The sequence below is a fragment of the Kitasatospora sp. MMS16-BH015 genome, assembly GCF_002943525.1.
Lineage (GTDB): Bacteria > Actinomycetota > Actinomycetes > Streptomycetales > Streptomycetaceae > Kitasatospora.
In genome coordinates, this window is the sequence record NZ_CP025394.1 from 8029642 (window position 1) to 8143564 (window position 113923).

At 72.6% G+C, this 113923-nt stretch carries 95 protein-coding genes and 4 pseudogenes (2 of these 99 running past the window's edge); 43 read left to right on the forward strand and 56 right to left on the reverse strand.

The features are described from left to right. The 3 genes from CFP65_RS34560 to CFP65_RS34570 all read right to left on the reverse strand — a co-directional run. Positions 1-137, reverse strand: partial view of an ATP-grasp domain-containing protein gene (locus CFP65_RS34560; RefSeq protein ID WP_104821340.1) — the 5' end (the start) only. It extends 616 nt beyond the left edge of the window; the window shows 137 of its 753 coding nt (coding positions 1-137); the start codon lies at positions 135-137; its stop codon lies beyond the left edge, outside the window. Between the two features lie 321 nt (positions 138-458). Further along, positions 459-776 (reverse strand): hypothetical protein, encoded by a 318-nt coding sequence (locus CFP65_RS34565; RefSeq protein WP_104819871.1) that lies wholly within the window; start codon positions 774-776, stop codon positions 459-461. Between the two features lie 31 nt (positions 777-807). Beyond that, complete coding sequence (locus tag CFP65_RS34570; protein WP_158702502.1) at positions 808-1125, reverse strand: hypothetical protein; 318 nt, start codon at positions 1123-1125, stop codon at positions 808-810. A gap of 402 nt (positions 1126-1527) precedes the next feature. Here CFP65_RS34570 and CFP65_RS34575 point away from each other — a divergent pair, with 402 nt between their 5' ends. The 4 genes from CFP65_RS34575 (at position 1528) to CFP65_RS34585 (ending at position 6025) form a co-directional block, all read left to right on the forward strand. Continuing rightward, positions 1528-2208, forward strand: a complete 681-nt coding sequence (locus tag CFP65_RS34575) for a TrmB family transcriptional regulator (RefSeq protein WP_254552720.1) — start codon at positions 1528-1530, stop codon at positions 2206-2208. A gap of 33 nt (positions 2209-2241) precedes the next feature. Continuing rightward, a complete protein-coding gene (locus CFP65_RS41545; protein WP_254552721.1) occupies positions 2242-2517 on the forward strand; it encodes a response regulator transcription factor in 276 nt (91 codons plus the stop codon). A 119-nt stretch (positions 2518-2636) separates the two neighbouring features. Further along, positions 2637-5441 carry a LuxR family transcriptional regulator gene (locus CFP65_RS42265; RefSeq protein WP_104819873.1) on the forward strand — a complete coding sequence of 935 codons (2805 nt, stop codon included), beginning with the start codon at positions 2637-2639 and terminating at the stop codon, positions 5439-5441. A gap of 74 nt (positions 5442-5515) precedes the next feature. Next, complete coding sequence (locus CFP65_RS34585) at positions 5516-6025, forward strand: GNAT family N-acetyltransferase (protein ID WP_104819874.1); 510 nt, start codon at positions 5516-5518, stop codon at positions 6023-6025. A 159-nt stretch (positions 6026-6184) separates the two neighbouring features. On the opposite strand, the gene CFP65_RS34590 is transcribed toward CFP65_RS34585, so the two are convergent. After that, entirely contained in the window at positions 6185-7027 is an 843-nt protein-coding gene (locus CFP65_RS34590; protein ID WP_104819875.1) for an alpha/beta fold hydrolase, read from the reverse strand. A gap of 194 nt (positions 7028-7221) precedes the next feature. Between CFP65_RS34590 and CFP65_RS34595 the strand changes: the two genes are divergently transcribed. Further along, on the forward strand, positions 7222-8850 hold the full coding sequence (locus CFP65_RS34595) for a tannase/feruloyl esterase family alpha/beta hydrolase (RefSeq protein WP_104819876.1): 1629 nt from the start codon (positions 7222-7224) through the stop codon (positions 8848-8850). A 10-nt stretch (positions 8851-8860) separates the two neighbouring features. On the opposite strand, the gene CFP65_RS34600 is transcribed toward CFP65_RS34595, so the two are convergent. From CFP65_RS34600 to CFP65_RS34610, 3 genes and pseudogenes are all read right to left on the reverse strand, one after another. Then, complete coding sequence (locus CFP65_RS34600) at positions 8861-9865, reverse strand: alpha/beta fold hydrolase (RefSeq protein ID WP_104819877.1); 1005 nt, start codon at positions 9863-9865, stop codon at positions 8861-8863. A 28-nt stretch (positions 9866-9893) separates the two neighbouring features. Continuing rightward, positions 9894-10097 (reverse strand): annotated as a pseudogene (locus CFP65_RS34605) (helix-turn-helix transcriptional regulator); the annotation flags it as partial. A 125-nt stretch (positions 10098-10222) separates the two neighbouring features. Further along, a complete protein-coding gene (locus CFP65_RS34610) occupies positions 10223-10840 on the reverse strand; it encodes a VOC family protein (RefSeq protein ID WP_371682496.1) in 618 nt (205 codons plus the stop codon). A 236-nt stretch (positions 10841-11076) separates the two neighbouring features. On the opposite strand from CFP65_RS34610, the gene CFP65_RS34615 reads away from it, so the two are divergent. Continuing rightward, entirely contained in the window at positions 11077-11532 is a 456-nt protein-coding gene (locus tag CFP65_RS34615) for an SRPBCC family protein (RefSeq protein WP_104819878.1), read from the forward strand. Between the two features lie 89 nt (positions 11533-11621). Here CFP65_RS34615 and CFP65_RS34620 read toward each other — a convergent pair whose 3' ends face one another. The 3 genes from CFP65_RS34620 to CFP65_RS39425 form a co-directional block, all read right to left on the reverse strand. After that, positions 11622-12023 carry an ATP-binding protein gene (locus tag CFP65_RS34620; protein ID WP_174805600.1) on the reverse strand — a complete coding sequence of 134 codons (402 nt, stop codon included), beginning with the start codon at positions 12021-12023 and terminating at the stop codon, positions 11622-11624. 79 nt (positions 12024-12102) lie between these two features. Beyond that, positions 12103-13854: a serine/threonine-protein kinase gene (locus CFP65_RS34625; RefSeq protein ID WP_104819880.1), complete on the reverse strand. Its 1752-nt coding sequence runs from the start codon at positions 13852-13854 to the stop codon at positions 12103-12105. A gap of 133 nt (positions 13855-13987) precedes the next feature. Further along, positions 13988-14176 carry a hypothetical protein gene (locus tag CFP65_RS39425; RefSeq protein WP_158702503.1) on the reverse strand — a complete coding sequence of 63 codons (189 nt, stop codon included), beginning with the start codon at positions 14174-14176 and terminating at the stop codon, positions 13988-13990. A 45-nt stretch (positions 14177-14221) separates the two neighbouring features. On the opposite strand from CFP65_RS39425, the gene CFP65_RS34635 reads away from it, so the two are divergent. Beyond that, a complete protein-coding gene (locus CFP65_RS34635; protein WP_104819882.1) occupies positions 14222-14827 on the forward strand; it encodes a hypothetical protein in 606 nt (201 codons plus the stop codon). Positions 14828-15044: 217 nt separating this feature from the next. Here CFP65_RS34635 and CFP65_RS34640 read toward each other — a convergent pair whose 3' ends face one another. The 4 genes and pseudogenes from CFP65_RS34640 to CFP65_RS34655 all read right to left on the reverse strand — a co-directional run bounded on the left by CFP65_RS34640 (position 15045) and on the right by CFP65_RS34655 (position 19422). After that, positions 15045-17210, reverse strand: a complete 2166-nt coding sequence (locus CFP65_RS34640; protein WP_104819883.1) for a TerD family protein — start codon at positions 17208-17210, stop codon at positions 15045-15047. Positions 17211-17307: 97 nt separating this feature from the next. Next, positions 17308-18329, reverse strand: a pseudogene (sbnB, locus tag CFP65_RS34645) (2,3-diaminopropionate biosynthesis protein SbnB). Positions 18330-18370: 41 nt separating this feature from the next. After that, positions 18371-18571: a hypothetical protein gene (locus CFP65_RS34650; RefSeq protein WP_104819884.1), complete on the reverse strand. Its 201-nt coding sequence runs from the start codon at positions 18569-18571 to the stop codon at positions 18371-18373. A 131-nt stretch (positions 18572-18702) separates the two neighbouring features. Next, positions 18703-19422: a G1 family glutamic endopeptidase gene (locus CFP65_RS34655; protein ID WP_104819885.1), complete on the reverse strand. Its 720-nt coding sequence runs from the start codon at positions 19420-19422 to the stop codon at positions 18703-18705. Positions 19423-19617: 195 nt separating this feature from the next. Here CFP65_RS34655 and CFP65_RS34660 point away from each other — a divergent pair, with 195 nt between their 5' ends. Continuing rightward, positions 19618-20610, forward strand: a complete 993-nt coding sequence (locus CFP65_RS34660) for a LysR family transcriptional regulator (protein ID WP_104819886.1) — start codon at positions 19618-19620, stop codon at positions 20608-20610. Positions 20611-20669: 59 nt separating this feature from the next. On the opposite strand, the gene CFP65_RS34665 is transcribed toward CFP65_RS34660, so the two are convergent. The 4 genes from CFP65_RS34665 to CFP65_RS34675 all read right to left on the reverse strand — a co-directional run bounded on the left by CFP65_RS34665 (position 20670) and on the right by CFP65_RS34675 (position 24937). Continuing rightward, positions 20670-23462 carry a right-handed parallel beta-helix repeat-containing protein gene (locus CFP65_RS34665; protein WP_158702504.1) on the reverse strand — a complete coding sequence of 931 codons (2793 nt, stop codon included), beginning with the start codon at positions 23460-23462 and terminating at the stop codon, positions 20670-20672. Positions 23463-23621: 159 nt separating this feature from the next. Continuing rightward, the gene (locus CFP65_RS34670; protein ID WP_104821342.1) at positions 23622-24113 is read right to left on the reverse strand and encodes a macro domain-containing protein; all 492 of its coding nucleotides are present in this window, start codon (positions 24111-24113) and stop codon (positions 23622-23624) included. Positions 24114-24216: 103 nt separating this feature from the next. After that, complete coding sequence (locus CFP65_RS39430; RefSeq protein WP_158702505.1) at positions 24217-24360, reverse strand: hypothetical protein; 144 nt, start codon at positions 24358-24360, stop codon at positions 24217-24219. 121 nt (positions 24361-24481) lie between these two features. Then, a complete protein-coding gene (locus CFP65_RS34675; RefSeq protein WP_104819888.1) occupies positions 24482-24937 on the reverse strand; it encodes a hypothetical protein in 456 nt (151 codons plus the stop codon). A 177-nt stretch (positions 24938-25114) separates the two neighbouring features. Between CFP65_RS34675 and CFP65_RS34680 the strand changes: the two genes are divergently transcribed. Further along, positions 25115-26113: a helix-turn-helix transcriptional regulator gene (locus tag CFP65_RS34680; RefSeq protein WP_104819889.1), complete on the forward strand. Its 999-nt coding sequence runs from the start codon at positions 25115-25117 to the stop codon at positions 26111-26113. A gap of 414 nt (positions 26114-26527) precedes the next feature. On the opposite strand, the gene CFP65_RS34685 is transcribed toward CFP65_RS34680, so the two are convergent. After that, positions 26528-27079, reverse strand: a complete 552-nt coding sequence (locus CFP65_RS34685) for a YceI family protein (RefSeq protein ID WP_104819890.1) — start codon at positions 27077-27079, stop codon at positions 26528-26530. 225 nt (positions 27080-27304) lie between these two features. On the opposite strand from CFP65_RS34685, the gene CFP65_RS34690 reads away from it, so the two are divergent. Further along, entirely contained in the window at positions 27305-28888 is a 1584-nt protein-coding gene (locus CFP65_RS34690; protein WP_104819891.1) for an FMN-binding glutamate synthase family protein, read from the forward strand. A 91-nt stretch (positions 28889-28979) separates the two neighbouring features. Beyond that, on the forward strand, positions 28980-30710 hold the full coding sequence (locus CFP65_RS34695; protein WP_104819892.1) for a thiamine pyrophosphate-dependent enzyme: 1731 nt from the start codon (positions 28980-28982) through the stop codon (positions 30708-30710). Positions 30711-30760: 50 nt separating this feature from the next. Here the strand turns inward: CFP65_RS34695 and CFP65_RS34700 are convergent, their stop codons facing one another. Further along, on the reverse strand, positions 30761-31075 hold the full coding sequence (locus CFP65_RS34700; protein ID WP_158702507.1) for a hypothetical protein: 315 nt from the start codon (positions 31073-31075) through the stop codon (positions 30761-30763). An 88-nt stretch (positions 31076-31163) separates the two neighbouring features. After that, positions 31164-31916 carry a hypothetical protein gene (locus tag CFP65_RS34705; RefSeq protein ID WP_104819894.1) on the reverse strand — a complete coding sequence of 251 codons (753 nt, stop codon included), beginning with the start codon at positions 31914-31916 and terminating at the stop codon, positions 31164-31166. A gap of 456 nt (positions 31917-32372) precedes the next feature. Here CFP65_RS34705 and CFP65_RS34710 point away from each other — a divergent pair, with 456 nt between their 5' ends. Both CFP65_RS34710 and CFP65_RS34715 read left to right on the forward strand, forming a co-directional pair. Next, positions 32373-34154: an ABC transporter ATP-binding protein gene (locus tag CFP65_RS34710; RefSeq protein ID WP_104819895.1), complete on the forward strand. Its 1782-nt coding sequence runs from the start codon at positions 32373-32375 to the stop codon at positions 34152-34154. Further along, entirely contained in the window at positions 34151-35884 is a 1734-nt protein-coding gene (locus tag CFP65_RS34715) for an ABC transporter ATP-binding protein (protein WP_104819896.1), read from the forward strand. The genes CFP65_RS34710 and CFP65_RS34715 overlap by 4 nt, the downstream gene beginning before the upstream one ends. A 246-nt stretch (positions 35885-36130) precedes the next feature. On the opposite strand, the gene CFP65_RS34720 is transcribed toward CFP65_RS34715, so the two are convergent. Then, a complete protein-coding gene (locus CFP65_RS34720) occupies positions 36131-37147 on the reverse strand; it encodes a carbon-nitrogen hydrolase family protein (RefSeq protein WP_104819897.1) in 1017 nt (338 codons plus the stop codon). Positions 37148-37419: 272 nt separating this feature from the next. Here CFP65_RS34720 and CFP65_RS34725 point away from each other — a divergent pair, with 272 nt between their 5' ends. Together CFP65_RS34725 and CFP65_RS41925 are read left to right on the forward strand one after the other, a co-directional pair. Beyond that, positions 37420-37956: a YrhB domain-containing protein gene (locus CFP65_RS34725; RefSeq protein ID WP_104819898.1), complete on the forward strand. Its 537-nt coding sequence runs from the start codon at positions 37420-37422 to the stop codon at positions 37954-37956. A gap of 163 nt (positions 37957-38119) precedes the next feature. Next, on the forward strand, positions 38120-38254 hold the full coding sequence (locus CFP65_RS41925; RefSeq protein ID WP_256387292.1) for a hypothetical protein: 135 nt from the start codon (positions 38120-38122) through the stop codon (positions 38252-38254). 31 nt (positions 38255-38285) lie between these two features. On the opposite strand, the gene CFP65_RS34730 is transcribed toward CFP65_RS41925, so the two are convergent. Together CFP65_RS34730 and CFP65_RS34735 are read right to left on the reverse strand one after the other, a co-directional pair. Beyond that, entirely contained in the window at positions 38286-39722 is a 1437-nt protein-coding gene (locus CFP65_RS34730) for a hypothetical protein (RefSeq protein WP_104819899.1), read from the reverse strand. A 364-nt stretch (positions 39723-40086) separates the two neighbouring features. Continuing rightward, positions 40087-41088: a 2-hydroxyacid dehydrogenase gene (locus CFP65_RS34735; protein ID WP_104819900.1), complete on the reverse strand. Its 1002-nt coding sequence runs from the start codon at positions 41086-41088 to the stop codon at positions 40087-40089. Positions 41089-41232: 144 nt separating this feature from the next. Here CFP65_RS34735 and htpG point away from each other — a divergent pair, with 144 nt between their 5' ends. Next, positions 41233-43152: a molecular chaperone HtpG gene (gene htpG, locus CFP65_RS34740; RefSeq protein ID WP_104819901.1), complete on the forward strand. Its 1920-nt coding sequence runs from the start codon at positions 41233-41235 to the stop codon at positions 43150-43152. A gap of 58 nt (positions 43153-43210) precedes the next feature. On the opposite strand, the gene CFP65_RS34745 is transcribed toward htpG, so the two are convergent. The 8 genes from CFP65_RS34745 to CFP65_RS34780 form a co-directional block, all read right to left on the reverse strand. Beyond that, positions 43211-44236, reverse strand: a complete 1026-nt coding sequence (locus tag CFP65_RS34745; protein WP_104819902.1) for a 6-phosphofructokinase — start codon at positions 44234-44236, stop codon at positions 43211-43213. Between the two features lie 386 nt (positions 44237-44622). Continuing rightward, complete coding sequence (locus tag CFP65_RS34750) at positions 44623-45351, reverse strand: type 1 glutamine amidotransferase (protein ID WP_104821343.1); 729 nt, start codon at positions 45349-45351, stop codon at positions 44623-44625. A 125-nt stretch (positions 45352-45476) separates the two neighbouring features. Beyond that, positions 45477-46739: a MurT ligase domain-containing protein gene (locus CFP65_RS34755; protein WP_104819903.1), complete on the reverse strand. Its 1263-nt coding sequence runs from the start codon at positions 46737-46739 to the stop codon at positions 45477-45479. 284 nt (positions 46740-47023) lie between these two features. Then, a complete protein-coding gene (locus CFP65_RS34760) occupies positions 47024-48412 on the reverse strand; it encodes a GNAT family N-acetyltransferase (RefSeq protein ID WP_104819904.1) in 1389 nt (462 codons plus the stop codon). A gap of 108 nt (positions 48413-48520) precedes the next feature. Continuing rightward, a complete protein-coding gene (locus CFP65_RS34765) occupies positions 48521-49969 on the reverse strand; it encodes a pyridoxal-dependent decarboxylase (RefSeq protein ID WP_104819905.1) in 1449 nt (482 codons plus the stop codon). Positions 49970-50027: 58 nt separating this feature from the next. Then, positions 50028-50762, reverse strand: a complete 735-nt coding sequence (locus CFP65_RS34770; protein WP_104819906.1) for an MgtC/SapB family protein — start codon at positions 50760-50762, stop codon at positions 50028-50030. Between the two features lie 386 nt (positions 50763-51148). After that, positions 51149-51904, reverse strand: coding sequence for an AIM24 family protein (locus CFP65_RS34775; protein WP_104819907.1), 756 nt, complete (start codon positions 51902-51904; stop codon positions 51149-51151). Between the two features lie 89 nt (positions 51905-51993). Continuing rightward, a complete protein-coding gene (locus CFP65_RS34780) occupies positions 51994-53100 on the reverse strand; it encodes a hypothetical protein (protein ID WP_158702508.1) in 1107 nt (368 codons plus the stop codon). A gap of 279 nt (positions 53101-53379) precedes the next feature. Here CFP65_RS34780 and CFP65_RS34790 point away from each other — a divergent pair, with 279 nt between their 5' ends. The 4 genes from CFP65_RS34790 to CFP65_RS34805 all read left to right on the forward strand — a co-directional run bounded on the left by CFP65_RS34790 (position 53380) and on the right by CFP65_RS34805 (position 57015). Further along, positions 53380-53655, forward strand: a complete 276-nt coding sequence (locus CFP65_RS34790; RefSeq protein WP_104819910.1) for a hypothetical protein — start codon at positions 53380-53382, stop codon at positions 53653-53655. Positions 53656-53696: 41 nt separating this feature from the next. Further along, entirely contained in the window at positions 53697-55523 is a 1827-nt protein-coding gene (glmS, locus tag CFP65_RS34795) for a glutamine--fructose-6-phosphate transaminase (isomerizing) (protein WP_104819911.1), read from the forward strand. A gap of 101 nt (positions 55524-55624) precedes the next feature. Further along, on the forward strand, positions 55625-56281 hold the full coding sequence (locus CFP65_RS34800; protein ID WP_104819912.1) for an NADPH-dependent F420 reductase: 657 nt from the start codon (positions 55625-55627) through the stop codon (positions 56279-56281). Next, a complete protein-coding gene (locus tag CFP65_RS34805) occupies positions 56278-57015 on the forward strand; it encodes a PIG-L deacetylase family protein (RefSeq protein ID WP_104819913.1) in 738 nt (245 codons plus the stop codon). Before CFP65_RS34800 ends, CFP65_RS34805 begins: the two co-directional genes overlap by 4 nt. On the opposite strand, the gene CFP65_RS34810 is transcribed toward CFP65_RS34805, so the two are convergent. The 5 genes and pseudogenes from CFP65_RS34810 to CFP65_RS34830 form a co-directional block, all read right to left on the reverse strand. Continuing rightward, the gene (locus CFP65_RS34810) at positions 56976-57647 is read right to left on the reverse strand and encodes a DedA family protein (RefSeq protein ID WP_104819914.1); all 672 of its coding nucleotides are present in this window, start codon (positions 57645-57647) and stop codon (positions 56976-56978) included. The genes CFP65_RS34805 and CFP65_RS34810 overlap by 40 nt on opposite strands. 142 nt (positions 57648-57789) lie before the next feature. Further along, positions 57790-58284 carry an FtsX-like permease family protein gene (locus CFP65_RS34815; protein WP_254552722.1) on the reverse strand — a complete coding sequence of 165 codons (495 nt, stop codon included), beginning with the start codon at positions 58282-58284 and terminating at the stop codon, positions 57790-57792. Positions 58285-58429: 145 nt separating this feature from the next. Next, a pseudogene (locus CFP65_RS39435) lies at positions 58430-58792 on the reverse strand (hypothetical protein); the annotation flags it as partial. A gap of 26 nt (positions 58793-58818) precedes the next feature. Beyond that, positions 58819-60099, reverse strand: a complete 1281-nt coding sequence (locus tag CFP65_RS34825) for an ABC transporter permease (RefSeq protein ID WP_104819916.1) — start codon at positions 60097-60099, stop codon at positions 58819-58821. Next, the gene (locus CFP65_RS34830; RefSeq protein WP_104819917.1) at positions 60096-60803 is read right to left on the reverse strand and encodes an ABC transporter ATP-binding protein; all 708 of its coding nucleotides are present in this window, start codon (positions 60801-60803) and stop codon (positions 60096-60098) included. Before CFP65_RS34830 ends, CFP65_RS34825 begins: the two co-directional genes overlap by 4 nt. 427 nt (positions 60804-61230) lie before the next feature. On the opposite strand from CFP65_RS34830, the gene CFP65_RS39440 reads away from it, so the two are divergent. Beyond that, the gene (locus CFP65_RS39440) at positions 61231-62418 is read left to right on the forward strand and encodes a hypothetical protein (RefSeq protein ID WP_158702509.1); all 1188 of its coding nucleotides are present in this window, start codon (positions 61231-61233) and stop codon (positions 62416-62418) included. 177 nt (positions 62419-62595) lie between these two features. On the opposite strand, the gene CFP65_RS34840 is transcribed toward CFP65_RS39440, so the two are convergent. Both CFP65_RS34840 and CFP65_RS34845 read right to left on the reverse strand, forming a co-directional pair. Next, entirely contained in the window at positions 62596-63021 is a 426-nt protein-coding gene (locus CFP65_RS34840) for a ribonuclease domain-containing protein (protein WP_104819918.1), read from the reverse strand. A 68-nt stretch (positions 63022-63089) separates the two neighbouring features. Continuing rightward, positions 63090-63407, reverse strand: a pseudogene (locus CFP65_RS34845) (diaminopimelate decarboxylase); the annotation flags it as partial. Positions 63408-63742: 335 nt separating this feature from the next. Between CFP65_RS34845 and CFP65_RS34850 the strand changes: the two are divergent. Beyond that, a complete protein-coding gene (locus CFP65_RS34850; protein WP_254552723.1) occupies positions 63743-64291 on the forward strand; it encodes a universal stress protein in 549 nt (182 codons plus the stop codon). A 92-nt stretch (positions 64292-64383) separates the two neighbouring features. Further along, positions 64384-64569 (forward strand): hypothetical protein, encoded by a 186-nt coding sequence (locus tag CFP65_RS34855; RefSeq protein ID WP_104819920.1) that lies wholly within the window; start codon positions 64384-64386, stop codon positions 64567-64569. A gap of 57 nt (positions 64570-64626) precedes the next feature. Here CFP65_RS34855 and CFP65_RS34860 read toward each other — a convergent pair whose 3' ends face one another. Both CFP65_RS34860 and CFP65_RS34865 read right to left on the reverse strand, forming a co-directional pair. Then, the gene (locus tag CFP65_RS34860) at positions 64627-66171 is read right to left on the reverse strand and encodes a Na+/H+ antiporter (protein WP_104819921.1); all 1545 of its coding nucleotides are present in this window, start codon (positions 66169-66171) and stop codon (positions 64627-64629) included. A 126-nt stretch (positions 66172-66297) separates the two neighbouring features. Continuing rightward, positions 66298-66600 (reverse strand): hypothetical protein, encoded by a 303-nt coding sequence (locus tag CFP65_RS34865; RefSeq protein WP_104819922.1) that lies wholly within the window; start codon positions 66598-66600, stop codon positions 66298-66300. Between the two features lie 254 nt (positions 66601-66854). Here CFP65_RS34865 and kdpB (CFP65_RS34870) point away from each other — a divergent pair, with 254 nt between their 5' ends. From kdpB (CFP65_RS34870) to CFP65_RS34920, 11 genes are all read left to right on the forward strand, one after another. Beyond that, positions 66855-68981, forward strand: coding sequence for a potassium-transporting ATPase subunit KdpB (kdpB, locus tag CFP65_RS34870; protein ID WP_104819923.1), 2127 nt, complete (start codon positions 66855-66857; stop codon positions 68979-68981). Between the two features lie 92 nt (positions 68982-69073). After that, positions 69074-69490, forward strand: a complete 417-nt coding sequence (locus CFP65_RS34875) for a hypothetical protein (RefSeq protein WP_158702510.1) — start codon at positions 69074-69076, stop codon at positions 69488-69490. Between the two features lie 368 nt (positions 69491-69858). Then, positions 69859-70701 carry an SDR family NAD(P)-dependent oxidoreductase gene (locus CFP65_RS34880; protein ID WP_254552724.1) on the forward strand — a complete coding sequence of 281 codons (843 nt, stop codon included), beginning with the start codon at positions 69859-69861 and terminating at the stop codon, positions 70699-70701. Positions 70702-70970: 269 nt separating this feature from the next. Next, complete coding sequence (locus CFP65_RS34885) at positions 70971-72956, forward strand: APC family permease (protein ID WP_104821347.1); 1986 nt, start codon at positions 70971-70973, stop codon at positions 72954-72956. Between the two features lie 344 nt (positions 72957-73300). Then, complete coding sequence (kdpF, locus tag CFP65_RS34890; RefSeq protein WP_104819925.1) at positions 73301-73390, forward strand: K(+)-transporting ATPase subunit F; 90 nt, start codon at positions 73301-73303, stop codon at positions 73388-73390. 2 nt (positions 73391-73392) lie between these two features. Beyond that, the gene (gene kdpA, locus CFP65_RS34895) at positions 73393-75054 is read left to right on the forward strand and encodes a potassium-transporting ATPase subunit KdpA (protein WP_104819926.1); all 1662 of its coding nucleotides are present in this window, start codon (positions 73393-73395) and stop codon (positions 75052-75054) included. Next, positions 75054-77159 (forward strand): potassium-transporting ATPase subunit KdpB, encoded by a 2106-nt coding sequence (kdpB, locus tag CFP65_RS34900; protein ID WP_104819927.1) that lies wholly within the window; start codon positions 75054-75056, stop codon positions 77157-77159. The genes kdpA and kdpB (CFP65_RS34900) overlap by 1 nt, the downstream gene beginning before the upstream one ends. Before the next feature lie 13 nt (positions 77160-77172). Further along, entirely contained in the window at positions 77173-77802 is a 630-nt protein-coding gene (kdpC, locus tag CFP65_RS34905; protein WP_104819928.1) for a potassium-transporting ATPase subunit KdpC, read from the forward strand. Between the two features lie 92 nt (positions 77803-77894). Next, entirely contained in the window at positions 77895-80444 is a 2550-nt protein-coding gene (locus CFP65_RS34910; RefSeq protein WP_104819929.1) for an ATP-binding protein, read from the forward strand. Further along, on the forward strand, positions 80441-81115 hold the full coding sequence (locus CFP65_RS34915) for a response regulator (RefSeq protein WP_104819930.1): 675 nt from the start codon (positions 80441-80443) through the stop codon (positions 81113-81115). Before CFP65_RS34910 ends, CFP65_RS34915 begins: the two co-directional genes overlap by 4 nt. A gap of 269 nt (positions 81116-81384) precedes the next feature. Further along, positions 81385-82077, forward strand: a complete 693-nt coding sequence (locus tag CFP65_RS34920) for a DUF6426 family protein (RefSeq protein ID WP_104819931.1) — start codon at positions 81385-81387, stop codon at positions 82075-82077. A gap of 58 nt (positions 82078-82135) precedes the next feature. Here CFP65_RS34920 and CFP65_RS34925 read toward each other — a convergent pair whose 3' ends face one another. Next, positions 82136-82990, reverse strand: coding sequence for a helix-turn-helix domain-containing protein (locus tag CFP65_RS34925; protein WP_104819932.1), 855 nt, complete (start codon positions 82988-82990; stop codon positions 82136-82138). Here CFP65_RS34925 and CFP65_RS34930 point away from each other — a divergent pair. Further along, a complete protein-coding gene (locus CFP65_RS34930; RefSeq protein WP_371682560.1) occupies positions 82979-85396 on the forward strand; it encodes a phosphoketolase in 2418 nt (805 codons plus the stop codon). The genes CFP65_RS34925 and CFP65_RS34930 overlap by 12 nt on opposite strands. A gap of 162 nt (positions 85397-85558) precedes the next feature. Here CFP65_RS34930 and CFP65_RS34935 read toward each other — a convergent pair whose 3' ends face one another. Next, positions 85559-86398: a helix-turn-helix transcriptional regulator gene (locus tag CFP65_RS34935; RefSeq protein ID WP_254552725.1), complete on the reverse strand. Its 840-nt coding sequence runs from the start codon at positions 86396-86398 to the stop codon at positions 85559-85561. 795 nt (positions 86399-87193) lie between these two features. Here CFP65_RS34935 and CFP65_RS34940 point away from each other — a divergent pair. The 3 genes from CFP65_RS34940 (at position 87194) to CFP65_RS42270 (ending at position 92277) form a co-directional block, all read left to right on the forward strand. Further along, complete coding sequence (locus CFP65_RS34940; RefSeq protein WP_158702511.1) at positions 87194-88180, forward strand: hypothetical protein; 987 nt, start codon at positions 87194-87196, stop codon at positions 88178-88180. Positions 88181-88309: 129 nt separating this feature from the next. Continuing rightward, positions 88310-89161, forward strand: coding sequence for a glycerophosphodiester phosphodiesterase family protein (locus CFP65_RS34945; protein ID WP_104819936.1), 852 nt, complete (start codon positions 88310-88312; stop codon positions 89159-89161). A gap of 161 nt (positions 89162-89322) precedes the next feature. Next, on the forward strand, positions 89323-92277 hold the full coding sequence (locus tag CFP65_RS42270) for a hypothetical protein (protein WP_104819937.1): 2955 nt from the start codon (positions 89323-89325) through the stop codon (positions 92275-92277). A gap of 343 nt (positions 92278-92620) precedes the next feature. Here CFP65_RS42270 and CFP65_RS34960 read toward each other — a convergent pair whose 3' ends face one another. The 3 genes from CFP65_RS34960 to CFP65_RS34970 all read right to left on the reverse strand — a co-directional run bounded on the left by CFP65_RS34960 (position 92621) and on the right by CFP65_RS34970 (position 95590). Continuing rightward, positions 92621-93838 carry a mannosyltransferase family protein gene (locus CFP65_RS34960; RefSeq protein ID WP_158702512.1) on the reverse strand — a complete coding sequence of 406 codons (1218 nt, stop codon included), beginning with the start codon at positions 93836-93838 and terminating at the stop codon, positions 92621-92623. Positions 93839-94031: 193 nt separating this feature from the next. After that, entirely contained in the window at positions 94032-94361 is a 330-nt protein-coding gene (locus tag CFP65_RS34965) for a hypothetical protein (protein ID WP_104819939.1), read from the reverse strand. A 95-nt stretch (positions 94362-94456) separates the two neighbouring features. Then, positions 94457-95590: a C40 family peptidase gene (locus CFP65_RS34970; RefSeq protein WP_104819940.1), complete on the reverse strand. Its 1134-nt coding sequence runs from the start codon at positions 95588-95590 to the stop codon at positions 94457-94459. A gap of 473 nt (positions 95591-96063) precedes the next feature. Here CFP65_RS34970 and CFP65_RS34975 point away from each other — a divergent pair, with 473 nt between their 5' ends. The 4 genes from CFP65_RS34975 (at position 96064) to CFP65_RS34990 (ending at position 103207) form a co-directional block, all read left to right on the forward strand. After that, the gene (locus tag CFP65_RS34975) at positions 96064-97326 is read left to right on the forward strand and encodes a nitrous oxide reductase family maturation protein NosD (protein ID WP_254552726.1); all 1263 of its coding nucleotides are present in this window, start codon (positions 96064-96066) and stop codon (positions 97324-97326) included. Positions 97327-97651: 325 nt separating this feature from the next. Beyond that, a complete protein-coding gene (locus CFP65_RS41565; protein ID WP_254552727.1) occupies positions 97652-101125 on the forward strand; it encodes a hypothetical protein in 3474 nt (1157 codons plus the stop codon). Positions 101126-101324: 199 nt separating this feature from the next. Continuing rightward, a complete protein-coding gene (locus CFP65_RS34985; protein WP_158702513.1) occupies positions 101325-101843 on the forward strand; it encodes an exosortase/archaeosortase family protein in 519 nt (172 codons plus the stop codon). Further along, complete coding sequence (locus CFP65_RS34990) at positions 101843-103207, forward strand: glycosyltransferase (RefSeq protein WP_104819942.1); 1365 nt, start codon at positions 101843-101845, stop codon at positions 103205-103207. Before CFP65_RS34985 ends, CFP65_RS34990 begins: the two co-directional genes overlap by 1 nt. A 57-nt stretch (positions 103208-103264) precedes the next feature. Here CFP65_RS34990 and CFP65_RS34995 read toward each other — a convergent pair whose 3' ends face one another. Continuing rightward, positions 103265-105625, reverse strand: coding sequence for a tetratricopeptide repeat protein (locus CFP65_RS34995; RefSeq protein ID WP_104819943.1), 2361 nt, complete (start codon positions 105623-105625; stop codon positions 103265-103267). Between the two features lie 119 nt (positions 105626-105744). Next, on the reverse strand, positions 105745-106824 hold the full coding sequence (locus tag CFP65_RS35000; protein ID WP_158702018.1) for an IS630 family transposase: 1080 nt from the start codon (positions 106822-106824) through the stop codon (positions 105745-105747). A gap of 71 nt (positions 106825-106895) precedes the next feature. Between CFP65_RS35000 and CFP65_RS35005 the strand changes: the two genes are divergently transcribed. Continuing rightward, the gene (locus CFP65_RS35005) at positions 106896-107201 is read left to right on the forward strand and encodes a hypothetical protein (protein ID WP_254552218.1); all 306 of its coding nucleotides are present in this window, start codon (positions 106896-106898) and stop codon (positions 107199-107201) included. Positions 107202-107481: 280 nt separating this feature from the next. Here the strand turns inward: CFP65_RS35005 and CFP65_RS35010 are convergent, their stop codons facing one another. The 8 genes from CFP65_RS35010 to CFP65_RS35040 all read right to left on the reverse strand — a co-directional run. Continuing rightward, complete coding sequence (locus CFP65_RS35010) at positions 107482-108387, reverse strand: hypothetical protein (RefSeq protein ID WP_104819944.1); 906 nt, start codon at positions 108385-108387, stop codon at positions 107482-107484. Positions 108388-108443: 56 nt separating this feature from the next. Continuing rightward, positions 108444-108998, reverse strand: a complete 555-nt coding sequence (locus CFP65_RS35015) for a hypothetical protein (protein ID WP_104819945.1) — start codon at positions 108996-108998, stop codon at positions 108444-108446. Then, positions 108995-110362 (reverse strand): glycosyltransferase, encoded by a 1368-nt coding sequence (locus tag CFP65_RS35020; RefSeq protein ID WP_104819946.1) that lies wholly within the window; start codon positions 110360-110362, stop codon positions 108995-108997. The genes CFP65_RS35015 and CFP65_RS35020 overlap by 4 nt, the downstream gene beginning before the upstream one ends. Before the next feature lie 15 nt (positions 110363-110377). Continuing rightward, positions 110378-110524, reverse strand: coding sequence for a hypothetical protein (locus tag CFP65_RS39445; RefSeq protein ID WP_158702514.1), 147 nt, complete (start codon positions 110522-110524; stop codon positions 110378-110380). A 253-nt stretch (positions 110525-110777) separates the two neighbouring features. Further along, positions 110778-111227: a hypothetical protein gene (locus CFP65_RS35025; protein ID WP_104819947.1), complete on the reverse strand. Its 450-nt coding sequence runs from the start codon at positions 111225-111227 to the stop codon at positions 110778-110780. A gap of 74 nt (positions 111228-111301) precedes the next feature. After that, on the reverse strand, positions 111302-111703 hold the full coding sequence (locus CFP65_RS35030; RefSeq protein ID WP_104819948.1) for a hypothetical protein: 402 nt from the start codon (positions 111701-111703) through the stop codon (positions 111302-111304). 31 nt (positions 111704-111734) lie between these two features. After that, a complete protein-coding gene (wecB, locus tag CFP65_RS35035) occupies positions 111735-112829 on the reverse strand; it encodes a non-hydrolyzing UDP-N-acetylglucosamine 2-epimerase (protein WP_104819949.1) in 1095 nt (364 codons plus the stop codon). A gap of 170 nt (positions 112830-112999) precedes the next feature. Further along, positions 113000-113923 carry the end of an SdrD B-like domain-containing protein gene (locus tag CFP65_RS35040; RefSeq protein ID WP_104819950.1) on the reverse strand. 1509 nt of this gene lie beyond the right edge of the window, so only the last 924 of its 2433 coding nucleotides appear in the window; its start codon lies beyond the right edge, outside the window; its stop codon occupies positions 113000-113002.

Genomic DNA, 113923 nt, shown 5'->3' on the forward strand with positions numbered 1-113923 from the left:
GCGATCGGACCGCCGTACCAGTGGGCCGGGCGGGCCGGGTGGGCCGGGTGGGCCTCGGGGCCGGAAGCCGTGGCGAGGTCTTCGGCGGCGCGGACGGGCAGGCCCCGATCGGCCGCCGCCTCGGCGAGCAGCTCCATCGTGGACGTGCGGCGGCCGGGCATGACCAGCACTGCGCTCTCCTGGGATCGGTGCGGTGGGGGTGAGGGTGGGACGGGTGAGGTGCCAGGGTAGGGCGTGGGGGCGTTCGGTTGCACACGGGTATTCGGGGGTGGTGAACTCCCGGCCCGCGCGTGGTGGTGAGCGATCCGGTGGCGGCGACGGTGCCCGAGGGCGCGGACGGCCAGCCCCGGTGGTGGCGTTGCGGCGGGCGGGAGTACGCGGCGGCGCTCCGGGGACCACGGGCCGTGGTCCCCGGAGCGCCGGGCCGGGAGGGTGGTGGGGCCGGGAGGGTGGCGGGGTCAGGAGAGGTGGCTGAACACCCCGCTCTGGCCGGCCTTGTCGACGGCGACCTGGTCGATGCTGGTGACCGGGGTGCCGGTTGTGGTCAGGGTCGGGTGGCCGGCCTGGACGGTGTAGAGGTTGCCGGTGGTGTAGCCGCGCAGGACCGTGCCGTCGGCCGGGGTCTGGCGCAGGTGGCTGTAGAAGGTGGTGCTGCCCGCGAGGCCGACCGCGTTGGTGTCCACGGTGGTGTAGGACTGGAAGCCGCCCACGTTGTTCCAGTTGGTCACCGCAGTAGCCAGGGCGGTGGCGAGGCGGCGGGTACGGCTGGCGGACATGGGGGTCTCCCGGTGGGGGTGGCGGGAACGCTCAGCGCTCGTGGAGGGTGTCGAGGTCGACCGGCGACTGCGGCGAGGCGGGCTCGGCGGTCCAGCCGGTCAGGCGGGGCGAGGCGGCGAGGGCCCGTTCGGCCAGCCGGAGCGAGGCCTCGGGCGGGCGGGGGCCGGCGTGGCGGTGGAAGAGGGCCAGGTCGAGGGAGCCGGGGTGGGGGCCGGGCCGGGCCCGGACGTGTTCGAGCTGGTCGGAGGGGAGGGCGGCGGCCCGCAGGAGGCTCACCAGCACGGAGGGCGGGAGGCCGTCGGGTGGTCGGTCCGGCCCCGGCCGTAGGCGGAGGAGGACGAGCTCCACGGCGGTCAGCCGGGGGGACGGGCGGCGCGGGCGGTGCGGCTGCGGGCGGGCATGGCGGGGTCCCCGTTCGTCGTGGTGGTGGGTGCGGCTTGCGTGGTCCCGGGGGTCGGAATCCGGGTATCGGTGTCCGGGTGTCGGGGTATTGGGGTCCGGTTCTCGTCGTCCGGGCCTCGGTGCCCGGTTTTCGGTGTCCGGGTGGGCCTCCTGGCTGCTGAGCAAGAGTCTGACCGGCTGCCGGGGTGCCCCGGAAGCCATTCGCGGTGGCACCGGGTGGCCTGGCACCATCTGTCCAGCCCGCCGGCCACGCCGGCGGACCCGACGGATCCCGGGAGAACTGCTGGTCACCGAGGTGAGGGGGGTGGCACCATCGCCGCCACGGTGCTGTGACAGGAGAGGCACACGGTGACGGGGGTCGCGATGGTGCTCACCGCGTTCGGGTTGGACCCGGTGGCGGAACAGGTCTACCGGGGGATGCTGGCCTTCCCCGGCGTCGGCGTACGGGAGTTGGCGGAATACACGCTGCTGACCGAGCAGCAGGTCAGGGACGGTCTGGACGTACTCGGCGACCACGCCCTGCTGCGCGCCTCGCGGGAGGAGCGGGGTGCGCTGCGCCCGGTCAGCGAGCAGCGGGCGATGGCGATCCTGATCGAACGCCAAGCCGCCGAACTTGCCGCTCGCCAGGCGCAGTTGGAAGCCGGGCGGCGCGTCCTGAGCGACCAGCTGGCACAGGACGTGGGTGTGGCGGGCGTCGAACGGCTACAGGGCCTGGACGCCGTGCAGGGGCGGCTCGAAGACCTGCTGACCGCCGCCGTCACCGAGGTGCTGACCATCCGGCCCGGCGGCCCGCAGCCCGCCGAGGCGCTGGCTGCCGCCCGCCCGCTGGACCGCGACCTCGCCGCCCGGGGCCTGGCCCTGCGCTGCATCTACCAGGACAGTCTGCGCGCTGACCGGCTCACCATCAACTATGCTCGCTGGCAACGGGATTCGGGCACGCGGGTCCGTACCGCCCCGCTGCTGCCGCCCCGGCTGACGCTGATCGACCGCACCACCGCGATGGTGCCGCTCGCCCCTGCCGGAGCCTAGCCGGGCGCCGCGCTGCTCCGCGAACCCTGTGTGGTGGCCAGCCTGCTCGCCCTCTTCGAGCAGACCTGGCAGGACGCCACCGAGCTCGACGCCCCGGCCGCCGGCACCCCGGACGGGGGCGGGATCAGCCCCGCCGAGCTCGAACTCCTCAAGATGATCGCCGCCGGCAGCACCGATCAGGCCGCCGCCAACCGCCTCGGCATCTCGCTGCGGACCGTCCGGCGCCGGATGGAGGAGCTGATGAACCGGTTGGAGGCCACCAGCCGGTTCGAGGCCGGGCTCAAGGCCGCCAAGCGGGGCTGGCTCTGATGGTCCTCATCCCGGCGATGCGGGATCTGACGGCGCTGGGCCTGGCGGCCTCCCGGTGGTGGTCTTCGTAGGATGAGTGGAGCTCCTCCGGGAGGGGAACGGCGCCGGGAGGGGACAGGATGCACCAGGAGAGGCCGCAACTGCTCGGTCGGGCAGCTGAGTTGGCGGAGCTGGACGGGCTGTTGCGCGAGCTGCGGGAGGGGCGCAGCCGGGTGCTGGTGCTGCGCGGTGAGGCCGGGGTCGGCAAGTCCGTGCTGCTCGACCTGCTGGCCGAGCGGGCCGCGCCCTGGCAGACCGTCCGAGCCGCCGGGGTGGAGGACGAGGCCGAGTTCGCCTACGCCGCCCTGCAACGGCTCTGCGCACCGCTGCTGCCAGGCCTGGACCGGCTGCCGCCGGTGCAGCAGGAGGCGCTGCGGGTCGCGTTCGGGCTGAGCGCCGGGCCGCCACCGGAGATGCTGCTGGTCGGGCTGGCGGTGCTCGGGCTGTTCGCGGAGGCCGCCGCCGAGGCCCCGCTGCTCTGCCTGGTGGACGACGCGCAGTGGCTGGACCTGATGTCGGAGCGGATCCTGGCCTTCGTCGGTCGTCGGCTGGACGCCGAGGCGGTCGGTCTGGTGTTCGCCGAGCGGACCACGGGGGTGGAAGGGAGCTTCGGCGGGTTGCCGGAGCTGGTCCTGCGCGGGCTGCCCGATGCCGAGGCCCGGGCGTTGCTCGACCGGGTGTTGCCCGGCCCGGTGGACGACCGGGTGCGGGACCGGATCGTCGCCGAGACCGGCGGCAACCCGCTCGCGCTGCTCGAACTGCCGCGCGGTCTGGCCCCCGCCGAGCTGGCCTTCGGCTTCGGCGGCCCCGGCGCCGGCCCGCTGGCCACCCGGGTCGAGGACGGCTTCCGCCGCCGCGTCGAGGCGCTGCCGGCCGACACCCGCGCCCTCCTGCTGCTCGCCGCGCTCGAACCGGTCGGCGACGGCCCGCTGCTCTGGCAGGCGCTGCGCCTGCTCGGCATCGGCCCGGAGGCGGCGGCCCCCGCCGAGGCGGCCGGTCTGATCACGCTCGGCGCCTCGGTCCGCTTCCGGCACCCGTTGGTGCGGTCCGCCGCCTGGCGTGGCGCGGCGGCTGCCGAACTGCGGTCGGCGCACCGGGCCTTGGCCGAGGCCACCGATGCCGGACGCGACCCCGACCGGCACGCCTGGCACCGGGCCCATGCCGCCGCCGGACCGGAGGAGGAGGCCGCCGCCGCACTGGAACGCTCCGCTGACCGGGCGCTCGCCCGGGGCGGCCGGGCAGCCGCCGCCGCCTTCCTGGAGCGGGCGGCTGCTCTCAGCCCGGACCCGAAGGCACTGGCCCGCCGCGCCCTGGCAGCCGCCACGGCCCAACTGGCCGCCGGCCTCCCCGCCCGAGTCCCCGACCTGCTCGCCGCCGCCGAACTCGGCTCGCTCGACCCCTGGCAGCAGGCCGACGCCGCTCGCCTGCGGGCCCGCGCTCTGGCCTCGGCCGATCCCGGGGCCGCCGCGGTCGGCCCGCTGCTCGAAGCGGCGGCCCGTTTTGCCGACCTCGACCCGGTGGCGGCCCGCGGGACCTGTCTGGCGGCCTTCGCCGCCGCGCTGTGGGCGGGGCGGGCGGAGCCGGGGGCCGTGCGGCGGGTGGCGGTGGCCGCCGCTGCGTTGCCGACGGGGGAGGGACCGGCGGGGGAGGAGTCGGCGAGGGAGGAGCCGGTGGGGGAGGAGCCGGTGGGGGTGCTGCTCCGGGCTCTCGAAGGCTGGGCCCGGGCCGGGGAGGCGGAGCGCCGGGAGGCGTGGAGCGGGTTCGCGGAGGTCGGGCGGGCGGTGGAGACTTCCGAAGGAGCCGGTCTCGCTGGTCGGTTGACGGCCGTTGAGGCGGATCCCCTGCTGCGGTGGCTGGTTGCGCAGGGGGCGGCCGAACTCGGTGACCTGCGAGGGTGGTTGGCGGTCACCGAGCGGGCCGTGCGGGTGGCCCGGGAGAGTGGGGCGTTCTCGGTGCTGTCGACGGCCGCGCCCGAGTGGGCGGCGGCGCTGCTGTTCGCGGGGCGGTTCGTCGAGGCCGGGGAGCTGTTGGCGCGGGCCGCACCGGTCGAGGAGGTGGCCGGGGCGGCGGCCCGGAGTGGGGTGGCCGCGCTGCTCGGGGCGTACCGGGGACAGGAGCGCGCCGCCCTCGAGCTGATCGAGGCGGCGGAGCGGGAGGGCGCGCGGCGCGGCCTCGGCCGGCTCACCGGGCTGGCCGCCGGGGCGCGGGCGCTGCTGCACAACGGCCTGGGCAACTACCCGGCCGCGCTGGCGGCGGCCCGCCGTGGGGTCGAGTACCGGGATTTCGGTCTCCAACCTTGGCTGCTGGGCGAGTTGGTCGAGGCCGCCGTGCGGGCCGGGGAGCCGGAGGCGGCGGCCCAGGCACGCGGGCTGCTGGCCGACCGGGCCGGGGCGGGTACGCCCTGGGCACTCGGCTCGTATGCGCTGGCCCGCGCCCTGACCGGTGAGTCCGGCGGGGTCGAGGAGCAGTACCGGGAGGCCGTGGCACGGTTCGCCGAGGGTGGGCTGGCCCCGGCCGAGGCCCGGGCCCGGCTGCTGTACGGCGAGTGGCTGCGCCGGCAGAACCGGCGGGGGCAGGCCCGGGAGGAGCTGCGGGCGGCGCACGAGGCGGTGACGGTGATGGGGCTGGAGGCCTTCGCCGAACGGGCCCGCCGGGAGCTGCTGGCGACCGGCGAGACCGTCCGCAAGCGGGTGGTGGGTGCTCCGGTGCTCACCCCGCAGGAGGCCCAGATCGCCCGACTCGCGGCCGGCGGCCACCCCAACGCCGAGATCGGCGCCCAGCTCTTCCTCAGCCCCCGCACGGTGGAGTGGCACCTGCGGAAGGTCTTCACCAAGCTCGGGATCACCTCCCGCCGCGAGATCGAGGGCGCGCTGGCGGGGGCGTAGCCGCCCAGCGGGATAAATCAGGCGCGGTCCGACCGTGCCGCGTGATACCCCTCCTTGCCATGAACGACCTTGAGATGAGCGACCTGGTGACGGAGCGGCTCGTGCTCCACCCGCTGACCGCCGGCGAATCGGAGCGGCTGGTGGCGGGCGAGCCCGAGGCCGGAGCCCGGTGGGCGCCCGGATACCCCACCGTCGGGGACGTCATGGCCGCCACGCGATTCCTGGGCACCTGTACGAAGACCAGCGCCCCGCAGGGCCTGCCGTTCGGCAACTTCGAGATCCGTCGCCGCGCGGACGGTCAGGCGATCGGCGGCATCGGATTCCACGGGCTGCCGGACGAGCAGGGCAGCGTCTCGGTCGGCTTCGGCCTCAGCCCGGCGGCGCAGGGCCAGGGTTACGCTGCCGAGGCCCTGCGCCACCTGCTGCTGTTCGCGCGGGAGTGCGGTGTCACGTCCGTGCGGGGCGGCACCAGCCGGGAGGACACCGCGGGTCAGCGGGTCATGACGGCAGCCGGCATGCGGCTGACCCACCAGGACGAACAGGTCAGCCACTTCGAGATGACCTGGACCGACCTGTCCGGCTGACCGGCGGCCGGCCGGTTCAGCTTCAGCGACCGGCCAGCCGGACAGGCCGGTCCAGGGCCCGCTCCACGCCGTCGGAGACCTCCGGGCCCCGGCCGTCGCGGGCACTCCCGGGGCGGAGGTCGTCGCCGAGCGCCCTCGCCCGGCCCAGTGGATATGGCGTCAGCGGGTGGCGTGGGCGGCCTGTTCGATGATCTCGGTGACCAGGGCGGGGTGGGAGAGGGCGACGGAGTGGGAGGCGGCGACCTCGGTGGGGTGGGCGTGGGCTCGGGTGGCCATGAAGCGTTGGGCGGCGGGCGGGATGTTGCGGTCTTCGGTGGTGATCACGTCCCAGCTGGGGATCGACTGCCAGGCGGCGGTGGTGGCCGGTTCGGTCAGGGCGGACTGGGCGATGGGGCGTTGGGCGGCGGCTGCGAGGGCGGCTCGGCCGGAGGGGACGTCGGCGGCGAACTGGGCCCGGAACTTGTCCTGTCGGATGTACAGGTCGGTGCCGGTGCTGCCGTCGGGGTTGGTGAAGGGCACCGGGTCGAGGGCGGCGGGCAGGGTGGATCCCGGGTAGCGGTTGGTGAGTTGGAGCGCGGTCTCGCCCGGGGCGGGGAGGAAGGCGGCGACGTAGACCAGGGCCTTGACCCGGGGCTCGCCGACGGCGGCCTCGCTGATCACCGAACCGCCGTAGGAGTGGCCGACCAGGACGAGCGGGCCCTTGAGGTGGTCGAGCAGGCTGCGGAGTGCGGCGGCGTCCGAGGCCGGGCCGCGCAGCGGGTTGGCCGCCGCCACCACCGGGTAGCCGGCCCGGCGCAGGCGGGCGCTGACGCCGTCCCAGCTGGAGGCGTCGGCGAAGGCGCCGTGCTCCAGCACGATGGTGGGCTTGGGCTCCCGGTCCGCGGCCGGGGTGGTGGCGTTCGCGCTGCCGGTGACGGCCAGGGCGCCGAGCGCCAGGGCGGCGGCGCCGGCGAAGAGGCGGTGACCGCGCTTGGTGGCGGGCGGGCGCTTGGTGCTGGACAAGGGGATCACGCTCCGAGCGGGAGAAGGTGGGGTAGGGGAAGGTGGTACCGACGGGCTTCACTTTCCCGTGCCGGCGCAGCCGGTGCATCGGTCAGATGACGGCCGAGTGACTGTGCGTCAGATGACTGATGTGGTGGTTGGGGTGCGGCGGTCAGGGTGGGTGGGTCAGCCATCGAACCCGAGGAGTGGAGACCATGAAACGACGGTTCCTGACCGTTGCCGCCGCCTGCCTGCCGCTGGCCGCCGTCGGCTTCGCGCCGGTGAGCGCTTCGGCTGCGACGGCTCAGGCCGCTGCGGTGGCGGCCGGCCCGGCGGCCTTCGGCTGTGCGGCGCCCCAACTGACGGCCCCGGTCGGCACGGTGGTGGAGTCGGCCACGGCCGCTGCCGTGCCGGCCGGGACCTTCCAGGTGCCCGGTGTCCCGCCGCTCGGCGGCTACCCCGTGCCGGAGGTGCCGGCGCACTGCGAGGTGACGGTCATCCTGACCCACCCCGGAGCGGCCGACCATGCCAAGGTCAATGTCTGGCTGCCGCAGGGTGGTTGGAACGGACGGTTCCAGGCCGTCGGCGGCGTCGCGTACGCCGCCGGGGACAACGGTGCCGGGCTCGCCGGTGCCGTCAAGCAGGGCTACGCCGCCGCGACCACCGATGCCGGGGTCGGCGGCGCGCTGGAGACCGGGTGGGGGCTCGACGCCGCCGGGCAGGTGAACACGGCGCTGCTGGACAACTTCGCCGCCCGCTCGGCGCACGAGATGGCGCTGGTGGGCAAGGAGGTGGTGGCTGCGGTCTACGGGCGAGCCGCGAGCTACTCGTACTGGAACGGCTGCTCCACCGGTGGGCGGCAGGGCTACCTGGAGGCGCAGCGGTACCCGACCGACTTCAACGGCATCAACGCCGCTGCACCGGCGATCAATTGGAACCAGTTCGAGGTCGCCACGCTCTGGCCGCAGGTGGTGATGAACGAGACGCACACCTACCCGACCGGGTGCGAGTTCGAGGCCTTCGACCGAGCCGCCGTGCAGGCCTGCGACAAGCTGGACGGCCTGGCGGACGGGGTGATCAACGACCCGGGCCGGTGCGAGTTCGACCCGAGCCGGTTGATCGGCACCAAGCTGCTCTGTGCGGGCAAGGAGGTGACCGTCACGGCGGCCGACGCCGAGGTGGTGCGCCGGATCTGGGACGGGCCGCGCGGCGCGGACGGCAGGCGGCTCTGGTACGGCCTGCCGGTCGGCGCCGACTTCGGCGCGCTGGCGGGTACCACCACCGGCCCGGACGGCAGCACCACGGGCGCGCCGTTCTCTGTCCCGGCCCAGTGGGTGGCCACCTTCGTGGAGCGGCAACCCGGGTTCGACACCGCGCACTTGAGCTATGCGCAGTTCGAGCGGATCTTCCGCACGGCCCGCGCCGAGTACGACGCGGTGATCGGCACCCGGGACGCCGACCTCGGCGCCTTCCGCGACGCGGGTGGCAAGCTGCTCACCTGGCACGGCTCGGCCGACCAGTTGATCCCCACCGCCGGAACGGTGGACTACCGCAGGCGGGTGGAGGCGAAGCTCGGCGGGACGCGGCGGGTGGACGAGTTCTACCGGGTCTTCCTGGCGCCCGGGGTCTCGCACTGCGGCCTGCTCGGCGGCCAGGTGGACGACTTGGCGGCGCTGACCGCCTGGGTGGAGCAGGGCAAGGCACCGGCCGTACTGCACGCCACCCTGCCCACCGCGACCGGCCCGGCCGCCCGCGAGCTGTGCCGCTACCCGATGGTCTCCCGCTACACCGGTCACGGTGATCCGTCTGACGTGAGCAACTTCCGCTGCGTGCGGGGAAGTTGATCGATAGCGGTCAGTGCAGTCGGTCTGCGTCGAGGACGGCCCTGGCGAAGGCGGTCGGGGCCTCCTGCGGGGCGTTGTGGCCGGTGCCGGCGAGGACGCGGTGCTCGTACGGGCCGGTGAAGAGCTTGCGGTAGGCCGTGCCGTCGGTGGAGGCGAGGAAGGGGTCGAGCTCCGGGTCCAGGGTGATGGTCGGGACGGTGATCGGCGGGCGGTCGGCGAGGAGTTGCTCGTAGCGGTCGTAGCGGCGCTCGCTGTCGGCCAGGCCGAGGCGCCAACGGTAGTTGTGCACCACGATCGCGGCGTAGTCCGGGTTGTCGAAGGCGGCGGCGGTACGGGCGAAGGTGGCTTCGTCGTACCGCCAGCCGGGCGAGACCTCGTCCCAGACCAGCCGGGCCAGGTCGCGCCGGTACTGCGGGTCCTGCAGTGCGGCGCGGCCCCGGTCGGTGGCGAAGTAGTACTGGTACCACCAGGTGTGCTCGGCCTTCGGCGGCAGCGGGTGCTGCTGGGCGGGCAGGTTGGTGACCAGGTACCCGCTCACCGAGACCAGCGCCTTGACCCGCTCGGGCCAGAGCGCCGCGAGGATGTCGGCCGTCCGTGAGCCCCAGTCGAAGCCGGCCAGCACGGCGCGGGGGATCCGCAGCGCGTCCATCAGGGCGAGGATGTCGAGGGCGATCGCGGACTGCTGGGCGTTGCGAACGGTGCTCCTGGCGCGGAAGGTGGTGCTGCCGTGGCCGCGCAGGTACGGCACGATCACCCGGTAGCCCGCCGCCGCGAGCAGCGGCGCCACCTCGACGAAGCTGTGGATGTCGTAGGGCCAGCCGTGCAGGCAGATCACCACCGGCCCGTGCGCGGGCCCCGCCTCGGCGTAGCCCACGTCGAGCAGCCCGGCCCGGACCTGCTTGAGCTCGCCGAAGCTGGCGTGGGGGTCCGAAGTGGCCTTGGCCGAAGGGGCGTTGAAGGTGGTGCCGAGTGAGACGGCGGCGGTGGCCTTGGTGAAGGTGCGGCGGTCGATCATGTTCGGTCCTCTGTTCTCGGAGCGGGGATCAGGGGCGGGTGACTGATGCGGTGCGGGTGAGGGCGTCGCGCAGGGCCGCTCGGGTCGTGACGCCCAACTTCGGGAAGGCGTGGTACAGATGCGAGCTGACGGTGCGTGGGGAGAGGTGCAGCCGGGCGCCGATCTGCTTGTTGGTCAGGCCGCCGGCGGCCAGGTCGGCGATCCGGTGCTCCTGCCAGGTCAGCGTGGGCAGTTCGGGTGGTGCGGTGGGTGCGCGGAGGGGGGCGGCGCGGCCGGGGGTGGAGTCGGTGGTGGAGTCGGGTGTGGAGTCGGGGAAATCCGTCATCTGGGGGTACTCCCTCTCGGTAGGGGTGGCGGTCAGCTGTCGAGGCCGGCGGCGCGGGCCAGGTGGGCGGCGTACCAGGTGGGCCAGTCCTCGTCGCGGTGGCCGAGTTCGAGTTCGTACGCGTGGTGGGCGAGGGCGGTGTCGCGTAGGGCCGCCTCGATCTCCTCGGCCGAGCGGTACACGGCGTGGCTGATCCGGCCCGGGCGGCGGGTGGTGACCTCCTGGAGCAGGAAGGTGTTGCCGTCCGGGTCGGCGAAGGAGGCGAAGGAGCCGTACGAGCGCCGCTCCGGGTGCGGGCCGGGCACCCGGTGGGCCGTCCCCGCGTGGTGGAAGACGCCGCCGGCGTCGTGGAACACCTCGCTGACCTCGACCCCGGCGGCCACCAACTCGGCCCGGGCCGCCAGGATGTCTGCCACGATCAGGTGCACGCCCTGCTCGGAGCCGGGCGCGGCCTCCGTCACCCCGCTGCCGATGACCAGTGAGACGGCCGACCCGGGCGGGGTCAGGTGCACCACCCGGAACCCCTCGGGCCCGGCGAAGTCCACGTCCTCGCGGAACCCGATCCGGGTGTAGAACTCCTTGGCCCGGTCCACGTCCGACACCGGGACCACCACGACCTCGATCTTGAACTCCACCATCTGCCCGCTCATCTGCCCGCTCCGTCCGTCTCGCTGACCACCGCTCGGCGGCCACCGATGACGATGCCGGACCGGCGGGCCGGTCGAGCCCGTGCTCGACCCTGGTCACCCCTGGCCCGGGTACGGGCCCGTGCCCGGCCCGGGGCAGGCCCGGGTGAGGGCCAGGGGCGGACACGGGCTCGACGGGGTGGGGCGGCCGGGGAGTCTGGGGTCAGCCGGCGACGGCACCGAGACGAGGAGCAGAGACCATGGCGACCATCCACTTCACCGAGCAGACCACGGCCACCCCCGAGCAGTTCGTGGCCTGCCTGACCGACTTCGGGCCGGGCCGGCAGGAGCTGTTCCCCAACAGCGCGGACGAGTACCTGCGGATCCATGCGACGGGGGAGAGCCGGGCCGAGGTCACCGAGGGGTCGGGCGGGGTGTGGGAGCGGCTGCGGTACGACTGGTCCGACCCCGAGCGGGTGGTGATGACCACGGTGGACTCCAACCTCTGGGGCGGCGCCTCGGGTCACACCTACGCCTTCACCCGGCTGCCCGACGGCTCGACCCGGCTGGACGTGACGGTGGTCCGCGAGGGCAGGAACCTCAAGGGCCGGGTCACCGGCCTGCTGCTCGGCAGCGTGGGCCGGGGCGTGCTGGCCAAGGCACTGAAGCAGACTGTGCGGGCCGTCGAGGCGCGGCAGCGGCTCGCCCGGCCGTGAGGCGCGGGTGGGCTGCTCGGCCGTGAAGGCTGGTGGGCCGTTCAGCCGTTCAGCCGTTCAGCCGTTGAGCCGTTGGGCCGTTCAGTCTTTCAGCCGTGCGGGCGGAAGCAGGCGCAGATGGTCTTGCCGTCGGCCTGCGGGTAGGCCCGCCAGCTGTCGGCGAGCACGGCGACGATGGCCAGGCCGCGTCCGCCGGCCCGGTCCTCGTCCGGCGGACGGGGGGCCGGCAGTTCGGGCGAGTGGTCGTGGATGCTGACGTACAGGCAGTCCCGGTCCCGGAGCAGCACGAGCTGGGCGCTGCTGTGCGCGTGCACATGGGCGTTGGTGACCAGCTCGGAGACGGCCAGCAGCACATCGTCCACGGTGTCCGGCGCCCTGGACGTCCACCCGAGGTCGGCCAGGTGCTTGAGTGTCCAACGTCGGGCCGCGCGTGGCCCGTTGCCCACCGGGAAGCACCGCGCCCACCCGGTGGCGCTCACCTTTCGTCCCATGATCAGCCTCCGTTCTACGGGGTCTCCCTGTTCTTCGTGTACCCCGTGGCACGGACCACGACCATCGCGGCCGGTCGGTTCAGGACTTGACCACCTGGAGCACCTTGCCGGTGGCGCCGGCGGTGAGGTAGCCGCCGCTGCCGTAGTCGTCGGTGAGGTAGTAGCGGATGGTGATCTCGTCGGAGAACCAGCCGTAGTCCACGATCAGGTAGCGCGACTTGGGGTTGGCGACGCCGAGGCGGGTCTTGGCCGTGGCCAGGGTGGCGGGGAGCTGGTTCCAGTCGATCTTGGTGAGATCGACGGTCTTGGCGTCGGACTGCACGGTGCCGGTGCGGTCGCGGGTGACCTTGCCGTCGCGGTAGTCGACCGAGTCGTAGTGGTGCGGGTTGTCCTTCGAGACCACGTCGGCGCTGGCGTAGTCCGGGTAGACCGTCATGTCGGTGATCGTGCTGCTGCCGGTGGCCGCGCTGATCGCCGCCACCAGGCTGCGGGCGCCGTCCGGGGTGAGCAGGTCCTTGCCGGTGGCGGGCACGGCCGCGGTGCTCGGGCTGGAGTCCTCGGGGACGTCGGTGGTGAGGGCGGCGGTGGGTGTGGTGGCGCCGGGCGTCTTCGCCGTGGGCGGGGCGGCCTTCGGGGTGGTGGACTGGCCGGCCGAGCCGGCGGTGGCGTGGTTGCCGGAGTCGAGCAGGCCGGGCAGCAGCGACCAGCCGAGCAGGGCGATCACCGCGACGCCGGCCGCCGCCGCGAGGGCCGGGCCGGTGCGGCGGGCCGGCTTCCGAGCGGGCGGCTGGAGGGGCTGGTGCGGTGGGGTCTGGGCGTAGCCGGTGGGGACGGCGTCCTGTGGCCCGCCGTTGCGGGGAGGGTAGGGCGTGTGCGGCGCTTGTGGCGCGGGGGTGGCCTGGGTCGGGGTGTAGGGGGACGGCGGGGTGTGGGGCGCCGCGGTCGCCTGGGTGGGGGAGTACGGGGTGCCGTGGGCCGTGGTGCCGTCGAGGCCCTGCTCGGCGGCGGCGAACAGGCGGTCGAGCCGGGCGGCGTCCGGGCGGGCGGCCGGGTCGCGGGAGAGCAGGGCGGCCAGGGTCGCGCCGAGCGGGCCGGAGCGGGTCGGCGGGGGGAGGGGCTCGTCGAGGATCGCGGCCAGGGTGGCCAGGGTGGTGGCGCGGCGCAGCGGGTGGTGGCCCTCCACGGCGACGTACAGCATCATGCCGAGCGACCAGAGGTCGGAGGAGGGGTTGCCCTCCTGGCCGCGGATCCGCTCGGGGGCGATGAACTCGGGCGAGCCGATCAGCGAACCGGTGGCGGTGAGGCTGGTGGTCTCGCTCAGGGCGGCGATGCCGAAGTCGGTGAGTACGGGGGTGCCGTCGGTGCGCATCAGCACGTTGGCCGGCTTGACGTCGCGGTGCAGGATGCCGGCGGCGTGGGCCGCGCGCAGCGCGGAGAGCAGGCCGCGGCCGATCCGGGCGGCCTCGGCCGGGGCGAGCGGGCCCTGCTTGATCCGGTCGTGCAGCGAGCCGCCGGTGACCAGCTCCATCACCAGCCAGGGGTGCGGGAGTTGGGCGTTGTCCACGATGTGGTAGATGATCACCACGTTGGGGTGCTGGAGCCGGGCCAGCGCCTGCGCCTCGCGCAGCACCCGCTCGCGCAGCTCGTACGCCGCCGCCGGGTCGGCCGCGAGCATGGCCGGGTCGGGCGGCCGCACCTCCTTGAGGGCCACCTCCCGCTGCAGCACCACGTCCCGGGCCCGCCAGACCAGGCCCATGCCGCCGCCACCGAGCCGCTCCAGCAGTTCGAAGCGGCCGTCGATGAGCTGGGCGCCTGGCCCCTCGGTAGTCATGGCGGTCATCGTAGGGGCTCGGGCGGACAGCTTTTCGACGCAGGTGGGGGCCCTGGGGCCGATCCGTTTCGTGCGAACGGCGGTTCGTGGGCGGAGCGGAGGGCCCCAGGTGCAGCGGGGGCTCAGACGGGGCTCAGGCCCGGGAAGGGGCGGGGATGACGCGCCGGCGGTGGTGTTCCTCGGCGAGGTCGTGCAGGCGGGCGTGGAGTAGGTCGGCCACGGTGGCGTTGGTATCGCCGGATTCGGCGAAGGGGTGAACAATTTGACGGACAGTCAGTTTGTGCGGGGCGGAGATCTGGGTCGTGGCCGACAGGGGTCGCATCGACTGGCATAGGGTCTGATGCCCAGACGAAGGGACGGACCCACCGTGATCTCCGACTACCAGCAACTGCTGCGCGAACGGTTCCGGTCCGTTCCCGTCCTGCCGGCGCCCACTCCTTGGCGCGGGACCTTCGGGCGGTGCACTCCGATCGGCGGGCTGCTCGGCATCGGCTTCGCCACTGCGCCCGAGGACGACCGCGATCTGGTGATGGTGGTTTCGGTCGACGGCCACGGGCTCTTCGACGCCGCTACCGGCGAGAAGATCGCCCGGGAACTCGACCCTGGTCCCGAGGACAGCACCCCCGACGCCGTGCCCGATCTCTCCTGCCCCGGCATCGGCCCGCTCGCCGGGACCCGCGTTCGCATCGCCGGGCTCTTCGGGGGCGGTCTGCACACCACCACTCAGGACGGTTGGACGGTGGAGGTCGTCAGTCCGGATTGGCCGAACGACCGCGTTCTGCTGTCGACCGACGGCGGCATGCCGCACGACGGCCCGCACGGCGAGACCTGGTGGCACATCTTCGACTCCGCTCACTCCGAGCTCCGCGCCGCCGGCTTCTCCCCGTCCGGGCGCACCCTTGCCGTCGCCACCAGCAGCGACCTCACACTCTGGACCCGCCCGGCGGTCGAGGTGGCCGAGGGCGACGCGTGACGCGTGACGCCCCGAGGTGCTGCGCGCGCGGCGGACGTCGGCCGGCCCGGGTGCTGATCATGATGGGAACTGACGCGCTGGCTGCAGGCCGACACGGCGCAGAGCCCCCACCGGATTCGGTGGGGGCTCGGGTGTGGGGAGGAGAGCGGCGGGACTAGTTTCAAGGATTGGTGAGAAGGAAGCCCTGCCATGGCCTCGCCCGAGGGAAAGGTAGCAGTTACTCCGGGATCAGGTCACGGAGGTTTTCCGGGGTGATCACGGTGGAGCCGGGGTGGAGGCCCTCGGGGCGGGTCAGGCCGAGGTAGGTGATCGGGAAGGCGGGGGGCGTCTGGGGGAGCGGGAGGGCGGGGGACATCAGGCTGGTGAGGTAGCGGACGGTCAGGTACTGGCGCTCGACCACGGCTTGGACGAGCTGGGCGACCGAGACGCGGTTGGACTCGACCCGGTTGGCGGTCGGGTAGCCCTTGAGGTGGAGGTGGAGCCACTTCGCGTACCAGTCGTCGCCGTAGCGGGCGAAGACCAGGGGGAGGGCGACCCGGCCGGGGCCGCGGAGCTCGGACTTGGCGCGGACGGTCCTGGGCTCGAAGGGGAGGCCGAGGGCGGCCGGGTCGCGGAGCATGAAGCCGAAGAAGGACTCCGCCACCTCCTCGAAGCCCTCGCCGGAGTAGATGTTGACCTGGGGCACGATGTAGTCGCCGGTGACGGCGCCCAGCCGGAGGTTGATGAACTCGCTGGCGCCGTCGGGGGCTTCGGTGATGTCGCCGGAGTGCTCGCCGTCCATGGTGGTGAGGGCGGTGTAGGAGAGCCAGGAGAGGGTCTCGTACTTGGCGTCGAGCATCAGCGCGGCGAGGTCGAAGTCGGTGCTGCGGGCGGTCTCCTTCCAGTACACGAAGAAGCGCAGGTGCTCGCCTTCCACCAGGAGTTGGGAGCCCCGGGGGAGCACGCCGAGCCCGCCGGTGGTGGCCCGGCCGCTGAGCGGGAGGGCGACGTCGAGGATCGCCGGGTCCACGTAGAGGTGGTCGGGGCGGGGGAGGCGGCGGCGCAGCTCGGCGTCGAGCAGGGTGGTGAGGCGCTCGCGCAGGGCCGGCAGCAGGGGCGGGCGGGTGTCGGCCGTGGCCCAGGCGCCGCCGCGGCGGTTGACGAAGACGCGGTGGGCGGTGCCCTGGGAGGCCCAGCGGTTCTGCAGGTGCTCGCGGACGGCGAGCAGCACGCGGCCGGCCGCGCCGGGGGCGCTGCGCTCGACGGCGGCGAGCAGGGCGTCCTGGTGTTCGGCGGCGGCCGGGTGGCGGAGCAGGCGGTCGAGGGCGCGGAACAGGCGGCCGGGGGCGGTGGCCAACTGCTCGACGGCGCCGGGGAAGTCCTCGGCGGCGAGCAGGTGCTCGACTAGGCTGTCGAAGGAGGGGGCGGGCTCCTCGCCCCGGGCCACGGCGAAGACCCGGGCGGCCTGCGGCCAGTGCGGGTACTCGTGCGGGTGGAGCCGCTCGCCGAGCCGCTTGAACGCCTCGCGGTGGGCGGGCACGTCGGCGAGCTTGGCCGGGGCGGCGGCGGTCACGGCGTCCAGGCCGGCCAGCAGCAGGCGCCGGATGCGGCGCGGGAAGGCGCGCAACCGGGTCGGGGTGGCCAGGGTCGGGTCGCCCTCGGCGAAGGCGCAGGCCAGGCGGAGCACGTCGGTGACGGTGTCCAGCAGCAGCGGGGCGCCCCGGTGGAGGCGGACCAGGTTGATCACGGCCCGGTTCTCCCGGATCGGGATCCGCTCCGGCTGGGGGCCGGCGGCGCACTCGGCGGCGAGGGTGGTGAGGTCGGCCAGGGCCTCCTCGCCGTGCGGGGTGGCGGCGGAGGCCAGCGCCAGGTAGAGGGTGGAGAGCTCCTCGGGGAGGGTGGCACCGAGGTGGAGCACGGTCAGGCGGTCGCCGGCGGTGGCAATCAACTCCTCGTGGGCGGCCAGGAGTTGCTCGTAGCCGTGCTGGTAGGTGCCGTAGCTCGGGAGGGTGAGCAGGTCGACCACGCCGGTGCTCAGCTGGGCCAGCACGGACTCGCGGGCGGCCGGGTCGGCCAGGGCCTCGGCGATGCAGCTGGTCCAGAAGTCGAAGGTGCTCGGCACGTGCAGCGGGAAGTCGACGAAGTACGCGTTGTGCCGGACGTGGTCGCCGAGCAGCTCGCGGACGGTGGCCAGGGTGCGGGCGCCGAGCTCGGTGACGGTCTGCTCGGGCAGGCCGGAGAGGTGGGCGAGCAGCGGGCCGGAGAGCTTGAAGCCCACCGAGAGCAGGGCCGTGTCCAACTGCCGTGCCGCGAACGCCCCTTGACGGGAGGATCCGGCCGGGGCGGGCGGGACGGGGAGGCGGTGGGTGTGCCGGACGACCAGGCGTTCGAGAGCGTGGACCATCCGGGAAAGATCGCAGAGCGGGCGCCCGGTGCGCAAGACGGTTTCGGTGTGCGGCGGCCGACCCCGGGGTGATGTCCCGGGGCCGGCCGCCGGCGGGCTACCAGCGCTCGGTCTCGCCGAAGAAGCCGTCCACCTGGAGGGCCGAGCCCTCCTTCTCGGCGAGGCCGAGGACCAGCGCCCCGACGGCCAGGTCCAGGACGCCGAGGCCGAAGGGGGAGAAGACGATCGGGCGGCTCCGGTCCGGGGTGACCACCCCGTTCAGCACGTCGGCCAGCGTGCCGTCGACGAACTCGCGGTGGCCGCAGGCCTGTTCGGCCAGGTGCGGAGAGGTGTTCGCCTTCATGCAGTGCTCGACGTCGTCCAGGATGTTGCAGGCGCCGAGGATCACCTCGGGGGCGAGGTCGCGCAGCGAGACGTTCAGCACCACCTGGCCGGGGTGGAAGAGCTGCGGGTCCGCCAGGTAGGGCGCGGGGGCGGTGGTGGCCAGCAGTGCCACCTCCGAGCCCCGGACCGCGGCCTCGGGGCTGGATTCCACCACGGTGTCGCAGCCGAGCACCCGGGCCGCGTGTTCGGCGAGGTGGCGGGCGTACCGCTCCTCGCGGTCGTGGACGGCGAGGAGGCCGATCTGCCAGCCCTGGGCGGCCAGGAAGTCCAGCACCGTCCGCGCGATCAGGCCGCCGCCGATCACGGCGAACCGCTCGGCCCGGCGCGTACCGGTGAGCTCCTGGGCGGCCAGCGCGGCGGAGGCGGCGGTGCGGGCCGCGCTGATCTGGGAGGCCTCCAGGAAGGCGAACGGGTAGCCGGTCTCGGCGTCGTTGAGCACCAGGACGGCCGAGGCGCGCGGGATGTTGCGCTGGATGTTGGACGGGAAGGAGGCGATCCACTTGATCCCGGCCACTTGATCCCGGCCACCTGGTGCCGGCCGCCGATCCGGGCCGGCAGGGCGATGATGCGGTCGTCGGGCCGGTCGGGGAAGCGCAGGAAGTAGCTGTCGGGGTTGACGCTGTCGCCCGCCGCGTGGGCCAGGTACGTCTCCCGCACCTCGGCCACGATCTCGGGCCGGGCCTCGGCGATGATCCCGCGGATCGCCGTACCGCCGACGACACTGAGCTCGAACACGTTCTCTCCTCCAAAGACGACGGGTGTGGGGTGACGGGTGCTCAGGAAGGCCGGCAGAGCTCGGCGAAGGCCCGGATCAGGTCCTCGGCCAGGCCGAGGGCGTACGCCCGGTCGCAGTCGGCCTGCTCGAAGAGCACCTGGACGCGGATCGGGTCGGCGTCGATCACGCCGAGGGTCACCGGGTACCCGGTCCGCTCCACCTCGCGCACGGCGGTCAGCGAGGCGGCCGGGCCGATGATCACAGCGCCGGTACGACCGGCTGACCGAGGTGGTGGCGGCCCAGGGCTGGCGCGCCGCGTAGGTCCCGCACGGACCTCACGGGTCGGGGCCGGGCGGCGCTGACGCGCCGCCCGGCCCCGTTTCCCCACCGTCGTCAGGCGTGGCGCCAGGTCATGGCGAAGGCGCTGCCGGAGAGCGCACCGGTGGTGGCCAGGACGGTCGTGCCCCGGGTCACGGTGGACTGGTGGGTGGCGTAGCTCGAGATCGGCTGGCCGTCCACGGTGACGCCGGTGAACTGCATCGGGCCGAACTTCGCCAGGGTCGGCACCGAGCCGGAGCCGATCGGCTCCATGATGGCCTCGGCGTTCACCGAGGTCGAGCTGGAGAGGGTCTTCTGGTACGTCTTCGTCCAGCCCTTGGTGGGGTCGCTCAGGGTCAGCGTGAACCGGTGGCTGCCGTTGTCGGTGACGGTGCCGGTCATCGAGTCGCCGGCCTGGACGGGCTCGCTGAAGTAGATGCTGTTCTGCGGGTACATCTCGACCCAGGTGTTGTACTGCGGCTTGCCGGTGGAGCAGTCGAAGTCGATGCCTATCTGCTCCACGGTGTCGCTGTCCCAGCCGTCCAGGCCGACCCAGGGGGAGGCGATCCCCTTGTTGTTGGTGCAGTCCAGGGCCGGGATGTTCCAGGTGCCCGACACCGTCTTGAACGTGGAGCCGTAAGTGACGTACCCGCCCCAGATGTTGTCCGCGTGCTTGCGGGCGTGGCTGCCGTGGTAGTGCGACGCGGCCGTGGCCGGGGCGGTCGCGCTCAGGGCCGTGGCGAGGCTCAGGGCGGTGGTGGCGAGCAGCGCGAGCGTGCGGGAGCGGGGGCTCATGGGATCTCTCCAAGTGGGGGAGGGAGTGGGGGAGTTCCCGGCCGGGGGACACGCCGAAGTCTGCTCCGGCGGGGCGCGGGCGGAGCAGATGCCAGCTGGCGATAACGCCCGGGTTATACGGGGGCGGCGGGAACCTGCGGGAACCTGCGGTCAAGACCTGGAGGTGTACAGTCAAACTCGCTAGCATCTGACCGCATGAGACTGGGCTTTCACCACCTGGAGGTCCTGGTCGCCGTCGCGGACGCCGGCAGCATCCGCCGGGCGGCTCGGCTGCTGCGGGTCACCCAGCCGGCGCTGACCACCCAGCTGCACCGGATCGAACTGGCCCTGGGCAGCAGCCTGTTCCACCGCCGGCCCGACGGGGTCACCCCGACGGAGGTCGGCCGGTACGCGGTGACCCGGGCCCGCGAACTCCTCGCCGACATCGGCGACTTCGAGAGCACCCTGCGGGCCCTGGCCGAGGAGGACCAGCCGGTCGGGGCGCTCCGGGTGGGCGGGGTGGCGGGGCCGTTCGTGCCGATCCTGGTGGACGTGCTGCGCGATCTCCTCCCGGGCCGGGACGTGCCCACCGTGATGGAGCCGATGGTCGGCACCCTGCTCGACCGGCTCTCGGCCAGCGCCCTCGACGTGGTGGTGGTCCACGAGTTCCCCGGCTTCGAGGTGCGCGCCCCGGACAACGTCGACCTGCAGGTCATCATCGCGGCCGAGCCGGTCTTCGCCATGGTCGCCGAGACCCACCCGGCGGCCGGCCAGCCCGAGATCGCCCTCGCCGATCTGGCCGAGGACGACTGGGTCATGATGACCCCCGACGACACCGGCCTGCACGCCCGCCTCCGGATCGTCTGCGCTGCGGCCGGCTTCACCCCCCGCATCCGCCACGCGGCCAACGACTCCTCGGCCGCCCTCGCCCTGATCGCCGCCGGCCAGGCCGTCGGCGGCCTCTACGCCACCGGCCGCCCGGGCCCCGGCGTCACCGTCCGCCCCATCACCGGCACCCCCCACTGCCGCCAGATCATGCTCGGCTGGCGCCGCACCTCCGAGGCCGCCGCCCTCGGCCCCCAGATCGCCGCCCGCCTCCTCCGGCAGTACTTCGAGCTGGCCGCCGACCGCCCCCACTACGCCGCCTGGCTCGCCGCCAACGGCCGCGAGGCGATCCTCCCGCTCCCGGAGCCACACCCCGGTCGCTGACCCCGCGCACGCCGAAGCCCGGAACCCCTTGTGAGGTCCCGGGCTTCTCCTTTGCGCCGTCAGCCCTTGACGAAGTACCCGAACAGGTCGGCGACGACCTGGGTGTTCCCGTGGAAGTTGTAGACGTCGAACTTCCCGGCCGGGCTCAGCGGCGTGGTCACGTGGTTCGGCACCGTCTGCCCCGGCAGGAAGTTGAGGTTGCTGGTGCCCGGCCGGTCGGCGCCGTCGGCCCAGACCGTCAGGTAGCCCGGCGCGGTCGGCGCCGTCGCGGTCACGTTCAGCACCGCGCCGGTGGCACCCGCCGGAGCACCCGCCCCGACCGCGATCGACTGTCCGGCGCCGAGCGCGCCGTGCCCGGCCTCCCGGGTGTCGACCAACCGCACCGGGGTCGCCGGCTTGAACAGGCTGTCCCCGTGCGGGCCGTAGTACCCGAACAGGTCCACCACCGCGTCCGCGCTGCCCTGGAAGTTGCTCAACCGCACCTTCCCGTCCGAACCCACCGGCACCACCACCTGGTTCGCCACCGTCTGCCCGGCCGCGAAGTTCAGATTGCTGGTCCCCGTCGGCTTCCCCGCCTCCGGGTACAGCGAGAAGTACCCCGCCTTGGTCCCCCGGGTGGCCGTCACGTTCAGCACCACCGCCGTGGCGTCCGCCGGCACCCCGTGCTGCCCGCGCACCGGGAGCTCCACCGGGGATCCCGCCGCGACCGGCGAGTGGCCCGGCGCCCGGGTGTCCAGCAGCCGTGAGGGCGCCTGGGCCGTGAAGCGGTCGCCGACGCCGGTGTTCGGCTCGTAATAGCCGAAGATGTCGATCACCACGTCGGTGTCGCCGCTGTGGTTGAAGACCGTGACGGTGCTGCCGCCTTCGGCCAGCACGGTGACCAGGTTCGGCACCACCTGGCCGGCCGTGAAGTTGACGTTCGAGGTCTTCGGCCGGTCCGAGCCCTTCGGGTACACCGTCAGGTAGCCGCCGCCGCTGTGGCTGACCGCCGTCACGTTGAGCACCACGGCGGAGGCCACCGGGTACTGCTGGTCGAAGACCCGTACGTCGATCGATTGGCCGGGCCCGAGCGTGGTGTGCTGCTGCCGGGTGTCCAGCACCCGCTTGGGCGCCAGCGCGTGGAAGACGCTCGGCCGGTAGCCGACGTGCACCACCTTCGAGGTCCTCGCCGTCCGGCCGCCGCTGTCGGTGACCGTCATGGTGACGGTGTAGTCGCCCTCGCGGGAGTACAGGTGGTCGCTCCACGAGCTGCTGTCGGGCGCGCTGCCGTCGCCGTAGTCGTAGGTCCGGCCGGTGACCGTCCACGGTGTGGTCGTGCCGCCGTCCTCGGCCCAGTACTCCAGCGGGTCGTGGCCGTCGACGATCTTCAGCACCGGCACCAGCGGAGCGTCCGGGCTGACCACCTCGGTGTCCGTGGCGGCCAGCGTGTCGCCGTTCGCGAGGGTGGCGGTGACGGTGTACCGGTACGAGCCGGCCGCGCGGTAGGCGTGCGTCACCTCCGCATCGGTGCCGGTCACCGGCGGGGTGCCGTCACCGAAGTCGTACGCGTAGGAGACCGCCGGGGACCACGTCTGGTACGGCGTGCCGTGGAAGGTCACCCGGGTGTCGACCGGCACCCGCTGCTGGTCGACCCCCAGGCCGGAGACGTAGGTCGAGGTGGTGAACTCGAAGGCGCCCCGGTCGCGGTAGCCGCCACCGTGGCCGGTGTCGGCGGCGGACGGGTCGTCGATCGCGTGGTAGCCGAGCAGGTCCGTCGTCGGCTCGCCCGGCGCGTCCGCGTCCGCGGAGTCGATCGCGGGAGAGGTGGACAGCTGGTCGAGACCCGAGCCGAGCTGCGGGTCGGCCGTCAGGTCGTGGGCGCCCTGGCCGGGGACGGCCTTGGCGAACTCCGCCGAGCCGGCGAACGGCCGATCGGCCCAGCTGTAGACGGGCATGTCGCCCAGCGGGTTGACCAGGTTGTAGTCGGCGTAGGTCCCGGTGGTGGAGCCGGCCGAGACGACCAGCTTGGCGCCGTCGGCGGGATGATCGCAGGAGCTGAAGTTGCGGCTGTCGTCCCAGTTGGCCGCGAGCACGTTGTTCTCGACCGTCGCCTTGCCGGAGCCGCCCTGGAGGGCGATCGCGGGCGCGCACAGGGTGCTGACGGTGTTGGCGGTGACCACCGCGCCCGGGGCATCGGTGATCCGGACCCCGCCGCCGCGCGGGTTGTCGATCGCGTTGCCGTTCACCAGCGCCCCGGTGACGCCCGGGTCGACCAGCACCGAGGCCTGCCCGGCGTACACCCGGTTCCGGCTGACGGCGGAGTCGCTGGTCGTCCCGGTCAGCCGCACGGTGGCGGGAGCGAGCTGCCCGGTGGTGGTCGACCAGATCTGGTTCTGGTCCAGGACCACCCGGGCCGAGTCGCCGACCAGGACCGTCTCGGCGTTCGCGGTCATGCCGAACCCGGAGATCCGGATGTCCTGCACGCCCTTGACCACGAAGGCGTGGCCGACCCGGCCGACGCCGCCTGCGGCGGTGCCGACGATCGGCCGCTGGGTGTCTCGCAGGGTGCCCCCGAGGAAGGTGATCGGCCGCCCCGGCGCGCCCGAGTGCGTGATCGTCACGCTCTCGTCGTAGTACCCGTTCGCCACCCGCACCGTCTGCCCGGGCTGCGCGGCGTCGGCGGCGGCCTGCACCGTGCAGAACGGCTGCGCCGTGCTCCCGGCCGCCGCACCGGTGTCGCCGCAGTGCGCGGCGGTGTTGCTGTTGTCGACGTACAGCGTCGAAGAGTCCGCCACCGCGTACCCGGGCATACCGATGATGCCCAGGACGACACTGGTGGCGGAGGCGAGGCCGGCGATTTTCCGCAGGCGCACGATGACCCCCTGATGAGTTTCCACAGTCCTTCCGGTCAACCCCGACCGCAGGACCGCCCCATCATTCGTCAAACACCCCCGCCCTGTCACTTCTGTATCCATACGAACTTACCGGCCTGGGTGCGACCCCGTCGCCCCCCGGGCCGCTTCCCGGCCCCGTCAGTCGTGGTCGTAGACCGTCACGGGCACCCGGCGCGCCGCCAGCCGAGCCGTCACCAGCGGCTCGATCCGGTCCCAGCGCCCGCCGGCCAGGCCGCAGCCGATCCGCGGCATGTGGACGGAGGCGCCCAGCGCGAGGGCCTGCCCGGCCAGGGTCTGGAGGCCGCGGTCGATGGCCTCGTAACGCACGGGTGCGCCGGAGGAGCGCCCGGTACGGATACCGCGCTGGCCGACCAGGTTCGCCACCCAGGTGTCCGGCGTGACCTGCACCAGCTGGAGCGCGCCCAGGCCGAAGTCGTTCCGCGCCCGCTCCCGGTGCCACCGCCGGTACTCGGCCTCCGGCTCGGGCCAGCGCCGCGACAGCGCCAGCACGAAGCCCTTGCCCCAGCCGCCCAGGTCGTTGCAGACGTGCACGATCACCTTCGGCCCCTTGGCCTGAGGGGACGTCGCATCCCCGCGCAGGTACCGGATGGCGGTGGTCTCGATCTCCATGATCGCCACGGTAACGGCCAGCACCGACAACCCGATCGGTGCTGGCCGTTACCGTGGCCCTGCTGCCAGTCGGGGGACTGGACGGTCTCTCACGGGTGTCGCGTCACCGGCCGAGCAGTTCGGAGGTGAGCCGCCGGGCGAACTGCTCCGCCGTCCGGGCCTGCCGCCGGTCGCGGTCGGCCAGCACCTGCTCGTCCCGGGACCGGCCGCGAAGGCGGGCCGCCGAGGAGGCGGCCCCGTGGAACACCGATCACACCCCGAAGAACGAGCCCGACCCCCTCAGGGCTACGGGGCCCGGCCCGGCGTCGGGCGATGCCGGCAGGGCGTTGGTGGTGGGCCGCAGCGGACCACCACCAACGCTCCGGAGGTCACATGTAGATCGGGCCGGCCTCGACGTCGCCGTAGGCGATCCCGTTGTTGACCACCCAGGTCTTCGAGAACTCCTGGCAGCCGGAGAAGGCGCCGACGCCGCTGCTCGGGTAGGTGTAGAGGGTCGCGCCGCCCGGCCAGATCTTCGTCGAGGTGTCGGTGCCGGGGGTCCAGTTCACCGCGCCGGAGGTCCCGCAGCGGTAGCCGATCTGGATGTGCAGGTAGACGTCGGTGGAGCCGCCGGTCGCGATGACCTTGCCGTGCAGGTAGCCGCTGCTGTCCTGGTAGACGCAGGGCTGCAGGCTGTATCCCTGCACGGTGATCGGGCTGCGGCAGACGTTGTCACCCGGGTGCGCGCTGGCGGTGCCGACGCCGGCCACCGTGGCGGCCGCGGCCAGCGCGGTGATGGCGGTGCCCAGACCGAGGGTGCGGCCGAGCGGGTTGCGGAACTTCATGAGGATCTCCCCCGTTGCGGTTCGGTTCGATGGCGCCCGGCCTTCCGCCGAAGGCTCCGGGCGCCGTGGAACGTGATCCTGGCAGGGCACCGACAGGCGCACGAGCTATTCGACCCTGCTCGAATACTGGTCAAACCGCCGGCCGGCAGGCATGATCGTCCATCCGTTCAGGAGTGGATGGCGCACGGGGGGAAGATGCTCGAGCTGTGCTTCGGAGTGGCCGACATGGCGCGGACCACCTTCACCGTCTCGCCGATGGACCAGGTGCTCGGCGGCCTGGCCGGGGCCGGCCACAGCTGCGTGAGCGGCTCGATCCGGCGCGACCGGTGGTGGCGCCGGGTCCGTCCGCTGGTGCCGCTCGAGGCCGCTCCCCTCCTGGACCTGATCAACGCGAGTCCGGCGGGCATCCCCGACTTCCTCTGCACCGAAGGCGGCCCAGGCCTCCGCAGCCTCGGTGACGAACTTGACGCGATGCTGGCCACCCCCGATGTCCGCATCCGCGCCGACCTCGACTTCTACGGCGACCAGCCCGGCCTCCCGCCGATCGTCCGGCAGTTGCGCGAGGAGGGCGCCCGAGCTCTGCGGCCGGTCGCCGAGGCCGCCCGAGCAGTGTTCCGCTCCTGCCTCGCCCCGGACTGGTCCGACATCCAGCGCAGGCTCGGCGCGGACATCGCACGCCGCTCCCGGACCGCCGCTGACACCGGCACCGGCACCATGCTCGCGGACCTGCAACCCCGCGCCCACTGGCACGGCGACGACGTACTGCGGCTCCCCACCGCCTGGGACGCCCACTGGGAACTCGGCGGGCGCGGCGCGGAGCTGCGCCCCAACCTCTTCCTGCACACCTTGACCGGCCAATCGGACAAGGGCCGGGCCGCAGTCCTGATGTACCCGGGCTGCTCCGGCCCCCAGCCCGCCGCCGCCCCCGACACCGACGGCCTCGCCCTCCTGCTCGGCCCCTCCCGGGCCCGAGCCGTCCGAGCAGTCGGCCAAGGCCCGTGCACCACCGCAGCCCTCGCCACCCGGCTGAGCCTCAGCCCGGCCACCGCCTCCGCCCACGCCACCGCCCTGCGAGCCGCCGGCATCATCGCCACCCAACGCGAAGGCCGACAGGTCCGCCACGAACTGACCCCGCTCGGCCACGACCTACTCCTCCACAACCCCGCCCGGCCCTGACCCCCGAGCCCGGCCCGGCTCCTCGGGCGGCCGCCGCCGCGAGGCCTCGAACGGGAGCTCGCCTCGAGCCCCGACAGGGCGACGAACCGGGTGGCGCGCCGATGTTGTCCGCGGACAACACGGACGCCGGGCGCCGAGAGGTACGTGAAGCCGCTCTCTCACTCCGGCCGCACACGGAGTCGGGGGATGGGGACACGGCACAGTACCTCCAGACCCGAGCCAACGCCGGGGCCTGTCCGACCCAGAACTGCGTCGAACGGTCCGTTGGCTCTGTTCAGGAGTCGCGACAGCGCCTGGAGCTCGCCGGCTCCGAACGCGCTTGCGCGGTGCTCCGCTGTCCCGCCCACGAGCTGAGGGGGCGGGGCAGCGTCTGGGCGGAGGTGGAGGACTGGGTGACCGGGAGGTCAGGTGTTGTTACGACTGCTTGATCGCGGAGACGTCGAACTCCAGGACGACCTTGTCGCCGACGAGCACGCCGCCGCCTTCGAGGGCCGCGTTCCAGGTCACGCCGAACTCCTTGCGGGAGATGGTCACGGCGCCTTCCAGGCCGACGCGCAGGTTGCCGTAGGGGTCGACGGCGTTGCCGGTGTACTCGAAGTCGATGGTGACGGGCTTCGTGGTGTCCTTGATGGTCAGGTCGCCGGTGACCCGGTAGTCGGTGTCGGACTTCTGCTCGACCTTGGTGGTGCGGAAGGTGATGTCGGGGAAGTTCGGCGCGTCGAGGAAGTCGTTGGTGCGCAGGTGCTGGTCGCGCTGTTCGACGCCGGTGTCGATGCTCTCGGTCTTGATCACCACCTGGGCGGTGGACTTGGCGGGGTCCGTGCCGTCCAGGTGCGCGGTGCCCTCGAACTGGTGGAAGGCGCCGCGGACCTTGGTGACCATGGCGTGGCGGGCGACGAAGCCGATCCGGGTGTGGGTGGGGTCGAGGACGTAGTCCCCGGTGAGCTCCGAGATTTCGGTGGTCATGGTGCGGTGCCTCCGTAGGTTCAGGTCCCCGGGGTGGCGCCCCCGGGGCGTGCCGGGCTCAGGTTAGGACGTGGCCGGTCCCTGGCTGGGTCGGACGCACGGGTCGGCGACCAAGTGCACTCTGAACGGTGAACTCGGCCGTTGGTTCGTCTCTGCCGGGGAAGGCCAGGGGCGTCCAGTGGCAGCGGGGCGGTTGGGCGGGCCGGTCCGGGTTAGACGAGCGGCATGCTGAGATACCTGTGGGTGGTACTGCTGGAGGCCGTGGCGGCGGCCGCTGTCGGGGCGGCCGTCGCGGTGTCGCCGTGGTGGTGGGTGGCCGCGGTGCCGTTGGTGGCGGTCGGCCTGCTCGCGGTGGTGGACCTGTTCCAGACCCGGCACTCCATCCTGCGGAACTACCCGGTCCTCGGGCACCTGCGGTACGCGTTCGAGCGTATCCGCCCCGAGGTCCAGCAGTACTTCGTCGAGCGGAACGTGGACGGGCGGCCGTTCGACCGCGACACCCGCACCATCGTCTACCAGCGAGCCAAGGGCACCGACGCCGAGGAGCCGTTCGGGACCGAGCTCGACGTGTACGAGACGGGCCGCGAGTTCCTGGTCCCGTCGATGGCGCCGGTGGCCGTCCCGGACGAGGCGCCCCGGGTGCGGGTCGGTGGGCCGGACTGTACCCAGCCCTACGACATGGCCTTGCTCAACGTCTCGGCCATGAGCTTCGGCTCGCTCTCGGCCAACGCCGTCCTCGCGCTCAACTCCGGTGCGGCGCTGGGCGGGTTCGCCCACGACACCGGTGAGGGCGGGCTGTCCGAGTACCACCTGCGGCCCGGTGGCGACCTGGTCTGGGAGATCGGCACCGGCTACTTCGGCTGCCGGACGGAGGGCGGCGACTTCGACCCGGGCCGGTTCGCCGAGAAGGCGGCCCTCGACCAGGTCAGGTGCGTGTCCCTCAAGCTGAGCCAGGGCGCGAAGCCCGGCATCGGCGGGGTGCTGCCCGGCGCCAAGGTCAACGCCGAGATCGCGTCGGTCCGGGGCGTCCCCCAGGGTGAGACGGTCATCTCGCCGCCGTACCACCGGGTCTTCACCACGCCCCGGGAACTGGTCCTGTTCCTGGCCCGGATGCGCGAGCTGGCGGGCGGCAAGCCGGTCGGCTTCAAGCTCTGCGTGGGCTCCCGACGGCAGTTCCTCGCCGTCTGCAAGGCGATGCTGGCCGAGGGGGTGACCCCGGACTTCATCATCGTGGACGGTGCCGAGGGCGGCACCGGCGCCGCGCCGCTGGAGTTCGCCGACCACGTCGGCCTGCCGCTCACCGAAGGCCTGCTGACGGTCCACCACGCCCTCCTGGGCAGCGGCCTGCGGGACCGGATCCGGATCGGCGCCGGGGGCAAGGTCGCCACCGGCAGCGACCTGGTCAAGCGGCTCGTGCAGGGCGCCGACTACACGAACTCGGCACGGGCCATGATGTTCGCCCTCGGGTGCATCCAGGCCCAGCGCTGCCACACCAACACCTGCCCGGTGGGCGTGGCCACCCAGGACCCGCACCGGGCCCGCGCGCTGCGGGTGGACGACAAGGCGCAGCGGGTCCGGCGCTACCAGGCGGCGACGGTCGGCAGCGCCCTGCAGATCATGGCCGCCATGGGCGTGGACGACCCGGCGCGGCTCGGCCCCGAACTGCTGTACCGCCGGGTGGACGGCCTGGCGGTCCGCTCCTACGCCGAGCTCCACCCGCCGCTTTCCCCGGGCGAACTGACGTCCTGCCCTCCGCCGGACTGGGCCCGCGACTGGCAGGCCGCCGACCCCGACCGCTTCACCGTCTGACGCCCCGAGACCCCGAGACCCGCGAGGCCCCGAGGCCCGCGAGACCCCTGAGATTCCGAACCCCTGAGACCGGACAACCGGAGGACGTACTGTGGCTCGAACCGTCGCCCGAGTGATCGTCGACACGCTGCGGGACCTGGGCGTGCGCCACGTCTTCGGCGTGGTGGGTGATGCCCTCAACCCGCTGACCGACGCCATCCGCACCACCGAGGGCATCGACTGGGTGGGCTGCCGCCACGAGGAGGCGGCGGCGTTCGCCGCCGGCGCGCAGTCCCAGCTGTCGCGGACGCTGGGCGTCTGCGCGGGCACCGTCGGCCCCGGCTCGGTGCACCTGCTGAACGGCCTGTACGACGCGGCGAAGAGCGGCACGCCGGTGCTCGCCATCGCCGGCCAGGTGCCGCTGGCCGAGCTGGGGGGCGACTACTTCCAGGAGGTCGACAACGACCTGCTCTTCCGCGACGTCGCGGTCTTCCGCGCCACCGTCGCCTCACCCGAGCAACTGCCCCGCCTGCTGGAGACCGCCGTCCGCGCCGCCCTCAGCGAGGGCGGCGTCGCCGTGCTCACCGTCCCGGCCGACCTGGGCGGCCAGGAGGTCCCACAGGACCGCCCCGTGCGCATCCCCCTCGCGCGGGCCGTGACCCGGCCGGAGGACACCGCCGTCTGGGAGGCGGCCGAGCTGCTCAACGCCGCGCGGCGGGTGACGCTCCTGGTGGGGCGCGGGGCTCGTGACGCGTACGGGGAGGTGATCGCCACCGCCGAGCGGCTGGCGGCCCCGATGGTGCTCACCCTCAAGGCGAAGGAGGGCTTCGAAGGGGACGACAACAGCTACCAGGTCGGCCAGACCGGCCTGATCGGGAATCCCGCCGCCGCCCACGCGCTGGACTCCTGCGACCTCCTGCTGATGCTCGGGACCGACTTCCCCTACCGGGAGTGGTACCCCACCGGGTGCAAGGTCGTCCAGGTCGACCTCCGCGAACGCCGGCTCGGGCGGCGCACCCCGGTCGACCTCGGTCTCACCGGCGATGTCGGGGCGACCCTGCGGGCGCTGCTGCCGCACCTGACCGCGGTGGCGGACCGCACGCACCTGGAGACCGCCCGGGAGCGGTTCGTGGACTGGCGGAACAGCCAGGCCCGGCTCGCCCACCCGCAGCATGACCACCGCCTCGTGGGCCGGTTGCGCAGCGCCCTGGACAACCCCGCGGACGACGTGCGGCCGGAGGCGCTGGCGGCGGCGGTGAACGCCTGCGCGGCCGAGGACGCCGTCTTCACCTCCGACACCGGCATGGCGACGGTCTGGCTGTCGCGGTTCGTCACCATGCGCGGCAAGCGGTCCCTGCTGGGCTCCTACAACCTCGGCTCGATGGCCAACGCGATGCCGCAGGCCATCGGGGCGCAGCTCTGGGCCCCGGACCGGCAGGTGGTCGCGTTCTGCGGCGACGGCGGCCTGAGCATGCTGCTCGGCGATCTGATGACGATCAGGACCCACCGGCTCCCGGTCAAGCTGGTGGTCTTCGACAACCGGCGCCTCGGCATGGTGAAGCTCGAACAGGAGCAGGCCGGCCTGCCGGAGTTCGGCACCGAGCTGGAATCGCCGGACTTCGCGGCCGTCGCCGAGGCCCTCGGGCTGACCGGCATCCGGGTCACCGGCCCGGACGGGCTGGAGGAGGGCGTCCGCCGGGCCTTCGACACCCCCGGGCCCGTGCTGCTCGACGTCCTGACCAACCCCCAGGAGCTGGCCGTCCCGGGGAAGGCCGGCGTCGAGCAGGGCTGGGGCTTCGCGGTGGCCAAGGTCAAGGAGAAGCTCCTGGGCCACGAGGGCTGACCGGCAGGCGCACCCCGGGCGGACCGCACCGGGGTGCGCCGCTCAGCCGGTCAGCCCACGTCGATGCCGGTGACCGCAGGGGTGCCGAGGCTCACGGCGTCCTCCTGGTAGCCGGCCGACGTGAAGGCCCGCCGCGCCAGGTCCGTGGCTGCCGCGCCGGCGGCGGTGTGGTCGGGGGCGTCCACCTCCAGGCGGAGCACGAAGGTCCCCGCCGGCTCGTCGAGGGTGAGGACGTCGAGGTCGGGGACCTCTTCGCCGACCCGGTCGGGGTCGGCGCCGCGTACGACGGCCAACAGCCGCCGGCGGGCCGTCCCGTCCATCGGTCGGCTGACGGTTCCTGGAACGGTGATCACGTAGCTACCCATGTTCTCCGTGTCACCTCCGCACCGTTCGGGAAACCTCCGCACCGGATTTCGTGCCCCACCGGCGGCGGCCTCCCAGCGCCGACCGGGGTCAGGGGGCGGGAGGAGACCAGACACGGAAGAGCTCGGCCTGCTCGGCATAGGGGGCGGTGAGCAGGCCCGTGCCCGCCGGGGCCCGCTCGCCGTCGGCACCGGGGCCGTCCGCGAGCAGCTCGATGCGGGCGCCGTTGGCCAGGGATCGGCCCAGTGCCCCCGGCACCCGTCGGCCCGGACGGTCCACCGCGCGCAGGTGGAGCCCGCCGAACGCGGCCCACCGGACGATCGTCTCCAACTCCCGCTGGAGGTGCCCGGTCTCCGCCGGGAGGTCGGCCAGGCCCACGGCGGTCAGGGTGACCAGTTTCTGGTCGGCCGTCGGCCGGTAGTCCTCGTACCTGGTCCGAGCGAGGCCGCCGTGGACACGGGTGAGGACCAACTCACGTGCGGCGGTCACCAGGCTGTCGGCCTCGGCCACGGTGCCGGCCCGGCGCTCCAGGGGGCGGCTCGAGGTACGGCCGCTGCCGAGGCTGTCACCGAGATCGATCACCCATGACTCCACGAGGCCGGTGGCGGCCTCAGCGGCCCACAGGGTGTCGAGCAGCGCGTCGAGCCCGTACCCGGGAAGGCCGGTGACGGTGGCGCAGACCACACCGTCCGGACCGAACACCTCCAGAGCGGCGCGGCTGCCGTCCAGGTGACGGCCGATGGCGATGGTGCCGCCCTCGATATCGAACAGGGTCTCGGCGCTCGGCCGGTCCGGGATGGTCCGCAGAGCGGCGAGCCGAAGGGCATCGAGATCGGGGAGCACGGGCTGCTTCCTTTCGAGGGACGACGCGGGGCGCAGCGGCCGGTGCTTCCACGCCCCGGAGCGTTCGTCGCCGGAGCCGAACGGGATGGCTGCATCCGGCAGCGATTTCCTGCCGTGCCACAGGAAGCCGGATGCCCCCGGACTGACGTCCGGTCAGGGCCCCGACCGCCCCCGCCGTGCCTCCTCGGTCATCCGGCGGCGCCCCTCGCAGCGGCTCTCACCGGTTGAGGGCACGCACGACCAGAACGGCGATCACGATGAGAACGATCGTGGTGAGCCCGATGTACATGCGGGTGTCCTTTCCTTGGGTGTACGGCCGAAGCGGTCGGCCAGACATCGGCTGCCCCGGTACCGCGCGGGCATGCCTCCTCCGGAGCGGCAGAACGAGCGGTACCGGTCAGGTCCCGGCGTCCTGCCGCAGCCCCGAGGTCCACGAGCTGACAGTAGAGTGCGACGGTGCACGACCTGAGCGACGATCCGGGGACGCCGGACATCCGCAGCGCCGCCCGCTACCTGCGCTGGTTGACCGCCACGCAGCGTCGGCGGGTGGTCACCGGGGCGCTACTGAGCATCATCTGGATGCTCATGCTGACCCTGCAGCCGTACCTGCTCTCCCGCGCCGTCGACGACGGCCTGCGGGCGGGCCGTCCGCGCGCGCTGGTCGCCTGGACCGCCGCCATCCTGGTCGCCGGCCTGCTCAACGCCGGGATCAGCATGTTGCGGCACCGGACCATGACCAGGCTGCGGATGGACGCCACCTTCCGCACCGTCCGGGTGGTGAACCGCCAGTCCGTCCGGCTCGGTGCCGCGCTGCCCCGGCTGGTGACTTCCGGTGAGGTGGTCACCATCGGCATCGGCGACGTCGGCCAGATCGCCCGGACGCTGACCTTCGTCGGGCCGGGCATCGGTTCGCTGGTCGCGATCGCCACCGTCGGCGTGCTGCTGCTGACGGTCTCCCCGCTGCTCGCGGTCGTGGTGCTGCTGGGCGTCCCGTCGATGGCGGTGCTGGTCGGGCCGCTGCTGGGCCGGCTGCGCGGGGTGGAGAGCCGCTACCGCGAGCGGCAGGGGCGGCTCGCCGCCCGGTTCGAGGACATGGTGGGCGGGCTGCGGGTGCTGAACGGCCTGGGCGGCAAGGAGACTTACGCCGAGCGCTACCGGCGCGACTCGCAGGAGCTGCGGGCCGACGGCTACCGGGTCGGCGCGGTCACCAGCTGGCTGCAGTCCTTCGGCGTCGGGCTGCCCACGCTGTTCCTCGCCGCCGTGACCTGGCTGGCCGCCCGCCTCGCCGCCTCCGGCGACATCACGGTGGGTCAGCTGGTCGCGGTCTATGGGTATGTGGCGGTGCTGGTCTTCCCGGTGCAGTTCCTGGTCGAGAGCGGGCAGGACATCAGCCGTGGCCTGGTCGCCGCCGCCCGGGTGGTCCGCTTCCTCTCGCTCGACCCGGGCACCCGCCCGGGCGGCGCCGAGGCGCCCGCCGCGCCCGCCGCGCTGCGCGACCCGGCCTCCGGGGTCGAGGTGCTCCCCGGTCGGCTGACCGTGCTGGCCTGCGCCCGGCCGCAGGACGCCGCCGCCGTGGTCGACCGGCTCGGCCGGTTCGCCGCGACCGGCGCGCAGCGGGGCACCGGGGGCACCTGGGGCACCGACCCGCTCGACTCCTTCGCCCTGGCCGCCGTCCGGGACCGCATCTTGGTCGCGGACAACGAGGCAGCCCTGTTCGCCGGCCCGCTGCGCGAGGTGCTCTCCGGCCGGCACCGGCCGGACGACGCCGCGCTGCACGCGGCGCTGGCGGCCGCCGCCGCGCTCGACGTCCTGCGCGGACTGCCGGACGGTCTGGACACCCTGATCGAGGCGGACGGCCGCAACCTGTCCGGCGGTCAGCGGCAGCGCCTGCGGCTGGCCCGCGCGCTGGCCGCCGACCCCGAGGTGCTGCTCGCCGTGGAGCCGACCTCCGCCGTCGACACGCACACCGAGGCCGCGATGGTGGCCGGCCTGCGCCGCGCCCGCGCCGGCCGGACCACCCTGGTCACCGGCGTCTCCCCGCTCCTGCTCGACCAGGCCGACACCGTGCAGTACCTGGTCGACGGCAAGGTCGCCGCCACCGGCAGCCACCGCGAGCTGCTCCGCGACCACCCCGGCTACCAGGCCCTGGTCGCCCGTACCGAGGCCGATTCCGAGGTGATCGACACCGAGGACGCTGCCGTGCCGAACCCCCGCCGCGCCGAGGAGCCCGTCCGATGACTGTGAGCACCCGCCTCCCCGTCGCCGGGCCCGCCGCAGTCCGCCGGGCCACCCTCGCGGTGATCCGCCGGGACGTCCGAGGCTTCGCCGCCCTGATCACGCTCAACGCCTTGGCCGCCCTGGCCGGGCTGGCCGGCCCGTCGCTGCTCGGCCGGATCATCGACGTGGTCTCGGCCGGCGCCGGCACCCACGCTGTCGACCGGCTGGCGCTCGCCATCGTGGCCGCAGCACTCGCCCAACTGCTGCTCTCCCGCCAGGCCCGCTACGTCGCCCACCGGTTCGGGGAGCGCACCTCGGCCCGGATCCGCGAGCAGTTCGCCGACCGCGCCCTGGCCCTGCCACCGACCACTGTCGAACGGGCGGGCGCGGGCGACCTGACCACCCGGGGCACGGCCGACGTCGCCGCCGTCGGCACCGCGCTGCGCGACGCCGCCCCGGACGTGTTCGTCGCCCTGGTGCAGATCGTCTTCGTGATCGGCGCGATCTTCGTCGTCCAGCCACTGCTCGGGGCCTGCGGCATGATCGGGATGGTCGGCATCTGGTCCGGCTCCCGCTGGTACCTGCGCCGGGCCCGGCCCGGCTACCTGGACGAGGGCGCCGCCAACTCCGCGCTGGCCGAGGTGCTCGCCGCCAACGCCTCCGGCGCCCGCACGGTCGAGGCGCTCGGCCTGCAGGAGCGCCGGCTCGCGGCCGGCGAGGCCGCCGTCGAGGAGTGCCGCCGCACCCGGGAGCGGACCCTCTTCCTTCGGAACGTCTTCTTCCCGGTCGTCAGCTCCTCCTACACCGTCCCGGTGGTGGTGGTGCTGCTGGCCGGCGGTCTGCTGCACACGCACGGGATGGTCAGCCTCGGGTCGGCCGTCGCCGCCGCGCTCTTCGTCCGCCAACTGGAGCCGCCGCTCGACACCATCGTGATCTGGATCGACCAGCTCCAGAGCAGCGGCGCCGCCTTCGCCCGGGTCGAGGGGCTGGCCGAGGCCCGGCAGGTCCCGGCGACCCGCAGTGCGGCGCCGGCCGACGACCGGATCGAGGTGGCCGGCGTCCGCTACGCCTACGAGGGCCGGGCGGACGTGCTGCACGGCATCGACCTGACGATCCGCCCGGGCGAGCGGCTGGCCGTGGTCGGCCCGTCCGGCTCGGGCAAGACCACACTCGGTCGGCTGCTGGCCGGCATGGACGAGCCGCGCACCGGCACGGTGACGGTGGGCGGGGTCCCGATCGCCGGGCTCGATCCGGAGCAGCTACGGCGCCAGGTCGTGCTGGTCACCCAGGAGCACCACGTCTTCCTCGGCACCCTGCGCGACAACCTGCGGATCGCGGCGCCCGGGGCCGCCGACGCCGAGCTGATCGCGGCCCTTGCCTCGGTCGGGTGGTCACAGGAGCTGCCGGCCGGCCTGGACACCGAACTCGGCGCAGGCGCCCACCGGTTGGACGGAGCCCAGGCCCAGCAGCTGGCCCTGGCCCGGGTGGTCCTGGCCGACCCGCACACGGTGATCCTGGACGAGGCCACCGCCCTGCTCGACCCGACGGCCGCCCGCCACACCGAACGCGCCCTGGCGGCCGTGCTGGCGGGCCGGAGCGTGATCGCGATCGCCCACCGCCTGCACACCGCCCACGATGCCGACCGGGTCGCGGTGATGGAGGACGGCCGCCTCACCGAACTCGGCCCGCATGAGGAACTGGTCGCGGCCGGCGGCCCCTACGCCGCCCTCTGGGAGTCCTGGACCCGCTGACGACCTCGTGTCCGGTGGGGGACTGGGCCGCCCCCTCGCCGCGACGGACCAGGGCAGCCCCGCCGCGGAGAGTGTGGGATTCGAACCCGCGGTGCGGGAGCACCGCACGACAGTCCCCGAAACACTCGCCGCGGCTTGGCACGTGGCGCTCAGCCGCCGGGTCGGCGCGGTCCTGCCCGGCCACCTGGCCGCGATGGCCCTGGCCGCGACCGGTGACAGCGGACGGGTGGGCATACCTCCCAGTCGTCAGAAGGCCGCGGTGCGGTCTTCGCTGCGCGGGTCGGTCACCTGGTGCTCCGCGTACAGGCCGGCGCGCGACTTGCGACGCCAAGGGCGCGCGTGGGCCACTGCTTCGGCGGCGGCCTCGGAGCCGTCGTCGAGGTCGACGACCGCCAGCGACGGCGGGCCGTCCGTGGGGCAGCGTTCGAGCCAGTCGCCGCTCGGTGCGACGACTCCGGACGGCGCGGTGGCGCTGTGCTGCGTCGGCACCGAGAAGCTGACCCAGTAGCTGTTCGCCGCGGCGTGGCCCTGGGCTTGGACGGCGGCGTTGCCGGGGGAGACGCCGGTCGTGGAGAGCAGGACGCAGTCGACGTCCAGGCTCTCGTACTCGGCGAACAGCTCCGGGTAGTGGATCTCCATGCCGAGCAGGCAGCCGAACCGCACGCCGTCGACCTCGAAGGTCACCGGCGAGGTGCCCGGCGAGTACAGGTACGAGACCTTCGTGTTCGACAGCCGGCGCTCGTCGTAGCGCGTGACGACCTCGCCGCGGTCGGAGATGACGTAGAGGCTGTTGTGCGGGCGGTGCGGCTCGGTCAGGCGGTGCACCGAGGCGATCACCGTCCACAGCCGCAACTCGCCTGCCAATGCGGCGATCGCCGCCAGCTCAGCTCGCAGGACCGGCCACTGGCACCGGCTCCAGTCGGCCGGGCCGACCGCGTCCGGGCCGTCGACGGACATGACGAGCTTGTGGGGAAAGCAGATCGCGCCCTCCGGGAAGTGCACGATCCGCGCGCCCCGAGCACCGGCCTCGCGCATCAGGGCACGGACCTGACGGCCGCTCTCGCGCAGCGCGTCCACATCTCGGGGGTCCTCGCGGACGGGGGTCTGGGCGACGGCGAGCCGCACGCCCTCGGGGTTCCTCGTCTCCGACGTGACGTCTCCCGATGGAGCCGGGCGGAAGTGCCGGAGGGCGGACGTGTAGGACTCGCCGGTCTTGGCGGCGCGGGCGCGCACCTGGCGCTTGAAGTTCCGGTGGGCTGTCATCGTGGCCTTCCACGCCTTGAGCGATCGTTCCCCAGCAACCCCGCCCGAGGCGATCGGGCTGCGACAACGGCCTGAGACGCTGGTCCCTTTGCCTCCGATGGGAGACCGTGCTGGGGACGGTCGCGGGAGGTTCGGCGTAGGCCACGCAGTCCGTCATCATGCCGTCGCCCATGGACCCCGTCAACCACCGAATCGAAGAGGCCTGCGGCATTCTCGGTGGGGGCGGCACGGGCGTGCCGAAAACCGGTTGACCGGTGGCGAATGATGAGATCGTGATCTCCGAGGAACGAGCCGTCGAGCTCGTCGAGTCCTTCCTGGCCAGAGAGCTGCCGGCGCAGCGGTGGAGCGGGCCCGCCCCCACGCCGGAGATCTACCACGTGGAGGAGCGCGCGGTCGGCTGGCTGGTCTTCTGGCGCTCGGCGGAGCAGGCCCGAGCCCGTGACTCGCGCGGCAGCTTCGTCGGCGGCCACTACCTGGTGGACCGGCACGACGGGAGCATCCACTACGTGCCCGCCGTCTGGTGGGAGGACGAGGACTGGGAGGAGCAGTACCTCCTGCAGGTCAAGGGCGTCAGACCCCCTGATCCGCTGGCCGCCGCCGTCCGCGCGCTCGTCCGCTCCGCCGGCGTCGTGGCCGCGCTGAGCCACCTGCGCAAGCAGGCCCCCCGACTGAACCTGCAGCAGGCAAGGGCCTACGTGACGACCGTTCAGGACGGCGCCGAGCCACCGGAAGAGCTGGCGAGCCTCACCCGGAAGGAACCGAAACGGCCGCCGCAGCCGATCGAAACGCTGACCGGCCCGGTCCGGTAGCGGCCCGGTAGGGGTCCGATAGAGGTCCGGCCGCAGAGCCGAGGCCCAGGCCGGCTCGCCGGCCCACGGCGGGTGAGGCGACGGGACACGGTGCCGATCACCGCCCGGCGGACCATCGTGCCGAGCGCGCCGGGCTGGGCTCCTGGCCTGGGGCCAGACGCCGGTGAGCACGGTGGCCGTGCGGAACACCCGCAGGGTGTCGGTGGAGGCCACAGCGGTGAACGACCTGAGCGGCGTGCTCGACGACGCGGTCATCCCGACGCCGACGCCGACGCCCACGCCCACCCGGTCGCAGTGAGCTCGTCAGTGCGTGCCGGCGAAGCCTGGGTTCACCCGGCGGTCACGCGGAGCACGCCAGTCTCGGTGCCCTGGTAGAGCGTGCCGTCGGGTGCAGTGGTGCCGGTCATCTGCAGGGGGTTGTAGAGCAGCCCGAGCCCGATCCGGGAACTGGAGAGCTGCGCTCCGCTGGCCGGGTCGACGGTGGCGTAGGAGTAGGTCGCGAAGGTCTGCGCACCCACCGAGTCGGTGGGGCCGCTGACCGTCAGGGTGTAGATCTTCCCGTCGGCGAGCGAGAGCCGTGGCAGTGCGGCCGACTTCACGTTGCTGTTCCAGACCAGGTGGCAGCCGGCCCCGTCGGCGTCGAGGTCGACGCGGCTGAGGCCGCCGTCGAAGCTCGCCGAGCCGGGGACGCTGGCGGGCGTGCCGGCCGGCAGCGCGGGGTAGGGGTAGCCGTAGGTGTTCGTCACGAAGACGCTGCTGCCGGAGGCGATCACCGCGTCCTCGGTGCCGCTCGCGGGGTACTGGGTGAGCACGGGTGTGGCGCAGACCGGGGTCGGCCCGTCGGCGACCCGGTAGATCAGCAGGTTCTCGTGCGGCGCGGCGTTGTCGGTGATGGTGACGTACTCCGTGCCGGTGCCGGGGCCGAAGAAGCTCGGGGTCGCCCCGGTGCCCCAGCTGAGCTGGCCGGGCTTGCGGCCGGGGCCGCGGTCGTAGGGCGCGCGCCACTCGATGGTCGGCGTGCCGTCCGCGCCCTCGGTGAGCAGGTAGAGCGCGTGGTCGGTGGCGACGGCGGTGTGGCCGGGGACGGTGGAGATGCTGTTCCCCACACCCTCCCCGGTGGTGATGGTCCGGACGGTCCCGCCGGTGGTGTCCGCCGTGCCGATGACGCCGCCGGCCGTGGCGAACCAGACCCGGCCGTCCCAGCCGGGGCTGAGCCCGACGATGTTGTCCCCGGACGGGATCGAGCCCGCCAGGGAGGTCGACTGATCGACTGTCAGAGTCCACTTCCCGCCGACGAGATGGTGGCCTATGCGGAGGAGGCCGTCGTTCCCGTCCACGACGACCAGCGCGTCGGCGCTGTCGAGGTAGGTGTAGACGCCGCCGAACAGGCTGCCCTTGGGCAGCGCCAGGGAGGCCAGGTCGGCGCCGGTCGCCGGGTCCAGCAGGTGCACCGTCGGCGTCTGCCCGAAGATCGTGGTGCACAGGGTCACCGGCAGCCGGTCGGTTCCGATCACCACCGTCGGGCAGGCCGAGGCGAGCGCGGTGCGGCTCCAGTGGACCGCGCCGCTCCCCGGTCCGGCGTACGGGGTGGTGTCGCTGGAGGCGCTGTCGCCGTGCATCGTGGCGGTGCCGTTCGCGGCGGTGGCCGGGTTCTGTGGCGGCAGCGGCCCGAAGCCGCCCTGGGCGGCAGCGGCGGGCGGGCAGAGCGCCGCCGCGCCGGCGAGGGCCAGTGCGGCGGGGAGGGAGCGGAGGGTGCGCAGGCGCATGGAAGGGTCCCAATCCGGGTGAAGGAGGGTGGGAGCCCAGCGGCGGTCGCCGCCATCCGCGGACGCGCGAACAGGGGGCCGCTCGGCTCGGAACTGGAGCGGCCGACCTCGTGGCAGGGACGAGGTGCGTCGTGGAAGGGAACGGGCCGCGTCAGCCGACGCGGCGACAACTCGTGGTGGTGGCAAGGCCATGGTCCACATGGCGGCGGCTCACCAATACGGTCATGCCCCGACGATAGCCGAGCCGAAGGTCCCGCGACCACGGCTGCCCACTCCCCGAGACGCCCCCCCGGCGCCGTCCGGTGCGGACAGCCGACCGGGGCCCTGCCCGGAGGTCCGGACCGTGCGGCCGAGTCGATCGGCATCAGCCGGCTGCGGCGGGGACCAGGGTGTTCTCGGTGGTGCGGCCGGCGGCGAAGTCGTCGATGTTGCGGGCGGTGGCCTCGATGATCTGGCCGACGGCGGTGTGGGTGAAGTAGGCCTGATGGGAGGTGACGATGACCTGGGGGAAGGTGACCAGGCGGGCGAGGGTGTCGTCGGGGATGCCCTCGACGGAGCGGTCGGTGAAGAAGACGCCGGTCTCCTCCTCGTAGACGTCGAGGCCGACGCCGGCCAGGCGGCCGGTGCGGAGGGTCTCGACCAGGGCTGCGCTGTCGACCAGGCCGCCGCGGCTGGAGTTGACCAGGATGGCGTCGGGTTTCATGGCGGCCAGGGCGGCGGCGTCGATCAGGTGGTGGGTGGCGGGGAGCAGGGGGACGTGCAGGCTGACGATGTCGGCGCGGGCGAGGAGGGCGGGGCGGTCGACGTAGGTCATGCCGAGGTCGAGGCAGGCCGGGTTCTCGGCGATGTCCCAGCCGAGCAGGGTGGTGCCGAAGCCGGCCGCGATGCGGGCGAAGCACTCGCCGATCTTGCCGGTGCCGATCACGCCGACCGTCATGCCGTGGATGTCGCGGCCGAGCAGGCCGTCGAGGCGGAAGTCGAACTCGCGGGAGCGGTTCGCGGCCCGGGCCAGGCGGCGGTTGACGGCCAGGGCGAGGGTCCAGGCGTGCTCGGCCACCGCGTACGGGCTGTAGTAGGAGACCCGGTAGACGGCGATGCCGAGCTTTTCGGCGGCCTCGAGGTCGATGTTGTTGAAGCCGGTGGAGCGCTGGGCGATGAGCCGGGTGCCGCCTGCGGCCAGGATGGTGAGGGTCTGCGCGTCGAGTTCGGCGTTGACGCTGCTGCTGACCGCCGGGTAGCCGGCGGCGAGCGGGGCGGTGTCGCGGTCGAGGAAGACCGGCAGGCAGCGCAGCGGGTGCTTGCCGGCGAAGGCGTGCTCCAGGATGGGCTGTTCGTCCCGCTGGACGCCGTAGGCGAGGATCTCCATGGCGTCAAGCTACGAGGTCCGCGGGACGGTCGGGTGATGGCTCGCCGGACGGTTTACCCTGTCGTCCGGGCGATGACACGGGCTCGGCGAGCCCGGCCCGGCCCGAACCGTTGACAGCACGAGTACCAGAAGGAGACCACTCCCGTGGCCAGCCAGACCGAGACGCTGGAGTTCCAGGCGGAGACCCGCCAGCTGCTGCAGTTGGTGATCCACTCGATCTACTCGAACAAGGACATCTTCCTGCGCGAGCTGATCTCCAACGCCTCCGACGCGCTCGACAAGCTCCGTCTGGAGTCCCTCACCGACTCCGACCTGGCGGTGGACACCGCCGACCTGCACATCACGCTGGAGGCCGACCGCGAGGCCCGGACCCTGACGGTGCGGGACAACGGCATCGGGATGACCCGTGACGAGGTCGTCGACCTGATCGGCACCATCGCCAAGTCGGGCACCGCCTCGCTGCTGGCCAAGATCAAGGAGGCCAAGGACGCGGAGGCCGCGCAGAGCCTGATCGGCCAGTTCGGCGTGGGCTTCTACTCGGCGTTCATGGTGGCCGACAAGGTGACCCTGCGGACCCGCCGGGCCGGCACAGAGCAGGGCACCGCCTGGGAGTCCGACGGCGAGGGCAGCTACACCGTCTCCGAGGCCGAGGGCCTGCCGGTGGGCACCAGCGTCACGCTGCACCTCAAGCCGGCGGACGGCGAGGACGGCATGGGCGACTACCTGGCCGGCTGGAAGATCCGTCAGATCGTCAAGCAGTACTCGGACTTCATCCGCTGGCCGATCCGGATGGCCGCCGAGGCCGGTGAAGCCGGTGAGGACGGCACGAGGCCCGAGCCGGAGACGCTGAACTCGATGAAGGCGCTCTGGGCCCGCCCGCGCAGCGAGGTCACCGAGGCCGAGTACCACGAGTTCTACCAGCAGATCAGCCACGACTGGCAGCCCCCCGCGCAGACCATCCACATGAAGGCCGAGGGCACCTTCGAGTACGAGGCACTGCTCTTCCTCCCCGCCCACGCCCCCTTCGACCTGTTCGCCCGGGACACCAAGCGGGGCGTGCAGCTGTACGTCAAGCGGGTGTTCATCATGGACGACTGCGAAGCCCTGATGCCGAACTACCTGCGGTTCGTCAAGGGAGTGGTGGACGCGCACGACCTCTCGCTGAACGTCTCCCGCGAGATCCTCCAGCACGACCGCCAGATCACCGCCGTGCGCCGGCGCCTGGTCAAGAAGGTGCTCGGCGCGGTCAAGGACCTGCGGACCAAGGACGCCGAGGGCTACGCCAAGCTCTGGGAGCAGTTCGGCCGGGTGCTCAAGGAAGGCCTGATCGAGGACCGGGACAACACGGACGCCCTGCTGGAGCTGGTCTCGGCGGATTCGACCCACGACCCGGAGCAGCCGACCACGCTGCGCGGGTACGTCGAGCGGATGAAGGAGGGTCAGGACTGCATCTACTACCTGACCGGCGAGAACCGCGCGATGGTGGAGAACTCCCCGCACATGGAGGCCGTCACGGCCAAGGGCTACGAGGTGCTGATCCTCACCGACCCGGTGGACGAGGTCTGGACCGACCAGGTGCCGGCCTTCGACGGGCACCGCTTCCAGTCCATCGCCAAGGGCCAGGTGGACCTGGGCGAGGAGGCCGAGGGGAGCGAGGAGGCGAAGGCGGAGAAGGCCAAGCGCGAGGAGGACTACGCCGCGCTGCTCGGCTGGCTCGGCACCACCCTGGCCGAGCAGGTCAAGGAGGTGCGGCTCTCCAGCCGGCTCACCACCTCGGCGGCCTGTCTGGTCGGTGACGCCAACGACCTGACCCCGACCCTGGAGAAGATGTACCGGGCGATGGGCCAGGAGCTGCCGCCGGTCAAGCGGATCCTGGAGCTCAACCCCACCCACCCGCTGGTCACCGCCCTCTACGAGGCGCACCGCGCGGAGCCCGGGGCCCCGGCCCTGGTGGAGATCGCCGAGCTCGTCCACGGCAGCGCCCTGCTCGCCGAGGGCGGCGACCTGCCCGACCCGGCCCGCTTCACCCGCCTGCTGACCGACCGCCTGGCCCGCACGCTCTGAGCACGGCGGACGGGGGCCACCGCACCGGCGGTGGCCCCCGTCCGTACCTCGGGGGTCGTCAGATGACGGTCTCGGCCTCGGCGTAGCGCTCGGCGGGGACGGTCTTGAGGTCGGCGACGGCCTCGGCCAGCGGCACCAGGTTGATCTGGGTGCCCTGGAGGGCGGTGATGTGGCCGAAGGCGCCCTTGTGGGCGGCCTCCACGGCGTGCCAGCCGAAGCGGGTGGCCAGGACGCGGTCGTAGGCGGTGGGGGTGCCGCCGCGCTGGGTGTGGCCGAGGATGACCGGCTTGGCCTCCTTGCCCAGGCGGTGCTCCAGCTCGCGGGAGAGCTGGTTGGCGACACCGGTGAAGCGCTCGTGACCGTAGATGTCCTTGGTGCCCTCCTCCCAGTGCATGGTGCCGGGCTCGGGCTTGGCGCCCTCGGCGCAGACCACGATGGCGAACTTCTTCTTGCGGTCGAAGCGCTCGCGGACCACCTCGGTCAGCTTGTCGATGTGGAACGGGCGCTCGGGCACCACGATGGCGTGGGCACCGGCGGCCATGCCGGCGTGCAGGGCGATCCAGCCGGTGTGGCGGCCCATCAGCTCGACGACCATCACGCGCTGGTGCGACTCGGCGGTGGTCTTCAGCCGGTCGAGCGCCTCGGTGGCCACCGAGACGGCGGTGTCGAAGCCGAAGGTGACGTCGGTGCAGGCGATGTCGTTGTCGATGGTCTTGGGCACGCCGACCACGGGCAGGCCCGCGTCGCTCATCAGCTTGGCGGCCTTGAGGGTGCCCTCGCCGCCGATCGGGATCACGGCGTCGATGCCGAGGTCCTTGCAGTACTGCTTGGCCCGCTCGACGCCGTCGCGCAGGTGGCTGGGTTGCACGCGGGAGGAGCCGAGGATGGTGCCGCCCTGGGCGAGGATGCCGCTCACCGAGTCGAGGGTCAGGGGCCGGTGCACCCCTTCGAGCAGGCCTCGCCAGCCGTCCTGGAAGCCGATGATCTCGTCGCCGTGGTCGACCACCCCCCGGTGGACCACGGACCGGATCACGGCGTTCAGGCCGGGGCAGTCACCGCCGCTGGTCAGCACACCAATACGCATCGCTTTGCAACTCCCCTGGGGGCACCCCCGGCTGCGACGCCGGGGGATGAACCGGTATGGCCGGACTACCACCTTGGTGTCTCCACCTAAAGGCAGGCTCGAATCGGACATAAACCGCCCAAAACGGGCCACACAGAGCACAGCATACGGCGCCCGTGTCCGGCCCGGGCGGACGCCGACGCGGGAGCGGCTTCGTCGACGAGCCCGCGCAGCTGTAGGAACGGACGCCGAGGAGGGTGTGCGTCCGAACACTGACTCTATTGTCTTATGAAAGGCCGCCCGTCGGCACCGACTGCCCGCCATGCGGTCAGGTCAGCCGGTGCCCGGGTCGAAGGGCCTCGTCACGCGGGCCGAAGGGCCTTGTCACTCGGGCCCGAAGGGCCTTGTCAGGCGGGCTGCTTGGTGGCCGCGATGCGCTCGGTGCGCAGCGCGTCGTACCAGGTGGTGTCCGCCGGAGGGAGGGCGTTCACGTCCAGTGCCAGCTTGATCAGCATGTCGGCGACGGCGGGGTTGCGCGCCATCACCGGGCCGTGCAGGTAGGTGCCGAAGACGGTGTCGCGCCAGGCGCCCTCGGTGCCGTCGCCGGTGCCGTTGCCCCGGCCGACCTGCACGGTGGCCATCGGCGAGACGCCCTGGCCGAGGTGGGTGACGCCCTGGTGGTTCTCGAAGCCCGTCAGCTGAGGGATCGACAGCCGGGGGTCGGTGTCGGCGAGCACGTCGCCGACGCAGCGGGCGCCCTCGCCGCGGGTGGTCCACACGTCCAGCAGGCCCAGGCCCGGCTCGCGCTGGCCCAGGTCGTTGATGAACTCGTGGCCGAGGATCTGGTAGCCGGCGCAGACCGAGAAGATGATCGCGCCGTTCTCCGCCGCCCGGACCAGGCCGGTGTCGGCCCGGAGCCGCTCGGCGGCCAGCCGCTGCGGGCGGTCCTCGCCGCCGCCGATCAGGTAGATGTCACCGCTGGTGGGCACCGCCTGGTCGGAGCGGACGTCGATCCGCTGGACGCCGATCCCGCGCTGGCGGGCCCGCCGCTCGACGACCAGGGCGTTGCCCCGGTCGCCGTAGGTGCTGAGCAGGTCCGGGTAGACCCACACCAGGCGCAGGGCGCTCTCGCTCATCCGGGACCTTCCGTACTGCTGGGCCCCCGGCTGGGGGTGGGACTGCTGGGGCGGCTGCTGGTACGACTGCTGGGGCTGGCCGGGGTGCTGCGGCTGGCCGGGGTGCGGCTGCGGGGGGTAGGACATCAGTTGGCCACCGCCTTGCGCAGCTGCTGGAAGGCCGTGTAGTTGGCGATCGCCTCGATCCGGCCGGGCGGGGCCTGCTGGACGGCCTGCTCCAGGGTGTCGACCACCTGGAACTGCAGGCCGGCCACCTCCAGCCGGACGGCCAGGTCCAGCTTGCGCTGGCCCATCACGAAGACCGGGTGGCCGGACAGGCGCTCGTAGTCCACGTCCCAGAGCCAGGAGGTGTCGGTGCCGTCGGCGTCCAGCGCGTTGACCGAGAGCACCACCGGGGCCGGCGGGCCGTCGATCAGCGAGAAGGTCTCCAGCCAGCCCGCCGGGTTCTTGGCGAGCAGCAGGCGCACGTCGCGGCCCAGGTACGAGACCACGTCGTAGCGGCCGGCCACGGCGGTGACGGTCTGCATCCGCTGCAGCGCGACCTGCGGGGCCACCCCGAAGACCGCCGCGACGGCGGCCGAGCTGGTGGCGTTGGCCAGGTTGGCCCGGCCGGGCAGCTGGAGCTGGATCGGCCAGGCACCGCGCTGCGGGTCGATCACGTGGGTGCCCTGGAGCGCCCAGTGCGGCTGCGGACGGCGGAAGCCGCAGTCCTGGCAGAACCAGTCGTCGCCCGGGCGCTGCATCACGCCACCGCAGGACGGGCAGGACCAGGCGTCCTCCTTCCACGCCTGGCCAGCGGCCACCCAGACCACCTTCCGGCAGGAGGAGGCGGCCCAGGTCACCAGCGGGTCGTCCGCGTTGGCGATGATCACGGCCTCGGTGTCCTTGAGGCCCTCGCGCCACTTCTCGGCCATCATCCGGGTCTCCGCCGCGCGGTCGAGCTGGTCGCGGGAGAGGTTGAGCAGCGCTATGGCCTTCGGCCGGGTGTCACGGGCCACCCCGGCGAGGTACTTCTCGTCCACCTCGATGACGCCGAACCGCGCCTCGGTGCCGCCCGCCAGGGCGGCGGTGATGCCGGCCGGCATGTTGGCGCCGAGCGCGTTGGAGACCACCGGGCCGGCGGCGCGCAGCGCCTCGGCGATCAGGCGGGTGGTGGTGGTCTTGCCGTTGGTGGCGCTGACCAGCACGACGTCGAGGTGCTCGGCCAGCGTGGCGAGCAGGTCCGGGTCGAGCTTGAGGGCGACCTTGCCGCCGATCACCGAGCCGCTGCCTCGGCCGGCCTTCTGCGAGAGGGCGGCGGCCATCCGGCCGGCCGTCACGGCGAGCTTGGCGCGGGCGGGCAGCGAGGCGTCGCGTACGGCCGCGGCTTCCGAATCGGGGCCTGGCATGCTCAGTGGTTCCTCCTTGCAGCGGCACCGCCCGGGCGGCCGTTGAAAGGAACGCCGGGCGGCGGGGACGGGGCCAGCCTACCTACTCCGACCGGCAGATCCGTGATCGCCCCAGGTTGCACTGTCCAGGGGCGCGGGGAACTGCGCGAGATCGGAAGAAGCGTACGTGCCATCTTCCGTCAGGAATCAGTTGCACCGTCAGCGGATAGTGCAACGAGGGCATCCCTGTAAAGGTGCAGACGATGCATGGCCGGCCGCGCCGTTCCCCGCGTCCCTGAAAGGACCTACCGCCCCGGCCAGGGACTGGGGAGTGCTGCCTGGGAGAGATGGGCGGTGATGGTGAGGGTGGCGTCCTCGACCTGGTAGTCCAGGGGGGCGCCGAGCCGCTGCATGGTGGAGATGAGGCCGGTGTTGGAGGCGTGGGTGACGGCGTAGACGGTGGGGGAGCCGGCCTCCGAGGCGAGGGCGGCCATCCGCTGGAGGAGGTCGAAGCCGAGGCCGCGGCGCTGCCAGGCGTCCTCGACCAGGAGGGCGACCTCGGCGCTGTCCTCGTCCCAGAGCAGGTGGGCGAGGGCGACGATGCGGCCGTCCGGGGTCTCCACGGCGAGGGTCTGGCCGTGGCGGGGGTCGAGGAGGTGGTCGAGGTAGCGGTCGGCGTCGGCCACCGGGCCGTGGTACCGCTTGCGGAGGGCGTCCGGCGAGCAGCGGTGGTGCATGGCGAGGGCGGCGGCGTGGTCCGACGGGTCCGCGCGGCGGACGGTCAGGTCGGTGCCGGCCGGCAGCCGCAGGCGGGCCTCGACCTTGGGGACGCGGGGGCCGAGCAGGGAGTCCAGCTCGACCAGGGCCTGGGCCCGGGCGAATTCGGTCGGGGTGAAGGGGAGGTGGGCCCGGGTGAGCTCGATCAGGTGGCCGGAGGGGACGGGCAGCCGCATCACGTGGCCGTCCACGGCGGCGGTGGCGCCGGCGGCGCCACCCGGGTAGCTGCGGATGGTGCAGCGGCCGAAGAGCCGTCGCAGGGCGACGGGGAGTTCGGCGGCGTCCAGGGCGGTGCGGGTGGCCAGGGCGAGCACGTGGGTGGGCTCGTCCACCAGGTCGTGGGCGTCGGCCGGGTCGGTCCAGATGTCCCGGCCGCCGGCGGTGGCGACCAGGCGGGTGAGCTCGGTGCGGGCCAGCGAGACTGGCGTGCGCAGCAGGAACTCGTCCACGGTGGTGCCGTCGGCCAGCGGGTGGGCCTGGAGGGAGAGGATGTTGACCTGGCGGTCGGCCAGCGCGACGCAGATCCGGGCCAGGCTGCCGGGGGCGTCGTCGACGGTGGTGCGCAGCCGCCAGAGGGCGGTCTCCTGGTAGTCGTGCAGCGGGCCGGTCACCGGGGCCTCGCCGGGTGGTGCGGTCGGCTCGGGGCCGGGTGGGGCGTGCGGGTGCCGGTGGGCCCACCAGGCGTGGAAGACGGCCGTGGCGAGCAGGGCGAGGGCCGAGCAGGCGAGCAGCACCGGGCCGTCGTGGCCGTGCACGACGATGTTCGCCACCAGGTCGGCGGTGGCGACGGCCAGGAAGACGGCGGCGAGCTCGGTGGTGTCGCGCCGCCAGCGGTGGGCCCGGCCGTGCGGCCGGAGTCCGCGCCGCTGGGCGCGGGAGAGGCGGGCGGGCGGCTGGGCTTCGGGGAGTCTGTCCATGGGAGCATGGTCGCGCTCCGGTGTTTCACGATCACGAATCCCCCGTGACCTGTCGGTAAATGTCTTCGGTTGGTTTTCGAACGACTCCCGGTGAACTCCGGGTGACCGTCAGGATTCGACTCGACGCCCCCTCAGATCGTCGGCGGCGGCCAGCACTTCGGTCACCAGGAGCTTCAGGTCCTGCTCGGTGGTGGCGGCGTTGAGCAGGCAGGCGCGGAGCAGCTCCTTCCCTTCGTAGACCGCTCCGGTCACGAACACGTTTCCACGCTGTTGAACGGTTGCGGGCAGGGCGCGATTGAGTGCGTCGGCGGCCGCTGCGGCTGCTGCCGTCTCGCTCTCGGCCCGGACCCGGAAGGCGACGATCGAGGTGCGGACCGGGGCGAGGAGCTCGAGGGCCGGCTCGGCTTGGACCAGCTCGCCGAGCCGGCGGGCCAGTGCGGTGCAGGTGGCGATGTCGGCGGCGATGCCGGCCCGGCCGCGGTGGGCGATGGTGGCCCAGACCTTGAGGGCGCGGAAGGGGCGGGTCTGCTCCATCCCGTACTCGGAGAACCAGCCGAAGCCGTCGGCGCTCTCGTCGCGCAGGTAGGAGGGGACGAGACTGAAGGCGGCCCGCAGCGCGGCGGCGTCGCGGACCAGGGCGCAGCCGCAGTCCACCGGGACGCCGAGCCACTTGTGCGGGTCGAGGGCGAGCGAGTCGGCGCGGTCCATCCCCGCGTACTGCTCGGCGACGGCCTCGTCCAGCACGCCGAAGGCGCCGTACGCGCCGTCCACGTGCAGCCAGAGGCCCTCCGCGGCGCAGAGGTCGGCCAGCGGGTCGAAGGCGTCCACGGCGCCGGTGCCGACGGTGCCGGCCGAGGCGACCACCAGGAAGGGGTGCAGGCCCGCCGCGCGGTCGGCGGCGACCGCCTCGGCGAGGGCGGCGGGGTCGAGCAGGCCGTCCGGGGTGGTGGCCACGGTGCGCAGGTGGCGGCTGCCCAGGCCCAGCAGCTCGACGGCCTTGCGGACGCAGGAGTGGGTCTCGGCGGTGGCGTAGGCGGTGAACGGCGGCAGGCCCGCCAGGCCGTCGGCGCGCAGGTCGTGGCCGAGGCGGGCCGCCGCGCGGTGCCGGGCGGCGGCCACGCAGAGGATGGTGGCCATCGAGGTGCCGGAGGTGAGGATGCCGCCGGCCGGGGCGGTGGCCGGGAAGCCGACCAGCTCGGCGATCCAGCGGACGGTGGCGCGCTCCAGGTGCACGTCGGCGTGGTCGCCGCCCGCGCTGCTGGGGTTCATCGCGGCGGCGGCCAGGGTGGCCAGCACCCCGGCCGGGGCCGGGGCGGAGTTGACCCAGCCGAAGAACCGGGGGTGGCCGTTGCCCATGGGGGCGGTGAGGATCTGCTGCTCGACGGTGGCGAGCAGCTCGGGCAGGGGAGTGCCCTCGGTGGGCAGGGGGAGGGTGAGCAGGGCTTCGCGCGCCGCCGTCGGCATGGGCTGCCAGACGGGGGCCGCCGGCACGGCGGCGAGGTAGTCGGAGACCAGGTCGGCGGCTCGGTGGGCGGCGGTGCGGAAGTCTTCGCTCATGAGGGGCACTGTAGGCGAGCGGACACAAGGGCCTCGACGCCGTCCACCAGGGGAACGGTCAGGCCAGCGACTCCTGCTCGCCGTGGACGGGCTCGTCCTCCAGGTGCCAGTGCAGGTCGCGGACCCCGGGCTCCAGCGAGAGCCGGGTCACCACCTGCTCCAGGGCGGCCGTGACGTCGCCGGTGACGGCCACCGTGGAGCGCAGGCTGGTGGTGTCCTCGCGGGTGCCGCGCCGCACCCGCAGGCCGGTCGGGGCCAGCCCGGAGGCGGTCAGGGCCTGGAGCAGCAGGGCCCGGATGTGGGTCTCGGAGCGGCGCTCGCACTCCAGGTGCACGGTGGCGCGGCTGGTGGAGTCCGGGTCGCTGCCGCTGGCCGGGGCGCGGTCGAGCAGCCGGCCGGCGGGCCGGAGCACCAGGTGGACGGCGAGGACGGCGAGGGTGCCGAGCGCGGCGAAGGCGAGCTTGCCGGAGGCGGCCAGCACCCCGACGGCGGCCGAGCACCAGAGCGTGGCGGCCGTGTTGAGCCCCCGGACCCCGGCGCCGTCGCGCAGGATCACCCCACCGCCGAGGAACCCGATCCCGGACACCACGTACGAGGCCACCCGGGTCGGGCTCCCGGCGTCGCCGACGGCCTCGCTGTACAGCACGAAGAGCGTCGCCCCGGCGGCGACCAGGGCGTTGGTGCGCAGGCCCGCCATCCGGGCCCGCCACTGGCGTTCGACGCCGATCAGCGCCCCGCAGGCGACACCGACGGCGAGTCGGAGGAGGAAGTCGAGGGTGGTGAGGGTGTGCACGGGGCACCTCCTTCGGGGGCAGGGCGACGGCCGGGGCGTCGAGGGCGCGCCTGACATGCTGTCAGCCGGGCGTGAGGTGAACGGGAAGGCGTGGCCGGTCCGGGACTCGGCCGGGGCCGTGCGGGTGGCTCGGCACAGCCCCGCGCGGCCGGGCTCAGCGCAGAGCTGCGCGGGCCGGGGCAGGGCGGGCGGTGCGGCTCTCGGGGCCGGGACTGTGCTCGTCCATCTCGCTCGCCTCCTCCCGGCAGGGCGCACCCCGGCGGGCGCACACGTCTTCGGCCGGCGGGCGTCCCGCGCCGCGGCCTCCGGCAGGATATGCCGCAGGAAGGGGCGGGTGCGAACCCTTTGACGTCACCCTGACGCCGGTCCGCACCCGCGAGGGTGGTTCAGCCGCGCAGGATGCCGCCGACTATGCCGGCGATGCCCGCGCCCTCGGCGCCGGCGACGGCGCCGTCGCGGGCGAGGTAGGGCTCGAGGGCGTGGGCGAGGCCGGAGAGGGGCATGCTCTGGAGCCAGATCTGGCCGGGGCCGGTGAGGGCGACCAGGAAGATGCCGTCGCCGCCGAAGATCTTGTTGGCGATGCCGGGGACGCGGGTGATGGTGAACTGGACCTGCTCGTCGAACATGCCGACGTGGCCGGGGTGGACGAGCATGGTCTGGCCCGGGGCCAGGGTGTAGCGGGTGAGCTCGCCGGAGAGCTCGACCCAGGCGCGGCCCTCGCCCTGGAGGCGCTGGAGCACGAAGCCCTCGCCGCCCCAGAGGCCGCCGCGGAAGGTCTGCTGGAGGGCGACCGTCGGGCTGACACCGGGGGTGCCGCAGATCCAGCCGTGCCGGTGCACCACCACGCCGCGGCCGGGCGCCACGTCCACCGGCACGATGTGACCGGGCACCTTCGCCGCGAAGGCGACCAGCCCCGGCCCGCCCTGGGCCTGGTACTGGGTGAGGAAGAACCCGCCCCCGCCGACCGCCCGCTTGAGCGAGTTCATCAGGCCGCCCTTGCCGCCACCGCTGTTGGTGGTCTGCGACATCTGGACGTTCGCCGACATCCAGGACAGCTCTCCGTGCGCGGAGATCACCGTCTCCCCCTGGCCGAGCTGGATCTCCAGCACCGGCAGCGTGCTCCCGTTCACCACGGCCTGCATGCCCGTCACTCTCCCCCGGGCGGGCCGCCCTTCGGCCCGAACCCCGCGCGGCAGGGTACGCCCGCCGCCCGGGGCCCGGTTGACCGGGGTCAGTCGAGGGTGTTGGCCAGGCCGCCGGCGCCGCGGCAGTAGCCCGCGATCTCCTTGTTGGTGATCTGGGAGCAGAGGCGGGCGCCGGCGCCGGCCTCGGTGTAGTTGACGGTGTAGTAGCTGTAGAGGCCCTGGGTGCAGGCGCGGCGGTGGGTGGCGTCCACGCCGGTGGCGCACTGGTCGGCGGCCCAGTTGACGCGGTCGAGGTTGTACTTCATGGTGCGCGAGCCGACGCCGCGGCTGCAGTCGATGTCGCCGCCGGTGGACTTGCCGTTGAGGCACCACTGGAGGGCGGCGGCGAAGACCTCGGGGTGGTTGGCGTAGTCGTGGGAGCTCAGGTAGTAGGTGGGGGCGTAGAAGTAGCAGGCCGACTGGAAGAGGGAGGGCTGCTCGGGGCAGGGGTAGAGCGGCTCCTTGGCCAGCTTGTCGGCGGGGAGGTTGGCCTTGGCCTTCTCGTCCTCCTCGTCGGGGCCGAAGAGCTGCATGAAGAGGCCCTCGGAGCAGGTGATCTTCTTGCTGTCGCCGGGGAACTCGCTGCACAGGTCGCGGGCCTTCTCGACGTCCTGCTTGGCGACGAACATGGTGCCGTGGCCGACGCCGTGGATGCAGGGGCCGGTGTTGTTCGGGGCGCAGAGCTTGAGCAGGTCGACCTCGGGCTGCTTGGAGGCGTTGAGCATCTCCTCCACCGCGCCGTGCAGGTAGCCCGCCGCGCAGGTCTCGTGCGGGAAGGAGATCACCTTCTGGAAGTCCTCGTGGTACCGCTTCACGGCGGCGTGGCCCAGCTCGTGCGCGATCGGGTGGCAGAACCGGACGGTGTACGGGAGCTTCTTGGTGATCTTGTCGAGGTCGGCGAGCGCCACGCCCGGGTCGGTGGCGTCCATCTCGGCCATCATCTTGTTGCGCAGGGTGCTGCGGGTCCAGACCGCCGGGTCGCCGGTGGGGGAGGGCGAGGCGCTGGGCGAGCCCGGGGCGCTGGGCGGGGCGGCGGGGGTGCCGACCGCCGCGGCCGGGGTGGCGGCGGGGGCCCACTCGGTGACGGCCACCGAGCCGAGGCCGAGCGCGCCGAGCAGCAGCGCGGTGATGATCGCGAAGATTCGCGGTTGCATGGCGGTTGGATCCCCCGACAGCTCGCTTCGGACAGGTGTCCTTCCCATCCTGGCGGCAGCGCGGTGGATTCCGTGGTTTTGGGCCGCCATCCGGGAAGTGTCGGCCCCGGTTGCGCGGCTGCCGACCTGGTCAACGAAGAGGGCGCCCCCCAGTCACCAGAGGCTCACTCTCGCACACGCGTGCCAACCGTGAGTGACCGGGGCTGAATGTCTGAAGATCTGCCCGATTTCGGGCAGGATTCTTGGTTTCGCGATGCCGGGCGCCTACTGTCCTCTCTTGTGCCTGTCTCGCCGCACCCTCACGAAGACCTGCTCGCCCACCTGACCCGCACCAGCTCGCTGAGTCCGGGAGAGGCGGCCAGAGTAGTCGCGGAGGTGCTGGCGTACTTCTCGGAGAGCACCGAGGAGTACGTCCGCCGCCGCCACGGCGAGCTGCAGGCCAGGGGTCTGACCAACGAGAAGATCTTCGCCCGGCTCGGCGCCGAACTCGCCGCCCGCCGGGTCGCCGCGCCGGAGCTGTCCACCCGTCAGCTCCGCCGGATGGTCTACGGCTGACCCCGCTTCACCAGTCGACCGACGCAAGGAGCTGCTGACCAATGTGCGGAATCGTGGCCTACATCGGCCCCAAGGACGCGACCACCTTCCTGCTCGAGGGACTGCAGCGGCTGGAGTACCGGGGTTACGACTCCGCCGGCGTGGCCGTGCTCGGCAAGACCGGCGGGCTGAAGGTGTGCAAGGTCAAGGGCCGGGTGGCCGACCTCGCGGCGGCGGTGCCGGCCCGCTTCAAGGGCACCACCGGCATCGGCCACACCCGCTGGGCCACCCACGGTGAGCCGAGCGACGCCAACGCCCACCCGCACACCGACAACTCCGGCCGGATCGCCGTGGTGCACAACGGCATCATCGAGAACGCCGAGGAGCTGCGCGCCCGCCTCACCGCCGAGGGCGTCACCTTCACCTCCGAGACCGACACCGAGGTGCTCGCCCACCTGATCGCCGCCCGTGCCGTCGAGGGGGTCGAGCTGGAGGAGGCCGTCCGGGGGGCACTCGGCCACGTCGTGGGCACGTACGGCATCGCGGTGCTCGACTCCGCCCAGCCGGACCGGATCGTGGTGGCCCGCAACGGCAGCCCGATCGTGCTCGGCATCGGCGAGAAGGAGATGTTCGTCGCCTCCGACATCGCCGCCCTGGTCCGCTACACCCGCCAGGTGGTGCACCTGGAGGACGGCGAGCTGGCCACCGTGCGCGCCGACGGCTTCCGCACCATCACCGAGGACGCCCGCACCGTCACCCGCCAGCCCTCCACGGTGGACTGGGAGGTGGCCTCCTACGACACCGCCGGCTACGAGCACTACCTGCTCAAGGAGATCCACGAGCAGCCCGGCTCGGTGGAGCGCACCCTGAGCGGCCGCCTCGACGAGAAGTTCGCCACCGCCCACCTCGGCGGGCTCAACCTGGACGCCCGCGAGCTGCGCGAGATCCGCCGGGTGAAGATCCTCGGCTGCGGCTCCGCGTACTACGCCGGCGAGATGGGCGCCCAGCTGATCGAGGAGCTGGCCCGGATCCCCGCGCACAGCGAGCCGGCCTCCGAGTTCCGCTACCGCAACCCGGTGATCGAGCGCGACACCCTGTACGTGGCGGTCAGCCAGTCCGGCGAGACCTACGACACGCTGGCCGCCGTACAGGAGATCAAGCGCAAGGGCGGCCGGGTGCTCGGCGTGGTCAACACCGTCGGCAGCGCGATCGCCCGCGAGTGCGACGGCGGCATCTACCTGCACGCCGGGCCGGAGATCTCGGTGGCCTCCACCAAGGCCTTCACCTCCACCGTGGTCGCCTTCGCGCTGCTGGCCCTGCACTTCGGCCGGATCAACGACCTCTCGCCCGCCGACGGCCGCCGGATCGTCTCCGCGCTCAAGGCCCTGCCCGGGCAGATCCGGGAGATCCTGGCGCAGGAGGAGGAGATCGCCAAGCTGGCCGCGCACTACGCCGACAGCGCCGGGATGATGTTCATCGGCCGGGTCCGCGGCTACCCGGTGGCCCGCGAGGGCGCGCAGAAGCTCAAGGAGATCTCCTACGTGCACGCCGAGGCCTACCCGGCCTCCGAGCTCAAGCACGGCCCGCTCGCGCTGATCAGCCCCGAGCTGCCCACCGTCGCCCTGGTGCCGGACGACGAGCTGCTCGACAAGAACCTCACCACCCTGGGCGAGATCAAGGCCCGCTCCGGCCGCATCCTGGCCGTCGGCCACCGGGTGCCGGACGCCAAGCTGGCCGACCACGCGATCGTGGTGCCCAAGAGCGAGCCCGAGCTCGACCCGCTGCTGCTCAACATCCCGCTGCAGATCTTCGCGTACTTCGCGGCGATCGCCCTGGAGCGGGACGTGGACAAGCCGCGCAACCTCGCCAAGAGCGTGACCGTGGAGTAAGAGCGCCACCGTTGAGTAATTCCGGCCGGGTTGACCGCAGGTCAGCTAGGGTCGCTTCACCGGGCCCGACGCGCGGGCCCGGTGGACGGGAGAGCTGACAGATGCACTTCGGGATCATCGGGACGGGCACCGTGGGGCGCACCCTCGCGAGCAAGCTCGTCTCGCTCGGCCACGAGGTGACCCTCGGGTCGCGCACCAAGGAGAACGAGACCGCCCTGGCCTGGGCCGAGCAGGCCGGCCCGTACGGCCACAGCGGCACCTTCGCCGAGGCCGCGCAGGCGGCGGAGGTGGTGCTCAACGCCACCTCCGGCACCGTCTCGCTCCAGGCGCTGCGCTTGGCCGGCGCGGAGAACCTGGCCGGCAAGGTGCTGATCGACGTCTCCAACCCGCTGGTCTTCTCCGCCACCGGCGAGCTCAGCCTTGACCCGGTCAACACCGACAGCGTGGCCGAGCAGATCCAGCGGGAGTACCCCGAGGCCCGGGTGGTCAAGGCGCTCAACACGGTCAACTGCGCCGTGATGGTCGACCCGGGCCGGGTGCCCGGCGAGCACAACCTCTTCGTGGCCGGCAACGACCCGGTGGCCAAGGCCCAGGTCACCGCCGTACTGGAGCAGTTCGGCTGGCCGGCCGGCTCGGTGCTCGACCTCGGCGGGGTCGAGGCGGCACGCGGGCTGGAGATGCTGATGCCGTTCTGGCTGCGGATGATGGGGCAGCTCGGCCACGCCGACTTCAACTACCAGATCCGGCGGGCCCAGTGAGCACCCCGCCGCCCTTCACCCCGCTGGACGAGAGCTGGCGGACCGCGCTGGCCGTGGTGGCCCACCCCGACGACATGGAGTACGGCGCGGCGGCCGCCGTGGCCCGCTGGACGGCCCAGGGCAAGCGGGTGGTCTACGTGATGGTCACCAGCGGCGAGGCCGGCATCGACTCGATGAGCCCGGAGGAGTGCCGCACCGTCCGGGAGGCCGAGCAGATCGCCTCGGCCGCCCTGGTCGGGGTCGGCGAGGTCGAGTTCCTGGGCCACCCGGACGGTGTCCTGGAGTACGGGCTGCCGCTGCGCCGGGACATCGCCCGGGCCGTCCGGCGGCACCGCCCGGACATCGTGATCACCACCAACTTCCGTGACACCTACGGCGGTACGGTGGCCAACCAGGCCGACCACATCGCCACCGGGCGGGCCGCCCTGGACGCGGTGCGGGACGCGGGCAACCGCTGGGTCTTCCGCGAGCTGACGGAGGAGGGCCTGGAGCCCTGGGACGGTGTCCGCGAGGTCTGGGCGGTCGGTTCGCCGCAGGCCGGGCACGCCGTGGACATCACCGACCACCTGGACGCCGGGGTCGCCTCGCTGGAGGCCCACCGGGCGTACCTGGCCGGCCTGGGCGGGGCGATGGCCGACGCCCGCTCCTTCCTGGAGGGCATGTCGGCGGCGGCCGGGGAGCGGCTCGGGGTGCGCTACGCGTCGTCCTTCGAGGTCGTGCCGCTGCGGTTCTGACCCTCGTCCTTGCCGCGTCTCCTGCTGCGCACCCACCGGTAGGTGAGGAAGGCGAGCAGGAGGACGGCGGCCGCGATCAACAGGAAGTTCTGGTAGCGGACGGCCTCGCGGTAGATCGGGCCGATGTTGTCCCCCGCGAGGTACCCCGCCGTCGACCAGACGCCCACCCAGAGCGCCGCGCCCGCCAGGTTGGCGGGCAGGAAGCGGCGCCAGGAGAGCTCGGTGGTGCCGGCCACGATCCCGTTGTACTGCCGCAGCCCGTCGATGAACCGGGCCACCGTGACGATCCGGCCGCCGTACCGGCCGAAGAAGGCGTGCGCCTTCGCCGTCCGCTCCGGAGTCAGCAGCACGTACTTGCCCCACCGGTGCACGAAGGCCGTCCCGCCGGTGCGGCCGATCACGAACCCCAGCGTGTTGCCCGCCGCAGCGGCCGCGAAGGCGATCGCGGCCACGGCGGCGATGCTCATCCGCCCGGTGCCGGCGTACACCGCCGCGAGCACCAGGATGGTCTGACCGGGCGCGGGGATCCCGCAGTTGTCCAGGAACACCAGCAGGGCGAGCGACGGGTATCCGTAGTCGTCGAGCAGGGGCGCGAGGTGGGCCAGCGGCCCGGGCAGGGGTGGGGGCGTCATCGTCCGATCCGGTGTGGTTGTCGGGGAGGTGGCCGCGCCGCATCCCGGGCATCGGGGACAGGGTAGCTTCTGCTGGGCGCACCGCCGGCGGTGTGGGGCCCGACCCCTGCTGTGGTCGGGACCCACATGGTCTACCGACCGGTCACTCGCTGCGCAGCACTTCGGCGATGGGCAGGCGCGCCGCTGAGCGGGCCGGCACCAGCGCCCCCAGCACCGCGATGGCGATGCCCGCGAGGGCGAGCAGTGTGAGGCCGGGCGCGTGCCAGACGTGCAGCATCGAGACCGGCAGGTCGATCCCGGCCGCCCGGACCGAGGCCGGTACCACCAGGCGGTGGGCGAGGACACCGAGGGGGAGGCCGATGAGCCCCCCGAGCGTGCCCAGGGCGGCCATCGAGGTGACCATCATCACCGTGACCTGACGGGGGGTCATGCCGATGGACTTGAGCATGCCCAGGTTGCGGCGGCGCTCGTGGGTGGTGAGGACGACGGTGTTGAAGACCCCGAGTGCGGCGACCGCGGCCAGCATCAGCGTGAACAGCACCGCGAAGCTGACGATGGTCAGTGTCGCCTGGTTCAGCTCGTCCGCGTGCCTGGCGGGGTAGAGCCCGGGGCCGGCGGCCTTCCGGAACGCGGTCACGAAGGCGTCGGCGTCGGCCCCGGGGGCGAGCTGGACCGTATAGTCGGAGGCCCGCTGACCTGGTGCGATCTCCGATGAGGGTGTCCCAGTTGGAGAGCACCCCGTCGGGGTCGTAGGCCATCAGTTGGCCGACGACGGTCACCGGGACCTCCTTGGCTCCCAGATCCAGGCGGACCCGGTCGCCGACCGCCAGACCGCGCTGGCGCAGGAACGCTCCGGAGACGACGATCTGCCCCGGCCCGTCCAGCCAGTGCCCCTTAGCCATGGTGTAGTTCAGGCTGGCGGAGTCCCCACGCAGGAACTGGCCGTTGAGATTCTGCGCTGACCCGGCGAACTTGACGTTCTGCCAGGTGCTCGCGGTGACGCGGACGGCACCCAGGGAGCGCAGCAGCGCCTCCGTGTCGGTGTCGCCCAGTGTCGGTGCGGGCTGGTCGGGGCGGTGTCCGCCGACAGTGACCTCGACCTGGTAGGTGCCGTTGTGCTCCTCCGCGTTCCCGTAGGCGGTCATCGTGCTGGTCAAGCCGCTGGAGAGGGTCACGGCGGCTTGACCAGCACGATGACCGCCACGGTCAGCGCGGTGCGCGCGGGACGGGCGACCGGCAGGCCCAGCCCGAGGCTGACCGAGCGGGGCAGCCCCGAGCCGCCGAGCCGTCGCTGGACGCCCAGCGCGCGCCCGACGCGGGGGGCGCTGCCCGCGGTGATCGCCTCGGCCGCGGACAGCCGGTGGGCTCGCAGGGCGGGGCCGAGCGCGGCGAGCGCGACCACCGCCGGCATGCCCAGCAGCGCGACGACGTCCACCCAGAGGCTGACGCTCACGTCCTGCACCCCGAGCCCCTGGAACGCGCTGGACAGCAGGGGCCGGGCCAACAGATTGCCGAGGACGACGCCGATCAGGCAGCCGGCGACCGCGGGCACGGAGATCATCAGGACGTAGACCGCGGCCACCTGGTTGGGCGTGAAGCCCAGCGCCTTCAGGACGCCGATGTGTCGCAGGCCCGAGACCACCGCGCCGCTGACCACGTTGGCGACGATCAGTACGGCGACCACCAGCCCGAGGACGCCGAAGGTCATCAGGAACGGGGCGTAGGCGTCGGTCCGGGCGCTGACGGCCTTCTTCAGGGCGAGGTAGGACTGCGATCCGGTCAGGGCGTCCGGGGGAAGGCCCGCGGTGGCGGTGGCCAGGCCGGCCCGGACGGACTGGTCCGTCTCGGGGTCGGCGAAGCGGTAGAGCATCTGGACGCTCCGCGGGTGCAGGCTCGCGAGCTGACCCGGTGTCACCCACGCGCCGGCCGACTGGCTCACGCTGGAGGCGAAGCCGACGACCCTGAGGCTCGATCCGTCGGGCAGCGGCACCGTGAACTCGGGCGGGAAGGACGCGCTGCGGCCGGACGGGCGGCTGTTCAGGACGATCTCGCCGGGGCCGGTGGGCCAGTGGCCGGCCCACAGGTCCAGGTGGTCCACCGGGCTCTGCGGACCGGACCGGCCCACCACCGTCAACGGACCGGCCACCATGCCCGGCGTCCCGTCCGGCACGGCGACGACCGCCTCGCCGAACGGGCCCGCCGCCTCCACGCCCCGGCGGTGGGCCGTCTGCGCCACCTGCGCGTCCGAGACCTTCGCACTGTCGAAGGTGGCCACGACATGGGCGCCGCGCTGCTGGGAGAAGGCGTCGTCGAAGGGGGCCGCGGCGGCCGCCATCAGCGCGAGGGCGATCGTGATCGTCGTGGTGGAGAGCAGGACGACGACGCCGATGATCGTCGTCTGCAGCTTCCGGCGCTTCACGGCCGCCCGGGAGGCACGCCACACCGCACTCATGCCGTCCGCTCCAATGCGCTCTCGCGGGCCACCCTGCCGTCGGCGAACTCGATCAGCCGGCTGGCGCAGCGGGTGGCCAGGCGCGGGTCGTGGGTGACGATCAGCAGGGTCTGGCCGATCTGGTTGAGGTCGATCAGGAGGTCCATCACCTGTTCGCCGGACCGGCTGTCCAGCGCGCCGGTCGGCTCGTCGGCCAGCAGCACGGCCGGACGGTTCATCAGGGCGCGGGCGACGCCGACCCGCTGGCGCTCGCCGCCGCTGAGTGCCGCCGGATAGGCGTTGCGGCGGTCGGCGATGCCCAGCTCGTCGAGGAGCTCGAGCGCGCGCCGACGTGCCTGCGCGGTCGGACTGCCGGTCAGTTGCGCGGCCAGTGCCACGTTGTCCAGCGCCGGCAGGTCGTCGATCAGGTTGAAGAACTGGAAGATCATGCCGACCCGCCGACGCCGGTACAGCGCGAGACCGGTCTCGTTCAGCGTCCCGAGGTCCTCGCCGTGGACCACGACCGAGCCGGCGGTCGGGCGGTCGAGGCCGGCGACCATGTTGAGCACGGTGGACTTGCCGCAGCCCGACGGGCCCATCACCGCGACCGCTTCCCCGGCCCGGATGTCCAGCGAGACCCCGTCGAGCGCGACCGAGTCCCCGTACTCCTTGCTCACGCCGTCGAGGCGCACGACCACCTTGTCGGTGCTGCCATCTGTAACCATGGCAGGAAAGCTACGGGCGGGCGCACCGGCCGGTCGTCGGCCCGTGGAAGTAACCTCCGGGGCAGGTCATCCTGGGGATGTAGGTCCTGACGCCCGGGGGCTCACTCCCATACCTCGGATCGTCCGCCCTCGGCGTCCGCCGGGTCGTGTCTCGGCCTCGTCGGGCCGCGGACTTCCCGGTCTCGTGGCACGTGACGGCGTGGTGGACGGAAGGCGCGGACGGATCACCTCCGCATTCCGTCGGCAAATCCCCAGCTCAGGTGGGCGCACGTGCCGCGCGGGTGAACGATCGGATCTTTGGCCGAATCTTTCGGGCAGTCATCATGCACACGCCTAGCCTCGGCTGCGGCAAGGAACGTTGCCCTTCTTGGGCTCTCCCGCTTCCTCGGCCACCCTTGATCCCGTTGCAGTGGAAGGTTTCCGACGCATGAAGATCCGACGTATCGCGCCACTGGCCGCGCTGGGGCTGTGCTCCATAGGCCTCGCGGCCGTATCGCCCGTCCAGGCCCAGGCCGCCGGCAGCGAGCAGGTGCTCGTCTTCGACACCCCCGCAGGTACCGACGCCGTGTTCACCGTCAGCCCGAGCGTCAAGCAGGTCGTCATCGAGCAGTGGGGCGCCGGTGCCGCCGGCGGGTCCGGCGCCGGTGGGGCCGGTGGTGCGGGTGGCGGTGGTGGCGGCGGCACCAACAGCAACTCGATCGGCGGGGTCGCCAAGGGCGGCAACGGCGGCCTCGGCGGCTCCGGTGGGGCCGGGGGCGCGGGCGCGGGTGGGGGCTCCGGCGCGTACACCCGCTGCGTCGTGACCTGGCAGGCCGACAACCCGTTGAAGGTGCGCGTCCACGTGGGCGCCGGCGGGCGGGCGGAGGCTCCCGGCCGGGGCGGCGACCACGGGTTCGGCGGAACGCGGGGCATCAACGGGTTCATCGGGATCCTCTCGGTGAGCGGTGGCAACGGCACCGCGGGCGCGAACGGCGGCGCACCCTCGACCGCGAACGGCCGTGAGAGTGGCGACGGTTCGCGGGTCTACCTGAGGCTCGGAGTCGGCACCGACAACCCGGACAGCGGCGCGCCGCGCAGCTTCCCGCTCGCGTTCGTCCAGGGCGGTGCCGCCGCGGCCGCCGCGGAGCCCGGCAAGGCCGGTACCGGCGGCGAGGGGGGCAAGCACGGCCTGACCCTGCCCATCAAGGACGGCGCGGCCGGTGCTGCGGGCTGGAACGGGGCCGAGGGCGCGGGCGGGATGCCCAGCCCGCCCCAGACCAACAGCCTGAAGGACGTCTGCCCCGACTCCGACGCGGCCAACGCGCTCAACACACCCGGCCGACAGGGCTCCGCCGGCGGTGCGGGCACCGGCGGCGGCGGTTCGGACACTCCCAACAGCGGCGGACAGCCCGACCCGGCCGCCGCCCAGCCCCCCGTCGCCCCGCCCGTCCCGGGCGTCGGCCAGGGCGGCATCGGCGGCGCGGGCGGGGCCGGCGCCTACGGAGGCGGCGGCGGATCCGGCGCCCAGGCCGAGCGCAGCACTGCCGGCGCCGGCGGGGACGGCCGGAGCGGAAGCGACGGCCTGCCCGGGACCAACGGCGGCAACGGCTACGTCCGCATCACCCTGACCAGCTGACACCCCGTCACGCGAGGGGGCTTGGTCGGGCCCTGACGGCCGCCTGGCCCCCCGCATCGGCCGGCGCTCCCGGACCAGGGCGGCACGGCCGTGCGGGCGGCACGGCCGTGCCGGTCGGCCTCGAACGGCTGGACCGGACACTCCGCTCACGGTGCCATCGAGCTCTTCCTCCTGCGCTCAGCGCATGCGCTGGAAGGTGTGGAAGAGGTCGGGGCTGTACCAGGCCGTGCCGTTGTCGCCGGTGACGATGCGCTCGGAATCCCGGGGCTGACCGGGCTTCTTCCGGTTGACGTCCCACTGCCGGTACTGGATCGGGTGGCCGTCACCATCGGTGCGCGGCAACGCTCCGTCGCGATTCGGCCAGACGGTGCCCCCCTTGGTGCCCGAGCCGTCGCTCGGCGGCCACTGGCCCGCGTCGATCAGACGCAGGGTCTGCCACGCCCGGTCCGGAACGGCAGAGCGCACGGGGCCGGACGAGCCGCCCGACCGCGCCTGTGCGGTGGGTCCACTCGCGAAGGTGTCGGCGTGAGCGGTCGCGGAGGAGGCGAGAACTGCTCCGGCAAGGGCAAAGGCGGCGAGTACACGCCTGGCACTGGTGGTCATGCCCCGCCAACGATCGCCAACCGCCGGGGTCACGCGGGCCCGGCCGAAAACCGGGCGACCGTCGGCGGTCAGCGGAAGACTTCGCGGGCGCGGAAGTCCTCGACGCTCTCGCGGCGGATCAGCAGCCGGGCGTGGCCGCCCCGGACGGCGACGACCGCCGGGCGGCCGACCAGGTTGTAGCCGGAGGCCATGGAGAGCTGGTAGGCGCCGGCCGCCGGGACGGCGAGCAGGTCGCCGGGCCGCAGGTCGGCGGGCAGGCGGGCGCCGCGGACCAGGACGTCCCCGGCCTCGCAGTGGCGGCCGACCACGTCGACCTCCCGGGTGGCGCCGGTAGTGGTGCGGCCCACCGCCCGGACGGAGTACTGCGCGCCGTAGAGGCCGGGGCGCGTGGATCCGGGGGAGGACGCGGGTGAGGCTCATGCGACGGTGCTCCTTGGCGTGAAGGGCGGAGGAATGAGACATCTCCGACGCTAGGCCGGATCATGCGCGGTCCGGTGCCTCCTGACGTCCCGTTGACTTCGCGCAGGTCACCCCTGACAGATCCTTGACGACCGGTGGCCTCTCGGGGCTGTCCGTGGGCCTGCCCCGTCGGCGGGGCCGGTGGTGATCAAGATTGCGTTGGGATCGCCCTGCTGCCCGTCAAGGAGGCGTCAAGGAGCGCCTCGGGGCGGCCGTCCGTGGGCTTGGCTGAGGGGACAGGTCGAATCGGCGAGGAACGGACATGACGGGCATGAACGAGGGTTACGGCGACGAGCGACGGCCCGGGCGGATCGTCGTCGGGGTCAGCGGATCGCTCGGAAGTCTGGCGGCCCTGCACCGTGCCGTCGACGAGGCCCGTCGGACCGACGCCGAGGTGCTGGCGGTGCTCGCCTGGGTCCCGCAGGGCGGCGAGCACGCCTACCGCCTGGCGCCCTGCCCGCCGCTGCTGGCCGCCTGGCGGCAGGCCGCAGTCGAGCGCCTGCGCGAGGCCCTGGCCGAAGCCTTCGGCGGGGCTCCCGCCGGTGTGCGGCTGTCCGCCGAGGTGGTGCGCGGCGAGGCCGCGCCCGCGCTGGTGGGGGCCGCCGACCGGCCGGAGGACGTGCTGGTGGTCGGGGCCGGCAGCGGCAGTTGGCTGCGGCGGGGGCTGCGACCGTCGGTGACCGGGTACTGCGTCAAGCACGCCTCCTGCCCCGTCCTCGCGGTGCCGAGGCCCGACCTCCAGCGCGAGCTGGACGCCCTCCACCGCCGCAACGCCTGGCACCTGCCGACCGCGCCGGCGCCGATCCGCTGACCGCCCTGGCCCTCGGCCCCGGGGAGGGGCGGAGGGAGGCGGCTGCGGCTCGGCGCGGGCCGTGCCAACGCCGCGTCAAGATCGGCCTCCACATGGACGCCCAGGTGGCCGCCGGGCTGCTCGCGCCGGCCGCGCTGCAGCGGCTGCTCGCGGTGCGCTTCCGTCGCCTGGTGAACGTGCCGTTGGCGGTGGCCACGCTGGTGGTGCCCGGTGCGCTGGTCTCGGCGCTCGTCCTGGTGGCGGCGGGAGCGCGGCCTCGGCGGCGGGAGTACGCCTGAGGTGACGCGGTCCGGCGGTGGACGGTCACCAGGTGACTCGAGCCCTGTGTCGCGCCGTCAGGAGGTGCCGAGGCCGGTCTCTTCGAGGTCGAGGTCGCGTTGGAGCCGGCGGCGGGTGGTGTCGCTGATCAGGTGGTCGTCGTAGAGGCGGCGGAGGGCCGTGGTCTGGACGGCGATGACCTCGTGGCGCAGGGCGCGGTAGGCGGCCAGGGCGGGGGCGCCGGTGGTCGGCTCCTCGGTCTGGTCGAGCCGGGCCGTGAGGCCGCGGCGGACGCGGTCGACCACGTGGTCGGGGATGCTCTCCAGGTCGGTGAGCTGGTCGAGGTGCGTCAGGCCGGCCCGGGTGAGGGCCTCGCGGGCCTGGTCCTCCTCGCGGGCGGTGTGCTCGGGTTCGAGGGCGAGCCCGGAGCGGTTGACCACGCGGGCCAGGCTCAGGCCCTGGACGACCAGGGTGAAGACCACCACGGCGGTGGTGAGGACGAGCACCAGGGCGCGCCCGGGGAGCGGGCGGCCGTTCTCGGCGGCGAGGGGGATGGAGAGGGCGGCGGCCAGCGGCATCACGCCGCGCGTCCCGGCCCAGCTGACCACGGTGGCGATCCGCCAGGACGGCCGTCCCCGGCCCGGCCGGACGGCCGCCGAGAGGGGGAGCATCCAGATCACCCGCAGGGCGATCAGCGCGCCGGCCAGGGCGAGGGCCTGGAGCGGCCAGAGCCCGGCGCCGCTGGGCAGTTCGCGGACCAGGGTGGGCAGTTCGAGGCCGACGATGCTGAAGACGACGCTTTCGAGGAGGAAGACGACGACGGCGTACACGGCGTGGAGCTGGAGGCGGATGCGGGCGTCGGTGAGGCGGTGGCCGGAGCGGCCGAGCAGCACGCCGGCGATCACCACGGCGGTCACGCCCGAGGTGTGGGCCGATTCGGCGAGCACGTAGGCGCCGTACGGGGTGACCAGGGCGATGACGGTTTCGAGCACCGGGTCGGTGGTGCGGCGCCGGATCAGGGTGACCCCGCCCGCGACCGCCGCGCCGATCGCGCTGCCGCCGCCCGCGAGGAGGGCGAACTGCCCGCCCGCCGCCTGCCAGCCGACCGCTCCGGAGGCGACGGCGACGGTGACGGCGACCCGGAAGAGCACGAGGGAGGTGGCGTCGTTGAAGAGGCTCTCGGCCTGGACGAGGACCTGGACCCGGCCGGGGAGGGCCAGCCGGCGGCCGAGTGCGGTGACCGCGACCGGGTCGGTGCTGGCGAGGACCGCGCCGAGCACGAAGGCCATCGGGCCGGGCAGCGGGGTGAGGGCGGTGGCGAGGGCGCCGACGGCGGCGGCCGAGGCGAGCACCAGGCCGAAGGCGAGGACGGTGACGGGGCGCCAGACCGAGCGCAGGTCGCGCAGCGACAGCTCCTCGGCGGAGGCGTAGAGCAGCGGGGGCAGCACGACCAGGCCGATGGTCTCCGGGGCGATGCGCAGGGCGGGGGCCCCGGGTATCAGCGCCACCGCGAGCCCGGCCAGGACGAGGAGGGAGGGTGCGGGGATCCGCCAACGGCGGGCGCCGGTGGCGACTGTCGTGGCCAGGACCACCAGGAGAAGGACCGCCCCGACCGCTCGCATCGGTCAAACCTCGGATCAGCTCACGAGGGCGCCGCGGCGGCTGCCGCAGTCCGTCCCCCGGCCGACCAGACTTCCCGGCGCACCATGGTCGTTGATCCTATCAAGCACCGGCGGCGTCGCCTATGGTCAGGCGGCTCGGACCGGTCGGGAGAGGCTGTCGAGGGCGGCCCCCGCGTGGTCGGCGAGGGTCACCGCGACCAGGCGGGCCTGCCGGGAGGGGACGGTGCCCGGGGTGGGCTCCATCATGAACCGGCCCACGTACGTGCCGTTGCCGAACAGCCGGAGCTCGACCCCTTCCGGTGGCAGGCCGAGACGGTCGGCGTCCCAGCTCCGGTTGCCCGTGCGGACGGTGCCGTCGGGCTGCAGGCTCGGTGGCCGGCCGAGCAGGGAGCCGTACTCGAACCGGCAGGAAGGGAGAGCGGGCCCCACCGGGCGGGGTATCGACGCATGGCGCACCTCCTGCTCTCCGGTGTAGCAAGCCCTGGGCGGAAAGGGGGCCCGCACCCGGCCGCGTTGACGATTCCCTGACGTCGGCGGCCCCTGGGGCCGGGGGCCCACGTCAACGCTCCGTCAATCGGTGCTGGCTGAGCGTCAGGGTTCCGTCAGTGGGGGAGTGACGCCCGCAGTCGCCCACTTGGCTGGGGAGCCCGTGCCCGTTCACCGCCGCCCAGAAGGTCTGCCGCATGCCTCCCCAGGTTCTTGAGAAGGACGCTGTCACCCCTGCCCCGACAGCGCCGCCGGGCAGTCGGCACCGGGTCGCGGGCGGTGCCCTGTTCGATCCGAAGCAGCTGATCGCCGTGCTCCCGGAGGCGCTGCGCAAGCTGCACCCCCGGGTGATGGTGCGCAACCCGGTGATGTTCGTGGTGGAGGTCGGGTCGGCGCTCACCACGCTGTCGGCGGTGCTGGAGCCGACCGTGTTCGCCTGGCTGATCAGCGTCTGGCTCTGGCTGACGGTGGTCTTCGCCAACCTGGCCGAGGCGGTGGCCGAGGGGCGTGGCAAGGCCCAGGCGGCCTCGCTGCGCAGGGCCCGGCAGGGCACGACGGCCCGGCGGCTGCGGCACTGGCGGGTGGGCGAGCCGCGGTTGGAGGAGGAGGTGGTGGCGGCGGAGCAGCTGTGCCTGCACGACTTCGTGGTGGTGGCCGCGGGAGAGGTGATCCCCGGGGACGGTGACGTGGTCGAGGGCGTGGCCAGCGTCGACGAGTCGGCGATCACGGGCGAGTCCGCGCCGGTGATCCGTGAGGCCGGCGGCGACCGCTGCTCGGTGACCGGCGGCACCCGGGTGCTCTCCGACCGGATCGTGGTGCGGATCACCGCAAAGCCGGGCCTGACCTTCATCGACCGGATGATCGCCCTGGTGGAGGGCGCGGAGCGGAAGAAGACCCCGAACGAGATCGCGCTCAACCTGCTGCTCGCCTCGCTGACCGTCGTGTTCATCCTGAGCGTGGTCACCCTGCAGCCGATCGCCATCTACGCCGGCGCCGAGCAGACCACGGCCGTGCTGGTGGCCCTGCTGGTGGCGCTGATCCCGACCACGATCGGCGCGCTGCTCTCGGCGATCGGCATCGCGGGCATGGACCGGCTGGTGCAGCGCAACGTCCTGGCGATGTCCGGGCGCGCGGTGGAGGCGGCCGGGGACGTGGACGTGCTGCTGCTGGACAAGACCGGCACCATCACGCTGGGCAACCGCCAGGCCGTCCGGCTCCTGGCCGCCCCCGGCGTGCCGGACGACCGGCTGGCCGAAGCCGCACAGCTCTCCTCGCTGGCGGACGAGACCCCGGAGGGCCGCTCCATCGTCGAGCTGGCCGGGCGGTACCGGCTGCGTGAGCGGGCGCCGGGCGAGCTGGGGCAGCTGGAGTTCGTGCCGTTCAGCGCGCAGAGCCGGATGAGCGGGGTCGATCTGGTCTGGCCGGACGGGATGGTGATCGGCGTCCGCAAGGGCGCGGCGGCGGCGGTCTCCGCCTGGGTGTACGAGCGGGGTGGGCGGGTGCCGGGCGAGGTGCTGGAGACCGTGGATGTGATCTCCGCGGGCGGTGGCACGCCGTTGCTGGTCGCCGTGCACGACCGGCACGGCGCCCGGGTGCTGGGCGTGGTCCAGCTCAAGGACGTGGTCAAGGAGGGCATCCGGGAGCGCTTCGCCGAGCTGCGGCGGATGGGCATCCGCACCGTGATGGTGACGGGCGACAACCCGCTGACCGCCCGGGCGATCGCGGCGGAGGCCGGCGTGGACGACTTCCTCGCGGAGGCCACGCCCGAGGACAAGCTCGCCCTGATCAAGCGCGAGCAGGAGGGCGGCAAGCTGGTCGCGATGACCGGTGACGGCACCAACGACGCCCCCGCGCTGGCCCAGGCCGATGTCGGGGTGGCGATGAACACCGGCACCTCCGCCGCGAAGGAGGCCGGCAACATGGTCGACCTGGACTCCAACCCGACCAAGCTGATCGAGATCGTCCGAGTGGGCAAGCAACTGCTCATCACCCGAGGGGCGTTGACCACCTTCTCGATCGCCAACGACGTGGCCAAGTACTTCGCGATCATCCCCGCGATGTTCGCCGGCGCCTACCCGGGGCTGCACCACCTCAACATCATGGAGCTGCACAGCCCCACCTCGGCCATCACCTCGGCGATCATCTTCAACGCCCTGATCATCGTCGCCCTGATCCCGATCGCCTTGCGCGGCGTCCGCTACCGGCCCGCCTCCGCCTCCCAGTTGCTCGCCCGCAACCTGCGGATCTTCGGGCTCGGCGGACTGGTGCTGCCCTTCCTCGGCATCAAGCTGATCGATCTGCTGGTGGTGCAGTTCCTGTTCTGAGGCGTCAAGGACTCGTATGGATCCCGGCGCCCCACGTCAGGGAGGCGTCAAGAGGTGGTTCGGCGGCCCCCGGGCACGGCTTGGCTGGGGCGGTGAGGATGTACCACGTGCGGCCCGGTGGCCGGAGGTTCCGTCCGGCGGTGCGCCGGCTGGGGGTCGGCATGTCGCTGGCCGTGGCCCTGGTGGGTGCGGGGGTGCTCGCGCCGGTGCTGCGGTGGGTGGGGGAGTTGAACCCGGGGTGGTTCGCGCTCGGGGCGTACACGGTGCTGTGCGCGCTGCTCGGGGTGGTCTCGCGGCCGCTCGCCGCGCCGTTGGTGGCGCTCGGCGCGTGGCTGTTCTTCGACGGGTTCGCCGTGCACCGGTACGCGGAGCTGGGCTGGGCCGGGCGCCCGGACGAGCTGCGGCTGCTGGTCTTCGCCGGGGCCGCGCTGCTGGCCTCGCTGCCCGCCGCGCTGCCGCGCCGCCGGATCAGGGTCGAGGTCATCAGGCTTGCCGGACAGGGCCGTTGAGCTGCCCGTCAAGGATTCATCAGAGCGGGTGACGGTGCCTTGCCCCGGCGCCAGGCAGGTACTTGAATGGTCGTCATGAACCGACCGGCACGCCACCACGACCGCCCGCCGCATCCGCGGGCGCTCGGCTGCGCCGCGGTCGCCGTTCGCGCCGTCCGCTAGGGATCGCCTCCCCGCGTCCCCTTGGCCGATCGCGCCCCTCGCGGGCGGGCAGGACAGCAGCCCACCCGCCGGTCGTTCCCCTGTCGGGCAGCCCGAGTGCTCCCGGGCAGGGGCCTTCCGCTGTCACCTCCCGCACCTCCGGCACCCGGCCGCGCGCTCGCGCGGGCCCGGCACCCCGGGGTGCCCTCCTCCCATGGGATCGAACCGTGTCCGTTGCCCTGTCCGCCCTCCCCCAGCCTTCGGCCGGGAGTGCCCCCTTCGCCCTCGTCACCGGAGCCTCCTCCGGGATCGGCTGGGAGACCGCCCGGCTGCTCGCCGGCCACGGTGCCACCGTGCTCGTCCACGCCCGTACCGCCGAGGAGGCCGAGGGCGCGGTCGAGCGCCTCGCCGCCCGAGGCGTCGCCCGGCACCTGCTGCTGCCGGTCGCGGCGGACTTCACCCGCCTGGCCGCCGTGCGCGAGCTGGCCGAGACCGTCGCCCGGACCACCTCCGAGCTGCACCTGCTGGTCAACAACGCCGCGATCATGGCACCGGAGCGGTGCACCCTGACCGAGGACGGCATCGAGGTGTCCTTCCAGGTCAACTTCCTCGCCGCGCACGTCCTGGCCGACCTGCTGCGCGAGCCGCTCACGGCCGCCGGCGGGGCGCGGATCGTCAACGTGTCCTCCTCGCTGGCCCGGACGGCCTCGATGAACTGGAACGACCCCAACCGGGCCAAGAAGTACTCCCGGGTCGCGGCCTACGCCCAGTCGCAGCTCGCCCTCAGCATCGACACCCAGGCGATGGCCCCCGAGGGGTCCGGGATCACGGCCGTGAGCGTCAACCCCGGGCTGTGCGACACCGCGCTGCTGCCGCTGTACGGCCGGGTCGGCGCGCCGCCAGCCGAGGGCGCGCAGGCGGTGGTCCGGCTCTGCCTGCCGCAGACGCGGCTCACCAACGGCGAGTACTACGACGGCGGGGACATCGCCCCGACCGCGCTCGCTGTCCACGAGGACCGCTCGCAGCGCCGGCTGGGCCGGCTCGCCGAGCTGCTCGCCACCCAGGCCTGAGGACCCGCTCCGGAGATCGACAGCTGTCTGATTTGTCCCTGATGGTCGGCTTCCGCCGCTGATATTAGCGATTCCTTAACGAGCCGCTCTGACGCCCCGAGCGACCCGTCGACGATCACCGAAAGCAGCTCTGACCTGCATGAACGGCCAGAGGTGCGCGGGGTCGCGACGGGCTCGCGGGCAGATTTGTCTTAACGCGCGGGCGTCCTACGCTCGCTTGCGTGTTCAACGTGCCCCAGGCGCTCAAGCGCCTCGTGATCGGTAAGGCCATGCGCAGCGAGGAGCTGGGCGAGACCCTGCTGCCCAAGCGGCTGGCCCTGCCGATCTTCGCTTCAGACCCGCTCTCCTCGGTGGCCTACGCCACCGGCGAGATCCTGCTCGTCCTCACGGTGGGCGGCACCGCCTTCCTCTACCTCACGCCCTGGATCGGGGCGGCGGTGGTGGCCCTGATGGCGGTCGTGGTGATGTCCTACCGCCAGGTGGTGCACGCCTACCCGAGCGGCGGCGGCTCCTACGAGGTGGTGTCGAAGAACCTCGGCACCAACTCCGGCCTGGTGGTGGCGGCCTCGCTGCTGGTCGACTACGTGATGACGGTCGCGGTGTCGGTCGCCTCGGGCGTCGACAACATCATCTCCGCGTTCAACGGGTTGGCCGACTACCGGGTCCTGCTCGCGGTGGGCTTCGTGGTGCTGCTGACGGCGATGAACCTGCGCGGTGTCCGCGAATCCGGCCGCGCCTTCGCCGCGCCGACCTACCTCTTCATCGGCGGCATCCTGCTGATGGTGGTCACCGGCCTGATCCGGGTGGTGTTCGGGGACGACCCGCAGGCGCCCACGGCGGCGTTCGGGATCCACCCGGCCGAGGGCGGGGACAACCTGGCCGGTCTCGGGCTGCTGATGCTCGGCCTGCGGGCCTTCGCCTCCGGCTGCACCGCGCTGACCGGCGTGGAGGCGATCTCCAACGGCGTGCCCGCCTTCCGGGCGCCGAAGTCGAAGAACGCCGCGAGCACCATGAGTGCGATGGGCATCCTGGCGGTCGTGATGTTCATCGGCGTCACCGTGCTGGCGATGACCTCGAACGTGCACTACGTCGAGGACGCCTGCCAGCTGACCGGAGTGGCCGGCGACTGCGCGAAGTACACCCAGCAGACGGTGATCGCCCAGCTCGCCTCGACCTTCCTCGGCGGCGACAACAGCATCCTCTTCTACTTCATCCAGGCGGTCACCGCCCTGGTCCTGATCCTGGCCGCCAACACCGCGTTCAACGGCTTCCCGCTGCTGGCCTCGATCCTCGCGCAGCACCGGTACCTGCCCCGGCAGATGCACACCCGCGGCGACCGGCTCGCGTTCTCCAACGGCATCATCGCGCTGGCCGTGGTGGCCGGCGGCCTGCTCTGGTTCTACAAGGCCGACGTCACCAGCCTGATCCACCTCTACATCCTGGGCGTCTTCACCTCCTTCACGCTGTCGCAGATCGGCATGGTGAAGCACTGGAACCGCGCCCTCGCCACGGAGACCGACCCCGCCGTCCGCCGCTCCGCCCAGCGCTCCCGGGTGATCAACGGCCTCGGCGCGGTCACCACCGCGCTGGTCCTGGTGATCGTCCTGATCACCAAGTTCACCCAGGGCGCCTGGCTGGCCGTGCTGGCCGCCGTGGTGCTGTGGGCGATGATGCGCGGCATCCGCCGCCACTACGACACCGTCGCCGAGCAGTTGGCGGTCGAGGATCCGCGGGCCGAGTCGGCCAAGCCCTCCCAGGTGCACGGCCTGGTGCTGGTCTCCAAGCTGCACAAGCCCACCCTGCGGGCCCTCGGCTACGCCCAGGCGTTCCGGCCGGACACCCTGGAGGCCGTCACCGTGGCGGTGGAGAAGGAGGCCACCGCCGAGCTGAGCGCGCAGTGGGAGGCCTACGGCATCGAGGTGCCGTTGAAGGTGCTCGACTCGCCGTTCCGTGAGATCACCAAGCCGGTGGTGCAGTACGTGCGCGAGTACCGGCGCAGCTCGCCGCGCGAGGCGGTGGCGGTGTTCATCCCCGAGTACGTGGTCGGCCACTGGTGGGAGCACCTGCTGCACAACCAGTCCGCGCTCTGGCTGAAATCCCGGCTGCTTTTCACTCCGGGCGTCATGGTGATCAGCGTGCCCTGGCAGCTCGCCTCGGCCACGCGTGCCGACCGCCCGGCCCGTCGGGCGCCCGGCGCCGCCCGACGGGGCGAGCCGACCCCGGTGCGGGACGTAGCCGAGCCCGAGCGGATCTGACGGGGTACCAGCCGGCCCGCGGGAACAGCGCCATCGTTCCCGCGGGCCATCGGCACGTTCCGGCCAAGCCCAGGTCTCGGGTGAATGACGCGGTCGTCAAGGCCGCGTCAATGTTGCCGAATCGCCCGTATGGAGGGCGTCAGGGAACCGCAAACGGCGGTGACCAGCTGGTTTTCTGCTTCTCGCCGGTCGTCCACCGGTGCCGTCAGGAGGCCCGGGGGGAGCCCGGCGGCGACAGCCTTTGACCCAGTTGGTGGAGCACCCATGCTCGATCTCGTCTTCGTCGGCAGCACGGTCGCCGTGTTCGCCGTCATCGCCCTCATCGCACGGGGGGTGGAGAAGCTGTGAGCGCCGAGAACATCGCAGGTCTCATCGTCGCCGTCGCGCTCATCGGCTACCTCGTCGTGGCGCTGATCTACCCGGAGAAGTTCTGATCATGAGTGCAACACTCGCCGGGTGGCTGCAAGCCCTCGCCCTGGTCGGTGCGTTGGCCCTCTGCTACCGCCCGCTTGGCGACTACATCGCCAAGCTCCTGACCACCGCCAAGCACCTCAGAGTCGAGCGCGGCCTCTACAAGCTGGTCGGGGTCGACGGTGACGCCGACCAGCGCTGGTCGGTCTACCTCCGCTCGGTGCTGGCCTTCTCCGCGCTGTCGGTCCTCTTCCTCTACGGCCTGATCCGCCTCCAGACGCACCTGCTGCTCAGCCTCGGCGTGCCGGAGATGGAGCCGCACCAGGCCTGGAACACCGCGATCTCCTTCGTCACCAACACCAACTGGCAGTCCTACTCGGGTGAGCAGGCCATGGGCCACCTGGTGCAGATGGCCGGTCTTGCGGTGCAGAACTTCGTCTCCGCGGCCGTCGGCATCGCGATCGTGGCCGCCCTGATCCGGGGCTTCACTCGCAACCGCACGGACCGGGTCGGCAACTTCTGGGTCGACCTGACCAGGATCAGCCTGCGCCTGCTGCTGCCGCTCTCCGTCGTCTTCGCGCTGGTGCTGGTCGCCAACGGGGTGGTGCAGAACTTCCACGGCTTCCACGACCTGACCACCGTCACCGGCTCCACCCAGTCGATCCCCGGTGGCCCGGTGGCCTCGCAGGAGGTCATCAAGCAGTTGGGCACCAACGGCGGCGGCTTCTTCAACGCCAACTCGGCCCACCCGTTCGAGAACCCGACGGGCTTCACCAACTGGCTGGAGATCTTCCTGCTGCTGGTGATCTCCTTCTCGCTGCCGCGCACCTTCGGCAAGATGGTCGGCGACCACCGCCAGGGTTACGCGATCGTGGCCGTGATGGGCCTGTTCTGGGTGGCCTCGGCCGCGCTGATCACCTTCTTCGAGCACCAGCACTCCGGTGTGGCCCTGCAGGCGGCCGGCGCCTCGATGGAGGGCAAGGAGCAGCGGTTCGGGATCGCGGCTTCGGGCTTGTTCGCCGCTTCGACCACGTTGACCTCGACGGGTGCGGTCAACTCCTTCCACGACTCGTTCACGCCCTTCGGCGGCGGTCTGACGATCTTCAACATGATGCTCGGCGAGATCGCCCCCGGCGGCACCGGCTCGGGCCTGTACGGGATGCTGATCCTGGCGATCGTCGCGGTCTTCGTGGCCGGTCTGATGGTCGGGCGCACCCCGGAGTACCTGGGCAAGAAGCTCGGCGGCCGGGAGATGAAGTTCGCCTCGCTCTACATCCTCACCACGCCGGCGATCGTCCTGATCGGCACCGGTGTCGCGATCGCCCTGCCGGGCGAGCGGGCGGGGATGCTCAACTCGGGTGCGCACGGCTTCTCCGAGGTGCTCTACGCCTTCACCTCGGCCTCGAACAACAACGGGTCGGCGTTCGGCGGTATCACCGTCAACACGTCCTGGTACGACACCGCGCTGGGCCTGGCGATGGTGTTCGGGCGGTTCCTGCCGATGGTGTTCGTGCTGGCGCTGGCGGGCTCGCTCGCGCAGCAGCAGCCGGTGCCGGCGAGTGCGGGCACGCTGCCCACCCACAAGCCGCTGTTCGTCGGGCTGCTCTCCGGTGTCGTGCTGATCGTCGTCGGCCTCACCTACTTCCCGGCCCTGGCCCTCGGCCCGATCGCAGAAGGTCTCCACTGATGTCCACGACTCTGATTCCTACGCCGGCCGAGCAGTCGCACACCCCGCACAGAGTGCAGGGCGGCCTGCTCGACCCGAAGTTGATCCTGGCCTCGCTGCCGGACGCGGTGAAGAAGCTCGACCCCCGGGTGATGCTCAAGAACCCGGTGATGTTCGTGGTCGAGGTCGGTTCGGTGGTCACCACGATCGCCGCGATCGCCAGCCCGTCCGTGTTCGCCTGGTCGATCACCGTCTGGCTCTGGCTCACCACGGTCTTCGCCAACCTGGCCGAGGCGGTGGCCGAGGGCCGCGGCAAGGCCCAGGCCGACACTCTGCGCAAGGCCAAGACCGAGAGCGTCGCCCGCCGACTCGTCAACTGGCCGAGCAGCGAGGCCGAGGAGGAGGTGCCCGGCACCGCGCTGCGCCTCGGTGACCACGTGGTGGTCGAGGCCGGGCAGACCATCCCCGGCGACGGTGACGTGGTCGAGGGTGTCGCCTCGGTGGACGAGTCGGCGATCACGGGTGAGTCCGCGCCGGTGATCCGTGAGTCGGGTGGCGACCGGTCGGCCGTCACCGGCGGCACGAAGGTGCTGTCGGACCGGATCGTGGTGAGGATCGCGACCGAGCCCGGCAAGTCCTTCATCGACCGGATGATCGCGCTGGTCGAGGGCGCGGCCCGGCAGAAGACGCCGAACGAGATCGCGCTCAACATCCTGCTGGCCTCGCTGACCATCGTCTTCCTGGTCGCGGTGGTGACGCTGCAGCCGATGGCGACCTTCGCCGGTGCGCCGCAGACGATGATCGTGCTGGTGGCGCTGATCGTCGCGCTGATCCCCACCACCATCGGGGCGCTGCTCTCGGCGATCGGCATCGCGGGCATGGACCGGCTGGTGCAGCGCAACGTGCTGGCGATGTCGGGGCGCGCGGTGGAGGCGGCGGGTGATGTGAACACGCTGCTGTTGGACAAGACCGGCACCATCACCCTGGGCAACCGCCAGGCCGCCGAGTTCCAGCCCGCTGAGGGCGTGAGCATCGGCGACCTCGCGGACGCCGCCCAGCTCTCCTCGCTGGCCGACGAGACGCCCGAGGGCCGCTCGATCGTGGTGCTCGCCAAGATCGAGTACGGTCTGCGGGCCCGTGCCCATGGCGAGTTGGCGCACGCCACCTGGGTCCCGTTCACGGCCCAGACCCGGATGTCGGGGGTCGACCTCGCGGAGGCCGACGGTCTGCACCAGGTCCGCAAGGGCGCTGCCGGTTCCGTCTCCAAGTGGGTGACCGAGAACGGCGGCAGTGTCGGATCGGACGTCGCGACGCTGGTCGACGGCATCTCGGCGGCCGGTGGCACCCCGCTGGTGGTCGCCACGAAGATCGCGGAAGCTCCGGCCCGCGTCCTGGGCGTGATCTACCTCAAGGACGTGGTCAAGGAGGGCATGCGGGAGCGGTTCGACGAGTTGCGCCGGATGGGCATCAAGACCGTCATGATCACGGGTGACAACCCGCTGACCGCCAAGGCGATCGCGGAGGAGGCGGGCGTGGACGACTTCCTCGCCGAGGCCACTCCCGAGGACAAGATGGCCCTGATCAAGAAGGAGCAGGAGGGCGGCAAGCTGGTCGCGATGACCGGCGACGGCACCAACGACGCCCCCGCGCTCGCTCAGGCCGACGTGGGCGTGGCGATGAACACGGGCACCATGGCGGCCAAGGAGGCCGGCAACATGGTCGACCTGGACTCCAATCCCACCAAGCTGATCGAGATCGTCGAGATCGGCAAGCAACTCCTGATCACCCGTGGGGCGTTGACCACCTTCTCGATCGCCAACGACGTGGCCAAGTACTTCGCGATCATCCCCGCGATGTTCGCCACCGTCTACCCGGGCCTGCGCCACCTCAACATCATGGGCCTGCACAGCCCGCAGTCCGCGATCACCTCGGCGATCATCTTCAACGCCCTGGTCATCATCGGCCTGATCCCGCTGGCCCTGCGCGGCGTCAAGTACCGGCCCTCCGACGCGAGTTCGCTGCTGACCCGGAACATCCTGGTCTACGGCCTCGGTGGACTCGTGGTCCCGTTCGTCGGGATCAAGGCGATCGACCTGGTCATCCAGTTCATCCCCGGCCTGAGCTGAAAGGAGTCACGACATGTCCAAGCCCCTGCCCGCCGTCGTGCGGACGTACTCCACCGCCTTGCGGATGCTGCTGGTGATGACGGTGATCCTGGGGATCGCCTACCCGCTGCTGGTCACCGGCGTCAGCCAGGTCGCCTTCGCCGACAAGGCCAACGGCTCGATCGTGCAGTCCGAGGGCAAGGAGGTCGGCTCCAGCCTGCTGGGCCAGAGCTACGACCTGCCGAAGAAGAACCCCGACGACCCGAAGGAGGAGGCGCAGCCGGACCCGCAGTGGTTCCAGCCCCGGCCCTCGGCCGCGAACAACGACCCGCACGGCTCGGCGGCCTCCAACCTCGGCCCCAACAGTGACGATCTGCTGAAGGCCGTGAACGACCGCCGTGCCGCGGTCGCCGCCTTCGACGGGGTCGATCCGGCGAGCGTGCCGCCGGACGCGCTGACGGCCTCCGGTTCCGGGCTTGACCCGCACATCTCCCTCGCCTATGCGCAGGAGCAGGTGGCCCGGGTGGCCAAGGTCCGCCACCTGTCCGCCGACGCGGTGGCCAAGCTGGTCGAGAAGTACACCGAGGGCCGTTCGGTCGGTTTCCTCGGCCAGGCCGGCGTCAACGTGGTGCTGCTCAACAAGGCGCTGAGCGAGCAGAGATGACGCCACATCAGTAGACGGGCTGCCCGGGTGCGGATCGCGCACCCGGGCAGCCCGCGTGCCCCGGATCCACCACTACTCGGAGAGCAGCCTGTATGTCCCGTGACCTCGCCTCTGCCACCGCCAGGCGCCGTGGGCAGCTGAGGGTCTACCTCGGATCGGCCCCCGGTGTCGGCAAGACCTATCGGATGCTCGACGAGGCCCACCGCAGACGGGATCGCGGTGCGGACGTGGTGGTCGGCTACATCGAGTGCCACGGGCGCCGGCACACCGAGAACATGCTGCAGGGCCTGGAGCTCCTCCCGAGGCTGACCCGCAGCTACCGGGGCACGGACTTCCCCGAGATGGACCTGGACGCGATCCTCGCGCGGCGTCCTTCGGCCGTCCTGGTGGACGAGTTGGCGCACACCAACATCCCCGGTGGGCGGCATGCCAAGCGGTGGCAGGACGTGGAGGAGTTGCTGGCGGCCGGGATCGACGTGATCACGACCGTCAACGTCCAGCACCTGGAGTCGCTGAACGACGTGGTGCAAAAGATCACCGGTATCCCGCAGCGGGAGACCGTGCCGGACGAGGTGGTGCGCCGGGCCGACCAGCTCGAACTGGTCGACATGGCCCCGCAGGCACTGCGCCGCCGGATGGCCCACGGGAACGTCTACAAGGCCGAGAAGGTGGACGCCGCGCTCTCCAACTACTTCAGGGTCGGCAACCTGACCGCCCTGCGCGAGCTCGCCCTGCTCTGGGTCGCCGGGCGGGTGGACGAGGGCCTGCGCGACTACCGGGCCGCGCACGACATCGACCGGGTATGGGAGACCCGCGAACGGGTGGTGGTCGCCCTGACCGGCGGGCCCGAGGGCGAGACCATCGTCCGCCGGGCCGCCCGGATCGCCGACCGCACGGCGGGCGGCGAACTGCTGGCCGTGCATGTCGCGCGCAGCGACGGCCTGGCCGGCGCCTCCCCGGGCGCGCTGGCCGAGCAGCGGCAACTGGTCGAGACCCTCGGCGGCAGCTACCACGTGGTGGTCGGCGACGACATCCCCACCTCGCTGCTCGCCTTCGCCCGGGCCCACGACGCCACCCAGCTGGTGCTCGGGACCAGCCGCCGCGGCCGGCTCAACCGCTTCCTCACCGGCCCCGGCAACGGGCAGACCATCGTGGACGCGTCGGAGGACATCGACGTCCACATGGTCACCCACGAGTTCACCGGCCGGGGCCGGCTGCCCGCCCTCGGACGGCGTCACTCGCCGCGCCGGACGGTGGCCGGCTTTGCGGCGGGCCTGCTGCTGCCCGTCCTGCTGACGATGGTCTTCTCCCAGCTGCGGTCGAGCCTGAACCTGACCACCGTCGCGCTGATCTTCCAACTCGGCGTGGTGGCCGTCGCGTTGCTGGGTGGTGCGACCTCGGCGCTGCTCGCCTCGCTCACCGCCTCGCTGCTGCTGAACTACTACTTCATCCCGCCGATCCACACCTTCACCATCGGCGAGACCAACAACGTGATCGCCCTGCTGGTCTTCGCGGCCGTCGCGCTCACCGTCTCCACCGTGGTCGACCGGGCCACCCGTCTCACCCAGCGCGCCGCCCGCGCCACCGCCGAGGCCGAGACCCTCTCCACCCTGGCCGGCAGCGTGCTCCGAGGCGCCGAGGCGCTGCCCGCCCTCCTTGAGAAGACCCGCACCGCCTTCGCGCTGGACTCGGTCGCCCTGCTCGACCGGGTGAGCGGCGACGCGATCGGCCGCAGCGATGCCGAGGGTGAGCCCGCTGCGGATCGCACCGTCTCCGAAGTCCCGGTCGGCCAGGGCGCGTTGCTGGTCCTGTCCGGGCGCCGTCTGCCCGCCGCCGACCAGCGCGTGCTCACCGCCTTCGCCGCGCACATCGCCGCCGCCCTGGAACGGGACCGACTGGCCACCGTCGCCGCCGAGATCGAGCCGATCAAGGCCGCCGACCGGATGCGCACCGCCCTGCTGGCCGCCGTCAGCCACGACCTGCGCACCCCGCTGGCCGCCGCGCTGGCCGCCGTCGGCTCGCTGCGCAGCCCCGACGTCGACTTCGCCCCCGAGGACCAGGCCGAACTCCTCGACCTGGCCGACGAATCGCTGGTCAAGCTCACCCGGCTCGTCGACAACCTGCTCGACATGAGCCGGCTGCAGGCCGGCGCCCTCACCCTCCACCTGGAGGCCACCTCGGTGGACGAGGTACTGCGGCGGGCGATGGACTCGCTCGCACGCCCCGATGCCCCCGTCCAGCCGCTGGACCTCGACACCGTGCCGCCGGTGCTGGCCGATGTGCCCTTGCTGGAAAGGGTGTTGGCGAACGTCATCACCAACGCACTGCGCCACAACGCCCCCGGCGCACCCGTGCTGGTGGCCGCCAGCAAGCACGAGGACCGGGTCGAGATCCGCGTCGTCGACCGTGGCCCCGGCATCCCGTTCGAGGACCGCGACCGGGTGTTCCTGCCGTTCCAACGGCTCGGGGACAACGACAACACCACCGGCGTCGGCCTCGGCCTCGCCCTCTCCCGCGGCCTGGCCGAGGCCATGGGCGGCTCGCTGGAGGTCGAGGACACCCCGGGCGGCGGCACCACCATGCTGCTCACCCTCCCGGCGGCCGAGCAGCCGGCCGTCACGGACGGGGGCCAGGCGCAGTGAGTCAGATCCTCGTGGTGGACGACGAACCGGCGCTGCTGCGGACACTGAAGATCAACCTGCATGCCCGGCACTACTCGGTGCTGACCGCCGCCACCGGGCAGCAGGCCCTCGACGCCGTCAGCCGGGAGAGCCCGGACGCCGTGGTCCTCGACCTCGGCCTGCCCGACTTCGACGGCGTCGACATCATCCGGGGCATGCGCACCTCCTTGGCGGCGCCGATCATCGTGCTGTCGGGCCGGGCCGAAGTGGACGACAAGATCCGCGCGTTGGACGCCGGAGCGGACGACTACGTGACCAAGCCCTTCGTGGTGGACGAGCTCTTCGCCCGGCTGCGGGCGGTGCTGCGGCGCGCTCCCGTCCTCGACCCCCCACCCAGGGCCCTGGTCGGCGACCACCTGGTCGACACCGCCGCGAACACGGTGACCGGCCCGGCCGGGACGGTCCGGCTCACCCCGACGGAGTGGCAGATCCTCAAGATGCTGCTCGCCTCCCCGGGCCGGCTGGTCACGGGCAAGGAGCTGCTCCGCGAGATCTGGGGCCCGGAGGCGGAGGAGCGGACCAACTACCTCCGGGTCTACCTGGCCGGCCTGCGCCGGAAGCTCGAGCGCAATCCCGCTCACCCCCGCCACCTGATCACCGAACCCGGAATCGGCTACCGCTTCCGGCCCTGACCTCGTGGCCCGTCCACTGCCGCCCACGCCAGGCGCCGCCGCACCCGCCGAAGCCGACGACCGCACCACCGGCCGCTGCGCTGCGCCCGGCCGGGTTGGCGCGATATTCATTTAAGCTGTGATCACCTTGGCTTGAATTCATTCTGGCTAACATCGCGGGCTCGTGCCAGGGTTGGCCCGTGCCGCTGCGGCGGTCGCCGCTCCTGGGTGAGCACGGCCCCGGCGGCACGTCCTGTAGCGCGCCTCCACACCTCAGCCTTGGAGAAGCCATGAAGCTCAGGTCCACCCTGGCAGCCCTCGCCCTGGGCACCACCGTGCTCACGTCGGCGCCTGCCCTGATCGCCCCACAGGCCGCCCTGGCCACCGTCCACTGCAACTCGACCATCTGCGGCCCCGACGAGGAGCCGGTGTTCGACGACACCGGTGACGACTCCCAGGGTGGCGGGGGGCTGACCGAGGAGGCGCCGGCCGAGGAGGTGCCGATCCCGACCGTTGTCATCACTGGGCAGCGCCCGGCCAATCCCCTGGCTCCGGTGTTCCCGCCGTACGTCTCCGGCGGCAAGAACACCGTCCCGCACGCCGGCAGCTTCGAGGTCGAGGCGGTCACCTGGAGCCCGCGGTTCGACAAGCACGGGCCCTGCTTCGGCAACGACGTCCCCGGCGCCGTCGCCAAGAAGTTCGGGGGCACCTCGTACCAGGTGAGCTACGAGGCCAACGCCGGCATCTCCGTCGACGCCGCCTCGATCATCAGCGGCACCCTCGGGATCAAGGTGAACCAGACGGTCACCGTCACCGACAACCTCGAGGTCACCCTGCAGGCCGGTCAGGAGTACGCGGTGTACGTGACCTACCAGACCGTCACGTACAAGGTCACCCACCACTACCTGTTCAGCGACTCGGTGGAGTACGTGACGATCACCATGCCGACCAAGGACACCCACATCGGCGCCTGCGGCAACTGACGAACGGTCGAACGCTCCGAGGAGTTCCTCGGCGACGGTGATGGCAGGTGACGAGTCATCAGCCCTCTCGGTGCTCGTCACCGCCGAACAGCCGGTGCAGGCAGGCGCGGCTCTCCTCGTCCGCGGGGCGGTAGACCAGCAGGCGCAGCTCCGGGTCCTGGAGCGGCAGCAGGACTTCGAAGTCGACGGTGATCGTGCCCGCCACCGGGTGTCGCAGCTCCTTGCGGCCGCGCCCGTTGACGCTGACCTCCCGGTCGGCCCAGAGGCGGGCGAAGCCCTCGTCCTGGGTGGCGAACTCGGCGATGAGACCGGACAGTTCCCGGTCCTGCGGGTGCGCGGCCCAGGCCGCGCGCAGGTGGGCGAACCCGTCCCGCAGCACCGCTTCGCGGTCGGCGTAGAAGCCGCGCATCTCCGGGTGCAGCAGGCACAGCCACATCGCGTTGCGCCGGGCCGACGGCACGGCCTCGAAGCCCGGGAGCAGCCGGGCCATTTCGGGGTTCCAGGCGAGGATGTCGTAGCGGTGGTCGAGCAGCATGGCCGGCAGCGGTGACAGGTCGTCGACCAGACGGGCCAGCGACGGGGCCGCACCAACGGCCAGGCCGACGGTGGTGTCGGGGCGGCGGTGTCCGGCCAGGTCGAAGAGGTAGTCGCGTTCGCCCGGATCCAGGCACAGGGCCCGGGCCAGCGCCGTCAGCACCTCCGCGGAGGGGCGGAGCCCCCGGCCCTGCTCCAGCCGGACCACGTAGTCGGTGCTGACCCCGGCCAGCTCGGCGACCTCCTCGCGGCGTAGCCCGGGCGTCCGCCGGGCCCGCTGGTGCGCGGGCAGGCCCAGCCGCGCCGGGTCCAGCCGTTCGCGCCTGCTCCGCAGGAAGGCGGCCAGTTCCTCGGTGGTGTCCACGGTCTGTGTCGTCATGACCAGTCCAACCACCAGGGTGGGACCGGCCTTCCCAGGAACCGACGGCAGCTCCGAGTGCCTGCTGGGCGAGTTCGCCAGCGAGGAGCGCGAGCGCCTGGTGCTGGCGACCAAGTGCTCGACCCTGCGCCGCCCCGGCGACCCGAACTCCGGGGGCGGGCACCGCAAGGCGCTGTTCGGCTCGGTCGAGAGCACCTCGGCCACTGGGGCACCTCGCCCGGCCTCAACCTGGTGCACACCCACCTCAACCGGGTGGTCAGCGCCCGCGACCTGGACGCGATCTGCGTCTGGGGCCCGGGCCACGGCGGGCCCGCCGTCCTCGCCAACTCCTGGCTGGAGGGCAGCTACTCGCAGACGTACCCCTCCGTCAGCCGGGACGAGGCCGGGATGGCCCGGCTGTTCCGGCAGTTCTCCTTCCCGGGCGGGGTGCCGAGCCACGTCGCTCCCGAGACCCCCGGCTCGATCCACGAGGGCGGTGAGCTGGGCTACGCGCTCTCGCACGCCTACGGCGCCGCCTTCGACAACCCGGGGCTGCTGGTCGCCTGCGTGATCGGGGACGGCGAGGCCGAGACCGGTCCGCTGGCGGCCTCCTGGCACGGCAACAAGTTCCTCGACCCGGTGCACGACGGGGCGGTGCTGCCGATCCTGCACCTGAACGGCTACAAGATCGCCAACCCGACCGTGCTCGCCCGGCTGCCCGAGGCCGAGCTGGACGCCCTGCTGCGCGGCTACGGCCACCTGCCGCTGTACGTCACCGGCAGCGACCCGCTCGCGGTGCACCGGGCGATGGCCGAGGCGATGGACACGGCGCTGGACCGGATCGCCGCCGTCCAGTACGAGGCCCGCACCGACGGCAGCACCCGCCGCCCGCACTGGCCGCTGATCGTGCTGCGCACCCCGAAGGGGTGGACCGGGCCCGCCGAGGTGGACGGGGTGCCGGTGGAGGGCACCTGGCGCGCCCACCAGGTACCGCTCGACCGGGTCCGGGAGGACCCCGCCCACCTGGCCGCCCTGGAGGAGTGGCTGCGCTCCTACCGACCGGAGGAGCTGTTCGACGCCGAGGGGCGGCCCAGCGCGGAGGTACTGGCCTGTGTACCGGCGGGCGCCCGCCGGCTCGGCGCGAACCCGCACGCCAACGGCGGCCTGCTGCTGCGCGACCTGCCGCTGCCCGAACTCGACCGCCACGCCGTGCCGGTGGAGAAGCCCGGCACCACGCTGCACGAGCCGACCCGGGTGCTCGGCGACCTGCTGGCAGAGCTGACGGCGGCCACCGCCGAGCGCCGCGACTTCCGGCTGGTCGGCCCGGACGAGACCGCCTCCAACCGGCTCCAGGCCATGTACGCGGCCACCGGCAAGGCCTGGCAGGGCGAGGCGCTGCCGGTCGACGAGCACCTGGCCCAGGACGGCCGGGTGCTGGAGATCCTCTCCGAACACACCTGCCAGGGCTGGCTGGAGGGTTACCTGCTGACCGGCCGGCACGGCTTCTTCTCCTGCTACGAGGCCTTCGTCCACATCGTCGACTCGATGGTCAACCAGCACGTCAAGTGGCTGCGCACGACGCGTGGGCTCGGCTGGCGGGCGCCGATCGCCTCGCTCAACTACCTGCTGACCTCGCACGTCTGGCGCCAGGACCACAACGGGTTCTCGCACCAGGACCCGGGCTTCGTCGACCACGTACTCAACAAGAGCCCCGAGGCCGTCCGGGTCTACTTCCCGCCGGACACCAACACCCTGCTGGTCACCGCCGACCACGTGCTGCGCAGCCGGGACCTGGTCAACGTGGTGGTGGCCGGCAAGCAGCCCTGCTTTGACTGGCTCACCCTGGACGAGGCGCGGGCGCACTGCGCCCGGGGCGCCGGCATCTGGGAGTGGGCGGGCACCGAGGACGGCACCCGCGACCCCGACGTGGTGCTGGCCTGCGCGGGCGACGTGCCCACTCAGGAGGTGGTGGCGGCAGCCGACCTGCTCCGCCGACACCTGCCCGAGCTGCGGGTGCGCGTGGTCAACGTGGTGGACCTGGCCCGGCTGATGCCCGCCGAGGAGCACCCGCACGGGATGCCGGAGGCCGAGTTCGACGCCCTCTTCACCACCGACCGGCCGGTGGTCTTCGCGTACCACGGCTACCCCTGGCTGATCCACCGGCTCGCCTACCGCCGCGCGGTCCACCCGCACCTGCACGTGCGGGGCTACAAGGAGTCCGGCACCACGACGACGCCGTTCGACATGGTGGTGCGCAACGACCTCGACCGGTACCGCCTGGTCATGGACGTCATCGACCGGGTGCCCGGCCTGGCCGTCCGCGCGGCCGGCCTGCGGCAGCGGATGGTGGACCAGCGCACGCGGCACGGCCGCTGGATCCGCGAGCACGGCACCGACCTGCCCGAGGTCACCGACTGGTCGCACTGAGGCCGAGCGGTTCGAGCAGGGTCGGAGGTCCGGGCCGTAGGACGGCGGTGGGTGGGCTTCGCCGGTCTCCTGCCAGAGCCGCATGCTCGCCACGACGATCCGTATCCTTCGGGTGCCGTCCGAGGACCTGACGGGCGTTGGCCGCCGCTGCCGGGCCGGATGTCAGCCCCGAGGCCGGTCGGCCAGGGTCAAGTGGGGCTGGGTGCCGAACTGGCTTCGGTAGTAGGCGGCGAAGCGCGGCATGTGGTGGAAGCCCCAGCGGCGGGCGATCATCTCGACGGTGAACAGCGTGGGGTCGGCGGTCCGGAGCTCCCGATGGACGTGGGTGAGACGGATGCGCCGGAGGTAGGCGGTGGGAGTGGTGAGGAAGTGGGTGCGGAAGCCCTGCTGGAGAGCCCGGGGCGAGAGGCGGACCATGTCGGCGAGTTCGGCGGTCGTCCAGGGGTGGGCAGGGTAGGAGTGGATGGCGTCCGCAGCCTGCTGGATGTTCCGGGGGCGGGGGGACGGCAGGGAGCGGGAGATCTTCTCCCGCCAGGGGTGGTCGGTGGTCAGGAGCACTGCGGTGAGCAGGGTCTCGGCCACGAGGGGCCGCATGAGGTGGTGGGCGGCGAGCGTGTCGGACGCGTCCGAGCCGTCGGCGATGCCGAGGATGAGGCGGGCGAGGTCGCCGGCGCGACGGTCCGTGGGCGCGAGGACACGCGGGCGCCAGGTGCCGCGGAGGTCGATGTCGAGTAGCCGTTCCGCGTGCCGGCGCAGGGTCTCGGGTGCTACGTCGACGGCACAGACCCGGGTGTGGCCGAGGAGTCGGAAGGTGAGCGGCGCGGCGGGATCGGCGATCAGGTGCAGGGCGCCGGGCGCGGTGACCTGCTCACCGGCCTCCGGCGGGCAGGCGATGCGGTAGCTGCCGGCCGCGGTGGCACAGATCAGGTGGCTGCCCGGCGGATCCGCGTCGAGCACGAACGAACCGGTCCATTCGGCGGTCACCAGGGCGATGTCCGCCAATGGCGTCCGGGTCAGGGTGACTCCGAATGCGCCGGTCGAAGTCGGCCGGAGCCGCTGAGCGTTGTAGAGAGCCCGAAGAAAGGCCAGGGCTTCGTCCCGGTCGGCTGTCATGAGTCTCTGACGTGATGACTTCAACGATGGATTTCCCTTCTGGGTTCGGGCCGTCCGGGGTGGGGTCGGGCGACTTTCGGATGGCTGCGGCTACCTGGGTAGCGCATGGGCAGGCGGCATGTCGCCCCGCCGGTGGGAAAAGGGCGAGAGGACGGCGTTTTCAGGACAGTGGGTGCGCAGTCCGGCTATGGCCGCGGCGGAAGTCGCGAGTGGCACCGGTGGGCTGGGGGTGTGAACCGGGGAGGCCTCCCGCGAAAGGGGGAGAGGCCCTGGTGGGCGGTTGACGCGGGCCCGGTTCGGCCTGCGGATCTCATGGCGGAAAACGGACATCGAAGACTGCGCTGTCGGAGGAACCGTTGACGCGACGTGCGTTGGGCGGATGGTGTCCGCGCTTTTCGGATTCACCCGATGGGCCGCCGCGTTTGGGGAGATGCGCAGGGCGCGCAGCACAGTGGGCGGATGAGGGAGTGTGAACTGTCCACGTGTGGTGTGGAGTTCACCTCTCGATAGGGCTGCCCGTCTTCCGATTGATTGCCCGGCGCACCGGAGTGCTGCCCGCCCTCTCGGATCGAATGAAGGAGAAGTGTGAACCGCACGCGAATGACGGAGCGATCCGAGGTGAGATCAGATCCCACTGATCCCATCATCGTCCTATCGGGATATGTCCATTCCACTCGCGGTCCGGTGAGCTGCCCGGCAGCTCCGCTGGTGGCCGGCTGGCTGCACCAGAGAGGCCATGCGTACCGGATCGGCGTCATCGGGTCGCCGGCGGCGGGCATCGGCGGGCGACTGTTCGCCACCACCTACATCGATCTTGACGGCCGGGTCGTCGGGATCGCGGCGATCGCCCCGACCCGGGCCGAAGCGGCGGCCGAGGAGGCCGTGCGGACCTGGTCCGCGACGTTGCGTACGAGGAGGGTGGTCCTCGCCGAGGCGCCCGCCGATTGCGGGCCGTCGCCGCTCCTCCCGCATCAGGTGGTCCGCCCCCAGGCGGTACCCGACCCGGGCCCGGCACCGGGCGGGTGCGCGCGGGCCGCCGCCACCTGGGCCACGGTGAAGCACTTCGAGGCCAGGGGGGACAGCGTGCTGCTCCTCGGTACCGGCGGAGGCGTTCCCGTGGACAGCGAGGCCGAGGCCTCCTGCCTCCGGGTGCGGGACACCACCGCTGCGTGGGCGGTGCAGCCCGCCGACCCGGGAAGGCTCTCCTTCGTCCAACGGCCGTGCGCGCCGGTCGAGGAGGTGGCCCGGATCCTCGACGTCCTGCGTGTGCGGTTCCCCTTCCTCCGGGGGCAGCATCCCGACCAGTGGTGCTACCGCACCTCCGACCGGCGGCAGGTGGCCCTGGCTGTGGCTGCGGCGAGCGACCTCGTGCTGGTCGGGAGCGGCAGCGCGGAGACCGATTGGATCGGCCCGGACAGGTGCGTACCGTTCCTCGGCGTCCAAGGCTTGCCGCCGGAACGGGTTGCGCGGGCCGCGACCATCGGCATGGTGGCTCCGCTCCGGTGCCCGGGGAGTCAGGACGACCGGACAGAGGAGGTGATCGAGGCGCTCGGTGGTCTGGGCCCGCTGAGCGTGGTCCGCCACAGTGTCCGCACCGAGGTCATGACCGATATCGTCGCCCGTCCGCAGGGGCCCCGCCCGGGCCGTCACAAGGACGCCCGACTCCGGTAGCCGGAAGGGCCGGCGAGACCTGCGAGGAAGCGGCAGCGGACTCCTCCGAGGGGGCCAGGGAGGTGACTCGGTGACCCCTCCGGCGCAGTGCGGCGGGACTGCCGCGAGCTGTCGGCTTCTACTCGCCTCATGAGACTCCTGAGTCCGACGACCTGGAAGCTGGCGGCGAGTGTCCTGCTCTGCTCCGCCCTGACCTCCCCGGCCGCGGCGGCGGTGCCGGCCGCCGCCGAGCCGCTCCACCGGGACGCCCTGCCCTGCGGTCACCAGCGGGTGGCCGGCCACCGCGGCTCGCCCCGGAGCGCGCCGGAGAACACCATGGCCTCCTTCCGGGCCGCCGTCCGGGAGGGCGCCGACTGGCTGGAGACCGACGTCCTGACCACCAAGGACGGCGTCCCGGTGCTCTTCCACGACCCGACCGTGGACCGGGTGACGGACGGGAAGGGCAGGGTGCAGGACTACACCTACGAGCAGCTCAGCCGGCTGCGGGTGACCGTGGGCCCGGGGCCGGCCCAGCCGATCCCCAAGCTGGCCGACCTGCTCGACTACCTCCAGGGCACCCGCATCCGCTTGCTGATGGAGATCAAGGAGATCGGCCGGCCCGAGGACGCCGCGGTCATCGCCCGGATGGCGGCGGAGAGTGGCATCCAGGTGGACCTCTACTCTTTCTACACCCAGCACCTGAGGACGGCTCACCAGGCCGCCCCCCAGCTGCCGGTGACCCTCATCCAGGGCTCCTGGTACGCCGAGGACCCCGGTGACCTGCCGCTCGCCGCCGTCTCGCTGGAAGCCGTGCTGGTCACCCCCGAGCGGGTGAAGGCCGAGCACGCGCGCCACCGCGCTGTCTACGGCTGGACGGTGGACGACGCGGCGTCCTGGCAGCAGCTCGTCGACCGTGAGGCCGACACCATCATCACGGACACGCCGGGGGCCGCCCGCAGTTGGCTGGACCAGCGATGCGCCCGACCGCAGCCGGCCGCCTGACCAGCCGCTTCCGGGGGAATCCACTCGGATGCCGGTGTGCCGCATGAGCATGACGAGTGCCGGGGTCGCTACTGTCTGTCACCGTCCGGGTCTTTCGGACATTCTGCCGCCGTGTCGGGCCGGAGCCCTCGCGCCCGGCCGGTCCGAGACGGAGACCGCCCATGCCCTCCCCGATGGCCCTCGCTCGCGGTGCCCGGCCGCCGGTGGTGGCGGCCTTGCTGGCCGCCACCCTGGCCGTGCCCCTCACCCCGGCCCGGGCAGCCGCGCTGCCACCAGGCTGCACCCAGTCCACCTCCGGTACCACCACCACCTACACCTGCACCCAGGGCCTGACTCAGAACTGGACGCTCGACGGTGGTGACACCGTGGTCGAGATCAGCAACACCGACCCCGCCCAGCCCGGCATCTCCGAGGGCGTCACCCTGTCGTACACCGGCAACGGCGCGATCACCATCAACGCCAAGGGCGGGGCGGCCGGCGACAACTCCGCGCCCGGCCGGGCCGGCATCCAGGGCGGCACCATCACGGTCGGGTCTGCGGCCAGCAACGCCACCGTCACCCTCACCGGTGGCAAGGGATCCGCTGCCTTCGGCGCGGGCAGCCCCGGCTGCGGCAACGCCACGGTCACCATCCCCCGAGGCGTCATCAGCCTGCAGGGCGGCGACGGGACTGCGGGTTGGGGCGGCGGGGCCGGCAGCGCCTCCTGCGCGCTGACCGCCACCGCAGGATCCGTCACCGCCACGGGAGGCCGAGGGGGCGCCGGGAAGGTCGGTGACTCCCTGGGCAGTGCGGGCGGCAACGGCGTCACACGCGGCAGCATCACGGCCGACACCGTCACCGTCATCGGTGGGGACGGCGGCCAGGCCGTCAGCAGCTTCGGTGGGGGCGGTGGGGCGGGCATCTACATCGGCAGCATCACCGCCAGTGCCGTGACCGCCCGGGGCGGCAACGGCGCCCAGGGCGGTGCCGACGGCGGCACGGGCGGCTACGGCGGGGCGGGCAACCTCGCCACCAAGGTCACCCTGACCGCCCCCAACGGGACCGTGCCGAACCCCAACAGCCTCACCGCCACCAGCGGCAACGGCGGCCCCGGCGGTGCGAACGGCGGGGCCGGCGGGGACTCGGGCACCGCCAACGGCGGACCGGTCACCACCGCCACCCCCGGCGGTGCCGTGCCCCCCGCGACGATCAGCGCTCAGGGCGGCAACGGTGGCCCGGGTGGCAGCGGCGGCGGAGCGGCCGGCTGGGGCGGAGCCGGCAACGACGCCACGATCACCCTCAAGGGCACCGGCAACACGGTGAACTCCAGCACCAACGGCTACAGCGGCCGGATCGACGCCGGCACCGGCGGCGGCAACACCATCACCGTCTTCGCCAACTACGGCTTCATCAACGCCGGTTCCGCCGGCGGCAACACCTGCACCATCACCTACGACAACGCCCCCGGCAGCGTCCACAACTGCACCGGAGCACCCGTCGTCGTGCTCCCGCAGGGCTGCACCAAGGCCGTCTCGGGCACGACCACCACCTACACCTGCACCCAGGGCCTGAAGCAGGACTGGACGCTCGACGGCGGTGACACCGTGGTCGACATCACCAACGACGGCACCGCGGCCGGCTCGGACTACACGGGCATTTCCAGTGGCGTCACCCTGCGCTACGCGGGCACCGGCAGCGTCAAGGTCAACGTGACCGGTGGCAACATCGCCGGCCGGTTCAGCGAGGCGGGCGCGGACGGGCTCCAGGGCAGCATCATCGTCGACCCCACCGCCGCCGACGCCGTGGTCAACGTCAACGGGGGCGTCGGCCGGGTCAATCCGCGTGAGGGCTACGCCGGCCCCGGGGGCGCGGGAGGCCGCGACTGCACCATCTCCGTACCCAAGGGCGCCGTCACGGTGGCCGGCGGCGGCATCGTCGACTGGAGCGCGGTCGGTGGCAGCGGTGGTGACGGTGCCGTCAACTGCGCCATCACCAACCCGCCCGGCACGGTCAAGCTGGTCGGCGGCAAGGCCAGTGGTAACGGCTACCTCGGTGGCCGCACCGGCGGTAGCGGCGGTACTGGTGCCGTCGGCGGCACCGTGAACGCGGCCACCGTCGAGGCGCTCGGCGGCACGGGCGGCGCCAGCAGCTTCAACGGCGGTACGCAGGTCGGCGGCCGCGGCGGCGACGGCATCGCCGGGGCGAGCGTCACCGCGACCACCGTCACCGTGACCGGCGGCGACGCCGGGGCCGGAAGCTTCGGCTCCAACTACGCCGTCCCGGTCGACGGGACCGGTGGGGCGGGCGGGCGCGGCGGCGACGGTGCCTCCAGCGGCACCATCACCGCCACCACCTACACCGCCACCGCGGGCAAGGGCGGCCAGGGCGGCATCGGCGCTGGGGGCAGTACCGCCAACGGTGGCCCGGGTGGCCAGGGTGGCCCCGGCGGGGACGGGGGCAACGGCAACAGCGCCACCGTCACCGGTCCGGCGGGCGGCAAGGCGACCATCACCGTGACCGGTGGTGCCGCCGGCGAGGGCGGCCCGGGCGGCACGGGATCCACCGGCACCGCAGCCGCCGGCCCGGCGGGCAAGCCCGGCCAGGGCAACACCGCCGCCATCACCCTGGCCGGCACCGGCAACAGCCTCACCGCCGACAGCAACACCGGCTCCGTCGACGCCGGCACCGGCGGCACCAACACCATCGCCATCACCACCAACGACGGCCCGGTCAACGCAGGGTCAGCCCTGGGCAACACCTGCACCATCACCACCAACAACCGGCCCGAGGCCACCCTCAACTGCCGCCGGATTCCGACCCCGACCCCCACCCCGACTCCGACCCCGAAGCCGACTCCGACTCCGCACCCCGAGCCGCCGACCCCGCTCCCCGCACCCACTCCCACTCCCACTCCCACGGTGAAGCCCACCCCGACCCCGGCGGCGCCGACGGCCGCCCCCAGCTGCAGCCCCGGAAGCCGCGGCGCCGGGTGCCCCTACGGCACCCACCAACTCGCCCGCACCGGGCTCGGCTTCAGCTCCCTGCTGGCGCTGGTGCTCACCACCGTCCTCCTCGCCTCCGGTGCACTGGCGCTGGTGGCCTGGCGGCAGCACCGCAACGGTCGGAGGCTCCACTGACCGCTCACTGAACGAGCCGAGCTGTACGTCGGCGCCCGCAAGCCGGTCCACTCCTGGACCGGCTTGTCCGGTTTTACATCCTTACTAGGCGATTGATCCTAAGGTGGAAGCCTCCAAGCCGGGGAGGGCTGATCATGATCGCGGCCTACTACACCTGGGGGCCGATGATCACCTTCGGCCGCACGCCCACTCAGGCCGCTCACTACGCCGAGAAGTGGGCCCTGGTGGCGCTCACCGTGGTCCCGGTCGCCGCCCTCGGCGGGTACCTCCTCCGGTGGGCCGTCCGGAGTGGGCGCCCCCGTCGGATGCCCCGGCGGCGCCCAGTCCCGCTCGCGGAGGACGTTCAGCCGATCCAGCGCCCGGACAGGAAGGTCAGCGCGAAGACGGTGGACAGCGGGGCCACCAGCGCGAGGTAGGCGCTGGGCAGGCGCGAGCCGGAGCGGCACCGCTCGGCCAGCAGGATCCAGAGCGGCCACCACAGGAGGGTGGCCCGGGGGACGGACATGTACCAGTACGAGGTGCCGAGGGCCCAGAGGTTCAGGGCGATGTAGAGGCTCTCGGCCCATCGCCGCTTCATCAGCAGGACCACCAGGACCGCCAGGCCGGCCAGCATGGCGAGCAGTTCGGCCTGGAAGGCGGCGGCGAAACTGATCGACTGACCGTGGTCGAAGGCGGTCTGCCAGGTGTTGGACCAGGCTTCCCAGGGGGAGTGGAACTCCCGGTGCCAGCCGCGCTCCTGGGCGTGCACCCAGGCCGACCAGTCGCCGGTGTGGGAGTGCAGGTACCAGCAGTGGACGTAGACCGGCAGGGCGGGCAGGGCGAGCCAGGCCAGCCCGCGCCAGCGGTCCGGGGTGGCGGCCGCCCGGCGGCTGAGGGCGAAGTGCAGGGCGATGGCGGCGACGAGGAAGAGCCCGCTGGCGCGCACGGTCACCGCCAGGGCGGCCAGGGTCGAGGCCAGTGACCAGTCCTGCCGCTGGGCGGCGAGCCAGGCCGGTAGGGCGAGGGCCAGGAAGAGCGCCTCCGTGTAGCCCAGCGCGAGGAAGACCGCGCACGGGGAGAGCAGGAGGAACAGGACCGCGCGGTGCCCCGGATCGTCCTCCCGGCCCGGGAGTTGGGCACGGGCGATCCGTGCCAGGGAGAGGACGGCCACACCGCCGGCCAGGAAGGAGACCAGCAGGCCCGCCGCGGTCCAGTTCGGGACGACCAGGTGGACCGCCCGGAGGGTGAGCGGGAAGCCCGGGAAGAATGCCTCCCGGTGGTCCCAGGTGGCCTGCCAGGGGCCGGACCGGCCGGGGAAGTAGCCGTCGCGGGCGATGTCCAGGTAGTGGTTCCAGTCCCAGCGTTCGAAGGGCGAGAGCAGGGGGGCCGGCGAGGTGGCGCCGCCGTTCGCGGGGAACAGCCAGCGCGCGCAGTAGGCGAGGAGCCAGAGGGCGAGGCGGGTGAGGAGGTAGAGCCACAGCACCTCCCGGTCGCCCATGGGCAGCCGGGGTCGCCGGCCCACGGTCGCGGGGGCGGGAGGGGTCTCGGTGGTGGAGGAGCCCTCCAGTAGGCCGGTGGACATCGGGGGTTCCTCGGTGTGGTCGTGCGGGCTGGCGACGGAACGGTCTGCGGCGCACGGTACGAGGGAGCTCGACCGGTCGTGCCGAGCCTCGCCGGTGCCCCGCGTCGAATCACCCGACTGCTGAGGTCGGAGATCGACGACTGACCGGCTCGGTGTGGCGGCCCCGGGGTGCGGGCACCGGGATCCTGCCGGGTCACCGGTGGCGGCGTCCCTGCTGCTCGGCGGCGAGGATGACTCCGGCCGCGATCGAGGCGACCCCTCCGAGGGCCACGAACAGCAAGCGGGGAGGGTCCTCGGCCATGGCCACCGCCGATGGGACGGATCGGTGGGAGTCGGACGAGGACGGACCGCCCGCGGCCGCGGTCAAGGCGTACGAGGTAGCCACGGGCTGCGCTGCTGTGACCGGGCCCGCGTCGTCCGCCCGGTCGATGAACTGACTGGTACAGAGCATCAGCAGCGTCGCCGCGACGACGGTGCCGAAGCGGCGTGACCGCCGTGCCGGGCGTTCCGCGCGGTCCTGCATCGGGCCGTCTTCCACCGAGTCGATCGCCTTTCCGAGTGGTGTTGCTGCGGAGGTCGCTGTCGCCCGCTCCGGGGCCCCTGCCCGGTCGGGCAGCCTCAGCCCGCCACCGGGACGGGGAGGTCCCCGGTGGGAGCGGGAGCCGGCGGTCGGACCGCGCCGAGGATCGGCATGGCGGCCACCGGGGCGACCTTGACCACGGTGCCGGTGTGGGGGGCGTGGACCATCAGCCCGTGGCCCAGGTACATCGACACGTGGGTCGCCTCGGCGAAGTAGATCACCAGGTCTCCCGGCTGGAGCTCGCTCAGGCGGACCTTCGGGAGATGGGCCCACTGCTCCTCGCTGGTGCGCGGGATCGCGACGCCGGCCGCGGCCCAGGCCTTGGAGGTGAGACCCGAGCAGTCGAAGCTGTCCGGTCCGACCGCTCCCCACACGTACGGCTTGCCCAACTGCCCCAGGGCGAAGTCGATGGCGGCCTGGGCCGCAGGGGTGGCCGTGGCGTCGCCTTGGCCGAGCCGGCCGGCGGCCAGCAGCTGTTGCTGGTCTCGTTCCGCGAGAGCAGTCTCGCGGCGCTCCAGCTGTGCGAGTTGGTCGCTGGTGATCTTCGCCAGCTCGGCCTCGGCCTGGGCCACCTGGTTCTGGGCGAGCTCCCGGGCGGTGCCGGCGGCCCGCGCCAGCCCGAGCGCCTGGTCGGAGGCCTGCTGGGCGGCCGACTGGAGGCGGCCGAGCTCGGCCCGTGCGTCGCGGAGGTCCTGGATGATGTGGGCCGCGGTGCGGCCCCGCACTGCCAAGTCGCGGGCCTGGGCCAGTAGTTCGGCCGGGCCGTCGGTGAGCAGGAGCCGGGCGAAGGCGGACGGGCCGCCCCGGTACTGCTCACTCGCCAGCTGGGCGGCCGCCGCCTCGCCCGCGTCCACCCGCAGCTGCTGCGCGTCGACCAGGCGGGTGGCCGAGACGAGGTCCGCCTGCCGGGCCTTCAACTCGCCCTCACGGGCCAGCGCCGCCTGCTGGGCCTGCTCCTCGGCGTGACGCAGGGCCTGTACCCGGACCAGCAGCTTCGCGACGTCCTCGGTCTCGCCGAGAACGGTCGCGGGGGCCGCGCCGGTGTCCTCGTCCGGGTCCGCCCAGGCCGGCCCGGCAGCCAGCCCGCAGCACAGCACGGCGATCAGCAGGACGCCGGGCCAGCGGCGGTCCGTGCTGCCCTGCCCGGTCGAGCGCCCGGGTTTCCACCTCATCACACAGCCTCCGCACCGGCCGCCGGGCCCGGTGCCCGCCGAAACCGGGCTCAGGATGGCATCGGCGGCTTCGGTGCGAGCGCCTCGCAGGTCGGCCGCGCCGCCCTCGTCACCCGGCCGGCCGACGCACCGTGGCACCGGCGGACCGGAACCCGGTGGCACGGAGGCGGGGACGGGCGCGAGCCGGAAGCGCGGGACTGCCCTGGTGATCCTGGGCCGTAAGGGTGAAATCCTGCGTCCACCCGGAGGACGGGTCGACACCGGAGGCCGGTCGGAGACTCGGGGGACGAAGCCGCGTGGCAGGTTCGTGACCGCGCTTGCGACGTGTGGCTCGACGGCGGAGGCGAGGCAGTGGCCGCCGCACCGAGCCGGTCGGTGACGGTCCGTCAACTGGTATATCTGGCGGTATGTCCGACACAGTACGAGTTGTTCCGGCACGGCGATCGCGCGCCGGCCGGATCGGGGCGGTCGTCATGACGGCGCTCCTGGCGATCAGCGGGGCCGGTGGCTGCGGCATGGTGAAGACGGCCGCCCCGCCGCCGCCCGCCGTGATCCGGGTGCCCGAGGACGTGCCCACCATCCAGAAGGCGGTCGACCGGGCCCGCCCGGACGACCAGGTCCTGGTGGCCCCGGGCGTCTACCGGGAGAGCGTGCGGATCTCGCGGGAGCGGGTGGTCCTGCGCGGTGCCGACCGGAACGCCGTGGTGATCGACGGGGAGTTCAAGCGCGGGGACGGGGTGGTGGTCACCGGCGCCGGCTCCGTGGTCCAGAACCTGACGGTGCGCAACAACCTCTTCAACGGTGTGCTGTTCACCGGCGTCACCGACCCGAAGTTCCAGGGCCAGGGCGGCAGCAGCGGTGAGTACCAGGCGATGGACACCACGAAGTTCCCGCCGTTGAACGGATTCCGCGCCTCCTACGTCACGGCCTACGACAACGGCCTCTACGGCATCTACGCCTTCGATGCCCGGAACGGCCTGATCGAGCACTCCTACGCCTCGGGCCACGCCGATTCCGGGATCTACGTGGGTCAGTGCGATCCCTGCGACACCCTGGTGCGCGGCAACCTGGCGGAACACAACGCCATCGGCGCGGAGTTCACCAACTCATCGGCCGGTCTCCAGGTGATCGGCAACCGGTTCGCCTCGAACCGGGTGGGCGTGACCATGGGCTCCGACACCCTGGAGGCGCTCGCGCCCCAGCACGGTGCGGTGTTCGCGGGCAATGTGGTCACCGCCAATGCCGATGCCCGGACCCCGGAGCAGGCCGACGGCGGATTCGGCATCGGCATCGGTGTCGGCGGCGGGGTGAAGAACCAGATCCTCAACAATCTGGTGACCGGCAATCCGACGGCCGGAGTCGTCATCACCGCCGCGAACGGCTTCAAGCCGCTGGACAATCACCCGACCGGAAACACGCTGACGGGCAACGGGGTCGACCTGGCTTTCACGGCCGACCCCGCCTCCGGAGCCACCGGAAACTGTCTGGCCGGGAACGCGGCGCAGAGCAGTGTGCCGGCTGATGCGCTGTCGGCCGCCTGCCCGCTCGCCGCAGGCGGGAAGCTGGCTCCTGCGGTGGCGCCCAAGGGGATCTCCTTCCACGACGTACCGGTGCCGGGGCCACAGGCCCAGGCCCCGGCGGAGTTCGGCACCTCCGCAGCCGTCGGTGTGCCGCCGCTGGTCGCCGATCCCGCCAAGGTGGCCGTGCCGGTCGACGCCGGAGCGGTGCCGCAGTAGCCGATGCGCCCCATCCGGGGCGGCGAGGCCGATGGATACGAATGAGCCTCACGGGGGATCGCCGTGAATTCCCTGCTCGGCTGACCGGGTGGATGGGCCGCAACACGTCGTTCCGTGGTCGGACCGGGCGGATCGCGAGCAGTTCTACTGTGCTAGTCGTGACCTGCCCCGCCGACGTGGCGTCCTGCATTCCAGGCCCCGTTCGGGCATTGTCCGGGTGCCGGGGCCGGTGCATCAATTCCGTGACTGGGCGCCACGAAAGGTAATTCGTATGCATAGATGGATTGCACCCACGAGGGCGAAACTCTCCCCACGGAGAGTCGCCATGGCGACCTCGCTCCTCGTCCTGATCAGTGGCTCCGCGGTGACGCTCGCCCACGCCGCCACGGTCAGCATGGGCGTCAACGCCGCGGTGATGATGGACGGATCGTCCGAGTTCACCGCCTCGGACGGCCCCGGTCTGGACAAGGGTCCGAAGAACGGCATCGTCCGCACCAATGACACCATCGCCTACCAGATCGAGGTGCAGGCGCTGCAGGGCACGGCGAACCGGCCGCGGTTCACCGTGGACGCGCCGCCGAACACCCAGTGGACGGCGCTTCCGGAGAAGTGCACCGGCGCGGGCTCGGGCATCAGCGGCGCGACGCTCACCTGCGTCCTGCCCGACATGACCTCCCAGACCGAGCAGGTGCCCCTCGTTCTCCAGGTGCTGGGCACCGCGAAGAACAAGGACCAGGTCAAGCTCACCGTCAACGCCACGGCGGACAACGCCGCCGGCACCGGGGCCAGTGCGGACTCGCCGGTGACGACGGTCAGTGCCCTGCCGAAGTACAACCTGATCAAGGACGGCAAGTACGCCTACAGCGACAAGTTCGCCGCCGGCCCGAACAGTGAGCCCGGCCGTCTGCTGACCATGCCCATCGTGGTGGAGGCCCGCAGCACCGACCCGGCGCGTACTGACTTCAGCAAGCTCGGCCAGGAGACCCTGGTCTCGCCGATGACGTTCACCGACGACCTGTCGAAGCTGATGAACGGCGGCCCCAGCAGCGGAGCGCTGCTCTACACCTGGGGAGGGGACACCGCCAAGCCCTGCGGCGCCAACGACGCGACCATCACCAACGCCCCGTACGGGCAGGCGGGTCTCGGCGACGCCACCAACACCACGGCGGGCAGCGGGACCTTCACCTGCACCCAGGGTGGGTACGGCCAGAACGTCTCGGTGACCATCACCGACGCGGTCAGCACCCCCGCGACGTACCCCGTCAAGGGTGCGGACGGCACCGACCTGGCCACGACCTCCGGTGTGATCAGCGCGGGCTACCTGCGGATCTGGGTACCCCAGAGCGAGATCGACGCCCTCACGGCCTCGGCCGGGGGCAGCGCGCTCATCACGGACACGTACACCAACTTCTCGCCGACCTCGATCAGCGGGCAGACCAACTACGGCACCGGTGGCTCGGAGCCGACCGAGGACAACTCCCAGACCGTCGGTGTCAACGGCACCGGCTCCTACGGAAAGGAGTACGAGAGCGCCACGGGTGGGGCGCCGGGCACCGCGCCCAAGAAGAAGGACAACAACGCCCTGGTCACCCCCGGGACCCAGGTGCGGTCCCACATCTTCATCAACAGCACCGACCCCAAGGACAACACCAACTTCATCGCCTGCGACGTGTTCGGCGACGGCAACCAGACCATCAGCAAGGCTCCGGCCGGCAACGGCCTGAACGCGACCGGCCAGTACGCGACCATGGTCCCGCCTGCCTCGGACCTGGTGATCGAGTACGCCGCGTACAAGAACACGCCGCCGACCACTATGATCGGGCTGAAGAACGACCCGCTCGGTGCCAACGCGCAGATCCGGCAGACCTGCGAGGACAAGGACGGTCCCTGGTTCAGCAGCCCGGAGCAGGTGCCCGGCGGCCTGACCGCCGTCGGCAAGGTGCGGTTCAAGACCACACTGCCCGCCTTCGCCGGCCGTGATTTCTACACCTTCCTCACCGTCAACAGCACGGGCCTGAGCAAGAACCAGATCGTCCGCAACGCGGCCGTGTTCAAGGACATGGACGGCACCTGGCGGCGGGACACCAAGCCGGCCTACGCCCCGGCCGTCAACGGTGTGATCGACCCCAACGCGAACTACGCGAGCGGGGCGCTCGCCGATCACCTGATCATCACCCCGGTGCTCGCGCGGGTCACCAAGAAGACCGTGGACCCGGGCTCGGACGCGACCAGCACGCCCGACCAGCAGCGCCAGGTGCTCAAGGGGCAGACCTTCACGTTTGCCCTGTACCCGTCGCTCAAGTCGAACGGCACGGCCGCCAACCCGCAGGACGTGACGGTCGTCGACACCCTGCCGGCGGGCTTCAACTACGTCGCGGGCAGTGCCTCCGTCCAGGAGAAGTCCGCGGTCAAGAACGCCGACGGCACCACCACGGTCACCTGGGTGCTCCCGGCCCAGCAGACGAACGGCACGATCCCGCCGATCACCTACAAGGTGGCCACGGACAGCAGCGCGGCTGCGGGCAGTTACCAGAACAAGGTGACCGTCTCGGCCCCGGACGACCTGAGCCCGGAGAACCTGCGGCAGGCCACGCGTGGCCTGACCATCGTCGAGGGCACGGGCATCACGGTCCAGAAGTCCACGGACACCCCGGTGGTGCCGCGGAACACGGACCTGCCGTGGAAGCTCACCTACACCAACCCGCAGACCATCACGCTGAACGGGTTGGACATCATCGACGAGCTGCCTTGGGTGGGTGACGGCCGCACTCCGGCGACGAAGTTCTCCGGGACGCTGGCCTTCAAGTCGCTCCAGGCGGTGCCGGACGACCCGCAGGTGACGCTCAAGTTCACCTCGGCCACGCACGGCACGATCAAGCCGGACCCGCAGGACCCGACGAACAAGGCGGGCGGCTCCACCAAGTGGTGCGCCAAGACCGAGTTCGGCCAGGCCGGCTGCCCGGCCGACGACTCGGCCGTCACCGCGGTCATGGTCAGCGACCCGCGGGCCCTGATGCCGAGCCAGTCGCGCGACCTCGCCCTGGTGCTGACGCCGACCGGCAACGTGGCTGACGACATCTACACCAACAACTTCAGCCTCCACGCGCGTGACCTGGTGTTCCCGGTGATCTCGAACGACGTCCCGATCAAGGTCGTGGACACGCCGACGCCGACTCCCACGCCGACGCCGACTCCCACGCCGACGCCGACCCCGACGCCGACTCCGACTCCCACGCCGACCCCGACGCCGACTCCCACGCCGACGCCGACTCCGACTCCGACTCCCACGCCGACCCCGACGCCGACTCCCACGCCGACGCCGACCCCGACTCCGACTCCGACGCCGACTCCCACGCCGACGCCGACCCCGACGCCGACTCCCACGCCGACGCCGACTCCGACGCCGACTCCCACGCCGACGCCGACCCCGACGCCGACTCCCACGCCGACTCCCACGCCGACCCCGACCCCGACGCCGACTCCCACGCCGACGCCGACCCCGACGCCGACTCCCACGCCGACGCCGACTCCCACGCCGACGCCGACTCCCACGCCGACGCCGACCCCGACGCCGACCCCGACGCCGACGCCGACCCCGACGCCGACGCCGACGCCGACCCCGACGCCGACTCCCACGCCGACGCCTAAGCCGACGCCGACGCCTTCGGTCCCGCCGAAGCCGCCGCTGCCGAAGACGGGTGCCGACCTGGTCTGGGCTGAGCTCGCCCTCGCGAGCCTGCTCGCCGGTGGTGCTCTGTTCGGAGTGGCTCGGTACCGCCGCAGGGGCCAGCGGCACTAGTCGCCAGCCCGCTGTACACATGACCCGGGGCGGGGATGCCGCATCGGCACTCCCGCCCCGGGTTCGTTCCTGTTGTCACTCTCTTCGCACACAACCAGCTAGGAACCCGATGGCCCTGACGCCGGTGACTACCGCCGCTCCGCTTCCACCAGGCCCCGAATCCCGACAGCCGACCCGGCCTTGGCCCGCCTCGGTGACGATGGCGGGCACCCTCTCGGTGGCGGCCGCATGCATGATCATCTTCAACGAGTACCTCCGTGCCGTCGAGGCCCGGGCGGCCGCCTGGCTCTACTCGCAGCTCCTGGACGAGACCACGGCCGCCGTCCGGACCGCACTCCTGGTGAACTTCAACAACATGAAGATCGTCGGTGTGGACGTCACCCAGTCGTGCAGCTCCTCGCTGCTCGTGCCCCCCTTCCTCCTGATGGCGGCAGCCGTCCTGCTCTCGGCCCGCCGCACCGCCCGTGAGGTGCTCGGCGGTCTCCTGCTCGCCGCCGGCATCGTCGCCCTGGGCAACATCATCCGGCTCGTCGCGATCGCCCTGGTCACCGTGCACTACGGCAAGCAGGGCTACCTGTGGTCCCACACGCTCGGTGGATCCGCCCTGAGCATGGTCACCATGGTGCTGGCGCTCGGCGCCTTCCTGCGGTACGGCGTGCGCGGCGGCAAGCTGGAGCGGCGCATGGTGCCGGTGCCCGCCCAGGGAGGGCCGGCCTGATGGAGCTGCTCATCGCCGTCGGCCAGAGTCTCTCGCTGCTGCTCTGCAGCATCTTCATCCTCTACGTGGCCACCCTGATCCGCGCCTACCGCGCCTGGCGCCCGCAACCGGCCGGCCGGTCCGAGGACTTCCAGTGGCACTTCCTCATCCCCTGCCGGGACGAGGAGGCCGTGATCGGCCTGACCGTCGCCACCCTGCGGCAGAAGTTCCCCAATGCGCACCTGTGGGTGATCGACGACGACTCGGACGACGACACCGGTCGGATCGTCGAAGCCTTCGCCGGCAACGACGAGTTGGTGCACCTGGTGTCCCGTCGCAAGCCGGAGGCCCGGACAGGCAAGGGCGACGCGCTGAACGCGGCCTACCGGGCGCTGGAGGCCTGGCTGCCCGCCGACACCGACCCGAACTCGGTGGTGGTCGGCGTCTTCGACGCCGACGGCCACCCGGCCGAGGGCTGTCTCGACGTCTGCTCGGCCGCCCACCTCTTCGGTGACCCGAGCGTCGGCGCGGTCCAGATCGAGGTCCGGATCCTCAACCTGGACGACCGTCACCTGCTGCCCGAGCGCGGCCGGGCCGCCAACTTCTTCGCCCGTACCCTGCTGCGGATGCAGGACATCGAGTTCCGCGTCCCGATCGCGGCCCTGCAGCTGGTGCGTCGGCGGATCAACACCGTCGGCATGGGCGGGAACGGGCAGTTCACCCGCCTCGCCGCCCTGCGGAACATCGACGAGGGCAACGGGCGCCCGTGGCGCGGGTCGCTGCTGGAGGACTTCGAGCTCGGCCTGCACGTGCTGCTGGCCGGCTGGCGCAACGAGTACACCCGGGACACCTACGTCGCCCAGGAGGGCCTGTTCAACCTCCGACGGCTCGTCACCCAGCGCACCCGGTGGGGACAGGGCAACATGCAGTGCACCCGCTACATGCCCGACGCCTGGTCCTCGTACCACGTCACCAACGCCGGCGTCTCGGAGCTCACCTACTACCTGATCCAGCCCTGGCTGCAGATCCTGGGCACCTTCGTCTACCCGCTGCCGCTGCTGGCGGTCGGCATCACCGCCCTGGTCGACATGGACGGCCTGCGCTCCTTCCTGATGGACGGGGGCTGGGCCCTGTTCGCGGCCTACCTCGTGGTCGGCGTCGGGCAGTTCGCGATCTGGGCCTTCCTCTACGTGGCCGCCAACGAGCGGCGCAGCGGCTGGTGGCGGGCGCTGGGCTGGGGGATGGCGTACACCCTGTACACCTACAAGTTCTACGTGACTTCCTGGAAGGCGATGATCCGTCTCATGACCGGGAAGAGCGGCTGGTCGAAGACCCGCCGCAACGCGGAGGTCGTCTTCGACGGCCCGGTGGCCAAGGAAGCCTGAGCAGTACCACGGACGGCGGGCGCCCCCTCCCTCGGGAGGGGGCGCCCGCCGTCCGCGTCAGGCCAGCCGGTCACGCAGCTCGGCCGCCTCGGGCCGGTCCAGGTCCTCGAAGACCGCCAGCGCCAGGGCCCAGTGCCGACGGGCCGGGGCGGTGGCGCCGAGCTCGAGGTGGGCGTCGCCGAGCCCGTGGTGGGCGCGGGCGATCTCGAAGGTGAAGCTGATGCCGGTGGCGATCGCGAGCGCCTCCTCGTGATGCGTGATCGCCTGGCGCGGGTCGCTCGGCCGCAGGCACTCGCCCAGGAAGTTGAGCCCGCCGGCGGTCATGCCGTCGTCCCCGAGGCCGCGGGTGAGCACGAGCGCCTGCTCGAGGAACGGGACGGCCTCGGTGTGCTGTCCGGCACGCATCCGGAAGGCACCCAGCCAGCACAGGATGCGGGCCTCACTGGTCCGGTCGCCGGTGTGCTGCGCCAGGTCGCGGGCCTTTCGCAGGAGAGTGAGGGCCGCCGGGAGGTCACCCGTCTGCTCGTGGGCGAGCGCGAGATTCTGGAGGGCCGCCGACTGCCGGGCCCGGTCCCCGAGCTGCCGGGCGCCCGCGAGTGCGGCCGCCAGGTGGGGGATGGCCTCGGCGAAGCGGCCGGCCGTCAGGTACGCCCCGCCGAGGTTCGACCGGGCCCGGGAGGCCCCTGCCTGATCCTCCGTCTCCTCGGCGAGCCGGAGGGCGCTGAGGTACCGGCTCACCGCGCTGTCGAAGTCACCCCGCCAGTGCTCGGTGACGCCCAGACTGATCAGTGCCTGCACCTGCCGGCCGGGCACCGCCATGACGGTCGCCGCCCGGTGGGCGGCGCGGTGCAGTATCTCGGCCTCCGTGTGGCGGTCGCGGGTGACGAGGGCCGAGAAGAGGATCACCGAGAGGTCGCTCACCTGCTCGGGAAGGTGCTCGGAGCTCCGGTCGGCGGCCACCACCAGGTTCGACAGCTCCTCGTCCAGCCAACGGCGGGCGTCCTCGGGGCCGGTCAGGGAGACGGCCGACGGCGCCGACGGGGTGGGGTACGGCCGGGATTCGCGCTCGTGGGGGTAGAGGAGGTCGACCGCCGCCGAGGCGGTGCTCCGGTAGTGGTCCAGCAGCCGCTCCAGGGCGGCCAGGCGGCCGGCCTCGGTCTCCTCGACCGCAGCCAGGTCGTCGGCGTACCGGCGCACCAGGTCGTGGAAGACGTAGCGCTGGGGTGCGGGCTCCGTGAGCAGGTGGCAGGCGTGCAGGTGGTCGAGCGCGGCTTCGGCCTCGACCACGGTGACGGCGGCGAGCGCGGCTACGGCAGCCGAGGTCAGTTCGTCGCCGGGGTGCAGGGCGGCCAGCCGGAACAGTCGCCGCAGGTCCGGTTCGAGCGCCTCGTAGGAGACGTCGAAGGCCGTGGCCACGCCGCAGTCGTCGGTGGCGAGCTCCTGGAGCAGCCGGTCACGGTCCGCCAGCCGGGCCAGCAGGTGGGCCGGGGTCCAGGCCGGACGGTTGGCGAGGCGGGCGGCCGCGATCCGGACGGCGAGGGGGAGCCGCCCGCACAGGTCGACGATCCGGGCCACGGCCTCGGCCTGGCCGTCGGCACGCCCGGCGCCCGCGATCCGGGTGAAGAGCGCCGCCGCCTCGTCGGGTTCGAGCAGCTCCAGGGAGACGACCGAGCTCCCCGCCAGCCCGGTCAGGCGTCGGCGGGAGGTGACCAGGGCGAGGCTGCCGGGGCCGGCGGGGATCAGCGGTCGCACCTGTGCGGAGTCCGCGGCGTTGTCGAGCAGCACCAGGAGACGGCGATCGGCCACCTCGCCACGCCAGAGGGCCGCGCGCGCGTCCTGGTGGGCCGGGATCCGGTCCTCCGCGACGCCGAGGTCCCGGAGCAGGCGCCCGAGAGCGGTACCGGGCTCCAGCGGGGGCCGGCCGGGCGTGAAGCCGTGCAGGTCGATGAAGAGCTGCCCGTCGGGGAAGGAGTCGGCCAGCCGATGGCTGACGTGCAGGGCCAAGGCGGTCTTCCCGATCCCGGCCATGCCGTCGATGGTGGAGATCACCACGGCCCGGCCCCTGCTGCTGCCGGCCTCGGCGAGGATCCGGTCGTACTCGGGTCGGCGGCCGGTGAAGTCCTGGACGGTGTAGGGCAGTGTGCGCGGCGCGGTCCGCGCCGGCGGCCGGGTGGAGGACGGAGGGGAATCGGCAGGCTCGGACCGGGCTTCGGTGGTCAGCCGATCGCGGTCTTCCCGGTCGAGGCCCAACGCTTCGGCGAGCCGGGTCACCGAGGAGAGGTGGGGGCGACGCTTCCCCGATTCCAGCACGCTGATCGTGTGAGCGGAGATCCCCGAGCGCGCGGCCAGCTCCTCCTGCGTCAGGCCGGCCCGGAGCCGACTCTCCCTCAGCAGCGGACCGAACGCCCTGCTCGTCATGTGCTTTCCTTCCCGGCTTGCTGGTGGGACCGAGGTCGATCGCCGGTGCCGGGTGTCTCGTCCGCAGGTCCGGGCACCGACCCTAGTGCTGCTCCGCGGAAGTTCGTGGAGGGTGTTGATCAGGCGGCTTTGAGCGGGGTGCCTTCGTAGGTCCACCGGTAGGGCCTTGCGGTGTCGTTGTGCCCGATTACGTAGGCCTGCAGCTTATCGATCAGGTCGTCGCGGCTGGAGAAATCGCCGTGCCGCACGACCCGGCGGGTCAGGGCGGAGAAGAACAGTTCGACCTGGTTGAGCCACGAGGCGTGCGGCGGGGTCCACCGGACGTGCCAGCGCGGGCGGGCCGCCAGCCACGCTCTGGTGTGTCTGGCCGTGTGAGAGGAACCGTTGTCGAGCACGACGTGGATCTCCTTGCCTGGGGCGATCGCCCGGTCGAGTTGCTCCAGGAACGCGGTGAAGGTCACCGCGTCGTTACGGGTGATCACCTCGGTGAGCACCTCACCGGTGCAAACATCGAGCGCGGCCACGAGGGAAGCCGTGCCGTGGCGCCGGTACTCGAACTCCTGCCTGACCGGCTCGCCGGGCCGCGCGGGACGCCCAGGACAGCGGCGCGAGCGGGCGGCGATCGCGGTCTTCTCGTCGATCGAGAGCACCACCGCTCCCTCGGGCGGATCCAGGTAGAGGGCGCACACCTCGGCGGCCCGCTGCCAGAAGTCCGGGGTGTCCCGCCGGGTGAGCCAGCCTCGCACCTTGTGCGGCTTCAGGTCTAGGCCGGCCAGGATCCGGCCGACCTGGGAGGCGGAAACCGGCGCGAAGCACGTGCCGGCCACCCGCCGGGCGATGGCCCGGTGCGACCAGGTCGACTCCGGATACGGCGGCGCGCTGGTCGCGGTGGCCACGATCGCCACGCGGACCTCGGGCCCGTACGATCGCGGCCGGCCCGAGCGTTCGGCGTCCCGCAGGCCGCCCAGACCCAGGGCTGCGAACCGCCCCCGCCACTTGCGCACCGTGTTCACGCTGACGTCCAGCTCCCGGGCGATCGCGCCGTTGGCGAGTCCGTCCGCCGCCGCGAGTACGATCCGGGCCCGCAGCACCACCCGCACCTCGGACTTCGCCGAAGCCACCGTCCTCACCAGCCGCTCACGGGCCTTGGCCTCCAGCACCACCGCAACCGCCGTCCCCGCCCGTCGCCCACCATGCACGGCCAACGATCATGGCGGGCCGCCGCCGCACCCGGCAGGATGGGCCCGTGCCGAAGAATCCGCCGGAATCTATGCAGCACCACCTACGCCAGCGCCTGAACCGCCACGCCCGCGAACGCTGGCCGCACGTGGACGCCATCGGGGTCCGCTTTCGCGCCGGATTCGCCTACCTGGCAGCCGAGTTGCCCGGTGGACAGAGCCTGCCGCTGTGTCGCCTGCGCTTCACCGGCGTGCTGCACACCTGGGGCTTCGCCCTCTACCTGGCCAGCAGCGACAGCTACAAGGACAACATCCTGCCCAGCGAACTACCGGCCGGCTCCCCCGAGGAAGCCCTCGACTGCGCGGGCGACCTCTACCTCAGCGGACTGGCTATCTGATCAACACCCCTCCACGAACTTCCGCGGAGCAGCACTAGTCGGTCCGCCATGTGCCGAGACGTCAGGTGGGGGAGCAGACACCAGGGGAACGTCAAGGAAACACCATGGCGTCGCGAGAGGCCGCAGCAGAGGATGGCCGGTGTTGCACAGCCGGGCGGACGGCGAGCGTGACGCGAGGGGTCGTCGGCGGAGGATCCCTCCTGCCGGGTGCCCCGGCGCGGGGACGTCACGGTCGGCCCGTCCGCCCGGCCGCCAGACCTACGACGGCACCGGCTGCTCGTTACCGGTCGGCGCTGGTCGCGTTGGACCGGCGGCGGATCAGATAGAAGGCGCCCAGGCCGAGTGCGAGGGTGCCGCCCGCGATGGCGGGGTCGGCCATCGGGACGGTCTGCCCCTGCGGGAGCACGGTCAGGCGGCTCGGGCCGCCGACGAGGGTGTAGGTGTTGTCGGACTGCAGGCCGTTCACGAGGTAGACGTCGTAATCTCCCGGCGCGAGGGAGCCGGTGTCGATGCTCCGGGTGCCGCTGGCCGCAGTCGCCCAGTCCCAGGCGGTCCTGTCGTAGCTGGAGGGCGTGCAGGTCTGGCCCTTGGGGACGGTGCAGATCCAGTTCCGGCTGTTGGCAGGGCTGGCGGTGTACTGCACGGACGTCGGCTTCGTGCCTTGGACGATGACCGAGGTCGGGATGCTCACGGTGCCGGTCGGCGGTGTCACGGCCAGGGACGACGGGCCCGCCCAGACGGTGTAGCTGTTGTCGCTCTGCAGTCCGTTGACCAGGTAGATGTCGTAGTTCCCGACCGGGAGCGTACTGGTGTCCAGGCTGGCCGTCCCGCTGGCCGAGCGCGCCCAGTTCCAGGCCGTCCGGTTGTAGTTGGTCGAATTGCAGGGCTGGCCCTTCGGGACGAGACAGACCCAGGTGTTGGCGTCCGCGGGGTTCGCTGTGTACTGGACCGCCAACGAGGGCGTGCCCTGCCCCTGGGAGGAGACCGCGGGGTTCAGGGTGCCGGTCCCGTTGAGGGCCGGGAGCAGGCCAGGCTGCACGGCGGCGTGCCGCCCCGGGTGCGCGGTGGCCGGGGCGGCTGCCCCGGCCACCGGGGCCAGGAAGCCCAGCAGGAGTGTCGCCGAGGCCACCGAGGTGGCGGTGGCGGTGAGGACTCTCTTCGTTCGGCGAGTTGTGCGCAGGTGCATGGTTCCTTCTCGGGTCGGGGCCTGAACGGCTGCAGGAGGAGGGGTGTGTCGGATGGTCACGGGCGGTTCGTGCCGCGGGGGGTGAGCCGGCGGCCGCGGGAGAGGCAGTGGAGGTAGGCGGCTACCGCGACGGCACAGGCGGCGATGGTGACGAAGGTGCCGGCCCAGGCGTGAGCGGTGTGGAAGGGCCCGTCGAAGCCCCAGCGGGAGCAGACGAGAGCGAGCCCGGTGATGCGGGCGAGGTTGCAGACCGCGAACACGGCGGTGGCGGAGCCGAGAGCCATCAGCGGCGCCCACGGGCGCATGGGACGCAGGATCAGCAGCACGACGGTGGGGGCGCACAGGGCGGGGAGGATGAGGCCGAGGCTGCAGGAGGGGGCGACGTGGAGGGCCACCCAGTGGTCGGGGGCCGGGCTGACGTAGAGGTTGGCGTAGGCGGGTGAGGCGATGGCGCGCCGGCCGAACAGACTCGTGAGCGCGGTGACGGCGATGCCGGCCTCCAGGCCCCGCAGCACGGCCTGGTGGGCGACGCCGGCGATGCCCAGGGCGGCGACCGCGACGGCCAGCGGTAGCCGGACGAGCGCGTACCCGGCCCAGGCGCGGATGCTCACGCGGTCTCCTTCCGGCCGGCGGGTCGGCCGGCGCCGTGCTGGGCGGGGAGCGGGACGGCGGTGAGTGCCCGCTCGCTGACGCGGGCGGTCTTGGCCCAGCCCGTCCGGCCGCGCAGCATCCGCAGGGTGGCGCGCCAGCAGGCGGTGTAGGCGATGTAGTTCGCCGGGATGAGCAGGTGTCCGAGGACGAGCGCGGTGATCGGGTTGACGGTGCGGTCACGGCGCCGGTAGAGGAAGGCGGTGGCCAGGTTGGGGGAGAAGGACAGGCAGTACCAGAGGGCGAGGCTCTGGAGGTGGGCCCCGGGTTCGAGCGCGATCGTGCTCCAGCCGCCGTGCTCCCCCATGGACACCACCACGGCGGCGAGGCTGAGGTGGAAGACCACGGACCACGGCAGGACGAGGAGCCAGGGCACCAGGAGGTAGAGGAGCAGTTCCAGGGAGGCCGCGTGGCCGATCCGGGGGGAGGTCCAGATGCGGGGTGCGTGCCGCATCGCGGTCATGTGGCCCTGGAACCAGCGGGTGCGCTGGCGGACCAAGGCCCGCAGGGAGGTGAGGGCCTGCTGGTCGACGTGGGCGTGGGGGGTGGTGGTGAGGCGCCACCCGGCGATGGCGAGTTCCAGGGCGAGCTCGAGGTCTTCGGTCAGGGCGGCGGCCCAGGGCCGCTCGCCGACGCTGCGCAGCGCGCTGAGCCGGGTGAACTGGCCGTTGCCGCCGAGGCTGACGGTGCCCGTGCGGACCCGGCCGAACTGGGAGATGCCGGAGAGCGCCCAGAACTCGACGTCCTGGATGCGGGTGAGCCAGGTGGTGCGGTTGCGGATGCGGACCGCGAGCTGGACGCCGCCCACGCGGGGGTCTTCGAACAGGGGCAGGACGGCGTCGAGCGCGCCGTCGGAGAGGCGGCCGTCGGCGTCCATCACGCAGACCACGACCTGGTCGGGGTCCAGGGCGCGCCGGCGGACGTCCTGTTCGATCAGGTGGTATCCGGCGTTCAGGGCCGGGCCCTTGCCCTGACGCGCCTGCGGCAGATCGCGGCGGTGGACGGTGAGCCGCCCGCCGGCTCCGGCCAGGGTGGCGGCTTCACGGGCGCGGGCGCCGGTGCCGTCGTCGCTGGCGTCGTCCACCACGATCACCCGGGCGCGGGGGTCGGCGAGGGCGCCGCGGACGGTGGCGGCGATCACCTGCTCCTCGTTGAGGCAGGGGATGAGCACGTAGACCGCCTGCGGGGTCTCGCCCGTCTCGGCTGCGGTGCCGGGTGGCGTCTTGGTGGCGCGGGCCCAGTACCAGAGGCCGGAGGCGGTCATGGCGAGGAAGTACGCCAGACCCAGACCGACGAGCAGGAGCTGGATCGAGCTGAGGACGATCATGCCTGGGCCGCCGGTTCAGCCGCGGTCGGTGCGGCGCTGCACGCACACCCGCAGCAGTACCACGCCGGCCAGCAGCAGCAGGACGGAGGCGACCGCCACCGGGATCATGACGATCCCGGTGTCCGCGAGCGGGCCGGGCATGGGGGTGGGAAACGGGTACATCGGATCGCTCCACGTCAGTCGGGGCCGGGCAGCCCCGGCGGGAGCGCCAGGGCAGCGGTAGGTCGTACTCCCGGAGCGTGAAGGGCAGGGCCCCAGTCCGGGGACGCCGGTCCGTGCATCGGAGGTGACCGACAGGTCCACGCCGGTGGTCGTCCGGCACGTGCGATCACCGCCGGGGTACGGGCCGTCAGCTGAACACCCCCGCGGCTGGCACGGCGCCGCTACGGGCCCTGCCAGCCGCCGGCTGTCCGGTTCAGCTGAGAATCACCGTCTGGGAGTCCATCGCGACGGGGTTGGTGTCGAAGATGAGTTCCTCGGGGGTGTTGGCGTTACCGAGCACGATGTTGATCAGGGCCGTGTCGCCGGACTGGACGGGGCCGGCGGCATCGGGCGCGACGTGCACCGTCGCGTTGCCGGGGTGCACTTGGTTGTCACAGGTCAGCCAGGGCGTGTTGCCGACGAAGAAGGTCCCCGCCTTCCCGGCGGTGGTCTCCTCGACGGTGACCAGGTACGCCGTCGCGTGGCCCGGGGAGCAGATGTAGCCGAAGGAGACGTCCACGGTGTCGGGGGCGTTGCCCGGGCTGGCCGAGATGATGCGGACGGAGTCCCCGGCGGCGTGGGCGGGGGAGGCGAAGAGCAGCGTGGGCAGCAGGGCGGCGGTGGCGATCGCCGCCGGCTTGGCCAGCCGTGCAGACAGACGCATGGAATTTCCTCTCAGACAGGACGAAACCCGGGGACTTCCCAGTTTCGGATGGGGTGCGGTGAGGTGAGGTGCTGTCACGGCGCTGGGGTGCCGTCGGTGGTCTCGGCGAGAGCGATCCACTCGGGCGCCTCCATGCCGGAGAACCTGTGCCAGGCGAGGCAGTAGGACCGGGAGCGGTGGCCCAGGTCCGCCCAGACCAGGCGGAGGTCGAAGCCCTCGGGGTCGGTGAACAGCGTCTCGAGGAAGCCCACGGCCACCGCCGCGCTCTCCAGGCCGCTGCCGGAGCGCAGCACTCCTTCGAGGGCGCCGAGGATCCGTGCTCGTTGCTCCGGGGCGAGCCGTTCCGCGTTCCGGGCGAACGACCGGCCGAAGTCGGCGAGTCGGATGACGAGGGGGCGGCCGTCCTCGGGCAGGTCCAAGGCCGGGTCGACGGCCCGGATGGTGTGCCACCAGTCGGTTGCCGCGATGGTGCTCACGATGGGTCCCGTGCTCACCAGGTCCGTGCCGTCAGACGAGGTAGCCGCGGGCGAGCGCGGCGATGCGGCTGGAGGCGAGCCCGTCGCCGTAGGGGCTGGGGGTGGCCATCAGGCGGCTCTTCAGGTCGATGTCGGCCAGCAGCGTCTCGGCAGTCCGGGAGATCGCCGGGCCGGGCTGGACGAGGTGCGCGAAGCCGGCGGTGATCGACTCGGGGCGCTCGGTGGAGTTCCGCACCACGATCAGCGGCTTCTTGAGGACGGTGGTCTCCTCCTGGAGGCCGCCGGAGTCGGAGATCAGCAGCCGGGCCGAGCTGGCCAGGGCGAGGTAGGTGCGGTGGTCCAGCGGGCCGCTCGGGCTGAGCCGGTCGAAGTCGGCCTGCAGGCCGTGGCGGACGGCGGCGGCCCGGGTGCGCGGGTGGGCCGCGAACAGGACGGGCAGCGGCAGCTTGGCGAACTGGGTGAGGATCGCGGCCAGGCGCTCGGGATCGTCGGTGTTCTCCGGACGGTGGATGGTCGCGAGGACGTACTGGTCGGCCTCCAGGCCGTACTGGGTCAGTAGCGCGGTCCGCTCGTCCGAGCCGGGCGTGGCGGCCCAGGTAGCCTCGACGATGGTGTTGCCGGTCAGCATGATCCGGTTGGGGTCGACGCCCTCGGCCATCAGGTTCTGCCCGTCCTGGCGGGTCGGGGCGCAGTGCCAGTCGGCGAGCACTCCGACCAGCATCCGGTTGATCTCCTCGGGCATCGCGCGGTCGCGGGAGCGCAGACCGGCCTCGACGTGGATCACCGGGATCCCGGCGAAGTGCGCGGCCTGGGCGCCGGCTGCGGCGGTGTTGGTGTCGCCCTGAACGATCACCGCGGCGGGCGGCTGGTGCGCGAAGTGCGTGCCGAGCCCCTCGATGATCCGGGCGAACTGCCGGGACCTGTTCTGGGCGCCGACCCCGTCGAGGACGAGCTCGGGCTTCGGCAGGCCGTTCAGGAAGGTGCCGGACATGTCGTGGTCGTAGTGCTGGCCGGTGTTGACCAGGTAGCCGCGGTCTCCCAACTCCCGCACGATGTGCGCGACTTTGACGATCTCGGGCCGGGTGCCGACGACCACGGCGATGCGGGGGGAGCAGTGAGCGGCCATCGAGGGCCTTCCTTTCGGTGTGGTACCAGACGAGAGCCCGCAGGGCTCGGTGAGGTGTACGAACCAAAGGTGGTCGCGACTGCGGCCGGGAGCTTCACAGCGTCCCGGCCGCAGTTCGGGTGAGCGCCGAGCGTCAGGGCGCTCGGGTGGAGCCGGGGATCAGCGAGGCGTCAGCCCCGGCCGTCGATCCCCTTGGTGACGATGGAGCGGAACTGCTCCGGGGTGAGCGCACCACCGGTGGCCGGCGTCTGGAACTCGATCGACGACTTGGCCTGGTGCTTGTCACCGCCCTCGGCGGAGCGGGTGGCCGGCGGCCACGCGACGACCGAGCCCTGCTTGGTGAAGACCAGCGTGGACTGGTCCACACCGGCGGGCAGGCCCGTCCAACCCTCCTCGGGCGACATGGTCATCTCGAGGCGGTACTTCGTGTTGGGCTTCACCCAGAAGTTCCACTGGCCCTGGGCGTCGGTCCAGGTCTCCTCGATCGGGTTGTCGTCCTTGTCGTAGAGGACGAGGTGCACCTTGCCGAGCGGCGGCTCGGAGGGCTGCTGGATGCCGTCCCGGTTGGTGTCGAACCAGACCCGGTTGCCGATCTGGATCGGCATCTCCTGCCCGGGGGTCCTGGTCTGCATCAGCGCCAGGTCGCCCATGCCGTTGGCCTTGCCGAAGCTCTTGTTCCACCAGTCGGGGGAGGGGAACGGCTGGTAGGACTCGCGCGTGGTGCCGCCGCCGGACTTGCCGGTGGTGTAGTCGAACCAGCGGACACCGTTGGTGTAGGTGTTGTCGATCGGGTCGATCGCGGTGGTCACGACGCGGTTGGTCACCTTGTCGAAGGCCAGGCCGCCGGTCGGGACCATCGAGTGCCAGGTCACGCCCGTGGTGCTGAAGAAGCTGTCCGTGCTGGCGTCGCGGCCCTGCTGGTACCCGGTGGGCGATTTGGTGACGGTGCCCGGGCAGGCCGGGTTGGAGCCGTCGTCCCACACGTAGGTGCCGTTGACCAGGCAGACCTTGCGCAGGTCGCCCGCCGTGCCACCGGCGCTGCGGGCCTGGCCGTACCCCTGGTCGATCGGGCCGTAGTCGGCGTAGCCGACCTG

What these genes read in the sequence shown, in the direction of transcription:
- CFP65_RS34565 (WP_104819871.1), bottom strand. Translation starts at nt 776, where the DNA reads ATGTCCGCCAGCCGTACCCGCCGCCTCGCCACCGCCCTGGCTACTGCG.
- CFP65_RS42265 (WP_104819873.1), top strand. Translation starts at nt 2,637, where the DNA reads ATGCACCAGGAGAGGCCGCAACTGCTCGGTCGGGCAGCTGAGTTGGCG.
- CFP65_RS34585 (WP_104819874.1), top strand. Translation starts at nt 5,516, where the DNA reads ATGAGCGACCTGGTGACGGAGCGGCTCGTGCTCCACCCGCTGACCGCC.
- CFP65_RS34595 (WP_104819876.1), top strand. Translation starts at nt 7,222, where the DNA reads ATGAAACGACGGTTCCTGACCGTTGCCGCCGCCTGCCTGCCGCTGGCC.
- CFP65_RS34600 (WP_104819877.1), bottom strand. Translation starts at nt 9,865, where the DNA reads ATGATCGACCGCCGCACCTTCACCAAGGCCACCGCCGCCGTCTCACTC.
- CFP65_RS34610 (WP_371682496.1), bottom strand. Translation starts at nt 10,840, where the DNA reads ATGAGCGGGCAGATGGTGGAGTTCAAGATCGAGGTCGTGGTGGTCCCG.
- CFP65_RS34615 (WP_104819878.1), top strand. Translation starts at nt 11,077, where the DNA reads ATGGCGACCATCCACTTCACCGAGCAGACCACGGCCACCCCCGAGCAG.
- CFP65_RS34620 (WP_174805600.1), bottom strand. Translation starts at nt 12,023, where the DNA reads ATGGGACGAAAGGTGAGCGCCACCGGGTGGGCGCGGTGCTTCCCGGTG.
- CFP65_RS34625 (WP_104819880.1), bottom strand. Translation starts at nt 13,854, where the DNA reads ATGACTACCGAGGGGCCAGGCGCCCAGCTCATCGACGGCCGCTTCGAA.
- CFP65_RS39425 (WP_158702503.1), bottom strand. Translation starts at nt 14,176, where the DNA reads ATGCGACCCCTGTCGGCCACGACCCAGATCTCCGCCCCGCACAAACTG.
- CFP65_RS34640 (WP_104819883.1), bottom strand. Translation starts at nt 17,210, where the DNA reads ATGGTCCACGCTCTCGAACGCCTGGTCGTCCGGCACACCCACCGCCTC.
- CFP65_RS34655 (WP_104819885.1), bottom strand. Translation starts at nt 19,422, where the DNA reads ATGAGCCCCCGCTCCCGCACGCTCGCGCTGCTCGCCACCACCGCCCTG.
- CFP65_RS34660 (WP_104819886.1), top strand. Translation starts at nt 19,618, where the DNA reads ATGAGACTGGGCTTTCACCACCTGGAGGTCCTGGTCGCCGTCGCGGAC.
- CFP65_RS34670 (WP_104821342.1), bottom strand. Translation starts at nt 24,113, where the DNA reads ATGGAGATCGAGACCACCGCCATCCGGTACCTGCGCGGGGATGCGACG.
- CFP65_RS34675 (WP_104819888.1), bottom strand. Translation starts at nt 24,937, where the DNA reads ATGAAGTTCCGCAACCCGCTCGGCCGCACCCTCGGTCTGGGCACCGCC.
- CFP65_RS34680 (WP_104819889.1), top strand. Translation starts at nt 25,115, where the DNA reads ATGGCGCACGGGGGGAAGATGCTCGAGCTGTGCTTCGGAGTGGCCGAC.
- CFP65_RS34685 (WP_104819890.1), bottom strand. Translation starts at nt 27,079, where the DNA reads ATGACCACCGAAATCTCGGAGCTCACCGGGGACTACGTCCTCGACCCC.
- CFP65_RS34690 (WP_104819891.1), top strand. Translation starts at nt 27,305, where the DNA reads ATGCTGAGATACCTGTGGGTGGTACTGCTGGAGGCCGTGGCGGCGGCC.
- CFP65_RS34700 (WP_158702507.1), bottom strand. Translation starts at nt 31,075, where the DNA reads ATGGGTAGCTACGTGATCACCGTTCCAGGAACCGTCAGCCGACCGATG.
- CFP65_RS34715 (WP_104819896.1), top strand. Translation starts at nt 34,151, where the DNA reads ATGACTGTGAGCACCCGCCTCCCCGTCGCCGGGCCCGCCGCAGTCCGC.
- CFP65_RS34720 (WP_104819897.1), bottom strand. Translation starts at nt 37,147, where the DNA reads ATGACAGCCCACCGGAACTTCAAGCGCCAGGTGCGCGCCCGCGCCGCC.
- CFP65_RS34730 (WP_104819899.1), bottom strand. Translation starts at nt 39,722, where the DNA reads ATGCGCCTGCGCACCCTCCGCTCCCTCCCCGCCGCACTGGCCCTCGCC.
- CFP65_RS34735 (WP_104819900.1), bottom strand. Translation starts at nt 41,088, where the DNA reads ATGGAGATCCTCGCCTACGGCGTCCAGCGGGACGAACAGCCCATCCTG.
- CFP65_RS34745 (WP_104819902.1), bottom strand. Translation starts at nt 44,236, where the DNA reads ATGCGTATTGGTGTGCTGACCAGCGGCGGTGACTGCCCCGGCCTGAAC.
- CFP65_RS34750 (WP_104821343.1), bottom strand. Translation starts at nt 45,351, where the DNA reads ATGAGCGAGAGCGCCCTGCGCCTGGTGTGGGTCTACCCGGACCTGCTC.
- CFP65_RS34755 (WP_104819903.1), bottom strand. Translation starts at nt 46,739, where the DNA reads ATGCCAGGCCCCGATTCGGAAGCCGCGGCCGTACGCGACGCCTCGCTG.
- CFP65_RS34760 (WP_104819904.1), bottom strand. Translation starts at nt 48,412, where the DNA reads ATGGACAGACTCCCCGAAGCCCAGCCGCCCGCCCGCCTCTCCCGCGCC.
- CFP65_RS34765 (WP_104819905.1), bottom strand. Translation starts at nt 49,969, where the DNA reads ATGAGCGAAGACTTCCGCACCGCCGCCCACCGAGCCGCCGACCTGGTC.
- CFP65_RS34775 (WP_104819907.1), bottom strand. Translation starts at nt 51,904, where the DNA reads ATGCAGGCCGTGGTGAACGGGAGCACGCTGCCGGTGCTGGAGATCCAG.
- CFP65_RS34780 (WP_158702508.1), bottom strand. Translation starts at nt 53,100, where the DNA reads ATGCAACCGCGAATCTTCGCGATCATCACCGCGCTGCTGCTCGGCGCG.
- glmS (WP_104819911.1), top strand. Translation starts at nt 53,697, where the DNA reads ATGTGCGGAATCGTGGCCTACATCGGCCCCAAGGACGCGACCACCTTC.
- CFP65_RS34800 (WP_104819912.1), top strand. Translation starts at nt 55,625, where the DNA reads ATGCACTTCGGGATCATCGGGACGGGCACCGTGGGGCGCACCCTCGCG.
- CFP65_RS34810 (WP_104819914.1), bottom strand. Translation starts at nt 57,647, where the DNA reads ATGACGCCCCCACCCCTGCCCGGGCCGCTGGCCCACCTCGCGCCCCTG.
- CFP65_RS34825 (WP_104819916.1), bottom strand. Translation starts at nt 60,099, where the DNA reads ATGAGTGCGGTGTGGCGTGCCTCCCGGGCGGCCGTGAAGCGCCGGAAG.
- CFP65_RS34830 (WP_104819917.1), bottom strand. Translation starts at nt 60,803, where the DNA reads ATGGTTACAGATGGCAGCACCGACAAGGTGGTCGTGCGCCTCGACGGC.
- CFP65_RS39440 (WP_158702509.1), top strand. Translation starts at nt 61,231, where the DNA reads ATGAAGATCCGACGTATCGCGCCACTGGCCGCGCTGGGGCTGTGCTCC.
- CFP65_RS34840 (WP_104819918.1), bottom strand. Translation starts at nt 63,021, where the DNA reads ATGACCACCAGTGCCAGGCGTGTACTCGCCGCCTTTGCCCTTGCCGGA.
- CFP65_RS34850 (WP_254552723.1), top strand. Translation starts at nt 63,743, where the DNA reads ATGACGGGCATGAACGAGGGTTACGGCGACGAGCGACGGCCCGGGCGG.
- CFP65_RS34855 (WP_104819920.1), top strand. Translation starts at nt 64,384, where the DNA reads ATGGACGCCCAGGTGGCCGCCGGGCTGCTCGCGCCGGCCGCGCTGCAG.
- CFP65_RS34860 (WP_104819921.1), bottom strand. Translation starts at nt 66,171, where the DNA reads ATGCGAGCGGTCGGGGCGGTCCTTCTCCTGGTGGTCCTGGCCACGACA.
- kdpB (WP_104819923.1), top strand. Translation starts at nt 66,855, where the DNA reads ATGCCTCCCCAGGTTCTTGAGAAGGACGCTGTCACCCCTGCCCCGACA.
- CFP65_RS34885 (WP_104821347.1), top strand. Translation starts at nt 70,971, where the DNA reads ATGCGCAGCGAGGAGCTGGGCGAGACCCTGCTGCCCAAGCGGCTGGCC.
- kdpA (WP_104819926.1), top strand. Translation starts at nt 73,393, where the DNA reads ATGAGTGCAACACTCGCCGGGTGGCTGCAAGCCCTCGCCCTGGTCGGT.
- kdpB (WP_104819927.1), top strand. Translation starts at nt 75,054, where the DNA reads ATGTCCACGACTCTGATTCCTACGCCGGCCGAGCAGTCGCACACCCCG.
- kdpC (WP_104819928.1), top strand. Translation starts at nt 77,173, where the DNA reads ATGTCCAAGCCCCTGCCCGCCGTCGTGCGGACGTACTCCACCGCCTTG.
- CFP65_RS34910 (WP_104819929.1), top strand. Translation starts at nt 77,895, where the DNA reads ATGTCCCGTGACCTCGCCTCTGCCACCGCCAGGCGCCGTGGGCAGCTG.
- CFP65_RS34920 (WP_104819931.1), top strand. Translation starts at nt 81,385, where the DNA reads ATGAAGCTCAGGTCCACCCTGGCAGCCCTCGCCCTGGGCACCACCGTG.
- CFP65_RS34925 (WP_104819932.1), bottom strand. Translation starts at nt 82,990, where the DNA reads ATGACGACACAGACCGTGGACACCACCGAGGAACTGGCCGCCTTCCTG.
- CFP65_RS34945 (WP_104819936.1), top strand. Translation starts at nt 88,310, where the DNA reads ATGAGACTCCTGAGTCCGACGACCTGGAAGCTGGCGGCGAGTGTCCTG.
- CFP65_RS42270 (WP_104819937.1), top strand. Translation starts at nt 89,323, where the DNA reads ATGCCCTCCCCGATGGCCCTCGCTCGCGGTGCCCGGCCGCCGGTGGTG.
- CFP65_RS34960 (WP_158702512.1), bottom strand. Translation starts at nt 93,838, where the DNA reads ATGTCCACCGGCCTACTGGAGGGCTCCTCCACCACCGAGACCCCTCCC.
- CFP65_RS34965 (WP_104819939.1), bottom strand. Translation starts at nt 94,361, where the DNA reads ATGCAGGACCGCGCGGAACGCCCGGCACGGCGGTCACGCCGCTTCGGC.
- CFP65_RS34970 (WP_104819940.1), bottom strand. Translation starts at nt 95,590, where the DNA reads ATGAGGTGGAAACCCGGGCGCTCGACCGGGCAGGGCAGCACGGACCGC.
- CFP65_RS34975 (WP_254552726.1), top strand. Translation starts at nt 96,064, where the DNA reads ATGACGGCGCTCCTGGCGATCAGCGGGGCCGGTGGCTGCGGCATGGTG.
- CFP65_RS41565 (WP_254552727.1), top strand. Translation starts at nt 97,652, where the DNA reads ATGGCGACCTCGCTCCTCGTCCTGATCAGTGGCTCCGCGGTGACGCTC.
- CFP65_RS34985 (WP_158702513.1), top strand. Translation starts at nt 101,325, where the DNA reads ATGGCGGGCACCCTCTCGGTGGCGGCCGCATGCATGATCATCTTCAAC.
- CFP65_RS34990 (WP_104819942.1), top strand. Translation starts at nt 101,843, where the DNA reads ATGGAGCTGCTCATCGCCGTCGGCCAGAGTCTCTCGCTGCTGCTCTGC.
- CFP65_RS34995 (WP_104819943.1), bottom strand. Translation starts at nt 105,625, where the DNA reads ATGACGAGCAGGGCGTTCGGTCCGCTGCTGAGGGAGAGTCGGCTCCGG.
- CFP65_RS35005 (WP_254552218.1), top strand. Translation starts at nt 106,896, where the DNA reads ATGCAGCACCACCTACGCCAGCGCCTGAACCGCCACGCCCGCGAACGC.
- CFP65_RS35010 (WP_104819944.1), bottom strand. Translation starts at nt 108,387, where the DNA reads ATGCACCTGCGCACAACTCGCCGAACGAAGAGAGTCCTCACCGCCACC.
- CFP65_RS35020 (WP_104819946.1), bottom strand. Translation starts at nt 110,362, where the DNA reads ATGATCGTCCTCAGCTCGATCCAGCTCCTGCTCGTCGGTCTGGGTCTG.
- CFP65_RS39445 (WP_158702514.1), bottom strand. Translation starts at nt 110,524, where the DNA reads ATGTACCCGTTTCCCACCCCCATGCCCGGCCCGCTCGCGGACACCGGG.
- CFP65_RS35025 (WP_104819947.1), bottom strand. Translation starts at nt 111,227, where the DNA reads ATGCGTCTGTCTGCACGGCTGGCCAAGCCGGCGGCGATCGCCACCGCC.
- wecB (WP_104819949.1), bottom strand. Translation starts at nt 112,829, where the DNA reads ATGGCCGCTCACTGCTCCCCCCGCATCGCCGTGGTCGTCGGCACCCGG.